The 113,803-nt window shown below is 71.6% G+C and carries 96 protein-coding genes, 1 tRNA gene and 1 pseudogene (2 of these 98 cut by a window edge); 25 read left to right on the forward strand and 73 right to left on the reverse strand.

Annotated features, from left to right (window positions below; all coding sequences use genetic code 11):
* From KK483_RS05220 to KK483_RS05280, 13 genes are all read right to left on the reverse strand, one after another.
* Positions 1-116: the start of an NUDIX domain-containing protein gene (locus KK483_RS05220; protein WP_262004033.1), read on the reverse strand. Its footprint begins 415 nt before the window's first position; 116 of the gene's 531 nt are visible here — the first part of the coding sequence; its start codon is at positions 114-116; its stop codon lies off the left edge, out of view.
* Between the two features lie 52 nt (positions 117-168).
* On the reverse strand, positions 169-1,509 hold the full coding sequence (locus KK483_RS05225) for a transcriptional regulator (protein ID WP_262004034.1): 1,341 nt from the start codon (positions 1,507-1,509) through the stop codon (positions 169-171).
* Positions 1,510-2,082: 573 nt separating this feature from the next.
* Positions 2,083-4,641, reverse strand: coding sequence for a phenylalanine--tRNA ligase subunit beta (gene pheT, locus KK483_RS05230; RefSeq protein ID WP_262004035.1), 2,559 nt, complete (start codon positions 4,639-4,641; stop codon positions 2,083-2,085).
* Complete coding sequence (pheS, locus tag KK483_RS05235) at positions 4,641-5,768, reverse strand: phenylalanine--tRNA ligase subunit alpha (protein ID WP_262004036.1); 1,128 nt, start codon at positions 5,766-5,768, stop codon at positions 4,641-4,643. Before pheS ends, pheT begins: the two co-directional genes overlap by 1 nt.
* A 131-nt stretch (positions 5,769-5,899) precedes the next feature.
* Positions 5,900-7,078 (reverse strand): ATP-binding protein, encoded by a 1,179-nt coding sequence (locus tag KK483_RS05240; RefSeq protein ID WP_262004037.1) that lies wholly within the window; start codon positions 7,076-7,078, stop codon positions 5,900-5,902.
* Between the two features lie 150 nt (positions 7,079-7,228).
* Positions 7,229-8,077, reverse strand: a complete 849-nt coding sequence (locus KK483_RS05245; RefSeq protein ID WP_262004038.1) for an RNA methyltransferase — start codon at positions 8,075-8,077, stop codon at positions 7,229-7,231.
* 285 nt (positions 8,078-8,362) lie between these two features.
* Entirely contained in the window at positions 8,363-8,755 is a 393-nt protein-coding gene (gene rplT, locus KK483_RS05250) for a 50S ribosomal protein L20 (protein ID WP_242333133.1), read from the reverse strand.
* 102 nt (positions 8,756-8,857) lie between these two features.
* The gene (gene rpmI, locus KK483_RS05255) at positions 8,858-9,052 is read right to left on the reverse strand and encodes a 50S ribosomal protein L35 (protein WP_017945471.1); all 195 of its coding nucleotides are present in this window, start codon (positions 9,050-9,052) and stop codon (positions 8,858-8,860) included.
* 104 nt (positions 9,053-9,156) lie between these two features.
* A complete protein-coding gene (infC, locus tag KK483_RS05260; protein ID WP_262009349.1) occupies positions 9,157-9,861 on the reverse strand; it encodes a translation initiation factor IF-3 in 705 nt (234 codons plus the stop codon).
* 350 nt (positions 9,862-10,211) lie between these two features.
* A complete protein-coding gene (locus KK483_RS05265; RefSeq protein WP_262004039.1) occupies positions 10,212-10,589 on the reverse strand; it encodes a DUF1844 domain-containing protein in 378 nt (125 codons plus the stop codon).
* A gap of 24 nt (positions 10,590-10,613) precedes the next feature.
* Positions 10,614-11,393 (reverse strand): SseB family protein, encoded by a 780-nt coding sequence (locus KK483_RS05270; RefSeq protein WP_262004040.1) that lies wholly within the window; start codon positions 11,391-11,393, stop codon positions 10,614-10,616.
* A gap of 37 nt (positions 11,394-11,430) precedes the next feature.
* Positions 11,431-12,687, reverse strand: a complete 1,257-nt coding sequence (mycP, locus tag KK483_RS05275) for a type VII secretion-associated serine protease mycosin (protein ID WP_262004041.1) — start codon at positions 12,685-12,687, stop codon at positions 11,431-11,433.
* Positions 12,684-13,475 carry a hypothetical protein gene (locus KK483_RS05280; protein WP_262004042.1) on the reverse strand — a complete coding sequence of 264 codons (792 nt, stop codon included), beginning with the start codon at positions 13,473-13,475 and terminating at the stop codon, positions 12,684-12,686. The genes mycP and KK483_RS05280 overlap by 4 nt, the downstream gene beginning before the upstream one ends.
* Positions 13,476-14,344: 869 nt before the next feature.
* On the opposite strand from KK483_RS05280, the gene KK483_RS05285 reads away from it, so the two are divergent.
* Positions 14,345-15,547: an amino acid deaminase/aldolase gene (locus KK483_RS05285; protein WP_262004043.1), complete on the forward strand. Its 1,203-nt coding sequence runs from the start codon at positions 14,345-14,347 to the stop codon at positions 15,545-15,547.
* 339 nt (positions 15,548-15,886) lie between these two features.
* Here the strand turns inward: KK483_RS05285 and KK483_RS05290 are convergent, their stop codons facing one another.
* The 4 genes from KK483_RS05290 to KK483_RS05305 are packed head-to-tail and all read right to left on the reverse strand — an operon-like array spanning position 15,887 to position 20,380.
* Positions 15,887-16,789: a DUF2510 domain-containing protein gene (locus KK483_RS05290; protein WP_262009350.1), complete on the reverse strand. Its 903-nt coding sequence runs from the start codon at positions 16,787-16,789 to the stop codon at positions 15,887-15,889.
* 44 nt (positions 16,790-16,833) lie between these two features.
* Positions 16,834-17,622 (reverse strand): 3-oxoacyl-ACP reductase, encoded by a 789-nt coding sequence (locus KK483_RS05295; protein WP_262004044.1) that lies wholly within the window; start codon positions 17,620-17,622, stop codon positions 16,834-16,836.
* Positions 17,619-18,998, reverse strand: a complete 1,380-nt coding sequence (locus KK483_RS05300; RefSeq protein WP_262004045.1) for an aldehyde dehydrogenase — start codon at positions 18,996-18,998, stop codon at positions 17,619-17,621. Before KK483_RS05300 ends, KK483_RS05295 begins: the two co-directional genes overlap by 4 nt.
* An 8-nt stretch (positions 18,999-19,006) precedes the next feature.
* A complete protein-coding gene (locus tag KK483_RS05305) occupies positions 19,007-20,380 on the reverse strand; it encodes a glutamine synthetase family protein (RefSeq protein ID WP_262004046.1) in 1,374 nt (457 codons plus the stop codon).
* Positions 20,381-20,455: 75 nt separating this feature from the next.
* On the opposite strand from KK483_RS05305, the gene KK483_RS05310 reads away from it, so the two are divergent.
* The 3 genes from KK483_RS05310 (at position 20,456) to KK483_RS05320 (ending at position 23,482) form a co-directional block, all read left to right on the forward strand.
* Complete coding sequence (locus tag KK483_RS05310; RefSeq protein WP_262004047.1) at positions 20,456-21,184, forward strand: FadR/GntR family transcriptional regulator; 729 nt, start codon at positions 20,456-20,458, stop codon at positions 21,182-21,184.
* A gap of 122 nt (positions 21,185-21,306) precedes the next feature.
* A complete protein-coding gene (eat, locus tag KK483_RS05315) occupies positions 21,307-22,758 on the forward strand; it encodes an ethanolamine permease (RefSeq protein ID WP_262004048.1) in 1,452 nt (483 codons plus the stop codon).
* A 19-nt stretch (positions 22,759-22,777) separates the two neighbouring features.
* The gene (locus KK483_RS05320; RefSeq protein WP_262009352.1) at positions 22,778-23,482 is read left to right on the forward strand and encodes a gamma-glutamyl-gamma-aminobutyrate hydrolase family protein; all 705 of its coding nucleotides are present in this window, start codon (positions 22,778-22,780) and stop codon (positions 23,480-23,482) included.
* A gap of 809 nt (positions 23,483-24,291) precedes the next feature.
* Here the strand turns inward: KK483_RS05320 and KK483_RS05325 are convergent.
* Positions 24,292-25,227 (reverse strand): LysR family transcriptional regulator, encoded by a 936-nt coding sequence (locus KK483_RS05325; RefSeq protein WP_262004049.1) that lies wholly within the window; start codon positions 25,225-25,227, stop codon positions 24,292-24,294.
* Positions 25,228-25,297: 70 nt separating this feature from the next.
* Here KK483_RS05325 and KK483_RS05330 point away from each other — a divergent pair, with 70 nt between their 5' ends.
* Positions 25,298-26,368, forward strand: coding sequence for a TDT family transporter (locus tag KK483_RS05330; RefSeq protein ID WP_262004050.1), 1,071 nt, complete (start codon positions 25,298-25,300; stop codon positions 26,366-26,368).
* Here the strand turns inward: KK483_RS05330 and KK483_RS05335 are convergent.
* The 4 genes from KK483_RS05335 to KK483_RS05350 form a co-directional block, all read right to left on the reverse strand.
* A complete protein-coding gene (locus KK483_RS05335; RefSeq protein ID WP_262004051.1) occupies positions 26,307-27,014 on the reverse strand; it encodes a helical backbone metal receptor in 708 nt (235 codons plus the stop codon). The two genes, KK483_RS05330 and KK483_RS05335, sit on opposite strands and share 62 nt — an antisense overlap.
* Positions 27,011-27,562 (reverse strand): helix-turn-helix domain-containing protein, encoded by a 552-nt coding sequence (locus KK483_RS05340; RefSeq protein ID WP_262004052.1) that lies wholly within the window; start codon positions 27,560-27,562, stop codon positions 27,011-27,013. The genes KK483_RS05335 and KK483_RS05340 overlap by 4 nt, the downstream gene beginning before the upstream one ends.
* Positions 27,563-27,696: 134 nt before the next feature.
* Entirely contained in the window at positions 27,697-30,318 is a 2,622-nt protein-coding gene (locus KK483_RS05345; protein WP_262004053.1) for an ABC transporter permease/substrate binding protein, read from the reverse strand.
* Positions 30,311-31,483, reverse strand: a complete 1,173-nt coding sequence (locus KK483_RS05350) for a glycine betaine/L-proline ABC transporter ATP-binding protein (protein ID WP_313878247.1) — start codon at positions 31,481-31,483, stop codon at positions 30,311-30,313. The genes KK483_RS05345 and KK483_RS05350 overlap by 8 nt, the downstream gene beginning before the upstream one ends.
* A 302-nt stretch (positions 31,484-31,785) precedes the next feature.
* On the opposite strand from KK483_RS05350, the gene KK483_RS05355 reads away from it, so the two are divergent.
* The gene (locus KK483_RS05355) at positions 31,786-32,691 is read left to right on the forward strand and encodes a 5'-3' exonuclease (protein WP_262009353.1); all 906 of its coding nucleotides are present in this window, start codon (positions 31,786-31,788) and stop codon (positions 32,689-32,691) included.
* 47 nt (positions 32,692-32,738) lie between these two features.
* Positions 32,739-33,578: a siderophore-interacting protein gene (locus KK483_RS05360; protein ID WP_262004055.1), complete on the forward strand. Its 840-nt coding sequence runs from the start codon at positions 32,739-32,741 to the stop codon at positions 33,576-33,578.
* 991 nt (positions 33,579-34,569) lie between these two features.
* Here KK483_RS05360 and KK483_RS05365 read toward each other — a convergent pair.
* From KK483_RS05365 to KK483_RS05435, 15 genes and pseudogenes are all read right to left on the reverse strand, one after another.
* Entirely contained in the window at positions 34,570-35,364 is a 795-nt protein-coding gene (locus KK483_RS05365; protein WP_262004056.1) for an anti-sigma factor, read from the reverse strand.
* On the reverse strand, positions 35,361-35,945 hold the full coding sequence (locus tag KK483_RS05370) for a sigma-70 family RNA polymerase sigma factor (protein WP_262004057.1): 585 nt from the start codon (positions 35,943-35,945) through the stop codon (positions 35,361-35,363). Before KK483_RS05370 ends, KK483_RS05365 begins: the two co-directional genes overlap by 4 nt.
* 133 nt (positions 35,946-36,078) lie before the next feature.
* Positions 36,079-36,172: pseudogene (locus tag KK483_RS05375) on the reverse strand (transketolase); the annotation flags it as partial.
* Positions 36,173-36,318: 146 nt separating this feature from the next.
* Positions 36,319-36,954, reverse strand: a complete 636-nt coding sequence (locus KK483_RS05380) for a TetR/AcrR family transcriptional regulator (RefSeq protein WP_262004058.1) — start codon at positions 36,952-36,954, stop codon at positions 36,319-36,321.
* A gap of 258 nt (positions 36,955-37,212) precedes the next feature.
* Complete coding sequence (locus KK483_RS05385; RefSeq protein ID WP_262004059.1) at positions 37,213-40,050, reverse strand: RNA helicase; 2,838 nt, start codon at positions 40,048-40,050, stop codon at positions 37,213-37,215.
* Between the two features lie 139 nt (positions 40,051-40,189).
* Positions 40,190-41,140, reverse strand: coding sequence for a twin-arginine translocase subunit TatC (gene tatC / locus KK483_RS05390; protein ID WP_262004060.1), 951 nt, complete (start codon positions 41,138-41,140; stop codon positions 40,190-40,192).
* Between the two features lie 39 nt (positions 41,141-41,179).
* Positions 41,180-41,467 carry a Sec-independent protein translocase subunit TatA gene (gene tatA / locus KK483_RS05395; RefSeq protein ID WP_262004061.1) on the reverse strand — a complete coding sequence of 96 codons (288 nt, stop codon included), beginning with the start codon at positions 41,465-41,467 and terminating at the stop codon, positions 41,180-41,182.
* A 209-nt stretch (positions 41,468-41,676) separates the two neighbouring features.
* Positions 41,677-41,874, reverse strand: a complete 198-nt coding sequence (locus tag KK483_RS05400) for a hypothetical protein (protein WP_262004062.1) — start codon at positions 41,872-41,874, stop codon at positions 41,677-41,679.
* 10 nt (positions 41,875-41,884) lie between these two features.
* Positions 41,885-42,154 (reverse strand): hypothetical protein, encoded by a 270-nt coding sequence (locus tag KK483_RS05405; RefSeq protein WP_262004063.1) that lies wholly within the window; start codon positions 42,152-42,154, stop codon positions 41,885-41,887.
* A 35-nt stretch (positions 42,155-42,189) separates the two neighbouring features.
* A complete protein-coding gene (locus KK483_RS05410; protein ID WP_262004064.1) occupies positions 42,190-43,230 on the reverse strand; it encodes a YafY family protein in 1,041 nt (346 codons plus the stop codon).
* Between the two features lie 17 nt (positions 43,231-43,247).
* On the reverse strand, positions 43,248-44,207 hold the full coding sequence (locus tag KK483_RS05415) for a YafY family protein (protein WP_262004065.1): 960 nt from the start codon (positions 44,205-44,207) through the stop codon (positions 43,248-43,250).
* A 134-nt stretch (positions 44,208-44,341) separates the two neighbouring features.
* Complete coding sequence (locus KK483_RS05420; RefSeq protein WP_262004066.1) at positions 44,342-44,716, reverse strand: FKBP-type peptidyl-prolyl cis-trans isomerase; 375 nt, start codon at positions 44,714-44,716, stop codon at positions 44,342-44,344.
* 69 nt (positions 44,717-44,785) lie between these two features.
* Positions 44,786-45,754: an FKBP-type peptidyl-prolyl cis-trans isomerase gene (locus KK483_RS05425; RefSeq protein ID WP_262004067.1), complete on the reverse strand. Its 969-nt coding sequence runs from the start codon at positions 45,752-45,754 to the stop codon at positions 44,786-44,788.
* Between the two features lie 309 nt (positions 45,755-46,063).
* Positions 46,064-47,425 carry a Pup--protein ligase gene (pafA, locus tag KK483_RS05430; protein WP_262004068.1) on the reverse strand — a complete coding sequence of 454 codons (1,362 nt, stop codon included), beginning with the start codon at positions 47,423-47,425 and terminating at the stop codon, positions 46,064-46,066.
* A gap of 9 nt (positions 47,426-47,434) precedes the next feature.
* Positions 47,435-48,706, reverse strand: coding sequence for an MFS transporter (locus KK483_RS05435; RefSeq protein WP_262004069.1), 1,272 nt, complete (start codon positions 48,704-48,706; stop codon positions 47,435-47,437).
* Between the two features lie 48 nt (positions 48,707-48,754).
* Here KK483_RS05435 and KK483_RS05440 point away from each other — a divergent pair, with 48 nt between their 5' ends.
* Complete coding sequence (locus tag KK483_RS05440; RefSeq protein WP_399013388.1) at positions 48,755-49,855, forward strand: LacI family DNA-binding transcriptional regulator; 1,101 nt, start codon at positions 48,755-48,757, stop codon at positions 49,853-49,855.
* A gap of 328 nt (positions 49,856-50,183) precedes the next feature.
* Here KK483_RS05440 and prcA read toward each other — a convergent pair whose 3' ends face one another.
* From prcA to arc, 5 genes are all read right to left on the reverse strand, one after another.
* Positions 50,184-50,945, reverse strand: a complete 762-nt coding sequence (gene prcA / locus KK483_RS05445) for a proteasome subunit alpha (RefSeq protein ID WP_262004071.1) — start codon at positions 50,943-50,945, stop codon at positions 50,184-50,186.
* Positions 50,946-50,983: 38 nt separating this feature from the next.
* Positions 50,984-51,829: a proteasome subunit beta gene (gene prcB, locus KK483_RS05450; RefSeq protein ID WP_262004072.1), complete on the reverse strand. Its 846-nt coding sequence runs from the start codon at positions 51,827-51,829 to the stop codon at positions 50,984-50,986.
* 171 nt (positions 51,830-52,000) lie between these two features.
* Positions 52,001-52,219: a ubiquitin-like protein Pup gene (locus KK483_RS05455; protein ID WP_242333213.1), complete on the reverse strand. Its 219-nt coding sequence runs from the start codon at positions 52,217-52,219 to the stop codon at positions 52,001-52,003.
* Between the two features lie 135 nt (positions 52,220-52,354).
* On the reverse strand, positions 52,355-53,866 hold the full coding sequence (gene dop / locus KK483_RS05460; protein ID WP_399013393.1) for a depupylase/deamidase Dop: 1,512 nt from the start codon (positions 53,864-53,866) through the stop codon (positions 52,355-52,357).
* A gap of 271 nt (positions 53,867-54,137) precedes the next feature.
* Positions 54,138-55,904 (reverse strand): proteasome ATPase, encoded by a 1,767-nt coding sequence (gene arc, locus KK483_RS05465; protein WP_262004073.1) that lies wholly within the window; start codon positions 55,902-55,904, stop codon positions 54,138-54,140.
* Positions 55,905-56,161: 257 nt separating this feature from the next.
* On the opposite strand from arc, the gene KK483_RS05470 reads away from it, so the two are divergent.
* On the forward strand, positions 56,162-56,440 hold the full coding sequence (locus KK483_RS05470; RefSeq protein WP_262004074.1) for a ferredoxin: 279 nt from the start codon (positions 56,162-56,164) through the stop codon (positions 56,438-56,440).
* A 64-nt stretch (positions 56,441-56,504) separates the two neighbouring features.
* Here KK483_RS05470 and KK483_RS05475 read toward each other — a convergent pair whose 3' ends face one another.
* The 3 genes from KK483_RS05475 to KK483_RS05485 form a co-directional block, all read right to left on the reverse strand.
* Entirely contained in the window at positions 56,505-57,095 is a 591-nt protein-coding gene (locus KK483_RS05475; RefSeq protein ID WP_262004075.1) for a hypothetical protein, read from the reverse strand.
* 166 nt (positions 57,096-57,261) lie between these two features.
* Positions 57,262-58,149 (reverse strand): tRNA (adenine-N1)-methyltransferase, encoded by an 888-nt coding sequence (locus KK483_RS05480; RefSeq protein ID WP_262004076.1) that lies wholly within the window; start codon positions 58,147-58,149, stop codon positions 57,262-57,264.
* Between the two features lie 18 nt (positions 58,150-58,167).
* Positions 58,168-59,415, reverse strand: a complete 1,248-nt coding sequence (locus KK483_RS05485; RefSeq protein ID WP_262004077.1) for a site-2 protease family protein — start codon at positions 59,413-59,415, stop codon at positions 58,168-58,170.
* 107 nt (positions 59,416-59,522) lie between these two features.
* On the opposite strand from KK483_RS05485, the gene KK483_RS05490 reads away from it, so the two are divergent.
* Positions 59,523-60,512 carry a RecB family exonuclease gene (locus KK483_RS05490; protein ID WP_399013399.1) on the forward strand — a complete coding sequence of 330 codons (990 nt, stop codon included), beginning with the start codon at positions 59,523-59,525 and terminating at the stop codon, positions 60,510-60,512.
* 13 nt (positions 60,513-60,525) lie between these two features.
* Positions 60,526-61,197: a response regulator transcription factor gene (locus tag KK483_RS05495; protein ID WP_262004079.1), complete on the forward strand. Its 672-nt coding sequence runs from the start codon at positions 60,526-60,528 to the stop codon at positions 61,195-61,197.
* A 194-nt stretch (positions 61,198-61,391) separates the two neighbouring features.
* Here KK483_RS05495 and KK483_RS05500 read toward each other — a convergent pair whose 3' ends face one another.
* The 4 genes from KK483_RS05500 to metH all read right to left on the reverse strand — a co-directional run bounded on the left by KK483_RS05500 (position 61,392) and on the right by metH (position 69,444).
* Positions 61,392-62,981, reverse strand: coding sequence for an ABC transporter substrate-binding protein (locus KK483_RS05500; RefSeq protein ID WP_262004080.1), 1,590 nt, complete (start codon positions 62,979-62,981; stop codon positions 61,392-61,394).
* 68 nt (positions 62,982-63,049) lie between these two features.
* On the reverse strand, positions 63,050-64,654 hold the full coding sequence (locus KK483_RS05505) for an ABC transporter substrate-binding protein (protein WP_262004081.1): 1,605 nt from the start codon (positions 64,652-64,654) through the stop codon (positions 63,050-63,052).
* Between the two features lie 470 nt (positions 64,655-65,124).
* The gene (locus tag KK483_RS05510) at positions 65,125-65,826 is read right to left on the reverse strand and encodes an HAD family phosphatase (protein ID WP_262004082.1); all 702 of its coding nucleotides are present in this window, start codon (positions 65,824-65,826) and stop codon (positions 65,125-65,127) included.
* Between the two features lie 105 nt (positions 65,827-65,931).
* Positions 65,932-69,444 (reverse strand): methionine synthase, encoded by a 3,513-nt coding sequence (metH, locus tag KK483_RS05515; RefSeq protein WP_262004083.1) that lies wholly within the window; start codon positions 69,442-69,444, stop codon positions 65,932-65,934.
* Positions 69,445-69,711: 267 nt separating this feature from the next.
* Here metH and KK483_RS05520 point away from each other — a divergent pair, with 267 nt between their 5' ends.
* The 5 genes from KK483_RS05520 (at position 69,712) to KK483_RS05540 (ending at position 75,576) form a co-directional block, all read left to right on the forward strand.
* Entirely contained in the window at positions 69,712-70,476 is a 765-nt protein-coding gene (locus KK483_RS05520; RefSeq protein ID WP_262004084.1) for an IclR family transcriptional regulator, read from the forward strand.
* Between the two features lie 357 nt (positions 70,477-70,833).
* Positions 70,834-71,619, forward strand: coding sequence for an MIP/aquaporin family protein (locus KK483_RS05525; protein ID WP_262004085.1), 786 nt, complete (start codon positions 70,834-70,836; stop codon positions 71,617-71,619).
* Between the two features lie 38 nt (positions 71,620-71,657).
* Entirely contained in the window at positions 71,658-73,187 is a 1,530-nt protein-coding gene (glpK, locus tag KK483_RS05530; protein WP_262004086.1) for a glycerol kinase GlpK, read from the forward strand.
* Between the two features lie 14 nt (positions 73,188-73,201).
* Positions 73,202-74,812, forward strand: a complete 1,611-nt coding sequence (locus KK483_RS05535; protein ID WP_262004087.1) for a glycerol-3-phosphate dehydrogenase/oxidase — start codon at positions 73,202-73,204, stop codon at positions 74,810-74,812.
* 92 nt (positions 74,813-74,904) lie between these two features.
* Complete coding sequence (locus KK483_RS05540) at positions 74,905-75,576, forward strand: FadR/GntR family transcriptional regulator (RefSeq protein ID WP_242333245.1); 672 nt, start codon at positions 74,905-74,907, stop codon at positions 75,574-75,576.
* Between the two features lie 324 nt (positions 75,577-75,900).
* Here the strand turns inward: KK483_RS05540 and KK483_RS05545 are convergent, their stop codons facing one another.
* From KK483_RS05545 to KK483_RS05565, 5 genes are all read right to left on the reverse strand, one after another.
* Positions 75,901-76,935, reverse strand: a complete 1,035-nt coding sequence (locus KK483_RS05545) for an ABC transporter permease (RefSeq protein WP_262004088.1) — start codon at positions 76,933-76,935, stop codon at positions 75,901-75,903.
* Complete coding sequence (locus KK483_RS05550; RefSeq protein WP_262004089.1) at positions 76,932-78,455, reverse strand: sugar ABC transporter ATP-binding protein; 1,524 nt, start codon at positions 78,453-78,455, stop codon at positions 76,932-76,934. Before KK483_RS05550 ends, KK483_RS05545 begins: the two co-directional genes overlap by 4 nt.
* A gap of 2 nt (positions 78,456-78,457) precedes the next feature.
* Positions 78,458-79,492 carry a sugar ABC transporter substrate-binding protein gene (locus KK483_RS05555; RefSeq protein WP_262004090.1) on the reverse strand — a complete coding sequence of 345 codons (1,035 nt, stop codon included), beginning with the start codon at positions 79,490-79,492 and terminating at the stop codon, positions 78,458-78,460.
* Between the two features lie 110 nt (positions 79,493-79,602).
* Positions 79,603-80,388: an SDR family NAD(P)-dependent oxidoreductase gene (locus KK483_RS05560; protein WP_262004091.1), complete on the reverse strand. Its 786-nt coding sequence runs from the start codon at positions 80,386-80,388 to the stop codon at positions 79,603-79,605.
* Entirely contained in the window at positions 80,388-81,707 is a 1,320-nt protein-coding gene (locus tag KK483_RS05565; RefSeq protein WP_262004092.1) for an enolase C-terminal domain-like protein, read from the reverse strand. The genes KK483_RS05560 and KK483_RS05565 overlap by 1 nt, the downstream gene beginning before the upstream one ends.
* 259 nt (positions 81,708-81,966) lie before the next feature.
* On the opposite strand from KK483_RS05565, the gene KK483_RS05570 reads away from it, so the two are divergent.
* Positions 81,967-82,998: a PAC2 family protein gene (locus tag KK483_RS05570; protein WP_262004093.1), complete on the forward strand. Its 1,032-nt coding sequence runs from the start codon at positions 81,967-81,969 to the stop codon at positions 82,996-82,998.
* 504 nt (positions 82,999-83,502) lie between these two features.
* Here the strand turns inward: KK483_RS05570 and KK483_RS05575 are convergent.
* The 5 genes from KK483_RS05575 to KK483_RS05595 all read right to left on the reverse strand — a co-directional run bounded on the left by KK483_RS05575 (position 83,503) and on the right by KK483_RS05595 (position 90,159).
* Entirely contained in the window at positions 83,503-86,547 is a 3,045-nt protein-coding gene (locus tag KK483_RS05575; RefSeq protein ID WP_262004094.1) for an NPCBM/NEW2 domain-containing protein, read from the reverse strand.
* 103 nt (positions 86,548-86,650) lie between these two features.
* Positions 86,651-87,880: a cysteine--1-D-myo-inosityl 2-amino-2-deoxy-alpha-D-glucopyranoside ligase gene (mshC, locus tag KK483_RS05580; protein WP_262004095.1), complete on the reverse strand. Its 1,230-nt coding sequence runs from the start codon at positions 87,878-87,880 to the stop codon at positions 86,651-86,653.
* Between the two features lie 126 nt (positions 87,881-88,006).
* The gene (locus tag KK483_RS05585; RefSeq protein ID WP_262004096.1) at positions 88,007-88,849 is read right to left on the reverse strand and encodes an SCO1664 family protein; all 843 of its coding nucleotides are present in this window, start codon (positions 88,847-88,849) and stop codon (positions 88,007-88,009) included.
* A complete protein-coding gene (locus tag KK483_RS05590; RefSeq protein WP_262004097.1) occupies positions 88,813-89,403 on the reverse strand; it encodes a DUF3090 domain-containing protein in 591 nt (196 codons plus the stop codon). Before KK483_RS05590 ends, KK483_RS05585 begins: the two co-directional genes overlap by 37 nt.
* Positions 89,404-89,463: 60 nt before the next feature.
* Complete coding sequence (locus tag KK483_RS05595) at positions 89,464-90,159, reverse strand: histidine phosphatase family protein (protein WP_262004098.1); 696 nt, start codon at positions 90,157-90,159, stop codon at positions 89,464-89,466.
* A gap of 88 nt (positions 90,160-90,247) precedes the next feature.
* On the opposite strand from KK483_RS05595, the gene corA reads away from it, so the two are divergent.
* A complete protein-coding gene (gene corA, locus KK483_RS05600) occupies positions 90,248-91,240 on the forward strand; it encodes a magnesium/cobalt transporter CorA (RefSeq protein WP_262009355.1) in 993 nt (330 codons plus the stop codon).
* Positions 91,241-91,517: 277 nt separating this feature from the next.
* Here corA and KK483_RS05605 read toward each other — a convergent pair whose 3' ends face one another.
* Together KK483_RS05605 and KK483_RS05610 are read right to left on the reverse strand one after the other, a co-directional pair.
* Entirely contained in the window at positions 91,518-92,303 is a 786-nt protein-coding gene (locus tag KK483_RS05605; RefSeq protein ID WP_262004099.1) for a ferritin-like domain-containing protein, read from the reverse strand.
* Positions 92,304-92,560: 257 nt separating this feature from the next.
* Positions 92,561-93,610: an LLM class F420-dependent oxidoreductase gene (locus tag KK483_RS05610; protein ID WP_262004100.1), complete on the reverse strand. Its 1,050-nt coding sequence runs from the start codon at positions 93,608-93,610 to the stop codon at positions 92,561-92,563.
* A 160-nt stretch (positions 93,611-93,770) separates the two neighbouring features.
* On the opposite strand from KK483_RS05610, the gene KK483_RS05615 reads away from it, so the two are divergent.
* Together KK483_RS05615 and KK483_RS05620 are read left to right on the forward strand one after the other, a co-directional pair.
* Positions 93,771-94,754 (forward strand): aldo/keto reductase, encoded by a 984-nt coding sequence (locus KK483_RS05615; RefSeq protein ID WP_262004101.1) that lies wholly within the window; start codon positions 93,771-93,773, stop codon positions 94,752-94,754.
* Positions 94,751-96,946: a helix-hairpin-helix domain-containing protein gene (locus tag KK483_RS05620; RefSeq protein ID WP_262004102.1), complete on the forward strand. Its 2,196-nt coding sequence runs from the start codon at positions 94,751-94,753 to the stop codon at positions 96,944-96,946. The genes KK483_RS05615 and KK483_RS05620 overlap by 4 nt, the downstream gene beginning before the upstream one ends.
* Before the next feature lie 312 nt (positions 96,947-97,258).
* Here the strand turns inward: KK483_RS05620 and KK483_RS05625 are convergent, their stop codons facing one another.
* Complete coding sequence (locus KK483_RS05625) at positions 97,259-97,924, reverse strand: hypothetical protein (RefSeq protein ID WP_262004103.1); 666 nt, start codon at positions 97,922-97,924, stop codon at positions 97,259-97,261.
* A 47-nt stretch (positions 97,925-97,971) separates the two neighbouring features.
* Between KK483_RS05625 and KK483_RS05630 the strand changes: the two genes are divergently transcribed.
* Positions 97,972-98,160, forward strand: coding sequence for a DUF5703 family protein (locus KK483_RS05630; RefSeq protein WP_175410115.1), 189 nt, complete (start codon positions 97,972-97,974; stop codon positions 98,158-98,160).
* Between the two features lie 67 nt (positions 98,161-98,227).
* Here the strand turns inward: KK483_RS05630 and KK483_RS35275 are convergent, their stop codons facing one another.
* From KK483_RS35275 to KK483_RS05650, 3 genes are all read right to left on the reverse strand, one after another.
* Positions 98,228-98,986, reverse strand: coding sequence for a chaplin (locus KK483_RS35275; protein ID WP_313878273.1), 759 nt, complete (start codon positions 98,984-98,986; stop codon positions 98,228-98,230).
* 134 nt (positions 98,987-99,120) lie between these two features.
* Positions 99,121-99,354, reverse strand: a complete 234-nt coding sequence (chpH, locus tag KK483_RS05645; protein WP_262004104.1) for a chaplin ChpH — start codon at positions 99,352-99,354, stop codon at positions 99,121-99,123.
* Positions 99,355-99,541: 187 nt separating this feature from the next.
* Positions 99,542-100,867 carry a M20/M25/M40 family metallo-hydrolase gene (locus tag KK483_RS05650; RefSeq protein ID WP_262004105.1) on the reverse strand — a complete coding sequence of 442 codons (1,326 nt, stop codon included), beginning with the start codon at positions 100,865-100,867 and terminating at the stop codon, positions 99,542-99,544.
* A 200-nt stretch (positions 100,868-101,067) separates the two neighbouring features.
* Between KK483_RS05650 and KK483_RS05655 the strand changes: the two genes are divergently transcribed.
* Both KK483_RS05655 and KK483_RS05660 read left to right on the forward strand, forming a co-directional pair.
* A tRNA-Leu gene (locus KK483_RS05655) sits at positions 101,068-101,155 on the forward strand.
* 73 nt (positions 101,156-101,228) lie between these two features.
* The gene (locus KK483_RS05660; RefSeq protein ID WP_262004106.1) at positions 101,229-102,212 is read left to right on the forward strand and encodes a pseudouridine synthase; all 984 of its coding nucleotides are present in this window, start codon (positions 101,229-101,231) and stop codon (positions 102,210-102,212) included.
* A 42-nt stretch (positions 102,213-102,254) separates the two neighbouring features.
* Here the strand turns inward: KK483_RS05660 and KK483_RS05665 are convergent, their stop codons facing one another.
* The 3 genes from KK483_RS05665 to KK483_RS05675 all read right to left on the reverse strand — a co-directional run bounded on the left by KK483_RS05665 (position 102,255) and on the right by KK483_RS05675 (position 105,891).
* Positions 102,255-103,343: an S-(hydroxymethyl)mycothiol dehydrogenase gene (locus KK483_RS05665; RefSeq protein WP_262004107.1), complete on the reverse strand. Its 1,089-nt coding sequence runs from the start codon at positions 103,341-103,343 to the stop codon at positions 102,255-102,257.
* 133 nt (positions 103,344-103,476) lie between these two features.
* Complete coding sequence (locus KK483_RS05670) at positions 103,477-104,949, reverse strand: amino acid permease (protein ID WP_262004108.1); 1,473 nt, start codon at positions 104,947-104,949, stop codon at positions 103,477-103,479.
* Positions 104,950-105,189: 240 nt separating this feature from the next.
* Positions 105,190-105,891, reverse strand: coding sequence for a FadR/GntR family transcriptional regulator (locus KK483_RS05675; RefSeq protein WP_262004109.1), 702 nt, complete (start codon positions 105,889-105,891; stop codon positions 105,190-105,192).
* Between the two features lie 162 nt (positions 105,892-106,053).
* Here KK483_RS05675 and KK483_RS05680 point away from each other — a divergent pair, with 162 nt between their 5' ends.
* The gene (locus KK483_RS05680) at positions 106,054-106,596 is read left to right on the forward strand and encodes a gluconokinase (protein WP_262004110.1); all 543 of its coding nucleotides are present in this window, start codon (positions 106,054-106,056) and stop codon (positions 106,594-106,596) included.
* Positions 106,593-108,020 carry a GntP family permease gene (locus KK483_RS05685; protein WP_262004111.1) on the forward strand — a complete coding sequence of 476 codons (1,428 nt, stop codon included), beginning with the start codon at positions 106,593-106,595 and terminating at the stop codon, positions 108,018-108,020. The genes KK483_RS05680 and KK483_RS05685 overlap by 4 nt, the downstream gene beginning before the upstream one ends.
* Positions 108,021-108,122: 102 nt before the next feature.
* Here KK483_RS05685 and KK483_RS05690 read toward each other — a convergent pair whose 3' ends face one another.
* The 5 genes from KK483_RS05690 to KK483_RS05710 all read right to left on the reverse strand — a co-directional run.
* Entirely contained in the window at positions 108,123-108,788 is a 666-nt protein-coding gene (locus KK483_RS05690; protein ID WP_262004112.1) for a cytochrome b/b6 domain-containing protein, read from the reverse strand.
* Complete coding sequence (locus KK483_RS05695; RefSeq protein WP_262004113.1) at positions 108,730-109,476, reverse strand: molybdopterin-dependent oxidoreductase; 747 nt, start codon at positions 109,474-109,476, stop codon at positions 108,730-108,732. Before KK483_RS05695 ends, KK483_RS05690 begins: the two co-directional genes overlap by 59 nt.
* 74 nt (positions 109,477-109,550) lie before the next feature.
* The gene (locus KK483_RS05700) at positions 109,551-111,146 is read right to left on the reverse strand and encodes an APC family permease (protein WP_262004114.1); all 1,596 of its coding nucleotides are present in this window, start codon (positions 111,144-111,146) and stop codon (positions 109,551-109,553) included.
* A gap of 55 nt (positions 111,147-111,201) precedes the next feature.
* The gene (locus KK483_RS05705) at positions 111,202-112,161 is read right to left on the reverse strand and encodes a hypothetical protein (RefSeq protein ID WP_262004115.1); all 960 of its coding nucleotides are present in this window, start codon (positions 112,159-112,161) and stop codon (positions 111,202-111,204) included.
* Between the two features lie 709 nt (positions 112,162-112,870).
* A protein-coding gene (locus tag KK483_RS05710) for an FAD-binding dehydrogenase (RefSeq protein ID WP_262004116.1) crosses the window boundary here: on the reverse strand, positions 112,871-113,803 show its 3' portion. The gene runs 723 nt beyond the window's last position; only the last 933 of its 1,656 coding nucleotides appear in the window; its start codon lies off the right edge, out of view; its stop codon occupies positions 112,871-112,873.

Raw genomic sequence — 113,803 nt, forward strand, 5'->3', positions numbered from 1 at the left:
AGGCGTATGAGGAAGTGGTCCAGGTGCCGGCCGTCGGGCAGTTCCACGTCCGCGAGATTCACCCTGAACCAGCGGTTCTCATAAACAGTTTGTTCACTTGAGGTCGTCCACTGCATTCTTCTGCCACCTTTCCCGCGCTTAGATGGCAATATCGCAGCAGGAGCGGGCTCACAGGGGAACGCGCAGGGCTCCATCGATGAGTTCGGCCGCCTCCGCGGCGCTCACCGATCCGTTGTCCACGAGCTGCCGGCGCACTTCCCGCAGTCGGTCGCGCAGCCGCTGGGACTCCATTCCCCGTGCCCGCTCGGCCATTTCCGCCGCGGTACGCGCGGCCCGCTCCGCCTCGCCCCGGCGCAGCTCGATCTGGCTGAGCATGCCCAGCCGGTGGACCCGGCCGCGGTCATGGGCCGGTATCGCGGCCGCCGCGGCGGCGTGCTCATGGGCGGCGGTCAGATCGCCGAGGCTCAGCAGCGCCTCCGCGACCTGGACATTCACCAGTCCGGGCTGAACGTAGCCCGTCTCGTCCGGCTCATGGCCGGGGTGGATGCGCTCCGCCTCCTCCTCGGCGCGCCTGATGCAGCCCAGCGCGCCGCCGCCGTCGCCGAGCTGGGCGTACGCCTTCGCCTGCATCGCGTACAGGTCGGCGGCGAGCGCCGGGGTGATCTGGCGCCCCGCGGTCCGCAGCGCGGCCTCCGCGAAGGCGACGGACTGCCGGAACTCCCCCATGAACAGCGCCTGGTTGACCAGCAGGGCGATGACATACGCGCCGAGGCCCCGGTCGCCGCTCGCCTTCGCGAGCCGCAGGGCCTGGTGGAAGTAGCGCTGGGCGAGTCCGTGCGCGTCCGAGTCGTACGCGCAGATACCGGCGACGGCGACCAGGCCGCCGGTGGCGCGGTGGAGCTGGCGGCCGAGCGCGTCGCCGTACGCGCCGCGGAGCAGCGGGGCCGTCTCCGTGCTCAGGAAGCCGACGATCCGGGAGCGGGTCGCGATGCCGCCGGCCTTGCGGTACATCAACTCGTAGTGCGCGCGGGCGGCACGCAGCATCTTGATGTCGGCCATGCTGACGCGGGTCCTGCCGGTGCGGGAGACGTCCGCGTCCTCCGGCGGGTTCTCCCACTCCCAGACGGGCATCACGGCGGGCGTGCCCGTGACCGCGGGGGCGCCGATGAGATGCGGGCGCTGCTGCTCGTCGGAGCGCCACAGCGCGGTGGCGCGCTCGACGAAGCCGGAGAGCGGGGAGCCGTACGGGGGTGCACTGTGGCCGGGGATGCCCAGACCGATGTCGTCGAGGGTCACGACGCGGTGCAGCCGGGCCGCGAGCACCTCGCAGATCAGGTCGGGCACCTGGCCGCGGGGGCGCTGGCCCTTCAACCAGCGGGCCACGGCCGTGTGTTCGTAGCGGAGCGCCATGCCCCGTCCGCGGCCGGCCTGGTTGACGTGCGCGGCGAGGCCGGCGTGGGAGATGCCCGCCTCGTCGAGGAGGGCGTCGAGCAGGGTATTGGGCTGCATCTGGCCCTCCGTTGGCTCGGTGCGCCAAGCGTAGTGGAGGTCGGTTCGCACGGGGTGTGAAACAAGTGCATATATCCGTGCTGTTCGCGCTCTGCCACGGTGGCGCGCGGGAGCTGTTGACTGGGCTCCCTCTCAAGGAGGCGGCCGGGCCGCCGGCTCCCCCTCGTACAGTGCGGCGGCCCGCACCCCGCGTCGTCCGTCCCGCCGATCTGCCCGACACTCCGCGGCAGGACGGACGACGCCGGCCGCGTTTGGTTTTCTCCGGGGGCTGCCGCCCCCGGACCCCCGCAACCGCCCCGGACGGGGGCGCCCCGCGCCAGGGGCGGAATGCCGGAACCCGCCGCTGGGTGACGGCGCGTGGCCCCTCCGGGCTCGACTCCTTGGGGACGGCGGCGATCTGGCCTGTCGCCGTTGCGAACCCGGTACCAGTCGCCGCTCCCCCTGCGGAGGCCGACCCTCCACGGCCCCGCCCCGGGCGTCGTCCCCGGGGTGCGGCCCGGCCCCGTGGCACGCGTGAGGGGGCCTTCCGGGCCGTGCGGCCCGGAAGGCCCCCTCAGGGGGTCGCGCGAGGGCTCAGGCCCCGCGGAGGGTGGCGCCCACGCGGGACTCGGCGAGGGTGATCGCCGCGTCCCGGGCGGCGGATGCCTCCTCGACGGTCAGCGTGCGGTCCGGCGCGCGGAAGCGCAGCGCGTACGCCAGGGACTTCTTGCCCTCGCCGATCTGCTCACCGGTGAAGACGTCGAACAGCCGGAGCGACTCCAGCAGTTCGCCCGCGCCCTCACGCAGCGCCTGCTCGACCTCGGCGGCCGGGACGTCGGAGGAGACGACCAGCGCGACGTCCTGCGTGGCCACCGGGAACGTGGAGATCCGCGGCGCCTGGATCGCGCCCTTCCCGGTCTGCTCCAGCAGGTCCAGCTCCACCTCCATCGCGCAGGTGCGCTCCGGCAGTCCGAGCGCCTTGATGACGCGCGGGTGCAGTTCGCCCGCATGGCCGACGAGCGTCTCCTCGCCGTTCGCGACGGCGTAGAGCGCGGCGCAGCGGCCGGGGTGCCACGGCGCGTGCCGGTCGGCGCGGACGGTGAGCTCGACACCGGCCTCACGGGCGACCGCACGGGCGGACTCCACCGCGTCGGCCCAGTCTGCCGGGCGGCCCTCGCCCCACCAGCCGGTCTGCTCCCGCGCGCCCGCCAGCACGGTGGCGGCGCGGCGCGGCTGGCGCGGGAGCGCCGCGTTCAGCGTGGCGATCTCCTCGTCCGTGGGACGGCGGTCGACCGGCAGCAGGACCGGCGCGACCGTCTCGTCACCGGTGGGCCGGAAGACCAGACCCGTCTCGAAGAGGGCGAGGTCCTGGGAGCCACGGCCCTGGTTGCGGCGCAGCGCGGCGAGCAGACCGGGCAGCAGCGTGGTGCGCAGCGCCGGCTCCTCGTCGGAGATCGGGTTGACCAGCTTGACGACGGTGCGGCGCGGGTCGTCCGCCTCCAGGCCGAGCTGGTCGAAGATCTGCTCGCTGACGAACGGGTAGTTCAGCGCCTCGACGTACCCCGTGCCGGCCAGCGCACGGCCGACCCGCCGGTGCAGCCGCTGGCGGGCGGTCAGCCCGCGGCCGGACGGCGGCGTGGGCAGCGTGGAGGGCAGGTTCTCGTAGCCCTCCAGCCGGATGACCTCCTCGGCGAGGTCGTTGGGCTCGTGCAGGTCGGGCCGCCAGGACGGGACGGTGACGACGAGCTCGTCCTGCCCGTAGACGTCGCAGCCGACCTCCTGGAGGCGGCGTACGACGGTCTCGCGGCCGTAGGTGACGCCCGCGACGCGGTCGGGGTGGTCGGCGCGCATGGTCACGGTGCGCGGCGCGGACGGGGCGATGATCTCGGTGACCCCCGCCTCGGCCGTACCGCCCGCGAGCAGCACCAGGAGGTCGACCGTGCGCTGCGCGGCAGCGGCGGCGGCCTGCGGGTCGACGCCGCGCTCGAAGCGCTTGGACGCCTCGGAGGCCAGCTTGTGGCGGCGCGCGGTGCGGGCGATGGAGACCGGGGCGAAGTGCGCGGCCTCGATGACGACCTCGGTGGTGCCGCGGACCTCGCCGGTCTCTGGGTCGGTGACGGAGTCGGCGATCTCGGTGTTGGCCCCGCCCATCACGCCAGCGAGACCGATCGGCCCGCGGTTGTCGGTGATGACCAGGTCCTCGGCGTCCAGGACGCGCTTGACGCCGTCGAGGGTGGTGAACTTCTCGCCGGGCTGTGCGCGACGCACCCCGATCGGCCCGTCGAGCCGGGTCCGGTCGTACGCGTGCAGCGGCTGGCCGAGCTCCAGCATCACGTAGTTGGTGATGTCGACGGCGAGCGAGATCGGCCGCATGCCCGCCTTCTGGAGCCGTCGCTGCATCCAGATCGGGGAACGGGCCTCGGGGTCGAGGCCCACGACGGTGCGGGCGGTGAAGCGGTCGCAGCCGATCGGGTCGGCGATCTGCACCCCGTAGCCGAAGGAGTTGGGCGCGGGCACGTCGAGCAGCGCCGGGTCGCGCAGCGGCAGCCCGTACGCGATCGCGGTCTCGCGGGCGACACCGCGCAGCGACAGGCAGTAGCCGCGGTCGGGCGTGACGGCGATGTCGAGGACCTCGTCGAACAGCTCAAGCAGCTCGGTGGCGTCGGTGCCGACCTCGATCTCGGGCGGCAGCACGATGATGCCGTGCGAGCCTCCCCCAGGGCCTTCGGCCTGGGGGGACCCCCAGCCCATGCCGAGCTCGTCGCCGGAGCAGATCATGCCGCGGGACATCCGACCGTAGGTCTTGCGCTCGGCGATCTGGAAGTCGCCGGGCAGGACCGCGCCGGGCAGCGCCACGACGACCTTGTCGCCGACGGCGAAGTTCCGCGCGCCGCAGATGATCTCCTGCGGCTCGCCCGTCCCGTTGGCCTGGGCCACGTCGACGGTGCAGAAGCGGATCGGCTTCTTGAACTCGGTGAGCTCCTCGATGGTGAGCACCCGGCCCACGACGAGCGGGCCCTTGAGCCCGGCGCCGAGCTGCTCGACCGTCTCGACCTCGAGGCCGGCGGCGATGAGCTTGGTCTGTACGTCACGGCCGGTCTCCGTCACCGGCAGGTCGACGTACTCCCGCAGCCATGAAAGCGGGACCCGCATCAGATCTCCATCCCGAACGGCCGGGTGAACCGGACGTCACCCTCGACCATGTCTCGCATGTCCTCGACGTTGTGGCGGAACATCAGCATCCGCTCGATGCCGAACCCGAAGGCGAATCCGCTGTACTTCTCCGGGTCGACACCGCAGGCGATGAGCACCTTCGGGTTGACCATTCCGCAGCCGCCGAGCTCGATCCAGCCCTCACTGGAGCAGGTGCGGCAGGGCCGGTCCGGGTTGCCGACGGACTCGCCGCGGCACACGTAGCAGACCATGTCCATCTCGGCGGACGGCTCGGTGAAGGGGAAGAAGTTCGGCCGCAGCCGGGTCTTCATGCCCTCGCCGCCGAAGAGCGCCTTGACCATGTGGTCCAGGGTGCCCTTGAGATCGGCCATGGTGAGGCCCTCGTCGACGGCGAGCAGCTCGACCTGGTGGAACACCGGGGTGTGGGTGGCGTCCAGGTCGTCGGTGCGGTAGACGCGGCCGGGGCAGATCACGTAGAGCGGCGGCTCGCGGTCGAGCATCGAGCGGACCTGGACGGGCGAGGTGTGCGTGCGCAGCACGACGCCCGAGTCCGCGCCGCCTCCCTCGGGGCCCTGCACGAAGAAGGTGTCGTGCTCGCCGCGGGCGGGGTGGTCGGCCGCGATGTTCAGCGCGTCGAAGTTCAGCCACTCGGACTCGACCTCGGGGCCTTCGGCGACCTCGTAGCCCATGGCGACGAAGATGTCCTCGATGCGCTCCGAGAGCGTGGTCAGCGGGTGGCGGGCGCCCGCCGGAGTGCGGTCGTACGGCAGCGTGACGTCCACCGCCTCCTCGACCAGCACGCGCGTGTCGCGCTCCGCCTCCAGCTCGGCCTGGCGGGTGGCGAGCGCCTTGTTCACGGCACCCCGGGCCTGGCCGACGCGCTTGCCTGCCTCCGCCTTGGCGTGCGGCGGCAGGGCGCCGATCTCCCGGTTGGCGAGCGCGAGCGGCGAGGAGGGGCCGGTCTGCGCGATCTTCGCCTCGTGGAGCGCTGCGAGGTCACCGGCCGCGGCGAAGGCGGCGAGCGCCTCGTCCCGCATGCGCTCGATCTCTTCCGGTTTCAGTGCCTCGACCTCGACAGGGTCGTAGGACTTATTGGGTGCCGACATCTCTTCCCGTACTTCCGATGGGGTGGCTGGGGCCGCTCGACGACCGAGGACGCAAAGGTGCCAAAGGTCGAGTTTAGCGGGGCGAGGTGGTCGCAGGAGCCCGTGGGCCGCGGGGCGGGACTCAGCGTGTGTCAGCTGAGATACGCCGGAGCGGCGACGGGCAGGATAAATCGGAACTCGGCGCCGCCGCCGGGTCCGCGGCCGACGGTGATCGTCCCGCCGTGCGCCTCGACGATGCCCTTCACGATGTACAGCCCGAGGCCGGTGCCGCCACGCTTGCTGCCCCGCCAGAAGCGGGTGAAGACACGGCCCATCGACTCCTCGGGGATGCCGGGGCCCTCGTCGCTCACGGTGACGGCCGTTCCCTTCTCGTCGCTGTCGCCTGCTGGTGCCACGTCGATGGTGACGGTTCCCTCGCCGTGGCGCACCGCATTTTCCAGCAGGTTGCCGAGGACCTGGTCGATCTTGTCGGGGTCGGCCCACAGCTGCGGGAGGCGGTGCCGGATGCGGACGAAGAACCGGTCGGGGGACTGGCCGCGTGCGGTGTGCGCCTGGATGTGGCGGCCGACGGCTGCGGCTATGTCGACGGGCTGGCGGCGCACCTCCAGGCGGCCGGAGTCGATCCGGGAGATGTCGAGGAGCTCGGCGATGAGCCGGGTGACGCGGCCCGCGTCGGCGTCGACGGTCTCCAGCATCAGCCGCTTCTGGTCGTCCGTGAAGCGCTCCCACTTGGCGAGCAGGGTGGCCGTGAAGCCCTTGACGGAGGTGAGCGGGGAGCGCAGCTCGTGGGCGACGGTGGCGATGAGCTCGGCGTGGCTGCGCTCGGTACGGCGCCGGGCCTCGGTGCCGCGCAGGCTGACGACGACGCGGTGCACCGGCCCGGTGGGGGTCGTGCGCACGTAACGGGCGGAGACGAGGACCTCGCGCCCGCCGGGCAGCAGCAGATTGCGCTCGGGCTGGCCGGTGCGGGTGGCGAGGCCGAGGTAGGGGTCGGTCAGGCTCCACCAGCGGCGCCCCTTGAGGTCCTCCAGGGGCAGAGCCTGGTCGAGCGGGCGGCCGAGCGCCGCGGCGCGGGGTGTGGCGGTGATCCGGGCAGCTGCGGTGTTGAAGCAGATCACACGGCCGGTCTCGTCGGCGACGACGAGACCGTCGGGGAGGTCGTCGGGATCGACCGCGGTGTCGCGTCCGCCCGGGGCCGCGGGCTCGGGACCGGGCTCGGGCTGGGGCTCGGGCTCGACGGGACCGGTGCGGGCGCTGCGCGCCGCCGTGTCCGCCTCGGTCTCCGACAGCCTTCTCTGGCCGACAGCCATCCCCGTCCCCCACCTCTCGAACCGGTTCAGTGGGCCCCCGAGTTGGTCACCCTACTAGTCGCCGGTGACGGAGCGACAGCCTGTGGGCTCCCGGAGTCACCGCCCCAGGTCACCGCGCCGGAATCACCCGCCCGGGTCACCGCGCCCGGGTCACCGCGCCCGGCAGCCGCCGGGGCGCCGCTGGGCGCGGGCGGACGCGTAGAGACATACGGCCGCGGCGGTCGCGAGGTTCAGACTCTCGGCCCTGCCGTGGATGGGGACGCGCACGACCGCGTCCGCGAGCGCCCGGGTCTCCTCGGGCAGGCCCCATGCCTCGTTGCCGAAGATCCATGCGGTGGACCCGCTCATGGTGCCGGCGTCGAGCTCGTCGTCGAGGTCGTCGTCCCCGGCGCCGTCGGCGGCGAGGATCCGCACCCCTGCCGCCTTCAGTCCGCCGACGGCCTGCTCGACGGGTACGCCGACGGCCACCGGCAGATGGAACAGCGAACCGACCGAAGCCCGCACCGACTTGGGGTTGTACAGGTCGACGGAGGCGTCGGTGAGCACGACCGCGTCGGCGCCCGCGGCGTCCGCGCAGCGGAGCACCGTACCGGCGTTCCCGGGGTCGCGTACGTGCGCGAGCACGGCGACGAGGCGCGGCCTGGCCGTCAGGATCTCCTCGAACGGCGAGTCGAGGAACCGGCAGACGCCGACGAGCCCCTGAGGGGTGACCGTCTGCGAGACCTCGGCGAGCACGGTGTCGGCGGCGTAGTGGACCCGGGCGCCGGTGGCGCGGGCGGCGTCGACGATCTCCGCGTACCGCTCGGCGGCCTCGACGGTGGTGAACAGCTCGGTCAGGGTCGCCTGCCCGTCCCCGCCCCGGTGCGCCACGGCCTCCCGCACGGCCTGCGGCCCCTCGGCGATGAACCGCCGGTCCTTCGACCGGAAGTTCCGCCGCGCCAGCCGCCGCGCGGCGACGACGCGCGGGGACCGCGGGGAGATGAGCTCGGGGGTGTGCATGGGGTGCTCCTTCGTGACCGGTCGCCGCGACGCGGGGACCGGTGTGTTCCCTGTACGACGGTGGCGAGCCGCCCATGGCCCCGTGCCCGGCCGATCACGTCCGGCTCAGGACGACGGTCCCGGCTGGGCCGCACTCGGGGACGCCGCCCGGGGGGGCCGTGGAGGGTGGTCGATCCCGCGGGGCCGGCCGGACCGTCGCGAGGCCCGCACGGCCTCCGACGTGCGCGGACCCGCAGGCCAGAGGCCTGCGGGTCCGGGGCAGTCCGGGGCGTGTTGCCGCGGCCGTCAGGCCGCCGACGCGGCCTTCGGCGCGTTGACGTCCGCCGGCAGCGCCTTCTGCGCCACCTCGACGAGCGCGGCGAACGCACCGGCGTCGTTCACGGCGAGCTCCGCGAGGATCTTGCGGTCCACCTCGACGTTGGCGGCCTTCAGACCCTGGATGAAGCGGTTGTAGGTGATGCCGTTGGCGCGGGCAGCGGCGTTGATGCGCTGGATCCACAGCTGACGGAAGTCGCCCTTGCGCTTCTTGCGGTCGTTGTAGTTGTAGACGAGGGAGTGGGTGACCTGCTCCTTCGCCTTGCGGTACAGGCGGGACCGCTGACCGCGGTAGCCGCTGGCCTGCTCGAGGATCGCCCGGCGCTTCTTGTGGGCGTTGACTGCCCGCTTGACGCGTGCCACTTGTTAACTCCTTGTAGCGGGGCCGCAGTTGCACTCATGCGGCCCGGAAACGAATTGGTCCCGGTCTTGGCCGGAAGCCCCCGTCACCGGGGGCGACGACAATCAGATGCCCAGCATCTTCTTGATCTTGGCGGCGTCACCCGGGGCCATCTCGGCGTTGCCGGTGAGGCGACGCGTCAGCTTGGACGACTTGCGCTCGAGCAGGTGGCGCTTGCCGGCGCGCTCACGGAGCACCTTGCCGGAGCCGGTGATCTTGAAGCGCTTCTTGGCACCGCTGTGCGTCTTGTTCTTCGGCATAGCGCCGTTATCTCCTCGTCAGTGGCGCTCCCCGCGCCGGTCCGCAAACCGGCGCACGGAAGCGTCAGATGTATCGGTTGATATCCGGGACGGTTGTCCTGGAATCAGGCCTCGGCGGGGTCCCCGGTGGAGTCCGCCGCCTGGGCGGGCTGCCCCTGGCGCTCGGCCTTGCGGGCGGCCTGCGCCTCGCGGGCTTCGGCCATCGCCTCGGTCTTCTTCTTGTGCGGACCGAGGACCATGATCATGTTGCGGCCGTCCTGCTTCGGGTTCGACTCCACGAAGCCGAGGTCCTGGACGTCCTCCGCGAGCCGCTGCAGCAGCCGGTAGCCGAGCTCCGGCCGGGACTGCTCGCGACCACGGAACATGATCGTGATCTTGACCTTGTCGCCCTGCTTGAGGAACCGGACGACGTGACCCTTCTTGGTGTCATAGTCGTGCGGGTCGATCTTCGGCCGGAGCTTCATTTCCTTGATGACCGTGTGCGCCTGGTTCTTGCGCGCCTCACGGGCCTTCATGGCCGACTCGTACTTGAACTTGCCGTAGTCCATGAGCTTGCAGACCGGCGGTCGCGCGGAAGCCGCGACCTCGACCAAGTCCAGGTCGTATTCCTGCGCGAGCTCCAGGGCCTTGGCAAGCGGAACAATCCCGACCTGCTCGCCGCTGGGACCGACAAGTCGCACCTCGGGAACGCGAATCCGGTCGTTGATGCGGGGCTCGGTGCTGATGGATCCTCCTCGGTAGCACCACGCGGCGGTCTGGCAAACAGCCGCGCAACGTCTGTTTCTCTGGGACCAACCGCACCGGTGCATGAAAAATGCCCCGGACGGGACACAGGCGGGGCTCCTGGAATACCGGAACACCGCCGCGGTGGACCGCGGGGCGCTACTTTCGGACGGCTCCATCGTCCGTACGGAACGATGGTCGCCGTCTGACCGGTGACCCGCCGCCCCTGAGGGCCGCCAGGTGGGAGATCGGAGCCTCCACTTGTGGGTCGGACACATGCGCGTCCGACCGGTCGTTACACAAGGTTAGCAGCTCCGGCCGGAAGGAGCTAACCGGCGGGCGGCACCGTGCCGCCCGCCGGTCGTCGCAGCTCGTCGGTGCTTGTTGGAGCTCGGCTCGTCGCAGCGTGTCGGAGCTGGGCCGAAGCCGGCCGAAGTCAGCCGAAGACCGGGCCGGTGTACTTCTCGCCCGGGCCCTGGCCCGGCTCGTCCGGCACGACCGACGCCTCGCGGAAGGCCAGCTGCAGCGACTTGAGACCGTCGCGCAGCGGGGCCGCGTGGAAGGAGCTGATCTCGGTCGCTCCGGCGTCGAGCAGCCCGGCCAGCGCATGGACCAGCTTGCGGGCCTCGTCGAGGTCCTTGTGCTTCTCGCCGTCCTCGGTCAGGCCGAGCTTGACCGCGGCGGCGCTCATCAGGTTGACCGCGACCGTGACGATCACCTCGACCGCCGGGACCTCCGCGATGTCGCGGGTCATGGCGTCGAAGTCGGGGGATTTATCGGTGGGGGTGCCGGGCGTGGGGGTCGCGTCACTCATGGGGCACACGATATGCGGTGCCTCTCACGGCCGTACGTACAGGGGCTCGCCGGGAGGCACGGCCCCGGCCGGCAGCAGCGCCAGGTCGAGGCCGCGCACGAGCCTGGCCCGCAGCGTCTCGTCCGCTGCGAGCCCCCGGGCGACGCGCTGGGCCGCCTCGGCAGGGGCGGCGTCCGGGGCGAGGACCAGGGCGAGGGTGCCGTCGGCGCTGCCCGGGCCGAGGTGGGCGCGGAGCACGGCGGGCTCGGCGGCGACGACGGACCGTACCGCCCGGGTGACGGCGGGGTCGGCGAGCGGCTCCGTGTTGGTGCGGCCCTCCGCGAGGGCGAGCAGGGCCGGTCCGGTGAGCTGGTACGGCACCGGCCCCGCGAGGTCCAGGACGAGCGTGTCCGCCTTCTCGTGCGCGGCGGCCTGGAGGGCCTGGTGCAGCGGTACGGCGACGGGCCGAGCCTCCGGGTCCCAGCGGGCCAGCGACTCCGTCGAGGTGAAGGCGGGCAGGGCGCGGCGCGCGCCCGCCGTCAGCGTGGGCACGGCCATGTCGCTCGTCTTCTCACGCCGCAAGCGGACCCCCCGTCTCCCCCCGCCACCCGTGTTCGTCGCTGCGCGGCCCCCCGCGTCGTCCTCCTCGACCTCGCCCAGGACGGCGACGACGGGCACGAGGAGCCGGGCGCCCTTGAGCGCTTCCAGGACCGGCCCCTCCGCGGTCCGGTCCTCGGCCCAGGCGGCGAGCGCCGCGGTCAGGGCCGGGTCGGCGGTGCCGTCGTCGTCGGAGAAACCGGGGTCCGGGATGTTCTTGAGCGCCACGGGACGAGCCTAACGGGCCCCGTCCCGCCGGCCGTGCTCAGGTACGGCGCCGGCCTCCGCGCCACAGGACGACGGCGGCGGCCAGCAGCAGGGCCCCGACGCCGCCGGTGAGCGGGGCGAGCACGCCGCCGGGCTCGTCCGCCGCGGAGGGCGCCGCCGGGCCGGTGCCGAAGTAGCGGTTGCGGTAGCCGGAGGCGGCGGCCGCCGTGGTCGTGTCGGGGCCGAGCCTTCCGCCCGCCTCGATGGCCGCGGCCGGGTCGACGATGCCGTACCCCTTCGCGTCGTCGCGGCCGCCCTTGGGGCCGCTGCGGGCGGTGTCGGTGAGGAGCTTCTTGATCTGGGCGGGCGTCAGACCGGGGTGGGCGGCCCGTACGAGCGCGACGGCGCCGGAGACGAACGCCGCCGCGGCGCTGGTGCCCCAGCCCTCGTAGTAGCGCCGGTCCGGGTCGGCGATGACGACGTCGACGCCGGGCGCGCTGACGGCGGCGTACCAGCGGCGGGTGGAGAAGGAGGCACGGGTGCCGTAGCGGTCGACGGCGGCGACGGCGATGACGCCGGGGTAGGCGGCGGGGTAGGAGATGTGGTCGCCCTTCTCGCCGCCGTTGCCGGCCGACGCGACGACGACGGCTCCCTTGCGGAGGGCGTACTGGACGGCGGCGTCCTCGCTCTTCTCCGGGTGCGCGGACTCGCTGTCGTCGCCGAGGGAGAGGTTGATGACGTCCGCGCCGTGGTCGGCGGCCCAGCGGATGCCGTCGGCGAGGGCGGAGCCACGGCTGTTGCGGGCCCGCTTGCGCGCGGGGTCGCTGCCTTCGAGGATCACGCGGACCGGCAGGATCTTCGCCTCGGGGGCGATGCCGAGTACGCCGTCCTCGCGGTCGGCGCCGTGGCCGTGCCCGGCGATGATCCCGGCCATGGCGGTGCCGTGCCGGGCCCAGGAGCGGTCGCCGCGCCGGGCGCCGAAACCGATGAGGTCCTTGGTGGGCAGCACCTGGCCGGCGAGGTCGGGGTGGGTGTCGTCGACACCGGTGTCGAGCACGGCGACGGTGATCCCCTTGCCCTGGGTGGTCTGCCACGCCGTGTCGGTGTGCATCGCCTCCAGGGCCCACTGGCGGGCCCGGATGCCGTCGGCGTGCGCGGGGGTAGCGGACACGAGGACGAACGCGACGGCGGCGGCGAGCGCCCCGGTGAGTCGGGGGCGGGCGCCGCCGCGGCGCCGGGGGTGGTCCTGGGGCCGGGCACCGGGGTGGCCGGGCAAGGGCGCGCGGGGTGGGTTCCGCGGGATCAGCGGGGTCATTCGGAGGGCTCCGTGGCCGGGGCTGCGGTCTTGCGCAGGGCGCGTTCGATGCGGTCCGCGATGCCCTCGGCCTCGTGGCCGAGGCCCGCCTGGGCGGGGGCGGAGGTCGCGCCGGTGACCATGGCCTCGCCCGCGGGCTGCGGGTCGCCGACGGCACGGCCGTCCGCGAACCCCGAGACGGCGTAGACGATGACCGGCGCGTCGGCGAGGACGCTCACCGTCCAGCTGGCCCGCTCCCTGTCGCCGAAGCCGGCGGCGACGGTGCCGGGGACGGGGTACGCACGGGGCATGAGGTCGGCGCGTTCGTCGAGGCCCTCGCCGCTGAAGCGGGTGCGCAGGGCCGCCATGGCCTCCCGGTCCGCCTCGGTGAAGACCATGCCGACGGTGGTGACGGTGGTGGCGGTGGCGTCCGTGTACGTGGCGCGCAGCACCCGGAGGCAGCCGACCGGCCGTATCGCCTTGGCGAGCAGCGGGTCGAGCGCCTCCGTGCAGGGCCCGTCGGGTGCGACGGCGATCCGCCGCCACTCCCGGTCGGCTCCGCCGGGTCCCGCGGCGACGCCCTTGAGCACGGGCGGGAAGAGGCTGTCGACGGGGACGCTGTGCCAGAGCGTGCGGGCGTCGGCGTAGCTGGTGGGTGTGGAGGGCGCGGCCGTCGAGTCCCCCGCGAGCCAGCTCCCGGCGGCGGCGCCGCCTATCAGTCCGAGCCCGAGCACCATGCAGGCCACCGCGGCGGCGGTCCGTGCGGGATGGCGCGCCCGTATGGGCCGCAGTCGGGTCGTGATCTCCACGGGCGTCTCGGGGAGCGGGCCCCCGTAGGTATGCAGGGGCGGAAGGGGCCTGCCCTGGGCGGGTGCCCCTTGGTACACCGGCGGCCCGGCCGGCCGGGGCGGCACGGCCGTGGACCGCTGGGCGGGCGGGCGCGGCGCCCAGGGGACGTGCGGCGCATGGGACGGCGCCGCGCCGGCGGCCTGGGACCGGGCGGCTTCCCGCCCTGGGTGGCCGGGCTGGGCGGCGGCGCGCTGCGGGCCCCGGTCAGGGTCCGGCGGGCCGGCAGCGGCCGGGGCCGTGCCGGCTGCGGGCGCTTCACCGTCCGGGCGGGGCGGTCGGCCGGGGGCCGGCTGGGCGGGGACCGACATGGCGGAGGTCGGCTGGGCGGAGGCCGAATGGCCGGGGGTCCGCTGGGCGGAGGTCTGACCGGAGCGCGTCGGCGCGCCTGCGGTCGGGGCGGCAGGCGCGGGCCGCCGGTCGTGCTCTCCGCTCGTCGCGGCCTGCGAAGGCCGCGGGGCCTGCGCGGCTTGCGGAGCTATCGGACGAGCTGCCGGACGAGGTGTCGGTGTGCCGGTCGGCGCGGGAGCGGCCGGGACGGGCGGTGGCGTGGAGTCCGTGATCGGGCGCAGGCGCGTCGTCGTCTCGGACGGGGTGGACGGGAGGAGGGCGTCCGTTATTCGGGACGAGCGTGGTGCTTCGGTGCTCATCCGCCCCCCGTTCCTCATGTCGTGGCGCCGCCGGATCGCCCTACCGGGCAAGCCCGTTCGTCACCGCGTGCGTGTCACTCTACGGGCTGAACGGGACCGGACGGGAACGGGTCCGCCGCCCCGGGGCATCTGACCGGAACGTCCCCCTACCCCGCGGTAATCGGGTCTGGCAAGCTCGGCCCATGACTCCCCGTGCCGCAGACCGGGCCCGGTACGACCGGGCCACCGCCCATCTCGACGCGCCGCTCGCCGTCGTCGACCTCGACGCGTTCGACGCGAACGCGGCGGACCTGGCGCGCCGGGCCGGCGGGAAGCCCGTGCGGGTGGCGAGCAAGTCGGTGCGGTGCCGGGCGCTGCTCGAGCGGGTGCTGGCGACGGACGGATTCGCGGGGATCATGTCGTTCACGCTCGACGAGTCGCTCTGGCTGGCCCGGTCCGGCTTCGACGATGTGCTCCTCGCCTATCCGTCCGCCGACCGCGCCGGTTTCGCGGAACTCGCGGGCGACGCCAAGCTGGCCGCCGCGGTGACGGTGATGGTCGACGACCCGGCGCAGCTGGATCTGATCGACGGGGCGCGGGACGGCGGGGCCGAGGAGATCCGGGTCTGCCTGGAGCTGGACACCGCGCTGCATCTGCTCGGCGGCCGGATACGGATCGGGGCACGCCGCTCCCCGCTGCGCGAGCCGGAGCAACTGGCCGCCCTGGCCCGTGCCGTCGCCCGCCGCCCCGGCTTCCGGCTGGTCGGCCTCATGGCGTACGAGGGCCATGTCGCGGGCGTCGGCGACGCGGTGGCGGGCAGCCCGCTGCGTTCGCGGGCGGTCCGGCTGATGCAGTCCGCGGCCCGCCGCGAGCTGGCGCAGCGCCGTGCGGCCGTGGTGCGGGCGCTGCGGGCCGAGGCACCGGAGCTGGAGTTCGTGAACGGCGGCGGCACGGGCAGCGTGCAGCACACCGCGGAGGAGGACGCGGTGACCGAGATCGCGGCCGGGTCCGGGCTGTACGTGCCGAGGCTGTTCGACAACTACACGTCCTTCACGGGCCGCCCGGCCGCACTGTTCGCCCAGCCGGTGGTGCGCCGTCCGGGCGTGGGCGTGGTGACGGTCCTCGGCGGCGGCTACCCGGCGTCCGGGGCGGCGGGGCGGGACCGGCTGCCGGTGCCGTATCTGCCGGAGGGTCTGCGCTACGACCCGCAGGAGGGGCCGGGCGAGGTGCAGACGCCGCTGCTCGGCGCTCCGGCGGACGACCTCCTCATCGGCGACAAGGTGTGGTTCCGCCACGCGAAGGCCGGTGAACTGTGCGAGCGGTTCGCCGAGTTGCAACTGATCGAGGGCGACCGGGTGGTGGCGTCCGTACCGACGTACCGCGGCGAGGGCCGTACGTTCCTCTGAGCACGGCACGCTCAGGCGTGTGCGTACGGCACACGGCGTAGGGGGCACCTCCCGTGCCCGAAGGGCGACGAGGCAGCGCGTGCCAGGAGTCGGGCCCCTGCGGCATGGGTCGGACAGGGCCTGGGGCCGTCGTTTGGATCAGGCCGGATCAGGGAGCGGCCCGCCGCGGAGCGGCTGATGTCACAGCGGTGCGTGCAGCTGCAAGGCGGAGGAGGAAATCGACGCGGTGGGGGCCTCCCGTGCCCGGAGGGCTACGGGGGAGTCGGTGACCGACGCCAACGCAGCAGATGTGCGTGCCAGGGCACGCGAGCCCGGCAAGAGCCGAACGACAGGGCCTAGCTAGGGGCCGAGCGTGGAGCCCACACCCCCGCTGATGTCGCCGAGCGGGCGGATGCCCTCGGCGATCCGGTCCATGGCCGCGAGGGGCGGCCCGTCGGGGGCCGCGTCGAATGCGAATCGGACGACGATCGGCGACTCGGACCCCACCGCCGAGGGGAAGGCCAGGGACTGGACGTAGCCGCCGGGACCGGCGCCGGTCGTGACGCGCCAGCGGACCAGGTGGCCCGTCCGTCCGGCGACGGTGACGGGCTCGGACATCAGCTCCTGATGGCTCTCGATGCCGCCGTGGAGGCGATTGCCGATCGCGTCCTCCCCGTACGCGTGCTCGGCGGCGGCGGAGATGTCCTCGGCGGCGAGCTTCTCGGGCGAGGTCTCGTCCGTACCGGAGGCGGTACGGGAGGACACGGTGCCGTGGTGGCAGAAGTGGGACGAGTCCCCCGGGCACCTGTAGGCGTCCTCGGTGACCATCGTCGCCGCCGATTCGTCGAGGGTCGACTCGGACCTCTCCCAGCCGTCCAGGAGGGGCAGGGTGATGCCGTTGAGCTGGTCGGCGAGGACGGCGGGAGCCGAGCTCGGCGGTGCCGGGGACGGTGGCGGTGACGACGGCAGCGCCGAGGACGGGGCGGTGGCGCCGGCGGACGGCTCGGGCCCCGCCGCGCCTTCGCCGTCCCCGCCGAACACCACGGCCGCGGCGACGACCGCGCCGGCGAGCAGCGCCCCGGCGACGGCGAGCGCGACGATCCCGCCCTTGCCCGAGCCGCGCCCCGGCGCGGTGGCGAGGGGCCGGGTGTACCCGGTCCAGGCCGTGCCGTCCCACCAGCGTTCGACGGTCGGGGTGCCCGGGTCCGGGTACCAGCCTGGGGGTCCCCCCAGGCCGCCGGGCGTAGGGGGAGGAGTCGTCATGCTCACGCGGCCACCCTACAAAAGGCGTTGCCGCCCGCGGTCGCCTACAGCGGGGTGACGTACGCCCCGGAGATCCCTCCGTCGACCAGGAAGTCCGACGCGTTGACGAACGACGAGTCGTCACTGGCGAGGAAGGCCACGGCCGCGGCGATCTCGTCCGCCTCCGCGAAGCGGCCGACGGGGATGTGGACGAGCCGCCGGGCGGCCCGCTCCGGGTCCTTGGCGAACAGCTCCCGGAGCAGCGGGGTGTTGACCGGCCCGGGGCAGAGCGCGTTGACGCGGATGCCCTCCCGGGCGAACTGCACGCCCAGCTCGCGCGACATGGCGAGCACACCGCCCTTGGACGCCGTGTACGAGATCTGGGAGGTCGCCGCGCCCATCCGGGCCACGAACGAGGCGGTGTTGATGATCGAGCCCTTGCCCTGGCGCTGCATGTAGGGGATGGCGGCCTTGCAGCACAGGTAGACGGAGGTGAGGTTGACCTCCTGGACCCGCTTCCACGCGTCCAGGCCGGTCTCCAGGATCGAGTCGTCGTCGGGCGGCGAGATGCCCGCGTTGTTGAAGGCGATGTCGACGCTGCCGTAGGTGTCGAAGGCGGTCTTGAACAGCGCCTCCACCTGCTCGGCGTCGGTGACGTCGACGCGGACGAACGTGCCGCCGACCTCGTCGGCGGCCGCCTTGCCGGCGGCCTCGTCGATGTCGCCGCAGACGACGTTCGCGCCTTCGGAGGCGAGACGGCGCGCCGTGGCGAGGCCGATGCCGCTGCCGGCGCCGGTGATGACGGCGGTACGGCCGACGAGGCGGCGGCAGACGGCGGTGGTGTCGGTGGTCATGTGGTTCGGGCCTCCGTGCTGATGAAGACGTTCTTGGTTTCGGTGAAGGCGGTGAGGGCGTCCGGGCCGAGTTCACGGCCGAGTCCCGACTGCTTGTAGCCGCCGAACGGGGTCCAGTAGCGGACGCTGGAGTGGGAGTTGACGGAGAGGTTGCCGGCGGCGACGGCGCCGGAGACGCGCAGGGCGCGGCCGATGTCACGGGTCCAGATGGAGCCGGAGAGGCCGTACTCGGTCGCGTTGGCGAGCCGTACCGCGTCGTCCTCGTCGTCGAAGGGGAGGACGACCGCGACCGGTCCGAAGACCTCCTCGGTGGCGATCGGGGCGTCCGGGTCCGCGTCCGTGACGAGGGTCGGCGGGAACCAGAAGCCGGGGCCCTCGGGGGCGCTGCCGCTCACCGTCGCCAGGTCGTCGGTGACGTAGGACCGTACGCGGTCCAGCTGCGCCCGCGAGATGAGCGGGCCCATCTGGGTCTTCTCGTCCGCCGGGTCGCCGACGACGACCGATTTCAGGGCCGGGGCCAGCCGGTCCAGGAAGTCGTCGTACACGGACCGCTGCACGAGGATGCGGGTGCGTGCGCAGCAGTCCTGGCCGCTGTTGTCGAGGAAGGCCATGGGCGCGCTGAGGGCGGCGGCCTCGATGTCGGCGTCGGCGAAGACGATGTTGGGGCTCTTGCCGCCGAGTTCGAGGGTCAGGCGCTTCACGCGGTCGGCGCACAGGGCCATGATCTGCTTGCCGACGCGGGTGGAGCCGGTGAACACGATCTTGGCGACGTCCGGGTGGCGTACGAGAGCGTCGCCCGCGATGTCGCCGCGGCCGGGAAGCACCTGGAAGAGCCCCTCGGGGAGGCCCGCCTCCAGGGCGAGTCCGGCGAGGCGCAGGGCGGTGAGCGGGGTGGTCTCGGCCGGCTTGAGGATGACGGCGTTGCCCGCGGCGAGCGCGGGTGCGGTGCCCCAGGCGGCGATCGGCATGGGGAAGTTCCAGGGCGCGATGACGCCGATGACACCGAGGGGTTCGAGGAGCGTGACGTCGATTCCGCCGGGCACGGGGATCTGGCGGCCGGTGAGCCGCTCCACTCCCCCGGCGGCGTAGTCGAGCAGGTCGCGGACGTTGCCGGCTTCCCAGCGGGCGTTGCCGATGGTGTGGCCGGCCTCGCGGACCTCCAGCCGCGCCAGTTCCTCGATGTGGTCGTCGACGGTGGCGGCGAAGCGGCGCAGCAGCCTGGCGCGGTCGGCCGGGGCGGCGGCCGCCCAGGCGCGCTGGGCCCGTGCGGCGCCTACGACGGCGGCGTCGACGGCGGCCGCGTCGACGCCGGGGACCGTGTCGATGACCTCTTCCGTGGCGGGGTTGAGGATGTCGAGTGCGTACGGGTGGGACAAGTGGTGCCTCACATGCGTTCGAAGGAGCGGCGGAGTTCCCAGTCGGTCACCGCGGCGTCGAAGGCTGCCAGTTCGACCCGCGCCATGTTGCGGTAGTGGGCGACGACCTCGTCGCCGAAGGCGGCTTTGGCGATGGGGCTGTTCTCCCAGAGCTCGGCGGCCTCCCGCAGGGTCGTCGGTACGTGCGCGTAGTCGCCGGTATAGGCGTTGCCCGCGCAGACCTCGGGGAGCTCCAGCTGCTGTTCGATGCCGTACAGGCCGGCCGCGACCATGCCGGCGACGGCGAGGTGCGGGTTGACGTCGCCGCCGGGGAGGCGGTTCTCGAAGCGTGTGGAGCGGCCGTGGCCGACGACGCGCAGGGCGCAGGTGCGGTTGTCGAGGCCCCAGGCGACGGCGGTGGGGGCGAACGAGCCCGGCTGGAAGCGCTTGTACGAGTTGATGTTGGGGGCGTAGAGGAGGGCGAAGTCGCGGAGCGCGGCGAGCTGCCCGGCGAGGAAGTGGCGCATGACCGGCGACATGCCATGGTCATGGCCGCTGCCGTCGCCCGCCATGACGTTGTGGCCGTCGGCGTCCTGGAGGGAGAGGTGGATGTGGCAGGAGTTGCCCTCGCGCTCGTTGTACTTGGCCATGAAGGTGAGCGAGACGCCTTCCTGGGCGGCGATCTCCTTGGCGCCGGTCTTGTAGACGGCGTGCTGGTCGCAGGTGACGAGGGCCTCGTCGTAGCGGAAGGCGATCTCGTGCTGGCCGGGGTTGCACTCGCCCTTGGCGGACTCGACGGTCAGTCCCGCGCCGGCCATCTCGTTGCGGATGCGGCGCAGCAGGGGCTCGATCCGGCCGGTGCCGAGGACGGAGTAGTCGATGTTGTACTGGTTGGCGGGGGTGAGGCCGCGGTAGTCGGCGTCCCACGCCTGCTCGTAGGAGTCCTTGAAGACGATGAACTCCAGCTCGGTGCCGACGTGCGCGCTGTAGCCGAGCGCGCCGAGGCGCTCCAGCTGGCGGCGCAGGATCTGGCGGGGCGCGGCGACGACGGGGCCGCCGTCGTTCCAGGCGAGGTCGGCGATGAGCATGGCCGTGCCGGCGTTCCAGGGGACGCGGCGCAGGGTGGCCAGGTCGGGGTGCATGGCGAAGTCGCCGTATCCGCGGTCCCAGGAGGACATCTCGTAGCCGTCCACCGTGTTCATCTCGGTGTCGACGGCGAGCAGGTAGTTGCAGCCCTCGGTGCCGTGCTCCAGCACCTCGGCGAGGAAGAAGGGCGCGGCGAACCGCTTGCCCTGGAGCCGCCCCTGCATGTCGGGGAAGGCCAGGACGACGGTGTCGATCTCGCCGCTCGCGACGAGCGCGCGCAGCTCGTCGAGAGCCAGCGGGGGTGTGCGGTCTGCCACGGATTACGCTCCTTCGGTCAGCCGGGAACACTTAAGGTATTGCGGAAGACCATTGCTTGGGAAGGGGAAACCGCCGTGACGAGGAAAAGCGAGCCGGCGGACCGGCTGACGGCCGTGCTGCGTCCGGTGCGGGCGGGCAACGGCTTCGAGGAGGCGCTTGAGCAGATCCTGCGGCTGATGCGGCTCGGGCTGGTGCCGGGCGGACAGCGGCTGCCCGCCGAGCGGGAGTTGGCGGAGCGGATGGGGATCAGCCGTGTCACGCTCCGCGAGGTGCTGAAGGTCCTCCAGGAGGAGGGCCTGGTGGAGAGCCGACGCGGCCGGTACGGCGGAACGTTCGTGCTGCACCGCGACCGCACCCCGGGCGAGCAGGAGCTGCGCCGGCGCATCGCGGCGGTCGACGTCGAGGACACGCTGCGCTTCCGCGAGGTCCTTGAGGTCGGTGCCGCAGGGCTGTGCGCGGCACACGGCATCGGCGACGAGGGCGCCGAGCGGCTACGCAGGGCCCTGACTGCGACGCACGACGCCCAGTTGGACGATTACCGGCGCTGCGACACGCTGCTGCACCTGACCCTCGCCGAGCTGTCCGGCTCCCCCACGCTGACCACGCAGTACGCCGCAGTCCGGGCGACCGTGAACGACCTGCTGGACTGCATCCCGCTGCTCGTGCGGAACCTGGAGCACTCCCAGCAGCAGCACATCGCGCTGGTCGACGCGGTGCTGGACGGGGACGCGGACGCGGCCCGCGAGGTGATGCGGGAGCACTGCGCCGGCACGGCCGCGCTGCTGCGGGGTTTCCTCGCGTAAGCGGTTGCGCGCGGTTGCATGCGGCTGCGTAACCCGAAAGTAACGCACGGGTCTTGCGTTTCACCCCCACGCCCCGCAATGGTATGGCTCCATTCCATTGGGCCCGACGCGGGAGCTCTGCCATGACGCTGGAAGACACCACCGGGAGTGCCGGCCCCGGCACGACCCCACCATCGGACGCCTATCTCGAACGCCGCACGCTGCGGCGCGGCAGTGCGGGATGGCTGCTGCTGACCGGTCTCGGTGTCGCCTACGTCGTCTCCGGCGACTTCTCCGGCTGGAACATCGGCCTGTCCAAGGGCGGTTTCGGCGGGCTCGCCGCCGCGACCGTGCTCATGGGGCTGATGTACGCGTGCCTCGTCTTCGCGCTCGCCGAGCTGTCGGCCATCCTGCCGACGGCGGGCGGCGGTTACGGGTTCGCGCGCCGGGCCCTCGGCACCTGGGGCGGCTTCCTCACCGGTACGGCGATCCTGATCGAGTACATCCTCGCGCCGGCCGCGATCGCCATCTTCATCGGCGACTACGTCGAGTCGCTCGGGCTGTTCGGGCTCACCTCCGGCTGGCCGGTCTACCTCGCCTGCTTCGCCGTCTTCATCGGCATCCATCTGTGGGGTGTCGGCGAGGCGCTGCGGTTCAGCCTGGTGGTGACGGCGATCGCGGTCGCCGCGCTGCTGATCTTCGCGGTGGGGGCGTTCACGGAGTTCCGGGCCGCCGGTCTCGACGACATTCCGGTGGACACGAGCGCGGTCGGGTCGAGTTCGTGGCTGCCGTTCGGACTGCTGGGCATCTGGGCGGCGTTCCCCTTCGGCATGTGGTTCTTCCTCGGGGTGGAGGGTGTGCCGCTCGCGGCCGAGGAGGCGAAGGACCCGGTCCGGTCGATGCCGAGGGCGCTCGCCGTCTCCATGGGCATCCTCGCGCTCCTGGCCGTGCTGACCTTCCTCGCGGCGAGCGGGGCGAAGGGCTCCGCCGCCATCCAGGACGCCGGGAACCCGCTGGTGGTCGCCCTCCAGGGGGACGGCGACCCGACCCCGCTGAGCCGCTTCGTCAACTATGCGGGGCTCGCCGGCCTCGTGGCCTCGTTCTTCTCGCTCATCTACGCCGGGTCGCGGCAGTTGTTCGCGCTGTCCCGGGCCGGGTACCTGCCCCGGTTCCTGTCGCTGACCAGCCGCCGCAAGTCCCCGTACCTGGGGCTGCTGATCCCCGGCGCGATCGGCTTCGCGCTGGCGGCGGGGACCGGCGACGGGGCGCGGATGCTGAACATCGCAGTCTTCGGCGCGACGATCTCGTACGCGCTGATGGCGCTGTCCCACATCGTGCTGCGGCGGCGGGAGCCCGAGCTGGCGCGTCCGTACCGTACGCCCGGCGGGGTGCTGACCTCGTCCGTCGCGTTCGTGCTGGCGCTGTCGGCGCTGGTCGCGACGTTCCTGGTGGACAAGGACGCGGCGTTCATCGCGCTCGCCGTGTACGGCGTGGCCCTCGCCTACTTCGCCTTCTACAGTCGGCACCGGCTCGTGGCACAGGCGCCGGAGGAGGAGTTCGCGGCGCTGGCGGCCGCCGAAGCCGAACTCAAGTGACCGGAGGAGACTGGTGACCATGCGACCGCAGCCGCCGCCGCTCATCGGCGTCAGCACGTATCTGACGCCCGCGTCGTGGGGCGTCTGGGAGCTGCCGGCCGTGCTGCTGCCCGAGGGATATCCGCGGCTCGTCCAGTCGGCAGGGGGCATCGCGGTGATGCTCCCGCCGGACGACCCCGGGCGGGCGGCGGGGGTGGTGTCGCGGTTGGACGGACTCGTCGTGGCGGGCGGGCCGGACGTCGAGCCCGTACGGTACGGCGCCGAGCCGGACCCGCGCACGGGCCCGCCCGCGCGGGAACGGGACGCGTGGGAACTCGCCCTGATCGAGGCGGCGCTGGCGTCGGCGACGCCGCTGCTCGGGATCTGCCGGGGCATGCAGCTGCTGAACGTGGCCCTCGGCGGCACGCTCGTCCAGCACCTGGACGGCCACGCGAAGGAGCCCGGCGTCTTCACCCGCCACGACGTGGCCCCGGTCCCCGGGACGCGGTACGCCTCCCTGGTGCCGGAGGAGTCCTCGGTCCCGACCTACCACCACCAGGCGGTGTCCCGCCTCGGCACGGGCCTGATCGCCTCGGCCCACGCGTCCGACGGGACGGTGGAGGCGGTCGAACTCCCCGGCGGAGCCGGGGAGTTCGAAGGGTGGGCGCTGGGCGTCCAATGGCACCCGGAAATGGGCGAGGACACACGGGTGATGCGGGGCCTGGTGAACGCGGCCTCCACCTGACGGACGCCCGGGGCCCCGGGGGCCCCGCCCCGCCTGGCCTGCCTGCCCCGGGCCGGGTGCGCGTTGGGCACGCCCGGTGTGTGGGGCGCGTCCGGCATCGGAGGTGCGTCCGGTGCCGGGGTTGCGGGGTGCGGTGGCGTGCCGCGTGCGGTGCGCGGGCGCGTCCGGTGTGTGGGGCGCGTCCCGCATCGGAGGTGCGTCCGGTGCCGGGGTTGCGGGGTGCGGTGGCGTGCCGCGTGCGGTGCGCGGGCGCGTCCGGTGTGTGGGGCGCGTCCGGCATCGGAGGTGCGTCCGGTGCCGGGGTTGCGGGGTGCGGCGGGCGCGCCCGGTGTGGTGGGTGCGGGTCCCGGGGCCCCTCCGGGCTCGACTCCTCGGGGTCGGCGGCATACAGGCCCGCCCAATTGGGTGCCCGGTGTTTGCCGCCGTCCCCTGCGGGGCCGACCCTGCACGGCCCCTCCCCGGGCCAGGCGTGGCCGGTACCGGTCGTCCCTCCGGTGCAGGCCGTCTGCCACCACCGGCCCGAAGTCACCCCGTGGAAGTGCCGGGACTTCCCAGCCCGCACGGGCCGCTGTCGGCGCGTCACGCGCACCAGGCCGCTGTCGCCGACGGCGCGCAACCGCCCACGGGTGGAGTCCGGCCGCAGGCCGGGCACGCCCCCCACCCGGTCCGCAGCCGGAGACGGCGGGGGCGGGGTCACCCCGGCCCGCACGGGCCGCTGTAGGCGCGCGCAACCGCCCACGAGAGGACCCGCACCTCTCCCCCTTCCCACACAGGTGGTGCGGGTGGGAAAACCCAGCCCGGAGGGGGCGTCACCCCGCGGGGCGGCGCGTCAGGGTCAGGAGGTCGCGGGCCGGGCCCGTGGGGCGTGGGCCGCGCGGCCAGACCGCGCGCAGGTCGCGGCGGAGGGGCACGCCCTCCAGCGGCACGCGGACGAGGCGCCGTGACGCCAGCTCCTCCGTGACCGCCAGTTCGCTCAGCACCGCCGGCCCCGCCCCGCTCACCGCCGCCGCCTTCACCGCCGTGGTCGAGGCGAGTTCGAGCAGCGGCTCGGCAAGCCCGCCGTACTCCGCGAGCGCGGAGTCGAGGACCTGCCGGGTCCCGGAGCCGCGTTCGCGCAGCACCAGCGAGGTCCCCGCGAGCTCCGCCGGTGGCAGCGCGGCACGCCGTCGCCCCCACGGATGCCCCGGCGCGGCCACGACGACCAGCCGGTCATGGCCGATGACCGTGCCGTCGAGCCCCGGCGGCACCGCGAGCCCTTCCACGAAGCCCAGGTCGGCCTCGTCCCGCAGGAGCCGCTCCGCGACGGCGGCCGAGTTGCCCGCCAGCAGCGACACCGCCGTACCCGGCCGTTCCTGGCGCAGCGCGATGAGCCAGCCGGGCAGCAGGTACTCGGCGATGGTCATGCTCGCCGCGACCCGCAGCCGTGAGTCCCGCCGGGCCCGCAGCGCCTGCGCGCCCGCGTCGAACGCCTCGGCCGCCTCGACGATGCGCCGGGCCCAGTCGGTGACGAGCGCCCCGGCGTCGGTGAGCCGGGAGCCGCGCGGTGAGCGGTCGAGGAGGGCGACGCCGAGCTGCCGTTCCATGGAGCGGACACGGCTGCTGGCGGCGGGCTGGGTGATGCCCAGCTCACGGGCCGCCCGCCCGAGGCTGCCGTGCCGGGCCACGGCCAGCAGCAGTTCCAGGGCGCCGAGGTCGGGAACGCGGTCGGCCAGCAGGCCGCGGGGGTCATCGCCGGTGGAGCTCATAAGCCCAGCTTATGTGGGCATAGGGAAATGATCCCTGGTGGGGGCGGGTTCGGCGGCAGAGGGTGGCCGCATGGACACCCTCTCACTCCGCGATCTCGGCCCGAACTGGTACGCCGCTGTCATGGGCACCGCGATCGTGGCCAACGCCGGTGCCGTGCTGCCGGTGCAGCCCTTCGGTCTGCGGGCCGCCTGCACGGCGGTGTGGGGGCTGTCGGTGCTGCTGCTGGGGGTCCTGCTCGTCGCCCGCGCCGCCCACTGGATCCACCACCCGGACCGGGCGCGCGCCCATCTCCTCGATCCGGCGGTCGCTCCGTTCTACGGCTGCCTCGCGATGGCGCTGCTCGCGGTGGGGACCGGGACGGTCACGCTCGGCCCGGACCTCGTCGGCGAGGGGACCGCGGTCGTGGCGGGCGCCGTGCTGTTCGCGGTCGGCACGCTCACGGCGCTCGCGGCCGCCGTCGTGGTCCCGTATCTGATGATCACGTACCACCGGCCCGCCCCGGGCAGCGCTTCGCCGGTGTGGCTGCTGCCGGTGGTGGCGCCGATGGTGTCCGCCGCGTTCGGCCCGCTGCTGGCGGAGCGGCTGCCGGCCGGTCAGGGGCGGGACACCCTGCTGCTGGCCTGCGGGGCGATGGCCGGGCTGAGCGGGCTCGCGGTGCTGGTGATCCTGCCGCTGGTCTTCGCCCGGCTGGTCCACCACGGCCCGCTGCCGCTCGCCCTGACACCGACGCTGTTCCTGGTGCTCGGCCCGCTGGGCCAGTCCACGACCGCGGTGGAGAAGCTGGCGGACACGGGCGGCATGGGCGCCCTGGCCGTCCTCTACGGGGTGCCGGTGATGGGCTTCGCACTGCTGTGGATGGCGCTGGCGGGGCTCATGGTGGCCGGGGCGTTCCGGCGGGGCATGCCGTTCACGATGACGTGGTGGGCGTTCACCTTCCCCGTGGGCACCTGTGTCACCGGCGCGGCGGGGCTGGCGGCGCACACGGGCCTGGCGGCGCTGGAGTGGCTCGCGGTGGGGCTGTACGCGTTCCTCGTCGGGGCCTGGGCGGTGGCCGCGACCCGTACGCTGCGCGGTCTGGTCAGTGGAGCGCTGCTCGCAGCGCCTCGGGCGCCGCTGCCAGTGACGGCCCGTACCACGTGAGCATGCGCCCGTCGACGAGGGCGGCGGGCATTGCGGGGAACGCCTCGGGGCCGTCGTCCGCGGTGAAGCGGTAGGGCTCGTCGGGCAGGACGACGAGGTCGGCGCCGGATGCGTTCAGCTCGTCGAGCGGGATGCGCGGGTAGCGGTCGGGGTGGTCTGCGTAGACGTTGGTCACACCGAGGCGGGCGAGCAGGTCGCCGGCGAAGGTGTCGCGGCCCAGCACCATCCACGGCCGCCGCCAGACGGGGACGACCGCGCGCCGCGGTGCGCCCGGTGCGGCCGAGGTCCACGCGGCGTCGGCGTCGTCGAGCCAGCGGGGCCTGCCGATGCCGCAGGCGCGCAGGACGCGCTCCAGTTCGGTGAGGGCCTGCGGGAGCGTCCGTACCTCCGTGACCAGGACGTCGAGTCCGGCGGCGCGCAGGGCGGCGAGGTCGGGTGCCCGGTTCTCCTCCTCGTTGGCGAGGACCAGGTCGGGCCGGAGGGCGACGATCGCGGGAACGTCGGGGTTCTTGGTGCCGCCGACGCGGGCGGCGTCGAGCCCGGCGGGGTGGGTGCACCAGTCGGTGACCCCGGCGAGGACCCCGGGGGCGCTGACGGCGACGGCTTCGGTGAGGGAGGGGACGAGCGACACGACCCGTTTCCTCACGGGCCGGCCTCGATGTGCGCCCCGACGCCGACGACGAGGAGGCGGGTGCCGGGCAGGGTGGCGCGCCAGCGGTGGCGCACCCCGCCGGAGAGGAAGAGCGTGTCGCCCTTCTCCAGGCGGTAGGCGCGGCCTTCGGCCTCGACGTCGACGGCCCCGTCGGCCACGTACATCAGCTCGTCGTTGCGGTGCTGGTACTCGCGGTCCGCGTCCTGTTCGCCGGTGTACTCGACGGCGTGCAGCTGGTGGTGGCCGCGCACGAGGCGGCGTACGCCCACTGCGGTGACGGGCACGGCCGCCTCGTCGGCCCGTACGACGTCGACGACCCGGGCGTTGTCCGCGGCGGCGAGCAGCTCGGCGGCCGTGGTCTCCAGCGCGTCGGCGACCCGCTGGAGGGAGCGCATGCTGGGGCGGGCCCGTTCGTTCTCGATCTGGCTGAGGAAGGGCACGGAAAGGCCGCTGCGCTCGGCCACGGCGGCCAGCGTGAGGTCGAGGGCCCGGCGCCGTCTGCGGACGGCGGAGCCGACGCGGAGTGTTTCCTTGTCTGCCATCGCTGCGCTCCCTCCCACCCACTCAGTACCTTACGCAGATTCCCGGCGCGGAATCGCACAGTTGTCACAGACGTAACGGTGAGGGCCCCGCCACTGTATGTGACGGGGCCCTTCCGGTGGGGGGAGAGAATGGTCTACAGGGGGGCGAGCCGGTCCACGGTGCCCGGGTTCTTCTCCATCCAGGCGCGGACCGCCTCCTCCTCGTGGCCGGTGCCGCGCTTCTGGATCTCGTTCTCCAGTCCTGCGAGCTGCTCCTCGCTCAGCCTGAAGTCCTTGAGCCACTTGGTGAGCTGCGGATACTGCTTCGGGAACTCCTTGCTGGCGACCGTGTGGATGCGGTCGCCCTCGCCGAAGAGCTTCTGCGGGTCCTTGAGCTTGGTCAGTCCGTACTCGTTGTAGGCCCAGTGGGGGGTCCACAGCATGACGGCGATGGGTTCCTTCTTCGCGTACGCGCGCTTGAGCTCGGCGAGCATGCCGGGCGTGGAGCTGTCGACGACCTCGTACTCCCCGTCCAGGCCGTAGCCGGGCAGGACCTTGTTCTTGAGGATGTTCATGGTCTCGGTGCCCGGCTCGATGCCGACGATCCGGCCCTTGAACTCACCGCCGCGGCCCTTGAGGTCGTCGAGCGAGTCGACGCCCTTGACGTACGACGGGACCGCGAGCTCCAGCGACGTCGGGCCGTACCAGGAGCCGATGTCGGTGAGCCGGTCGGAGTACTTGTCCCAGTACTTCTTCTGGGTGCTGGGCAGCCAACCGTCGAACTGGACGTCGATCTGGCCGCGGGACAGGGCCGTGTACATGGGGCCGACCTCGAACTGCTTGAGGTTCATCGTGTACCCGCGCTCCTCCAGGACCGCCTTCCACAGGTAGGTGGCGGCGATGTCCTCCTCCCACGGGAACCAGGCGACGTTCAGGGCGCGGTCGCGCTCGTCCTTGCCGTCGGCGGCCTTGCCGGCTCCGGCGACCGGGGTCCACTTGTCGGCGAGGCCCGGGTTGTCCTTCAGCCAGGCGCGGACGGCGTCCTGCTCCTTGCCCTTTCCGGTCTCCTGGATCTTCGCCTCCAGACCGGTGAGCTGCTCCTCGGTCATCCTGAAGTTCTTGAGCCAGGTGGCGACCTGCGGGTTCTCGGCGCTGAAGCCCTTGCGGGCGAGGGTGTGGACGCCGTCGCCCTTGCCCCAGGTGCCCTTGGGGTCCTTGAGCTTCTTGAGGTCGTACGTGCTGTACGCCCAGTGGGGCGACCACAGGGTGGTGACGATGGGCTCCTTCTTGTCGTACGCGCGCTTCAGCTCGGCCAGCATGCCGGGCGTGGAGCCGTCGACGACCTCGTACTCGCCCTCCAGGCCGTACTCCTTGAGGACCTTGTCCTTGAGGATGCCCATCATTCCGGCGCTCGGCTCGATGCCGATGATGCGGCCTTTGAAGGTGGACCCCTTGCCCTTGAGGTCCTCCAGCGAGTCGATGCCCTTCATGTACGCGGGAACGGACAGCTCCAGCGAGGTGGGGCCGTACCAGGAGCCCATGTCCTCCAGCTTGTCCTTGTACTTGTCCCAGTACTGCGCGTGGGTGACCGGCAGCCAGGAGTCCGTCTCGAAGTCGATCTGGCCGCCGGCGAGACCGGTGTAGAGGGAGCCGGCCTCCAGCTGCTTGGTCTCGACCTCGAAGCCGCGCTGCTCCAGCATCTCCTTCCAGAGGAAGGTGGAGGCGATGCCCTCGTCCCAGGGGATGTAGCCCATGGAGATCTTCTTGCCCTGGCCGACGCCGGCGGCGCCGGTGGCGTCGGTGCTCTTGGCGCCGCCGAACAGGCCCATGCCGCCCGCGACGAGCGCGAGGACGACGACGCCGGTGACGGCGACGACGGGCTGGGGGCGGTAGTTCCAGATCTTCACCCCGCCGGCCAGGGACTTCGCCTTGGCGATGGCGCGGCGGCCGAGCGGCGAGACCTGGCGGCCGAGCGCGCCGGTGATCCGGTCCAGGTACATGGCGAGGATGACGATGGAGATGCCGGCCTCGAAGCCGAGGCCGATGTCGACGTTGCCGATGGCGCGGTAGACGGCGCCGCCGAGACCGCCGCCGCCGACCATGCCGGCGATGACGACCATGGACAGGCCGAGCATGATGACCTGGTTGATACCGGCCATGATCGTGGGCAGCGCGAGCGGCAGCTGGACGCGTACGAGGGTGTTGCGCGGGGTCGTACCGAACGCCTCGGCCGCCTCCACGAGCTCCTTGTCGACCTGGCGGATGCCCAGTTCGGTCATGCGCACGCCGGGCGGCAGGGCGAAGACGATGGTGGCGATGATGCCGGGGACCACGCCGACGCCGAAGAAGATGATGCCGGGGATCAGATAGACCATGGCCGGCATGGTCTGCATGAAGTCCAGGACCGGCCGGGTCACGGCGCTGACGGCCTTGGAGCGGGACGCCCAGATGCCCAGCGGGACCGCGATCACCAGCGTGACGATCGTGGCGACGAGCACGAGCGAGAGGGTCGACATGGCGTCGTCCCACAGCTCGATGGAGTCGATCAGCGCGAATCCGGCGAAGGCGAGGACGCCCGCGAGCAGGCCGCGCAGCCACCAGGCCACGACGGCGAGCATGCCGGCGAAGAGCAGCGGCGCGGGTGCGGAGAGCACCGCGTCGATGCCGTCGTACATGCCGGTGACCAGCCGGCTGATGGCGTCGAACAGCCAGGAGAGATGGGCCTGGAGCCAGTCCACGCTGCTGTCGACCCACTGGCCGAGGTGGAGCCTAGGCATGGGCGGCCACCTCCTTGCCGGCCGCGGCCCCGTCGCCGTCCGCGGCCTCGTCGCCGGCGGTGAGCCCGGCCTGCGCGCTCTGCGCCGGGATCTGGGGCTCCATCGGCTCGCCGAGCACGGCGAGCAGGCGGGCGCGCGGGACGACACCGATGAGCTCACCGTCGTCGTCGGTGACGGCGACGGCGACACCGCTGGTGGAGCAGGGCGTGAACAGCTCGATGATCGGGGCGTCGGCGGAGACGACAGCGGGCGCGGCCGCGAGTACGTCCTGCGCGTCGCGGAGCTCCTTGCCGCCCTCCACCGTGGTGCCGAACGCCGTCCCGGGGTCGGCCATGATCGCGCCGGCCGTCAGCACCCGCGAACGGTCGACGTCCTGGGTGAAGGACGCGACGTAGTCGTTGGCGGGCGTGACGAGGATGTCCTCGGCCGTGCCGAGCTGGACGATCCGGCCGTCGCGCATCACCGCGATCCGGTCACCGAGGCGCATGGCCTCGTTCAGGTCGTGGGTGATGAAGACGATGGTCTTCTTGAGCGTCTTCTGGAGCTCGAGGAGCTGGTCCTGCATGTCGCGGCGGATCAGCGGGTCGAGCGCGCTGAAGGACTCGTCCATCAGCAGGAGGTCCGCGTCGGTGGCGAGCGCGCGGGCGAGCCCGACACGCTGCTGCATACCGCCGGAGAGCTCGTCCGGCCAGGACTTCTCCCAGCCGGCGAGGCCGCACAGCTCCAGCGCCTCGGTGGCGCGGCGCTCGCGCTCGGCCCGCGCGACGCCCTGCACCTCGAGGCCGTAGGCGGCGTTCTCCAGCACGCTGCGGTGCGGGAAGAGCGCGAAGTGCTGGAAGACCATGCTGATCCTGGTGGAGCGCACGGCGCGCAGGTCGCGGGCGCTCAGCCCGGTCAGGTCCTGGCCGTCGAAGAGTACGCGTCCGGCGGTCGGCTCCAGCAGCCCGTTGAGCATCCGCAGCAACGTGGACTTGCCGGATCCGGAGAGACCCATGACGACGAAGATCTGACCGGGCTCGACGGCGAAGGAGGCGTCGATCACGGCCGCGGTCGTTCCATCGGCACGGAGCTCGTCGCGGCCGGTGCCGTTCTCGAGCTTCCGCACCGCCTGGTCGGGTCGTTTGCCGAACACCTTGTACAGGTGCTCGGCTTCAAGCCTGGACACATAAACCTCACGTGTTGAACCGAGAACGGCCCGCATCCCCCGCCTGCGGGCCGTGGAACATGCGGGTTCGGCCCGCTTCCCCATGGTTCGCGCCTCCTTCCAGCCGCCAGGACTGGTCGAAGGCGCAAAGAGGGTCCGCTCCGGCGTCGCGCCTGCCCCGGCTTCCCGAAGGCAAACGCAAGAGTGATCCAGTTCACGTGCGGGCCGCCGGCAGGTCGTGTGCCCGTGGCGAGCACGTCGTACGTCTCGCACGGACGCTGTCGGTGCGGTACGGCATCATCGGGAACGTGACGCGACGCCTGATGCTCCTCGACACCGCCTCCCTCTACTTCCGCGCCTACTTCGGGGTCCCCGACTCCGTGCGCGCGCCCGACGGCACGCCGGTCAACGCCGTGCGCGGACTGCTCGAATTCATCACCAGGCTGGTCCAGGACCACCACCCCGACGAGCTCGTGGCCTGCATGGACGCCGACTGGCGGCCGCACTGGCGAGTGGAGCTGATCCCCTCGTACAAGGCGCACCGGGTCGCGCTGGAGACCGAGACGGGCCCGGACGAGGAGGAGATCCCTGACACCCTGTCCCCGCAGGTCCCGGTCATCGAGCAGGTGCTCGACGCCATCGGCATCGCCCGGGTCGGCGTCGCGGGGTTCGAGGCGGACGACGTGATCGGCACGCTCACCGGCCGGGCGACGGGCCCGGTGGACATCGTGACGGGCGACCGCGACCTCTATCAGCTGGTGGACGACGCACGGGGCGTCCGAGTGCTCTACCCGCTGAAGGGCGTCGGGATGATGCAGGCCACCGACGAGGCGGTGCTCCGCGAGAAGTACGGGGTCGACGGGCCCGGCTACGCGGATCTGGCGCTGCTCCGCGGAGATCCGAGCGACGGCCTGCCGGGCGTGCCGGGGATCGGCGAGAAGACGGCGGCGAAGCTGCTGGACGCCTTCGGGGACCTGGCCGGCATCATGGCCGCCGTCGACGACCCGGCGTCGAAGCTCACCCCGTCGCAGCGGAAGCGGCTGGACGAGTCCCGCGACTACGTCGCGGTCGCCCCGAAGGTGGTGCAGGTCGCCGGGGACGTACCGCTGCCCGACTTCGAGCCCGCACTGCCGAAGGAGCCGCGGGATCCGCAGCGGCTGGAGGAGCTCGTGGCGCGATGGGGGCTGGGACGCGTCGTGAACCGCTTGCTGGTGGAGCTCCGGGCATGATGTTAACTTAGGCAAGCCTAAGCACCACACCATCCCGGGAGACCGCCGTGGCAGAGACCCCCGCCCGCAAGGCACCGCAGGCCCATGAGGCACAGGTGCTGCGCACGGAGCGGATCACCCCGCACATGGTGCGCGTCGTGCTCGGCGGCGAGGGACTGTCCTCGTTCGCCACGGACGGCTCGACGGACGCGTACGTCAAAGTGCTCTTCCCGGTGCCGGGCGTGAGCTACCCGGAGCCGTTCGACATGGCACGGATCCGCGAGGAGCTGCCGCGCGACCAGTGGCCGAGCAACCGCACCTACACGGTGCGGGCGTGGGACCCGGTCCACCGCGAGCTGACGATCGACTTCGTCGTCCACGGCGACGAGGGCCTGGCGGGCCCCTGGGCGGCCCACGTCCGCCCCGGCGAGACGGTCCGGCTGCTCGGCCCCGGCGGGGGCTATGCCCCCGACGCCTCCGCCGACTGGTATCTGCTCGCGGGCGACGAGAGCGCGCTGCCCGCGATCGCCGCGGCCCTCGAGCAGATGCCGACGAGTGCGGTGGTCCACGCGTTCGTCGAGATCTCCGGCCCGGAGGAGGAGCAGAAGATCGCGACGCCCGACGGCGTCACGGTCACCTGGCTCCACCGCGGCGCCCGCCCGGTGGGCGAGGCCCTCACCGCCGCCGTCCGCGACCTGGACTTCCCCGACGGCGACGTCCACGCCTTCGTCCACGGCGAAGCGGGCGCGGTCAAGGAACTCCGCCGCCACCTGAGGCTGGACCGCGGCATTCCGGCTGCCCGCCTGTCGATCTCCGGATACTGGCGGCTGGGCAAGTCGGACGAGGCGTGGCGCGAGATCAAGCGCGAATGGAACGCGCAGGTGGAACGGGAGACGGAGTCGTCGTAACGACGCCTCCGCCGGGGCGCTCACGCGCCCCTCACCCCGCACCGGGCGCCCGACCGCCCGGCGGTGCGCCGCTACCCGCGGCCGGGCGGGCCGTCGGCGGGTTCGGTGTTGCCCGGTGTCGGGTGGGCACCCGGGGTCCTTGTCCTCAAACGCCGGACGGGCTGGGGGTGCGCGGCGTTGCCCGGTGTCGGGTCGGCACCCGGGGGTTTTGTCCTCAAACGCCGGACGGACTTGGGGTGCGCGGTATTGCCCGGCGTCGGGTCAGCACCCGCGGCTCTTGTCCTCAAACGCCGGACGGACTTGGGGTGCGCGGCGTCGCCCAGCGTCGGGTCAGCACCCGCGGCTCTTGTCCTCAAACGCCGGACGGGCTGGGGGTGTGTCCGGTGGGTGGTGCGGTTCGGGGCCCCTCCGGGCTCGACTCCTCGGAGGCGGCGGCGTACAGGTTCCACCAGGTTGCGCACCCGGTGCCTGCCGCCGCCTCCTGCGGGGCCGACCCTGCACGGCCCCGCCCCGGGGTCGTCCGCCGGGCGCGGGTGGGTGGGTGGTTGTCGCGTCCGCGGGTTGTTCGCTGTCTGCGGTCCGGTGGGTGGTTTGTGCCCACCCGTCCCGCCCCAGCGGGACGACTGCCCACAAACCGTGAGGTGGCCACCTGGTTCGTGGGCAGGCATTCCGCAGGGCGGAACGGGTGGGCACAACCCGACCACCGGGGTCCGCCACGGCCGGTGACCTGGCCCGGGGGGTGCGGAGGGGTCGGGTTCGGGACACTCAAGCGTGATTTGTGGCGCGCGCCGAAATGCGGGACGACTACACGGTTCCGGGTGGGCGCGCGACGTACGGGGGTCCGGGGGTTTCCCCCGGAAAAGCACAGCATGCCGTCCCGGACACGAGCCCCGCAGCGCCACCCGGACGGCAACCACCCGCCACCGGACAACCCCAACACCCCAGCCCGTCCGGCGCCTGAGGACAAAAACACCGGCCCACCACACCGCCTCTACGGCGCAGGCAAGTTCAGTAGGGCAAGCGGCTCGGACGTCGGTGTCCGTGAGCCTCCTGTGGGCTCCACCGTGATGCCCATGGCCGTGGCACGGCCCACCGGGCCGTCCATGAGGAGTGCCTCCGGGGAGCCTGCCGAGTCCAGCAGGCCGGCGGGGCGCATCGTGCTGCCGTCCGCGAACCACAGCTGGTAGACCTTGCCGGCCACCGGACGCGGGAGTCCGGACGCGAGGAAGACCGCGCGGTCCCGCTCGCGCGAGACGGCCACCGTGCCAGTCGCCCCGCCGTCGCCGAGTGCCGCGGCGCTGGTCCGTACGTCGGGCGCGGTCAGCACCTGGGCCAGGGCAGCGGCCTGTTCCTGGGCGCGACGGGCCTCGGTCCGGGCCTCGTCGGCGGAGCGCTGCTGCCAGACCGCGACGCCGCCGAACGCGGCCGCGGCCGCCACGCACGCGGCGAGCACGAAGCGGAAGACCCGGCGCTGCCCGCCCGGTCCGCCCGGCCTGGCCGGGCGGACCCGCGGTGGTTCCGCACGCGGTCCGCCGACCGTCGGCGGTTCCTGACGTACGGTCGCGATCCGTGCCAGCAGCGCCGCCTTCATCGCGGGCGGCGGCGTCTCCGCGGCGGCGAGCCCGAGTCGTACCGCCGTCGCGCCGAACTCCCGCACCTCCTGGGCGCAGGCCGTGCAAGCGTCCAAATGCCGCTCGAACCGCGCACGTTCTCGCTCCCCGAGCGCGTGCAGGGCGTACGCGCCGGTCAGCGAGTGCAGTTCGGCGTCGCGGCCGGCGGCGCTCATGCGTTCACCCCCAGGCAGTCGCGCAGCCGGATCAGCCCGTCGCGCATGCGGGTCTTCACCGTGCCGAGCGGCACGGCCAGCAGCTCGGCCACCTCGCGGTAAGCGAGCCCGCGGTAGTAGGCGAGGGTCACGGACTGCCGTTGCAGCTCGGTGAGGGTGCGCAGGCAGCGCCGTACCTGTTCGCGCTCCAGCCGTGCCTCGACCTGCTCGACGACGTCGTCGAACGCCGGCGTGCCGCCCAGCCGGGCGGCCTTCTGCTCCCGTTCGGCCGCCGCCTGCGCGGACCGGACCCGGTCCACCGCTCGCCGGTGGGCGAGGGTGAGCGTCCAGGTCAGCGCCGAGCCCCGGGACGGCTGATAGCGCGCGGCGGTGCGCCAGAGTTCGACCAGCACCTCCTGCGTCACCTCCTCCGACTGCGCCGGGTCGCGCAGCACGCTCCTGACGACTCCGAGCACGGACCCGCAGACCGCGTCGTACACCCGCGAGAACGCCTCCTGGTCGCCGCGCGCGACCCGTACGAGCAGCTCGTCGAGGTGCGGACCCGCCGGTGGCGCCCCGGTGATCCGTACGGCTTCCTTCACGCGTGCTCCCCTCACCCGTTCGCCGACCCTGTGTCCACTCCGTATACGGAGCCGGGGCCTGACTTGACTGCCGCTACGGTGAACTTTTTACCTGCACGGGCGCCGCCCGGGGAGGGCTCCGCCGCAGACGGCGAACCCCACACCCGCGGTCCGGTGAGCCCCTGGGCCCGCAGTCCGAGAGCGGTGCCGACGGCGAGCGGCAGACCGTGGCCGAGCGACCCGCTCCAGACCGGCCGGACCGGCGTAGGCGATCGCCTCGTCGTTGCTGCCCTCGTCCAGCTCCGCATCGCCGACCAGCGCGGACAGGCGGGGCGAGAGGGGCGGACGCTCGGCACTCGGCGGTCGGCGTTCAGCGGTCGGCCGGCAACGGAGCTCACGCCGCCGCCACGACCCCCGCGATCCTCAACGCCGCGTCGGCCGTCGCCGACGAGAACGAGCTCAAGGCCCGCTCCGGATCCGAGCGGTGGACCAGGATGACGCCCTCGATGAGTCCGAAGACGAGGTCGGTGCGGAGCGCCAGCTCTCCCTTGTCCAGCGCGCTCCCGGCCTCGGTGGCGGCGAGCAGCTGACCGTACGCGTCCTTCAGGTCCGCGCGGACCTCATGAAACCCGGAGAAACGTGCCGCCTGAACTTCGGGCAGCAGATACAGCGCCCCCAGATTGTGCACGCCCCCGCACAGCAGCTCGACGTCTGAGCGGCACAGCTCCCAGAGCCGCTCCTCCGCCCCGCGCCCGCTCTCGGCGAGCAGCCGCCGCGCCAGCTCCAGCGACGGCGTCACGGTCGATTCGAGCAGATCGGCGAGAAGGTCCTCCTTGCCGCCGAAGTAGTGGTACATCGTGGCTTGCCGCATGCCCGCACGCTCCGCCACGGCCCGGGTCGTCGTCGCCGCGTACCCCCGCGTCGTGAACAGCTCCGCCGCGGCGTCGAGCAACTCGTCGCGGGCGGAGAGTCCGCTGTCCGGCCGCTGTTCGGCGCGCGGCCGCCCGGCTCTTCGTCCCGTGGTGCGCATGTGGCCGATGATCGCACATGCCACTGACACGGACCGTGGTCAGCAAACGACGCCCAGCGGCCGACCTGCCCCGCGCACCCCCGACGACGCGGCAGACCGACGTCTACCGGACCGGCCCCCGCCGGGCACGGCGCCGCACCCGGCCCTGCGCTGCCCCGGCTCCGCGCTGCCCCAGGCAGCCACGCACCCGGCACGCCGCACGGGAGCCCGCCAGACGCACGGGCCCCGTGCCGCCCCCAGGCCGGGGGCACGTCGGCCTCAGCCCACCGAGCTGTACGCCACGACCCCCCGCAGCAGCCCGTCGACCGCCTTGCGGGCGTTCCGCGTCACCGTCGTGGCCTCGCCGCCATCGGTCGGCGCGGCCGCGATCTGGCCGAGCACGTCGATGACCTGCTTGCACCAGCGCACGAAGTCGCCCGCGGGCATCTCCGCCTCGCGCAGCACCTCGTCCAGGCCCTTCCCGGAGGCCCACTGGTACGCGGCCCAGGCGAAGCCGAGGTCGGGCTCGCGCTGGCCGACGCCCTCCGCCTGGTTGATCTTGAACTCTTCCTCGAGCGCGTCCAGCCGGCCCCAGATCCGCACCATCTCGCCGAGCGCGGCCTTGGCCTTGCCCGACGGCAGCTTGGGGGCGACGGCGTCGTCGGACTGCCGGGCCTCGTAGACCAGCGCCGAGACGCACGCGGCGAGTTCGGCGGGGTTCAGTCCCTCCCACACCCGCTCGCGCAGGCATTCGCTGGCCAGCAGGTCCAGTTCGCCGTAGAGCCGGGCGAGCCGCTTGCCGTGCTGGGTGACCTCGTTGCCGCGGAGGTAGTCCATCTCGGTCAGCAGGCCGACGATGCGGTCGAAGGTGCGCGCGATCGTGTTCGTGCGCCCCTCTATGCGGCGCTCGAGCTGGCGGGTGTCCCGCTGGAGGCGGTGGTACCGCTCGGCCCAGCGCGCGTGGTCCTCGCGCTCGTCGCAGCCGTGGCAGGGATGGGCGCGGAGCTCCCTGCGGAGGCGGGCGATCTCGCGGTCGTCGGCGGCCTCGGCGCGCGGCCTGCGATGGCGCTCGGGCGCGATGTGCCCGGCCTTGGTCCGCAGCGCGGACGCGAGATCGCGCCGGGACTGCGGCGAGCGCGGGTTGAAGGACTTGGGGATCCTCATCCGCTCCAACGGCTCGACGGGGACCGGGAAGTCCATCGCCGCAAGCCGCTTGACCTGCCGCTCCGCGGTGAGGACGAGCGGGCGCGGGCCGTCGTGGTACTCGTACCCGCCGCGGTGGCCGTTGGCCCGGGCGGCCGGGAGCCCCGGGTCCAGCACCAGCGCCAGACCGGCGAACTTGCCCGTCGGCACGTGGATGACATCGCCCGGCTTGAGCTTCTCCAGCGACCCGGAGGCGGCCGCCCGGCGCTGCGCCGCGCCCTGCTTGGCCAGTTCGGTCTCGCGGTCCTTGAGGTCGCGGCGCAGCAGCGCGTACTCCTCGAAGTCGCCGAGGTGGCAGGTCATGCCCTCTCGGTAGCCCTCGAGGCCCTCCTCGTTCCGCTGCACCTGGCGCGATATGCCGACGACCGACTTGTCCGCCTGGAACTGTGCGAAGGACGTCTCCAGCAGCTCGCGCGAGCGGTGCCGGCCGAACTGCTGCACAAGGTTGACCGCCATGTTGTACGACGGCTTGAAGCTGGAGCGCAGCGGATACGTGCGGGTGCCGGCGAGGCCCGCGAGCGCGCCCGGGTCCATCCCGCGCTGCCACAGCACGACGGCATGGCCCTCGACGTCGATGCCGCGCCGCCCGGCCCGCCCGGTCAGCTGGGTGTACTCGCCGGGGGTGATGTCCGCGTGCTGCTCACCGTTCCACTTGACGAGCTTCTCCAGCACGACCGACCTGGCCGGCATGTTGATGCCGAGGGCAAGGGTCTCGGTGGCGAAGACGGCCTTGACGAGGCCCCGGACGAAGAGCTCCTCGACAACTTCCTTGAAGGTGGGGAGCATTCCGGCGTGGTGTGCGGCTATGCCCCGCTCCAGACCCTCCAACCACTCGTAGTAGCCGAGCACATGGAGATCCTCGCCGGGGATGGAGGCCGTGCGCTCCTCGACGATCTCGCGCACCCTCTGGCGCGCCTCCTCGTCGTTGAGCCGCAGCCCCGCGTACAGGCACTGCTGGACGGCGGCCTCGCAGGCGGCGCGGCTGAAGATGAAGGTGATGGCGGGCAGCAGGCCCTCGGCGTCGAGCCGCTCGATGACTTCCGGCCTCGACGGGGTCCAGATGCGGCCGCGCTGCCTGCGCTCGCGCTCGCGGTCGGCCTCGCGGACCATCTTGCCGCGGCGGCGTTCGCGCGGGTTGTACGTCCGCGAGTTCTCCGTCCGGGCGAGGCGGACCAGATCGGGGTTGACCTCGCGCCGGGCGGCGCCGCGGCCGCCGTGGTCGGTCTCCTCCTCGAAGAGGTCGTACATCCGCCGCCCGGCGAGCACGTGCTGCCACAGCGGCACGGGACGGGACTCGGAGACGATCACTTCGGTGTCGCCACGGACGGTGTCCAGCCAGTCACCGAACTCCTCCGCGTTCGACACCGTGGCCGACAGGGAGACCAGCGTGACGGATTCGGGGAGGTGGATGATCACTTCCTCCCAGACTGCGCCGCGGAAGCGGTCCGAGAGGTAGTGCACCTCGTCCATGACGACATGGCCGAGTCCGCGGAGCGACTGGGAGCCCGCGTACAGCATGTTGCGCAGGACCTCGGTGGTCATGACGACCACGGGCGCCTCGGAGTTGACGCTGTTGTCGCCGGTGAGCAGGCCGACCTTCTCCGGCCCGTACCGCCGCACCAGGTCCGAGTACTTCTGGTTGGACAGTGCCTTGATGGGGGTCGTGTAGAAGCACTTGCGCCCCTGCGCCAGTGCCAGGTGGACGGCGAACTCGCCCACGATGGTCTTGCCCGAGCCGGTGGGCGCGGCGACGAGCACGCCCTTGCCGGCCTCCAGGGCCTGGCATGCCTCGATCTGGAACGGGTCCAGGTCGAACTCGTACAAGTCGCGGAAGGGAGCGAGCGCGGTGGCCTGCTCGGCGGCGCGGGTCCGGGCAGCCGCGTACCGCTCAGCTGGGGAGAGGTCCTCTGTCATCTTGCTGTCGAGGTTACCCGGCACCTCTGACAGTGGGCGCGATCTTTAACCGACGATGACAGAACGCGCGGTGGCCGGCGGGAAACGCACGGTGGCCGCGCGCAGGATGCTGCGCGCGGCCACCGTTGTTCGCGGCGTCTCAGGTGACGTCGTCGTACCCGTTGATGCGGTCGCGGTCCGGGTCGCTCGCCTGCTCGGGCAGGGCCCGAGGCGCCGGCACGGACTCGACCGCGTCGATCGCGGACGGTGTGAGGTCCAGGTCGGACGCCTCGTCGTCGTCGAGTCCGGCGTCCGGGTTCCTGCGCCGGCGGCGTGCGTCGTTCACGAAGGAGAAGCCGACGGCGATGAAGTAGAGGACTGCGAGCGGTCCGGCCAGCAACAGCATGGAGATCGGCTCACCGCCCGGGGTCGCGATCGCCGCGAAAGCGGTGAGCCCGATGATCATTCCGCGCCACCAGCTCAGCATGCGCCTGCCCGTGAGCACCCCGGTCAGGTTGAGCAGGATGAGCAGGAGCGGCAGTTCGAAGGCGGCACCGAAGACGATCACCATGCGGGTGATCAGGTCCAGATAGTCATCGAGCGGCAGCAGGTTCTTCGCGCCTTCCGGCGTGAAGCCGAGCATGATCTCCGCGGTCTGCGGCAGGATCGAGTACGCGAGGTAGGCGCCGCCCAGGAAGAGCGGAACACCCGCTGCCACGAAGCTCAGCGCATAGCGCTTCTCGTGACCGTGAAGTCCGGGGGCGACGAACGCCCAGAGCTGGTACAGCCAGATCGGGGTGGCTGCCAGCACGCCCGCCATCAGCGCGACCTTGAGCGCGATGGTGAACGGGGACAGCAGTCCCTGTGTGGTCATCTCCGCGCAGGGCCTGCCGTTGCGCATCGTGTCCGCGCCGTCCACGCAGCCGACCGAATCGAGGATCGGCCGCATGAGGAACTCGAAGATCTCCTTCTGGAAGAAGGCCGCGACGATCGTCACCACGATGATCGCCAGGACCGACTTCATCAGCCGGTTGCGCAGCTCACGCAGGTGCTCCCCGAGGGGCATACGCCCCTCGGTGTCCTTCTCCTGCTTGCGGGCAGACTTGAGCAACCCTCTTCCTCGTCTCGTGCGAAAACCGTCGGGGAAAGGTCAGCTCTGCGTCGTGCGGTTCGGCTCGGAGACCGGACGGCTGCTCTGCACATCCCCGGGAGCGGCCTGGATCGTGCGAGGCGCCTCCTGGTGCTGGGCGGGCTGCTCGGTGGTGGCCGTGGGGGCCGCCGCCTCGTCGTCCTTCTTCATCGCCTTGGCCTCGCTCTTGAGGATGCGAGCGGACTTGCCGAGCGAACGAGCCATGTCGGGGAGCTTCTTGGCACCGAACAGCAACAGGATGACCACGACGATCAGAAGGATCTCAAGGGGCTTCAGATTGCCGATCATGTGCGACTTCCTTCTCACTGAGGCGGCTGAAGGGCGGGCTGCCCGGTTGGTCGGACAGTCGTCCGATCACCACGATGAAAGCGATCGTAACCCGCCGGAGTAAACGCAGGGCAATGCCTGTGCATACTCACACTTGCGACCCGCACGTAAGTCCGGCCCGCCGTCGGAAGCCTACCCCCCGGGCCTGTTCGGGAGGAGAGCGCGTGGGCCTAGCGCAAGGCTTCGCCGGTCCGCGCCAGCCGCTCCGCCGCGTGTTCAAGGTCCTCGGCCGCGCGGTTGATCAGGTCTGTGGTCCTGGCCACCTCGCGGCCGAGGCGCTGGGCCTCGAGGAAGACGCGGATGCCGAGGACGCCGAGGACGGCGATGCCGAGGAATCCCAGAGCGATGGCGAGCATGGGCCAGAACATGGGGAAGAGCCTAGACGGTGGAGTGCAGGCGCAGGGTCCGCACACCGCCGCCGGTGAGGAGCTCGACGATGCGCTCCCCCGCCGGTTTGCGGACCGCCGACCCGCACTCGGGGCAGGTGAAGGAGTAGAACGTCGTCCGCCGGCTCGCGCCGATAGCGAGCCGCAGCGCGCCCGCCGCGAGTTCGAAGCGGGCCCGGCAGGCCGAGCAGGCGGCCTTGAAGAGGACATGGACACTGGGCACCGGGACACTGGGCGCCGGGACACTGGGCAGCGTGGACATGTCCCTTGTACCTCCTTGGTCGTGGTGGCCGGCCGTCAGGCCCGGCCCTCGTACGCTGCGCCGTCGTGCGAGCCACCGTCGCCGTGCGAGCCGTCGCCGTGCGAGCCGCCGTCGCCGTGCGAGCCGCCGCGGTCGTACGCGACGAGCGCCTCCCGCGCCGCCCGCCGCGCGCTGTCCGCCAGGTCCGGCGGGGACACGATCCGGCCGTCCCGGCCCAGCCGCAGCGCGAGGCGCCGCAGCGACGTGGGGTCGGGCGTGCGCAGGGTGATGCGCAGGCCGCCCTCGGGCAGCTCCTCCGCGCTGTCGTGCGGGTAGTACTCAGCAACCCAGCGGCCGCCGGGCCCGACCTCGACCACGACCTCGGGGTCATCGGCCGAGGGCTGCACCAGACCCTCCGACAGGTCGCGCAGTTCGATCTCCGGCGGCGCGGAGGGCTCGTCGAGGAGCCGGATCTCGGCGACCCGGTCGAGGCGGAAGGTGCGGCGTGCCTCGGTGAGGTAGCACCAGGCTTCCATGTACGTGTGGCCGACGGCGAAGAGCCGGATGGGGTCGACCTCGCGCTCGGTGAGTTCGTCGCGCGCCGGTGAGTAGTAGCGCAGCCACAGTCGGCGACGCTCGGAGATGGCGCGGTCGACGTCGGCGAAGACGCCGCCTTCGGACTCGAAGGTGACCGAGAGCCGGGCGCTGGCTCCGGCCGCCTCGCCCGCTGCCGCCTCCAGTTTGGCGGTGGCCCGCAGCAGCGCCTCTCGGTCGCCCTCGCGCAGCCCGGGGAGGGTGGCCACGGCGCGGGCGGCGACGAGCAGCGCGGTCGCCTCGTCGGCGGCGAGCCGCAGCGGCGCGGCCACGTCGTCCGGGTTGTGCCACCAGATCCGTTCGCCGTCGGTGTCGATGTCGAGCAGATCGCCGCCGCGGAAGCTGGTGCCGCACATGGGCAGCACGTCGAGGTCGGAGATCAGCTCGTCCTCGGTGATCCCGAAGGCCCGGGCGACATCGCCGACGCGCGCACCGGGGCGCTCGCGCAGATACGTCACCAGCGAGAGCATCCGCCGGGTCTGGTCGATGGCGTTCGCAGCCATGGTCGTACGAGTCCCCCTCAGCCCTTGGCCACGGCGCGCAGCCGGTCCACTACGTCGGCCCGCAGGTCCGCGGGCTCCAGCACGACCACGTCCGGGCCGAACTCGACGAGCCAGGCGTCCAGCCCGTGCCCGTACGGGATCTCCAACTCGTCCCAGCCGTCGCCGAGTTCCCGTACGGACGCGGCGCGGGCGCGCAGCGGATAGCCGGCCCCGGCGCGGAGCCTGATCAGCGCCGTGCGGGTCGCGGTCTCCCCGGCCCAGGACTCGACGGTCTCGCGCACGGTGACCACGTCGGGCACGTCCGCGGTGAAGGAGCCGGCCCGGGAGCGGACGCGGCCGGTGATCCGGGAGAGCCGGAAGACCCGCTCGGCGCCGCGGTCCCGGTCCCAGCCCGCGAGATACCAGTGGCCGCGCCAGCATTCGAGCGTCCAGGGCTCGACGTGGCGGGTCTCGGGGCGGACGGCGTTGGACTTGCGGTAGTCGAAGGTGACGGCCCGGCGGTCGCGGCAGGCGAGCATCAGCGGTTCGAATGCGGTCTCGTGGACCGGGATCCGCGGTTCGAGGGCGCTGTGCCGCTCCGCGTCGTACGCATCCTCGGCCTCGGGCATTCCGGCGGCGCGCAGCTTCTGCAGGGCGCCGCTCGCCGCTCCGGCGAGGCGGGCCTGCTGCCAGACCTTGGCGGCGAGGCCGAGGGCGGCGGCCTCCTCGGCGTCGAGGGTGATCGGCGGCAGCCGGTTGGAGTCGCGGCGCGCGAGGTAGCCGGTCTCGCCGTCGAGGTTCTCCACGGTCGCGATGACCAGGCCGAGTTCGCGCAGATCCTCCTTGTCGCGCTCGAACATGCGGTTGAAGGAGTCGTCGGAGCCGGCTTCGAGGTACGCCTCGATGGAGCCGCGCAACTCACGCTTGCTCAGCGGCCGGCGCGTTCCGAGCAGACACAGCGCCAGGTTCATCAGCCGCTCTGCCTTGGCAATGGCCATCGACGCCCTTCCCGCCCTTCCTCGCACATCCTCTGATCGTCGAACCTACCGCCACGGAGCGTCGTGGCAAAAGCGTGGGGCCCCTGCCTGGACAGACAGGGGCCCCACTGTGACCGGTTGGGAACCGGTTGCGATCAGATCGCGACCAGGTCGCAGACGAAGATCAGCGTCTCGCCCGGGGCGATACGGCCGCCACCGGCGCCGCGGTCGCCGTAAGCAAGGTGCGCCGGGATGGTCAGCTGACGGCGGCCGCCGACCTTCATGCCCTGCACGCCCTTGTCCCAGCCCTGGATGACCTGGCCGACGCCGAGCTGGAACTGGAGCGGGGTGCCGCGGTTCCAGGACGCGTCGAACTCCTCGCCGGTGGAGAAGGCCACACCGACGTAGTGGACGGAGACGGTGTCGCCGGCCTTGGCCTCGGGCCCGTCGCCCTCCCAGATGTCCTTGATCTCCAGGTCGGCCGGAGGCTCGCCGCCCGGGAAGTCGATCTCGGGCTTCTCGATGCTCACTGCTCTGCTCCTCAAACTGATGAACTGCGCAACCCGCACAGTCTCACAGATCCCGGCTCGGACCGCGCCTCAGACCGCGCCGACGATGTCGACGGCGAAGACGAGCGTGTTCTTGGCGAGCTGGTTGGACGGGTCGGCGCCGTAGCCGAGCGCGGGCGGGATGACCAGGAGCACCCGGTCACCGACGTTCTTGCCGACGAGGCCCTTGTCCCAGCCCTCGACGACCGACTTGGTGCCGATCTGGAAGCCGGTCGCGCCGCCGTGGTCCCAGGAGGAGTCGAACTTCTGGCCGTCCTCCCACTTGACGCCGGTGTACTGCGCGATCAGGCCCTGACCGGCCTCGACCTTCGGACCGGTGCCCTTGATCAGCACCTGCTCCTTCAGCTCGGTCGGGGCCTTCTCCCCCTTGGGGATCGTGATGGTCGCCGGCTTCTGGGAGGGGGCCACCACCGTGGGCATGCCCGCCTCGGGGGCCGCCTGCTCGCCCTTGGCCTCGGCCTTGGCGTCGACCTTCGCCGCTCCGGCCACGTCGACGACCCACAGCAGGGTGTCCTTGGCCGTGATGCCCGACTGGGGGTTGAGGCTCTCGCCGAGCAGATCGCCGGCGGTGCCCTGGATGAGCACCCGGCTGCCGGCCTTCTGCCCCTCGACGGAGTCCAGGACCTTCGGGGGCAGCATCTGGCTCGGCTGGCCGACGCGGTCCACGAGCTGGCGGTGCGGCTGGCCGGCGCCACCGGCGGACCAGGTCCCGCCGAGGTCGGCCGGGTCGTCCCACTTGCGCACGGTGTAGTCCAGCCGGACGAAGTCGCCCTTCGCGGCCTCGGTCCCGCTGCCCTCGGTCACGGTCTTGACCACGGTCTTGTCGGCGGGCTTGGCGTCCTTGGGGACGGTGATCTCGGGCTTTTCCCCGACCTTCCCCTTGACCTCGGCCACACCCGCCGCCGAGTCGTTCGATGAGTCGGACCCGCATGCGCCGGTGAACAGCAGGGCGGGCACGGCCAGCAGGGAGGCGATACGTCGCTTCGTGTTGTAGTTCATCAGTCCAACTGGGAGTCGAGGCCATGGGCAGTGGCCGCCACTCTACGGTGTGCCGCTGTGCGGCCCTTCGATCCGCCGCCGCCGGAGGGGCCCGTTCCCCGCCCGGAGGGACACGGCCGAGCGGCGGGGGTGCTGTCCATGTTCTGTCGGAGGTCTGCCGGAGTTCTGTCGGAGCTCTGCCGGAGCTCTGCCGGACAGGCGAATTGACGGTGGGTCCGGGAGACACGAGAAGCCGCCCGGTGCCCCGGGACGGATGACGTCCCCGTGGACACCGGGCGGCTTCGTCGGCGGTCGGCTGACGGCTGTCGGCTACATTCCGGCGATCAGCTTCTCCACCCGGTCGTCGACCGACCGGAAGGGGTCCTTGCACAGGACCGTCCGCTGCGCCTGGTCGTTGAGCTTGAGGTGCACCCAGTCGACGGTGAAGTCGCGCCGCTGCTCCTGGGCGCGGCGGATGAAGTCGCCGCGCAGCCGCGCCCTGGTGGTCTGCGGGGGCACGGACTTGCCCTCGAAGATCTTCAGGTCGTTGCAGATCCTGGCCGCCTGGCCCTTCTTCTCCAGGAGGTAGTAGAGCCCGCGGCGGCGGTGGATGTCGTGGTAGGCGAGGTCTATCTGGGCGACCCGGGGGTGCGACATCGTCATGTTGTGCTTGGCCCGGTACCGCTCGATGAGCTTGTACTTCATGACCCAGTCGATCTCGGTGCCGATCCGGTCGAGGTCCTCCTCCTCGATGGCGTCGAGCGTGCGGCCCCACAGTTCGAGGACCTGGGCGACGGTGCCGGTGCGGATGCCGCGGCGGTCGACGAAGTCCACGGCCTTTTCGTAGTACTCGCGCTGGACCTCCAGCGCGGACGCCTCACGGCCGCTGGCCAGGCGGACCTTGCGCCGGCCGGTGATGTCGTGGCTGACCTCGCGGATGGCCCGGATCGGGTTCTCCAGCGTCAGGTCGCGCATGACCGTGCCCGCCTCGATCATGCGCAGCACGAGGTCGGTGGCGCCGACCTTGAGCAGCATGGTCGTCTCGGACATGTTCGAGTCGCCCACGATGACGTGGAGCCGGCGGTAGCGCTCGGCGTCCGCGTGCGGCTCGTCGCGGGTGTTGATGATGGGACGGGAACGGGTCGTGGCGGAGCTGACGCCCTCCCAGATGTGCTCGGCGCGCTGGCTGACGCAGTAGACCGCGCCTCGCGGGGTCTGGAGCACTTTTCCGGCACCGCAGAGCAACTGCCGGGTGACGAGGAACGGAATCAGGATGTCCGCGAGCCGGGAGAACTCTCCATGGCGTGCCACGAGGTAGTTCTCATGGCATCCGTAGGAGTTTCCCGCCGAATCGGTGTTGTTTTTGAAGAGATAGACGTCGCCCGCGATTCCCTCCTCGTGCAGGCGGCGTTCGGCGTCGACGAGCAGGCCTTCGAGGATGCGTTCGCCCGCCTTGTCGTGGGTGACCAGCTCGGTCACGTTGTCACATTCCGGAGTTGCGTACTCCGGGTGTGAACCCACGTCGAGGTAGAGGCGGGCGCCGTTGCGCAGGAAGACGTTGCTGCTGCGGCCCCATGACACAACACGGCGGAAGAGGTAGCGCGCCACTTCGTCAGGTGACAGTCGGCGCTGTCCCCTGAACGTGCACGTGACGCCGTACTCGTTCTCCAGCCCGAAAATGCGGCGGTCCATGACTGAACATTACGCCTGATGGCCTGAGCTGAAACCGGGTTCGACAGCACCGCTTCGATCATTTTCATCCGCTGACGCGATGTGTTCACTGTGGCCGGGAACTGCGAGGACCCGTCCGGTGGCCAGCAGAACGAGCAGGGCGGCGATGCCGCCCGTACCCGCGACGGCGAAACCGGTGGCGGTCCCGCCGAGTTCCACCGCCGGGCCCGCGGCCGCGGTTCCGGCCGCGGCGCCGACGCCGAAGGTCGTGACGATCCAGGAGAACGCCTCGGTGACGGTGCCTCGGGGGGCGTGGCGGTCGACGACGATGAAGGCGCAGGCGAGGGCGGGCGCGAGGAACACGCCGGAGACGGCGGCGAGGGCAGTCATCGCGGGGACGCCGGGGGTGAGCGCGAGCGGCAGATAGCCGAGCGCCAGCAGGCCGACGATGACGCGCAGCCGCCGTTCGGGTGCACCGGCCCACTGCCGGGCGCCGTAGACGGCGCCGCCGACCAGGGCACCGAGGCCGAGGGCGGCCATCAGCCAGCCGTAGACGGCATCGCTGCCGTGGTCGTCGGCATAGGCGACACCGGCGACGGTGATGGAGCCGAGGGCGAGCCCGACGAAGAAGAACGAGCCGAGCAGGGCCAGGAGGCCGGGCGAGCGCAGCGCGCCGAGCCAGTGGGCCTCGCGGGGCGCGGAACGCCAGCTGCGGGACGGCTCGGAGACCACCACGGAGAGCGCGCCGGCAACGCCCACGGCGTTGATGACCAGCAGCGCCGCGGCGGGCGACCAGAGCGTGACGAGCAGCGTCACCAGCAACGGACCGATGGTGAACATGACTTCCTGGGCGACCGCGTCCATGGCGTAGGCCGTGTGCACCCGGTCCTCGCGATGGCCGAGAACGCCGGGCCACAGGGCGCGCAGACCGCCTTCGAGGGGCGGTGTGAAGAGTCCGGCGACGGCCACGGCCGCGTAGGCCGCCGGCAGCGCGGCGATGCCGGCGGCGGCGAGCAGCGCCATGGCCAGCGCGGAGACGGCGGCGGCGGGGAGCTGGACGCGGGGCTGGCCGTAGAGGTCGACGAGGCGGCCGAGGAGCGGCTGGCCGATGGCGGTGGCGAGCCCGTACACGGCCGCGAGGGCGCCCGCGAGCGTGTAGCTGCCGCCCTCGGCGCGGGTGAACAGGACGATCGCGATGTGCGCGGTGGCGTTCGGCAGGCGTCCGACCAGCGTGCCCGCGAGCAGGCGCGCGGCGTGCGGCGCCTTGAGGATCTCTGCGTACCGGGACGCTCCCGCAGCCATCTCCCACCCTTCACGTTTTACGTATAACGTCTATGAGTCATACGTACCATGTGCCCAGGCCGCGAGTCCAGCCCCGCGGCCCGGACGGTGGAGGCGAGTGTGCGGATCCGGGAAACCGCCGGCGGTGCGCGGCCGACCAGCAAGGATGTGGCGCGCGCGGCGGGTGTCTCCCAGGCCACGGTGTCCCTGGTGCTGGGCGACAAATGGCGCGGCCGGGTCTCCGAGCGCACCGCGGGGCTGGTCCGGCAGGCGGCCAGCGACCTCGGCTACCGGCCGAACCTCGCGGCCCGCAACCTCCGGCTCGGCCGCACGCGGACGGCGCTCCTCGTGGTGCCGGCCCTGACCAACGAGTTCTTCGCACGCGTGTACGCGGGCGCGGCCGCCGTCGCCTCCGAGCACGGCTTCGGGGTGGTGCTCTACCCCTCCCCCGAGGGCGTCGGCCCGGCGAAGGACCCCTTCGCGTCGGCACGCGCGGCGCTGGACGGAGTGATCGCCTCGTCGATGGCGGCGGGGGCGCTGGACGCGATCCGCGGCGCTGACCTGCCGCTGGTGATGCTCGACAGCGAGCCGTCGGATCCGGCGGCCGCGGCCCAGGTGAACCTGGACATCGCAGACGGTATGCGGCAGGTGACGGACCATCTGCTCCGCCTCGGGCACCGGCGCTTTCTCCATCTGGCATCGGCCGTGCCGTCCTGGACGTTCGAGGTACGGGCCCGGGCCCTGCGGGACGCGCTCCGAGCGGCACCGGGGGTCTCCTACCGGACCGCTCCGGCGCCGCTGAGCGTGAGCGGCGCGCGGGAGGCCGCCGAGCGTGCCCTCGCCGGCCCCGGGCCCCGTCCCACCGCGCTGGTCTGCGACGACGACATCCAGGCCGCCGGCGCCTGCAAGGCGGTGCGGCGGCTGGGGCTGCGGGTACCCGAGGACATCTCGGTGACGGGCTTCGACGACCTGGCGCTCGCGACGGCCCTGGAGCCGGAGCTCACGACGGTACGGCTGCCGGCGGAGCGGGTGGGCGAGGAGGGCATGTCGGCGCTGCTCGCCGTGGTGCGGGGCGAGTCCCCGGCCCCGGACGCGCTCCCGGTCGCCCTGATCCCCCGGGCCTCCACCGCCCCGCCGCCCCCGGACCCGCACGAGTCCGCTGGCCCCTGAGCCTGCGGTCGGGCGGCCCTGGGCCGTGTGTCTGTCACCCCCCTCCGCCTGGCGCACGACGCACGCCGCGTGCTCGTCGGCAGTCCTTCGGGCACGGGAGGTGCCCCTCCGCCGCGTTGCCGGAGTCGTCCGCGTCGATCCGGCGCGAGGACGATCCACCGCCGTGGGATGACACGCACCGGACGCCGCGCTTTCCCGCCCCGCGGGCGGACGGCGCCATGTGCCGGACACGGCCCCGGGGCCCGGCCGGCCGGAACGCCCCCGCCCCGACCGCACGGGCGGTCGGGGCGGGGGCGAAGCAGGGCCCGGGCGGGATCCGGGCAGGCGGTCACGACTCCTCGGTGTCGTCCTCCGCGTCCGAGGGGATCTCCGTCGGCGTCGACGCCGCGTCGTCCGCCTCCAGCAGCCGCACCAGCTGCCGCCCGACGATCCGCTTGAACTTGCGCTGCTGCGGTCGCGTCCGGTCCAGGATCGCCACCTCCAGCCGCTCCGCGGGGATCTCCCGCTCCGTTCCGTTCGTGTCGCGGGACAGCGCCTGCACCGCGAGCTTCAGCGCCTCGGCGAGCGACATCCCGTCCCGGTGCCGCTGGTCGAGGAAGCTGCTGATCTGCTCCGCGTTCCCCCCGACGGCGACCGAGCCGTGCTCGTCCACGATCGAGCCGTCGTGCGGCAGCCGGTAGATCTGGTCGCCCTCGGGGGACGTGCCGACCTCGGCGACGACCAGCTCCACCTCGTACGGCTTCTCGCCCGCGCTGGAGAAGATCGTGCCCAGGGTCTGCGCGTAGACGTTGGCGAGACCACGGGCCGTCACATCGTCGCGGTCGTACGTGTATCCCCGCAGGTCGGCGTAGCGCACGCCGCCGATCCGCAGGTTCTCGTACTCGTTGTACTTGCCGGCCGCGGCGAAGCCGATCCGGTCGTAGATCTCGCTGAACTTGTGCAGCGCGCGGGACGGGTTCTCACCGACGAAGACGATGCCGTCGGCGTACTGCAGCACAACCAGGCTGCGGCCGCGGGCGATGCCCTTGCGGGCGTACTCCGCCCGGTCGGCCATGGCCTGCTGGGGTGAGACATAGAACGGCGTCGACACCGGCTATCCGTCCCTTTCTGTCAGTGGCGTGGAGCGCATCAGAGCAGCGAGGCCCGCGGGCCGTCGGGCTGTTCGAGGCGGCGCTCCAGGATCGAGCGGGCGATCTCGGAGGACTCGGCCTCGGTCAGCCTGCGGAAGCCCTCGTCGGTGATGACGGTCACGATCGGGTAGATCCGGCGGGCCACGTCCGGGCCGCCCGTCGCGGAGTCGTCGTCGGCCGCGTCGTACAGCGCCTGCACGACGAGGGTGGTGGCCTGCTCTTCCGTCAGGTCCTCGCGGTAGAGCTTCTTCATCGAGCCGCGGGCGAAGATCGAGCCGGAGCCGGTGGCCGCGAAGCCGTGCTCCTCGGAGCGGCCTCCCGTGACGTCGTACGAGAAGATCCGGCCCTTCTCGCGGTCGACGTCCCAGCCGGCGAAGAGCGGGACGACGGCGAGGCCCTGCATGGCCATGCCGAGGTTGCTCCGGATCATCGTGGAGAGACGGTTCGCCTTGCCCTCCAGGGAGAGCTGGGCGCCTTCGACCTTCTCGAAGTGCTCCAGCTCCAGCTGGAAGAGCTTCACCATCTCGACCGCGAGCCCGGCGGTGCCGGCGATGCCCACCGCCGAGTACTCGTCGGCGGGGAACACCTTCTCGATGTCGCGCTGGGCGATGACGTTGCCCATGGTCGCCCGCCGGTCGCCGGCGAGCACCACTCCGCCGGGGAAGGACGCGGCGACGATCGTCGTGCCGTGGGGTGCTTCGATGTGGCCCTGCACGGGGGGCAGGACACGCTTCCCCGGAAGCAGCTCCGGGGAGTGCTCGCCCAGGAAGTCCATGAACGAGGACGAGCCGGGCGTCAGGAAGGCTGCCGGCAGACGCCCGGTGCTACGAGGGTTGGCTTCCACGCGTTTCCTTCCGAATTGGCGGCGGCCCGCCACCGGGGCCGGGCCGATCTTGCACCTATGGCACGGACCTTACCCGTGCCGTCGCCCGTCATCCGCCCCGGTGCCGCCGGGCCTGGGGCCGGCCGCACCGGGAGGGACAACTGGAACTGCCTCCTGCGCAGTTGGGAGGAGCTACTCCCCGCCCTTTTGAACGAAGGAGCGCACGAAGTCCTCTGCGTTCTCCTCAAGCACGTCGTCGATTTCGTCCAGTACGGAGTCCACGTCGTCCGACAGCTTCTCCTGGCGCTCCTTGAGGTCCTCGGATGCCTGCGCGTCCTGCGCCTGCTCCTCGACCTCCTCGGTGGAGCGCTGAGCCCGCTGCTGCCCGCCGCCGGTGTCCTTGGTCGCCATTTCCCTCACCCCGCTCGGATTGCCCGTTTGGTTCGGCCCATCTCAAGATCAGACCCTACAAGCAGGGTCCGACATCGGCCCCGCACTTTCCTAACGTCCGGGGGCCACCTCGATGATTCCCGGACACGGACCATTTCAGCCTCCGGACAGCACCCGGACCAGCTCCTCCGCGGTGCGGCAGCGGTCCAGCAGCTCCTTCACGTGGTTGCGGGTGCCCCGCAGCGGCTCCAGCGTCGGCACTCGTTGCAGAGAGTCACGACCCGGCAGGTCGAAGATGACCGAGTCCCAGGAGGCCGCGGCGACGTCGTCCGCGTACTGCTCCAGGCATCGGCCGCGGAAATATGCCCGCGTGTCCTCAGGAGGCTTGCTCTCGGCCCGTTCGACGTCGGACTCGTCCAGGAGCCGCTTCATCTTGCCGCGGGCCACCAGCCGGTTGTAGAGCCCCTTCTCGGGGCGTACGTCCGCGTACTGCAGGTCCACGAGGTGCAGCCGCGCCGCGTCCCAGTCCAGGCTGTCCCGGCGCCGGTAGCCCTCGAGGATCTCCCGCTTGGCGACCCAGTCGAGCTCGCCGGAGAGGCTCATCGGGTCGCTCTCCAGCCGCCCGAGGACGTCCTCCCAGCGGACCAGGACGTCTTTGGTCTGCTCGTCGGCGTCCACGCCGAACCGCTCCTCGACGTACTTGCGGGCCAGCTCGAAGTACTCCATCTGCAGCTGGACCGCGGTGAGCGTCCGGCCGCTGCGGAGAGTGACCAGCCGCTTGAGCGTCGGGTCGTGGGAGACCTGGTGCAGGGTGCGGACGGGCTGGTCGACCGCCAGGTCGACATTGATGAAGCCGTCCTCGATCATGGACAGGACCAGTGAGGTCGTGCCCAGCTTGAGGTACGTAGAGATCTCCGAGAGGTTCGCGTCGCCGATGATCACATGGAGGCGGCGGTACTTCTCGGCGTCGGCGTGCGGCTCGTCCCTGGTGTTGATGATGGGCCGCTTGAGCGTCGTCTCCAGGCCGACCTCGACCTCGAAGTAGTCCGCGCGCTGGCTGATCTGGAAACCGTGCTCGTGGCCGTCCTGGCCGATTCCGACGCGGCCGGCACCCGTCACGACCTGCCGGGAGACGAAGAAGGGCGTCAGGTGGCGCACGATGTCCGAGAAGGGGGTCTCCCGCTTCATCAGGTAGTTCTCGTGCGTGCCGTAGGACGCGCCCTTGTTGTCGGTGTTGTTCTTGTACAGGTGGATGGGCTGGGCCCCGGGCAGCTGGGCCGCCCGCTCGGCCGCCTCCGCCATGATCCGCTCGCCCGCCTTGTCCCACAGGACGGCGTCGCGCGGGTTGGTCACCTCGGGGGCGCTGTACTCGGGGTGGGCATGGTCGACGTACAGCCTGGCGCCGTTGGTGAGGATCACGTTGGCCAGGCCGATGTCCTCGTCCGTGAGCTGGCTGGAGTCGGCGGCCTCGCGGGCGAGGTCGAAGCCGCGGGCGTCCCGCAGCGGGTTCTCCTCCTCGAAGTCCCAGCGGGCGCGGCGCGCCCGGTGCATCGCCGCCGCGTAGGCGTTGACGATCTGGGATGAGGTGAGCATGGCATTGGCGTTCGGGTGGCCGGGGACGGAGATCCCGTACTCCGTCTCGATTCCCATTACTCGCCGTACGGTCATGCGGCCCTCCTTGCCCGGCGGCGCTCCCCTCCGGGAGCGGCGCTCAAGTACCGCTCGGTCTCCGATGCGTGTGCGGTGCCCGTCCCCGCACGGCGCGACGCGGCGGTACGGAAGAGCCTAGAACGCCTCTGCGCTGGTGGGGAGATCAATTCCGTCATTGCTCTGTGTGGTGCGATTACCCGTCCGGATGCCTGCGGAAAGCAGCCGGCTGCGGATGACCTCCCCCTGCCTTCGGCGGGGGACCCCAGGCCATCCGCAGCCAGTCTGCGATCTACAGGTACTGACCGGTGTTCGCCACCGTGTCGATGGAGCGTCCGGTGTCCGCGCCCTGCTTTCCGGTGACAAGGGTGCGGATGAAGACGATCCGCTCGCCCTTCTTTCCGGAGATACGGGCCCAGTCGTCCGGGTTCGTGGTGTTGGGCAGGTCCTCGTTCTCCTTGAACTCGTCCACGCATGCCTGGAGGAGGTGGGAGACCCGCAGACCCTTCTGGTTGTGGTCGAGGAAGGCCTTGATGGCCATCTTCTTGGCCCGGTCCACGATGTTCTGGATCATGGCGCCGGAATTGAAGTCCTTGAAGTAGAGGACTTCCTTGTCACCGTTGGCGTAGGTGACCTCGAGGAAGCGGTTCTCCTCGGTTTCCGCGTACATCTGCTCCACGACCGACTGGATCATGCCGTGGACCGCGGCGTCCTTGGAGCCGGTGTGCTCGGAGAGGTCGTCCGCGTGCAGCGGCAGCGAAGGCGTGAGGTACTTCGCGAAGATGTCCCTCGCGGCCTCCGCGTCCGGACGCTCGATCTTGATCTTGACGTCGAGCCGGCCGGGCCGCAGGATCGCGGGGTCGATCATGTCCTCCCGGTTGGAGGCGCCGATCACGATCACGTTCTCCAGGCCCTCCACGCCGTCGATCTCGGCGAGCAGCTGCGGAACGATCGTGTTCTCGACGTCCGAGCTGACACCGGAGCCGCGGGTGCGGAAGAGGGACTCCATCTCGTCGAAGAAGACGATGACGGGGGTGCCCTCGCTCGCCTTCTCCCGGGCACGCTGGAAGACCAGGCGGATGTGCCGCTCGGTCTCGCCGACGTACTTGTTGAGGAGCTCGGGGCCCTTGATGTTGAGGAAGTAGCTCTTCCCCGCGGGCTGGCCGGTCACCTCGGCGACCTTCTTCGCAAGGGAGTTGGCGACGGCCTTGGCGATCAGCGTCTTTCCGCAGCCGGGCGGGCCGTAGAGCAGGATGCCCTTCGGCGGACGCAGTTCGTGCTCCCTGAACAGGTCGGGGTAGAGGTACGGCAGCTCGACCGCGTCCCGGATCATCTCGATCTGGTTCCCCAGACCGCCGATCTTGTCGTAGTCGACGTCGGGGACCTCTTCGAGGACGAGCTCCTCGACCTCGCTCTTCGGGATCACCTCGTACACATAGCCGGAGCGCGGCTCGAGCAGCAGGGCGTCGCCGGGGCGGATGGTCATGTCCAGCAGCGGCTCGGCGAGCCTGACCACCCGTTCCTCGTCGGTGTGCCCGATGACCAGGGCCCGCTCGCCGTCCTCGAGGATCTCCTTGAGGGTGACGATGTCCCCGGCGCGCTCGAACTCCATGGCCTCGACCACGTTGAGCGCCTCGTTGAGCATCACTTCCTGGCCGCGCCGGAGCTCGTCGAGCTCGACGCTGGGGCTGACGTTCACCCGGAGCTTGCGGCCCCCGGTGAAGATGTCGCAGGTGCCGTCCTCATTGGCCTGCAGGAAGACACCGAAGCCGGCCGGCGGCTGCGCGAGCCGGTCGACCTCCTCCTTGAGGGCCACGATCTGGTCGCGGGCCTCACGGAGCGTGTTCGCCAGTCGTTCGTTCTGAGCGGACACGCCGGCCAGGTTCGTCTGCAGCTCGACGATCCGCTCCTCGAGAATCCTCGTATGACGCGGAGAGTCGGCGAGCTTGCGGCGCAGGACGGCGATTTCCTGCTCAAGATAGGCAACCTGGCCGGCAGGGTCTTCAGACCCCCGTCCCGGCCGGAAGCCGCGGTTGTTGTCGTCGTCGTGGGCTGCCACGGTCCTCACCTCCTCCAAGGGGAGCTGGACGCTTCCTGACCCTACCTGGGTGGGTGGTGATTGAAACCCCTAGATCACAAAGACGGAAGGGGTGTGTCCGATCTTCACCCTTGCGCTGCCCCTCACGCCAGGGGAATACCCACCCATCAACATCGGAAAGCGGGCGGTTGTATGGTCGGAACGGTCAACACCCGTCAGGGCTGGCCCGTATTGATACATCACGGCTTGATGCACACCGCGCAGGAACGGCAGGCGACATGAACGAGGGTCTCGAAGTCTGGATCGACCAGGACCTCTGCACCGGTGACGGCATCTGTGCACAGTACGCCCCGGAGGTCTTCGAGCTGGACATCGACGGGCTCGCCTATGTGAAGAGCGCGGACGACGAGCTGTTGCAGCAGCCGGGGGCCACAACGCCGGTGCCGCTGCCGCTGCTGACCGATGTCATCGACTCGGCGAAGGAATGCCCGGGCGACTGCATCCATGTACGTCGCGTTTCGGACAAGATCGAGGTGTACGGTCCCGACGCGGAGTAGGCCCCGACGCGCAGTAGGCGCAGCCGTGGGCCCCGCACGGCACCTGCCGACGCGGTGTGACGGGTCAGACACTTCCCGTGGTGGCCGCGGACAGGGCGGTCTCGACGAACTTCCCGCCGCGCCACCGCCATTCGACCCGCTCCTGCTCGTCCGGGCAGCAGCGCGGGACGTCGGGTGAGGAGTAGCCGAGGAGGGTCGCGGTGATCACTCCGTCACGTACGGCGAAGTCGCCGACGCTGAGCTGCCGGCCCGGCTCGACCAGGGTCGCCACGACGCGCGGGGCGCCGGCCGAGGAGCGGGCGATGACGTAGACACCGCTCGGCGGTGTGCCGGAGCCGGCCTCGCAGCGGGCGACCACGGCGGTCTCGGCACCGCCGTCCCCGTCGAGATCGCCACTGGCCTTCTTCACGACAGTCGTACCGGCTCCGCCGCAGGCGAGGGGCAGTTCCACGGAGGCCGCGTCCGGCGCGGGCAGGCCCGGGGCGGGTGCGGCGGCCGTGGCCGTCCCGGCCCCCGACTGGCCCGCCTCGGCGGCGTCGGGCTGGAGCAGTCCGGCGCCCGCCACGACCGCGGCCATCGCCGTCGCGGTGGCGAGCCAGTGCACCGGGCGGGCGTGGGTGTGCGCGAGGTCCGGGAGCATCGCGGAGGTCTGCACGCGGGGTGTCTCCTGTGGGGCTGTGCCGGTGGGGGTGGGACGCATCGTGCCACACGTCACAGGAGGCGGGAACAGAGGGGTGGGCAATGCCAACGTAAAGGTGCCGCCGCACAGTTCCCGGTATGTCCGGGGAACTGTGCGGCGGCACCGTGTCGTTGTGAGGGCGTCAGCCCTTGTTGGGGCCCTCGTAGTCCTCGCCGTAGGCGCCCTTGGCGGGACGGCGGCGGCGCATCGGCGGCTCGACGCCGTCGGCGAGGCGCCGGGCGGTCACGAGGAAGCCGGTGTGGCCGATCATCCGGTGGTCCGGGCGGACGGCCAGGCCCTCGACGTGCCAGTTGCGGATCATGGACTCCCAGGGCTGCGGCTCGGCGTAGCAGCCGATCTCGCGAATGGACTCGACGGTCCGGGCGAGCTGGGTGGTGGTCGCCACGTAGCAGCACAGGATGCCGCCGGGAACGAGCGCCTTGGAGACGGCGTCCAGGCACTCCCAGGGGGCGAGCATGTCCAGGATGACGCGGTCGACATCGGCGTCCGAGAGGTTGTCCTGGAGGTCACCGACGGTGAGCGTCCAGGCCGGGTGCGGGCCGCCGAAGTAGCGCTCCACGTTCCCCTTGGCGATCTCCGCGAAGTCCTCCCGGCGCTCGTACGAGTGCAGCATGCCCTCGTCGCCGATGGCGCGGAGCAGGAAGCTGCTCAGCGAGCCGGATCCGACCCCCGCTTCGACGACGCGCGCGCCGGGGAAGATGTCCGCGAAGGCCAGGATCTGCCCCGCGTCCTTGGGGTAGACCACGGCGGCACCGCGGGGCATGGACAGGACGTAGTCGGGGAGCAGGGGGCGCAGCGCGAGGTAGGCGACGTTTCCCGTGGTTCGGACAACACTGCCCTCGGGAGCGCCGATCAGCTCGTCGTGCGGGAAGGAACCCTTGTGGGTGTGGAAGTTCTTCCCGGCCTCGAGCGTGAACGTGTAGTGGCGTCCCTTGGGGTCGGTGAGCTGGACCTGGTCCCCGACCTTGAAGGGCCCGCGACGGCGGGCGGCACCGGTCGGTTCGGACATGTGACCAGAGTACCGGGGTTACGAAGACGGTCTTGCCATGGCCTTGACGAAGGCCCGCTCGACGTCCGCCGTGGACAGGACACCGTAGATCTCGCCGGTGTCCTCGACGACGAGGTACTCGGTGGCGGGGGTCGCCCGGAGCCGGTCGAGCAGGGCCTCACCGGCCAGTTCGGCGGGGACCTTCAGCCCGTCGGTGAGCTCCTGGGCGAGACCGCTGACCGCGACCCAGGGGCGCCGGTGCTCGGGGACGCCGACGATCGCCGTCTCGCGGACCAGGGCGGTCGGGTCGCCGTGGCCGTCGACGACGACGAGGGCACGGGCGCCCGCCTCGTTGGCGCGGCGCAGGGCCTCCGAGAGCGGGGTGTCGGACTGGACGGGCACGGCGCGCCTGGTGAGGGTGCGGGCGCTCAGTTCGGGGAGGTGCTCGCGCAGCCGGGCCATGCGCAGGCTGTTGCCGGCGCCGGTCCAGATGATGGCGGCGAGGATGGCGGCGAGCAGCGCGTCGGTGACGGTGTCCATGCCGCCGATGTCCTCGGTGGAGTTGCCGAGCGCTCCGGTGTGGGTGAGCAGGGGCAGGCCGATCAGGACCGCGACGGCGAGGGCGCGGCCGACCCAGGCGGCGGCGACGGTGCCGCTCATCGGCCTGCCGGTGATCTTCCAGACGACGGCGCGGAGCATCCGGCCGCCGTCCAGCGGCAGCCCCGGCAGCAGGTTGAAGACGGCGACGATCAGGTTGGAGATCATCAGTCCGGCCAGCAGCACCCCGGGCACGGTGTCGGGCTCGACGGCGTACAGGGCGAGGTAGAAGACCCCGGCGAGGACGAGCGAGAGCAGGGGGCCGACGAAGGCGAGGACGAACTCACGGCCGGGTGTCTCGGACTCCTTCTCGATCTCCGATACGCCGCCGAAGAACTGGAGCTGGATCCGGCGCACGGGCAGCTTGTAGCGGAGCGCCACGACGGTGTGGGCGAGCTCGTGGACCAGGACGGAGGCGTAGAAGGCGACCGCGAAGAAGAGGGAGACGAGGTAGCGCGCGCCGCCGAGTTCGGGCAGGACCCGGTCGAGCTGTCCGCCGAAGACCCAGGTGATGAGGGCGGCGACCAGGAACCAGCTGGGGGCGACATAGACGGGCACGCCGAAGGGGCGGCCCATCAGGATGCCGCCGCCCGGCTCGTCGGAGCGCTTGCGCTCGGCGCCGTCGGGGTCCGCTTCCCCCGTGCCGGACCGCGGCCGCGTGTGCTCGCCGCTCTCCTCGTCCTTGTTCACGGGTTCCCTTCGTCACGAGGCGTCGCTCGCTCGATCATGCAGTGCGAGAGGGTCTGGGGTCGATGGTATGCCGCTCGCTGTCAGTGGCGGGCCGTAGGGTCTGGGTCATGAGTACGAGTCAGCCGCCCCCGGAGGGCCGGCCGCAGCCTGTCCTGGAGGATGTGCCCACGGCCGCGGACGGTCATCCCTCGCCGCCCGAGGCACAGCGGTCCGGGCCGGACGGCCGGCCTCCGGGCTCGCTGTCCCCGTCGCGGGCGAGCGACTTCATGCAGTGCCCTCTGCTGTACCGGTTCCGGGTGATCGACAGGCTGCCGGAGAAGCCGAGCGAGGCGGCGACCCGGGGGACGCTGGTCCACGCCGTGCTGGAGCGGCTCTTCGACGCCCCCGCGGTGGAGCGCACACCGCCGCGGGCGAAGGCGCTGATCCCGGGTCAGTGGGACCGGCTGCTGGAGTCGCGGCCCGAGCTGGGCGAGCTGTTCGCGGAGGATGCGGACGGTGAGCGGCTCTCGCGCTGGATGACGGAGGCGGAGCAGCTGGTCGAGCGGTGGTTCTCGCTGGAGGACCCGACGCGGCTGGAGCCGGCGGAGCGCGAGCTGTTCGTGGAGACGGAGCTGGAGTCCGGGCTGCGGCTGCGCGGGGTGATCGACCGGGTCGACGTGGCGCCGACGGGCGAGGTGCGGATCGTCGACTACAAGACGGGCAAGGCGCCCCGGCCGGAGTACAGCGAGGGCGCGCTGTTCCAGATGAAGTTCTACGCCCTGGTGGTCTGGCGGCTCAAGGGCGTGGTGCCGCGGCGGTTGCAGCTGGTCTATCTGGGCAGCGGAGAAGTGCTGACGTACGACCCGGTCGTGGCCGATCTGGAGCGGGTGGAGCGCAAGCTGCTGGCGCTGTGGGACGCGATCATGCGGGCCGCGGAGACGGGCGACTGGCGCCCGCGCCCGACGAAGCTGTGCGGCTGGTGCGACCACCAGTCGGTGTGTCCGGAGTTCGGGGGCACCCCTCCGCCGTACCCGTTGCCGCTGGTGCCGCGGCCCTCGGGCGAGCGGCGGCCGGATGAATCGGGCATGGGCGGTCAGGGCAGAATGGGGCCGGTCTAGCGAAGGAGTTCCCGTGGCTGTCCGTGTCCTACTGGTCGATGACCAACCTCTGCTGCGCACCGGCTTCCGGATGATCCTGGAGGCGGAGCAGGACATCGCGGTCGTCGGGGAGGCCGGGGACGGCCTCCAGGCCCTGGACCAGGTGCGGGCGTTGCAGCCCGATGTAGTGCTGATGGACATCCGCATGCCGCGGATGGACGGGGTCGAGGCGACCCGGCAGATCACCGGTCCGGGGCGGGACGGCCCGGCGAAGGTGCTGGTGCTGACCACGTTCGATCTGGACGAGTACGTGGTGGAGGCGCTGCGGGCGGGTGCGAGCGGCTTCCTGCTGAAGGACGCGCCGGCGAACGAGCTGGTCCAGGCGATCCGGGTGGTCGCGGCGGGCGAGGCGATGCTGGCGCCGAGCGTGACGCGCCGGCTGCTCGACAAGTACGCGGACCATCTCCCGTCCGGCGAGGACCCGGTCCCCAACACGCTGCACACGCTGACCGAGCGCGAGGTCGAGGTGCTGAAGCTGGTCGCCCGCGGCCTGTCGAACGCGGAGATCGCGGCGGATCTGTTCGTCAGCGAGACGACCGTGAAGACGCACGTCGGCCATGTGCTGACGAAGCTGGGCCTGCGCGACCGGGTCCAGGCCGCGGTGTACGCGTACGAGAGCGGCCTGGTGCGCCCCGGCGCCCAATGAGCGGCGGGCGCGGTTCGCCTCCGCCGCCACGGCGAATGGGCCGAAGGGTGCGCGGCTGTCGAGCGGGAGAACGCGCGCAGACTCCGAGGAAGGAGGAGTCGAGCACGATCGACCGTCGACAGCCGCTGATGCGCCCCGGTGGGGTTCCCCCCGGCCGAGGGCCAGGGGGAGACCCGAGCTTTCGGGAAAGGGCCTCAGCCCTTCTTGATCTCCCAGAAGCGGAAGACCGTGGATATGTCGAGCGACCACTCCACGCCCGTGATGTTGCCGATGACCACCGCGTACTGCTTGCCCTGCCAGAGCGGCAGCAACGGGATCTCCTCGGCGACGAGGTTCTGGAGCTCGGCGAACTTCTCCTCGGTCTCGGAGCGGTCCGTCATGGCCGAGGTGCCGGGGATGATCTCGCCGGTGATCTTCTTGTTCTCGTAGTTGTTGCCGAGGACGTTGTCCGGGCCGAAGAACGGCTGCGTGAAGTTGTCCGGGTCCGGGTAGTCGGGGACCCAGCCCTTCACGTAGACGCCGTACTTGCCGGCCTGGATGTCCTTCTCGTACTGCTCGAACGGGACGGACTGGACGGTCGCCGCGAACAGGCCGCTGTCGTTGAGCTGCTTGGCGATGGCCTTCAGCGCCTGGTCGGTGGCCGGGCCGTAACGGCTCGGAGTGGACCAGAGGGTGATCTTCACCTTGTCGGTGATATCGGCGTCACGCAGCGCCTCACGTGCCTTGGCAGGCTGCGGGGAGCCGCCGTAGCGGTCGAAGAAGGCGGTGTTGTGGGTGCCGATTCCGGCCGGGACGATCGAGTAGAGCGAGCTCGCCGTGGCCTGGTAGACGTCCCTGACCAGGGCGTCCCGGTCGACGAGGTAGGCGAATGCCTCGCGCACCGCGGGCTTGCCCGCGACCGGGTCGTCCATGTTGAAGACCAGATGCTGGACCTCGGCGCTGCTGCCCTCCACGACGGCGATCTGCTCGTCGTCCGCGGAGAGGGAGCCCTGGAGCTCCGTGATGTCCTGGGAGGTGAGACCTCGGTAGGCGACGTCGACGTCGCCGTGCTTGAGGGCGGAGCCGAGCTTCTTCTGGTCGCCGTGGAAGAAGGTGAGGGTGACGCCGCCGTTGTTCACCGTGGCGGTGCCCTTGTACTCGGGGTTGACCGAGAAGACCGCTTCATTCTCGCCGAAGGAGTCGAGCTTGTACGGGCCCGAGCCGACGGCCTTGCCGTCCTCGCGCAGCGACCCGGACTCGTACTCGCGGTGGTCGACGATGGAGCCCGCACCCGAGGCGATCTTGCTCGGGAAGGTGGCGTCGGGCACCTTCAGGTGGAAGACGACCGTCTTCTCGTCGGGCGTCTCGATGCGGCCGATGGTGGAGAGCAGCGGCCCAGGACCGGAGTCGCTGTCGATCTTCAGCGCCCGCTCGAAGGAGAACTTGACGTCCTCGGAGGTCAGCGGGTTGCCGTTGCTGAACTTCAGGCCCTCCCGCAGGGTGCAGCGGTAGGCGGTGCTGCCGCCCCCGTCGAAGCCGCACTTCTCGGCGGCCTCGGGCTCGGGGGTCGAGCTGCCCTTGGGGAATGCCATGAGGGACTGGAAGACGTTGTTGAACAGCAGCCACGAGCCGGGGTCGTAACCGTCCGCGGGGTCGGTGGCCAGCACCTCGTCGGACATGCCGACGACGATCTTGGCTCTGTCGCCCGAGGCGTCGTCGCCCTGGTCGGCGCCGCAGCCCACCAGCAGTACGGCGGAGAGTCCCGCGGCGATCGGGGCCGTCCCTCGCTTGAATATTGCCTTCACAGAACCTTGCCTCTTGCTCTCGAGAGCCGGCCGCGACGTTCGCGGCCGGTTACGCCGGGTACGGAAGATCAGGCGGTGCCGCGCGCGAGCTCCCACAGCTGGAGGTCGGACGACGAGTTCAGCGTCCACTCGACGCCGGTGATGTCCGACCGCGCGGCGACGTACTGCTTGCCCTGCCACAGCGGCAGCACCGGCACCTCGTCGGCGACGATGTCCTGCAGCTTGTCGAAGGGCGCGGACGCGGCGCTGCGGTCGGCCTGGCGCCGCGACTCGGGGATGAGCTGGTTGCGTGCGGCCGTGCTCACGTAGGGGGTGTTGAGGAAGTTGTCCTTGTCCAGGAACGGGGCGATGTAGTTGTCCGGGTCCGGGAAGTCGGGGAACCAGCCCAGGCCGTAGACGGCGTAGTCGCCGCGCTTCTGGGCGGGCCGGTACTTGGACCACTCGGTGCCCTGGATGGAGACGTCGAAGAGCTTGCCGGCGTTGAGCTGGTCGCGCAGTGCCGCGAACTCCTTGGCCGTACCGGGGCCGTAGCGGTCGGTGGTGTAGTGGAGCGAGAGCTTCACCGGGGTGGTGATCCCGGCGTCGTCGAGGATGGCGGCGGCGTTCGCCCTGCTGGGCTCGCCGTACCTGTTGAAGAACGAGTTGGTGTGGCCGGCGATGCTCGACGGGATCAGCGAGTAGAGCGGCTCGGCGGTGGCGCCGTAGACCTTGCTCGCGATCTGGCCGCGGTCGATGACGGCCGCCATGGCCTGGCGGACCGCCTTGTCCTTCACGGACGGGTCCTTGGTGTTGAAGCCCAGGTAGCGGATCTCCAGGCCGGGCATCTCGCTGAGCTCGATGCCCTCCTTGGGCGACTCCGTGAGGTCCTTGATCTGTTCCGGGGACATGACGCGGGCCATCATGTCGATCTGACCGGACTCCAGGGCCTTGCCCATGGCCTCGGCGTCGGGGAAGGAACGCAGCTCGACCTTGTCGTTGCGCAGCTTCAGATCGCCTTTGTAGTTGGGGTTCTTGGTGAAGACGGCCTTGACGAGCCGGTCGCCCGAGGTCTCGGTCGTGAGGGTGTACGGGCCGGAGCCGTCGACCTCGAAGCCCTCGCGCAGCTTCTTGCCGTCGTACGCGTCACGGCTGAGGATGCCGGCGACGGGCGTCGAGAGCTTGTACGGGAAGGTGGCGTCGGGCGTGCCGAGGTGGAAGACGAGCTCCTTGTCGTCCTTGACCTCGATGGTGTCGATGTTGGAGAGCAGACCGGCCGCGCCGTTGTCGGAGTTGATGTCCAGGACGCGCTCGATGGAGAACTTCACGTCGTCGGCGGTGACGGGCGTGCCGTCGGAGAAGGTGAGACCGTCGCGGAGCGTGCAGCGGTAGCTCTCGCTCTCCTTGTCCGTGAAGAGGCAGCGGGACGCGGCCTCGGGCACGGGCTCGCCACCGCCGCGCGGTACGTGCATGAGGGTCTGGACCGTCTGGCGCAGGACGTTCCAGGCGCCGGTGTCGTACGCGTAGGCCGGGTCGAGGGGTGCGGGAGCGTCGCCACCGGCGACGAACTGGTCCGTCGTACCGACGACTATGGCGTCACCGCCGCCCGCCCCGCTGCCCTCTGTGCCACAGGCGGCGAGTACGGGCGCGGTGAGCAGGCCCATGACGGCCGGCAGCACCAGAGTCTTGCGGTTCATACTGGACGTTCTCCCTCATCCCTGACGGGGATACAGCGTTCTACGGGATACTCCAGCCGCTGCCGCCCGGTCGGGGTGGGCGATCGGGTCGGGACACGAACGATCGGTCCTGTGCCCACGGCGACTTGGGTGGTGTCCGGGGGCCCAGGAAGTGGTGCGGCGAAGCTCTCGCGACGAGATTAGTGGTCAGGGCAGGCATCCTGGACCGGGCGCCTGCCGGGGCGTCACCCGCCCGGTGATCAGTAATGACGGCAGCTCGATACCCATGCGCCGGATGATTCGTGCACGGATTCATCAATCGGGACACAAGGGCGCTGCCGAAGCACCCCAGAACGGCTCCGGTCCGCATGGATCGCACATTCGGACGCAACTTCGAGTGACCAACGTCACACCCGAAAAGGGTTACGGAGAATACACGGCTCGATGCCGAGCGTTTCCAGCGGTTTCGAAGGACACACTCGGTGTTGGCCTTAGTTCATTCGGGTGATGAGGGTGCGGAGGAAGGACAGATCAACCTCCTCCAACGACCCCACGACGACCCGTCCGTCGGCGGGCGCGATCGGTGCTACGGAGGGCACCGCGACGACCCGGCAGCCGGCGGCCTCGGCCGCCGCGACACCGGTGGCGGTGTCCTCGATGACGGCGCATCTGCCGGGCTCGGCGCCCAGGCCGCGGGCAGCGAGCAGATACGGGTCGGGGTGCGGCTTGGTGCGGGCCACCTCGTCGCCCGCGACGGTCAGCGAGAAGCGGTCCCGGCCCAGGGAGGCGAGGACGCGGTCGATGATGCGCCGGTGCGAGGCGGAGACCAGGGCGGTGGGCACGTTGTGCGCGGCGAGCTCGGCCAGCAGCCGCTCGGCGCCCGGCATCAGCGGCACACCCCGGGTGATGCGGTCCTCGAAGCGCTCGTTGAGCAGCACGGTGAGCTCGGGGAGGGTGATGTCGGCGCCGGTGGCCTCGATCAGATAGCCCGCGCTACGGGTCATCGGGCCGCCGACCACCACGTCCCGCCATGCCTCGTCGAGGTCGTGGCCCAGGTCCGCGAAGACGTCCACCTCTGCGTCCCACCAGAAGCCCTCGGTGTCCACGAGGGTGCCGTCCATGTCGAGGAAGACGGCTTGCAGGGTGGAGTCCCCGGCCGTGCGGGTCGGGGACGCGGGGACCGTACTGGTCATCCGGCACACCTCCATGAGGGACGCGCAGGCCGGCCGCCAAATCGGGCGACCGGCCTGTATGGGACCGACCAGTGTACGTCGCGCGCGGCGAAAGCGCGCGAATGGTCACCGCGCGTTGAAGTACTTGGCCTCCGGATGGTGGATCACGATGGCGTCCGTGGACTGCTCGGGGTGGAGCTGGAACTCCTCGGAGAGCTTCACGCCGATCCGCTCGGGTTCGAGCAGCTCGGCGATCTTCGCGCGGTCCTCCAGGTCCGGGCACGCTCCGTAACCGAGCGAGAAGCGGGCGCCGCGGTACTTGAGCGCGAACATGTCCTCCATATCGGCCGGGTCCTCGCCGGCGAATCCGAGCTCGGAGCGGACACGGGCGTGCCAGTACTCGGCGAGGGCCTCGGCGAGCTGGACGGAGAGCCCGTGCAGTTCGAGGTAGTCGCGGTAGGAGTCGGAGGCGAACAGCTTCGCGGTGGCCTCGCCGATCTTCGAACCGACGGTGACGACCTGGAGTCCGACGACATCGGTCTCGCCGGACTCCTCCGGGCGGAAGAAGTCGGCGAGGCACAGGCGGCGGCCGCGGCGCTGGCGCGGGAAGGTGAAGCGGGTGCGCTCCGAGCCGTCCTCGCCCAGCAGGATCAGGTCGTCGCCCTTGGACACACAGGGGAAGTAGCCGTAGACGACGGCCGCTTCCAGCATGTTCTGCGTGTGCAGCTGGTCCAGCCAGCCGCGAAGGCGCGGCCTGCCCTCGGTCTCGACGAGCTCCTCGTAGGTCGGCCCGTCGCCGGTGCGTGCCTGCTTGAGGCCCCACTGGCCCTTGAAGAGCGCGCCCTCGTCCAGCCAGGAGGCGTACTCCTTGAGCTGGATGCCCTTGACGACGCGGGTGCCCCGGAAGGGCGGCTCGGGGATCCGGTTGTCGGTGGCGACGTCGGAGCGTACGGCGCCCTCCTCCGGGCGCTCCTCCACGACCGCGTTCGTGGTGGCGCGGACGCGGCGCTGCCTGAGCTCGGGCAGGGCGGCGCCGGGGACGCCGCGCTTGACGGCGATCAGTGCGTCCATCAGCCGCAGGCCCTCGAAGGCGTCGCGCGCGTAGCGGACTTCGCCCTCGTAGATCTCGTGGAGGTCCTGCTCGACATAGGCCCGGGTCAGCGCCGCACCGCCGAGGATGACCGGATACTCGGCCGCCAGCTTGCGCTGGTTCAGCTCCTCCAGGTTCTCCTTCATGATCACGGTGGACTTCACCAGGAGGCCGGACATGCCGATGACATCGGCCCGGTGCTCCTCGGCGGCCTCCAGGATCGCGGAGACGGGCTGCTTGATGCCCAGATTGACCACGTTGTAGCCGTTGTTGGAAAGGATGATGTCCACGAGGTTCTTGCCGATGTCGTGGACGTCGCCGCGGACCGTGGCGAGGACGATGGTGCCCTTGCCCTCAGCATCGGACTTCTCCATGTGCGGCTCCAGATAGGCGACCGCGGACTTCATCACCTCGGCCGACTGGAGCACGAACGGCAGCTGCATCTGCCCGGAGCCGAAGAGCTCACCGACGACCTTCATTCCGTCCAGAAGCGTCTCGTTGACGATGTCGAGCGCCGGGCGGTCCGCCAGCGCCGCGTCGAGGTCGGCCTCCAGGCCGTTCTTCTCGCCGTCGATGATGCGCCGCTTGAGGCGCTCCTCCAGCGGGAGTGCGGCGAGTTCCTCGGCCTTTCCGGCCTTCAGGGACTTGGCGGTGGCGCCCTCGAAGAGCTCCATCAGCTTCTGGAGCGGGTCGTAGCCCTCACGGCGGCGGTCGTGGATCAGGTCGAGGGCGGTGGTGACCTGCTCCTCGTCGAAGCGCGCAATCGGCAGGATCTTGCTGGCGTGCACGATCGCCGAGTCCAGGCCGGCCTTCACGCACTCGTCCAGGAAGACCGAGTTGAGCAGGATCCGCGCGGCCGGGTTGAGGCCGAAGGAGATGTTCGACAGGCCCAGCGTCGTCTGGACCTCCGGGTGACGGCGCTTGAGTTCGCGGATCGCCTCGATCGTGGCGATGCCGTCGCGCCGGGACTCCTCCTGGCCGGTGCAGATGGTGAAGGTGAGCGTGTCGATGAGGATGTCGGACTCGTGGATGCCCCAGTTGCCGGTGAGGTCCGCGATCAGCCGCTCGGCGATGGCGACCTTCGTCTCGACGGTGCGGGCCTGGCCCTCCTCGTCGATGGTCAGGGCAATCAGCGCGGCGCCGTGCTCCTGGGCCAGCCGGGTCACCTTCGCGAAGCGCGACTCGGGGCCGTCGCCGTCCTCGTAGTTCACCGAGTTGATGACCGCCCGGCCGCCGAGCTTCTCCAGACCGGCGCGGATGACCTCCACCTCGGTGGAGTCCAGCACGATCGGCAGCGTGGAGGCGGTGGCGAAACGGCCCGCGAGCTCCTCCATGTCGGCGACCCCGTCACGGCCGACATAGTCCACGCACAGATCGAGCATGTGGGCGCCTTCGCGGATCTGGTCGCGCGCCATCTCCACGCAGTCGTCCCAGCGGCCCTCCAGCATGGCCTCGCGGAACTTCTTCGACCCGTTGGCGTTCGTCCGCTCGCCGATCGCCAGGTACGAGGTGTCCTGGCGGAACGGCACCGTCTGGTACAGCGAGGCGGCGCCCGGCTCGGGGCGCGGGGCCCGCTCGGCCGGGGCCAGGTTCCGTACGCGCTCGACGACCTGGCGCAGGTGCTCCGGCGTCGTGCCGCAGCAGCCGCCGATCAGGGACAGCCCGTACTCGCGGACGAACGTCTCCTGGGCATCGGCGAGTTCAGGGGCCGTGAGCGGGTAGTGGGCGCCGTCCTTGCCGAGGACGGGCAGACCGGCGTTCGGCATGCAGGACAGCGGGATGCGCGAGTGGCGGGCCAGATAGCGCAGGTGCTCGCTCATCTCCGCCGGGCCGGTCGCGCAGTTCAGACCGATCATGTCGATGCCGAGCGGCTCCAGCGCGGTCAGCGCCGCACCGATCTCGGAACCGAGGAGCATCGTGCCGGTCGTCTCGACCGTCACCGAGACGATCAGCGGAAGGTCGAGGCCGCCGGCTTCGAGGGCCCGCCGGGCGCCGATGACGGCGGCCTTGGTCTGGAGCAGGTCCTGGGTGGTCTCCACCAGCAGGGCGTCCGCACCGCCGGCGATCATGCCCTCCGCGTTCTGCTGGTAGGCGTCGCGCAGAGGCGTGTACGGGGCGTGGCCCAGCGTCGGCAGCTTCGTGCCCGGACCCATCGAGCCGAGCACCCACCGCTGGCGGCCGGTCGAGGCCGTGAACGCGTCCGCCGCCTCGCGTGCGATGCGGGCGCCCGCCTCCGACAGCTCGTACACACGCTCGGCGATGTCGTACTCACCGAGCGCCGCGAAGTTGGCCCCGAAGGTGTTGGTCTCGACGCAGTCGACGCCGACCTCGAAGTACGCCTCGTGGACCGAACGGACGATGTCCGGACGGGTGACGTTGAGGATCTCGTTGCAGCCCTCGAGGTTCTGGAAGTCTTCCAGGGTCGGGTCCTGGGCCTGGAGCATGGTGCCCATCGCCCCGTCGGCGACCACCACTCGGGTGGCGAGGGCCTCGCGGAGTGCGGCGGCTCGGGTCCGGCTGTCGGCGGAGGGGGTCGGCAACGAGGCCATGGATGTGCTCCCTGGGATGCGACGGCTGTCGGCTTTGCGGCTTCCCTGCGGAAGGCGCACCCGGCCAGGGTAGCCGGGCCCGCTGCGATGCGGCGTCCCGTCCCAGCCGGTGGACGCCATGCTGTACCCGGCAACTGGGTGATGACTCGATGATGTCTCGATCCGCACTGTCTTGCGACACTATTCACGCGGTAACACGGATTCGGCATCGGCCGATAGTGTTCAGCATTGTCGAACCATGGGTGAGAAGGGCAGGCCGGAGGCGAGATGGCGAAGAACATCCAGTCGCTCGAGCGGGCGGCGGCGATGCTGCGGCTGCTCGCGGGCGGCGAGCGCCGGCTCGGGCTGTCGGACATCGCCTCTTCGCTCGGACTGGCCAAGGGCACCGCGCACGGCATCCTGCGCACCCTCCAGGCAGAGGGCTTCGTCGAGCAGGACGAGGCGTCGGGCCGCTACCAGCTGGGGGCGGAGCTGCTCCGGCTCGGCAACAGCTACCTGGACGTGCACGAGCTGCGGGCGCGGGCCCTGGTCTGGACGGACGACCTGGCCAGGTCCAGCGGCGAGAGCGTCCATCTGGGGGTGCTGCACCAGCACGGCGTGCTCATCGTCCACCACGTGTTCCGGCCCGACGACAGCCGCCAGGTGCTGGAGGTCGGTGCGATGCAGCCGCTGCACTCGACGGCCCTGGGGAAGGTGCTGACGGCATACGACCCGGTGGCACACAGCGAGGCCATGGAGGTCGACCGCAAGGCGTTCACGCCGCGGACCGTCACGGACCTGGTGGAGTTCGAGGAGCTGCTGGACCTGACGCGGGCGCGGGGCTGGGCGGCCGACGTCGAGGAGACCTGGGAGGGCGTGGCCGCGGTGGCCGCGCCCATTCACGACCGCCGCCGGATGCCGGTGGGCGCGGTCGCCATCACGGGCGCCGTGGAGCGGGTGTGCGACGGGGCAGAGTTGCGCTCCGAACTCGTGGCGGCGGTGCGGGACTGTGCGCGTGCGGTCTCCCGCGACCTGGGCGCCGGGCGGTTCTGACCGCTTCGCCGCGCCCCCCGCACCCCTTGCGGCGGGCCCCGTCCTCGCGTTCCGCCGGGCGGCACCGACCGTTTCACAGAGCGGCCCTGACCGGCGGCGAACCGCTCCGCCGGGCGGTTCTGATCGTTCCGGCGCATCATCGATAACGATCGGGGTCAACGGCTGCACAACCCTTGACGTCGTGTTAACCGGAGGGCAAAACTGCCGTTCATCGGTCGGCATTGTCGAACACCTACCGGCAATACACGTTAGAGTGTGGCAACGCCAAGGGCCGGCATCGCTCTCATCTCCGAGGGCGCGGACCACGGAGGGACCCGTGGTTCGCCTTCCCCTGGACGAAGGACAAAGGAGTCGCGGGTGTCCAGCTCCGACATCTTCATCGGCGAGATCATTGGTACCGCCGTACTCATCCTGCTCGGCGCCGGCGTTGTCGCCGCCGTCGTACTCAAGCGCTCCAAGGCACAGGGCGCCGGCTGGATCGCCATCGCCTTCGGGTGGGGCTTCGCCGTCATGACGGCGGTCTACATCTCCAGCCCCATGTCCGGTGCGCACCTCAACCCGGCGGTCACGCTCGGCATCGCGATCAAGAGCGGGGACTGGAGCAACTTCCCCGTCTACATCGCGGGCCAGCTCATCGGCGCCATGCTCGGCGCCTTCCTGGCCTGGCTCACGTACTACGGCCAGTTCAAGGCCCATCTGGCGGACCCGGAGGTCGTGCCCCCGCCGCTCGACGAGGGCCTGGTCGACAAGAAGGCCGCACCCAAGGCCGGTCCCGTGCTCGGCATCTTCTCCACCGGTCCCGAGATCCGGAACGTCTGGCAGAACCTGGTCACCGAGATCATCGGCACGGCGGTGCTCGTCCTCGCGATCCTCACCATCGGCCTGAACGAGAGCGGCAAGGGCCTTGGCCCCCTCGCCGGCCTGTACGTCGCCTTCGTCGTCGTCGCCATCGGCTTCTCGCTCGGCGGTCCGACGGGTTACGCCATCAACCCCGCCCGTGACCTCGGCCCGCGCATCGTGCACGCACTGCTCCCGATGCGGAACAAGGGTGGCTCCGACTGGGGCTACGCATGGATCCCGGTCGTGGGACCGCTGATCGGCGCGGCCATCGCCGCGGGTATCTACCAGATCGCGTTCGCGTGAGCCGTACGCCCTTCCCTCAGAACTTCCAGGAGCACACCGTGACCGACGCACACACCGCCGGCCCGTTCATCGCGGCCATCGACCAGGGCACCACCTCCTCCCGCTGCATCGTCTTCGACAAGGACGGCCGCATCGTCTCGGTCGACCAGAAGGAGCACGAGCAGATCTTCCCGAAGCCGGGCTGGGTCGAGCACAACGCCGCCGAGATCTGGACCAACGTCCAGGAGGTCGTCGCCGGCGCCATCGAGAAGGGCGGCATCACCGCCGCCGACGTCAAGGCCGTCGGCATCACCAACCAGCGCGAGACCACGCTGCTCTGGGACAAGAACACCGGTGAGCCCGTCCACAACGCGATCGTCTGGCAGGACACCCGCACCGACGCGCTCTGCAGGGAGCTGGGGCGCAACGTCGGCCAGGACCGCTACCGCCGCGAGACCGGTCTGCCGCTGGCGAGCTACTTCTCGGGCCCCAAGGTCCGCTGGATGCTCGACAACATCGATGGCCTGCGCGAGCGCGCCGAGCGCGGCGACATCCTCTTCGGGACCATGGACTCCTGGGTCATCTGGAACCTGACAGGCGGTGTCGACGGCGGCCGGCACGTCACCGACGTCACCAACGCCTCGCGCACCATGCTGATGAACCTCCACACCATGGAGTGGGACGACAAGATCGCCCACTCCATGGAGGTGCCCATGGCCGTGCTGCCGGAGATCCGCTCCTCCGCCGAGGTGTACGGACACGTCAAGGAGGGTGTCCTCGCGGGCGTTCCGGTCGCCTCCGCGCTGGGTGACCAGCAGGCCGCCCTGTTCGGCCAGACGTGTTTCGCCGAGGGCGAGGCGAAGTCCACGTACGGCACCGGCACCTTCCTGCTGATGAACACCGGCGACAAGATCATCAACTCCTACTCGGGTCTGATCACCACCGTCGGCTACAAGATCGGCGACGACGCTCCGGTGTACTCGCTGGAGGGCTCCATCGCCGTCACCGGCGCGCTCGTCCAGTGGATGCGCGACCAGATGGGCCTGATCAACTCCGCCCCCGAGATCGAGACGCTCGCCGCGTCCGTCGAGGACAACGGCGGCGCCTACGTGGTCCCCGCCTTCTCCGGTCTGTTCGCCCCCTACTGGCGCTCCGACGCCCGCGGTGTCATCGCGGGTCTGACCCGGTACGTCACCAAGGCGCACATCGCCCGCGCCGTGCTGGAGGCCACCGCCTGGCAGACCCGCGAGATCACCGACGCCATGACCAAGGACTCCGGCGTCGAGCTGACGTCGCTGAAGGTCGACGGCGGCATGACCTCCAACAACCTGCTGATGCAGACCCTCTCGGACGTCCTCGACGCACCCGTGGTGCGGCCGATGGTCGCCGAGACGACCTGCCTCGGCGCCGCCTACGCCGCCGGCCTGGCCGTCGGCTTCTGGCCCGACACCGACGCGCTCCGCGCCAACTGGCGCCGGGCCGCCGAATGGACTCCGCACATGGACGCGGAAAAGCGTGACCACGAGTACAAGAACTGGCTCAAGGCCGTCGAGCGGACCATGGGCTGGCTCGAGCACGACGAGAGCTGACGAGGAGCTATCGAATGACCACCCTGCAGAGCGTTCCCGCGCTGGGGACGCACCCGGTCTCCGGTTCCCTTCCGAGCCGCGCCGAGACCCGGGAGCAGCTTGCCAAGGCAACGTACGACCTCCTGGTGATCGGCGGCGGCATTCTGGGGATCTCCACCGCCTGGCACGCCGCACAGGCCGGGCTGCGGGTGGCCCTGGTGGACGCCGGCGACTTCGCCGGTGCCACCTCCTCGGCCTCCTCCAAGCTGCTCCACGGCGGTCTGCGCTATCTGCAGACCGGCGCGGTCAGGCTGGTCGCGGAGAACCACTTCGAGCGGCGGGCGCTCTCCCGCGAGGTGGCCCCCCACCTCTCCAACCCGCTCACCTTCTACCTGCCGGTCTACAAGGGCGGCCCGCACGGCGCCGCCAAGCTCGGCGCGGGCGTCTTCGCCTACTCGGCGCTCTCGGCGTTCGGTGACGGCGTCGGCCATGTCATCTCCCCCGCCAAGGCCCAGCGCGACGTGCCCGAGCTGCGCACGGAGAACCTGAAGGCCGTCGCGGTCTACGGCGACGACCAGATGAACGACGCCCGGATGGCGCTGATGGCAGTGCGCGCGGCCGTCGAGTCGGGGGCCGTCGTCCTCAACCACGCCGAGGTGACCGGGCTGCGCTTCACCAAGGGCCGGGTGACGGGCGCGGAGCTCAAGGACCGTACCGACGGCAGTGAGTTCGGCGTCAGCGCGCGCCTCGTGCTCAACGCGACCGGTCCGTGGGTGGACCACCTGCGGAAGATGGAGGACCCGGCGGCGGCGCCCTCCATCCGGCTGTCCAAGGGCGCCCACCTGGTGCTCAAGCGCACCTCGCCGTGGCGGGCCGCGCTGGCGACGCCGATCGACAAGTACCGCATCACGTTCGCCCTGCCCTGGGAGGACATGCTGCTGCTCGGTACGACCGACGAGGAGTACGAGGGCGACCCGGCGGATCTCGCGGTCAACGAGCAGGACACGGCCCAGATCCTCGACGAGGCGGCCTTCTCCATCCGCGACCAGCAGCTCTCGCGCGACCTGGTCACCTACTCGTTCGCGGGTCTGCGGGTGCTGCCGGGCGGCCCCGGTGACACCTCCAAGGCCAAGCGCGAGACGGTCGTCACCGAGGGCAGCGGCGGCATGCTGTCGGTGGCCGGCGGCAAGTGGACGACCTTCCGCCACATCGGCCGTACGGTCATGAACAAGCTGGCCGAGCTGCCGGGACGGCCGCTCGTCGATGACATGGAGCCGATCTCGCAGCTGCCGAGGAAGCTCCCGCTGCCGGGCATCGCCAACCCGCGCGCCGTCGCCCACCGCCTGCTTGTGGACGGCCCGGAGCCCGGCCCGCGGATGTCCGCGGACACGGCGCGCCATCTGGCCACCCACTACGGCTCGTTGTCCTTCGACATCGCCCGGCTGGCCAACGACGACCCGGCGCTGGCGGAGCGGATCCACCCGGACGCCCCGGAGATCTGGGCTCAGGTCGTCTACGCCCGGGACCACGAGTGGGCCGAGACGGCGGACGACGTGCTGCGGCGGCGCACGACGCTGACGATCCGGGGTCTGGCGACGGACGAGATCCGGGCCAGGGTCGAGTCCCTGCTGGCCAGGAAGGTCTGACGGCCCACTGGACGGTGACGGGGGCGGCTCCTTGCGGGGCCGCCCCCGTTGTACGCTCAGACATCGGATGAATCGACGCGAGGGGGAACGGTATGGCTGTCACCGACGAGGCGATCGAGAAGATCAAGGGGATGATCGTCTCCGGTGCGCTGCGGCCTGGCGACCGGCTCCCCAAGGAGAGCGAACTCGCCTCCGAGCTGGGCCTGTCCCGCAACTCCCTGCGGGAGGCGGTGCGCGCGCTGTCGCTGATCCGGATCCTCGACGTGCGCCAGGGCGACGGCACGTACGTCACCAGCCTCGACCCGCAGCTGCTGCTGGAGGCGCTGAGCTTCGTCGTGGACTTCCACCGGGACGACACGGTCCTGGAGTTCCTGGCCGTGCGCCGGATCCTGGAGCCGGCGGCGACCGCGATGGCGACGTCCAGGATCAGCGAGGCCGAGCTGGACGCGCTCGGCGCACAGCTGGACGCGCTGGGCACCGAGCCGTCGGTGGAGGAACTCGTCGCCGCTGACCTGGAGTTCCACCGGGGCATCGTGCAGTCCTCCGGCAACTCCGTGCTCTGCTCGCTCCTCGACGGCCTCTCCGGGCCGACGACGCGTGCGCGGGTCTGGCGGGGCCTGACCCAGGAGGACGCGGTCAGCCGCACGCTCCACGAACACCGGGCGATCCTCGCGGCGCTCCGGGACCGCGACGCGGAGGCGGCGCGGTCATGGGCGACGGTGCACATCGCGAGCGTGGAGCAGTGGCTCCGGTCGACGCTGTAGGCAGGACCGGGCAGACCACTCGGCCCCGGTCCACCGGCCCGTCCGGTACGGCCCGTGTCCGGTACGGCCCGTGTCCGGTACGGCCCGTGTCCGGTACGGCCCGTGTCCGGTACGGCCCGTGTCCGGTACGGCCCGTGTCCGGTACGGCCCGTGTCCGGTACGGCCCGTGTCCGGCGCGGCCCGTGTGCGGCGCCGGTGCCGCACACGGGCCGTACCCGGCTGGGATACGTCCTCCCCGTACGAAGGCCGAGCCGGAGCAGGGTCCGCCGGACGCCCGTCGGTCCTGCGCCGGAGCGCCCCTCGGTCCTGTGCCGCGAGCGCCCGTCAGTCCTGCTTCTCGCCGCTCGCGAACCGCGAGATCACCAGCGCCACGATGATGATCGCTCCGTTCAGGAACTGGTTCCACAGTGCCGGGACCCCGCCCAGCGTCATCACGTTCACGACGAGCTGGAGCGTCAGCACGCCCGTCAGCGCCCCGAACAGCGTTCCCCGGCCGCCCTTCAGACTGATGCCGCCGATGACCGCCGCCGCGAAGACCTGGAAGATCCAGCCGTTGCCCTGGGTCGCGGCCACCGAGCCGTAATGGCCGGTGTAGAGGATTCCCGCGAACGCGGCCAGCAGCCCGCCGACGGCGAGGACCACCCAGGTGATGCGGTCCACGCGGATGCCCGCGGCCCGCGCCGCCTCCGGGTTGCCGCCGATGGCGTACAGGGCGCGCCCGTGGCGCAGATACGCGAGCGCCGCGCCGCCGATCGCGAAGAGGGCGAGGCAGATCCACACCGCGGCCGGCACACCGAGCCAGTCGGTCTTGCCGAGGTAGCGGAAGGACTCCGGGACATCGGTGATCGACTTGCCCTCGGTGATGCCGATGTGGAGACCGCGCAGCATGGTGAGCATGCCGAGGGTCGCGATGAATCCGTTCACCCGCAGCTTGAGCATCAGGAAGCCGTTCACGGCACCGATGGCGAGGCCGACGAGCAGGCAGACGGGGATCGCCGCCCAGGCCGGCAGCAGTTCGAGGCCCGCGAACCGCCCGCCCTCCGCCGGCAGGATCAGCCACATGGCGATGACCGGGGCGATGCCGATCGTCGACTCCAGTGACAGGTCCATCCGGCCGCAGATGAGGATGAGCGCCTGGCCCAGCACCAGCAGGCTGAGTTCGGAGGACTGCTGGACGACGCTGATGAGGTTGGTGGAGGTGAGGAAGACCGGCGACACGATGAAGCCGATCACCATCAGGACGAGGATCACGGGCACGAGCGAGAAGTCGCTCCACCGGATCAGCTGGAGCCGGTTCAGCGGGCTCTCGTCCGCGATCCGGCCGGCCGCCCGGGGCCGTACGGTCTCTGTCTCGGTCATGCCCGCTCCCCCACTCCTTCCATGGCGGCGACCAGTTCTCGGTCGGTCCACCCCGTTCCGTACGTGGCGACCACCCGCCCGTGGAAGAGGGCGAGCACCCGGTCGCACACCCTCAGATCGTCCAGCTCGTCCGAGATGATCACGGCTGCGCTGCCTTCGTCGGCCACCCGGCGCACCACGCCGAGCAGCGAGTCCTTGGACTTGACGTCCACTCCGGCGGTGGGCCGCACCGCGACCAGCACGCTGGGCCGGCGGGCCAGGGCTCGGGCGATCACGACCTTCTGCTGGTTTCCTCCGGAGAGCCCGGAGACCTTCTGCTGCGGGCCCTGGGTCTTGATGTCGAGCGACGTGATCATCGACTGGGCGAACTCCCTTGTCCGGGAGGGCAGTACGGTCCCCCACGGGCCGAGCTGGTCGGCGACGGTGAGGGTGGCGTTCTCGGCGACGCTGCGGTCGTGGACGAGACCCTGGATGTGCCGGTCCTCCGGGACGTAGCCGATGCCTGCGTCGAGCGCGTGCGGGACGCTGCCCGGCCGGACGGTCCTGTCGCGTACGGTGATCCGTCCCGCGGTCGGTTTGCGCAGCCCCGCCAGGGTCTCGCCGAGTGCGGTGTTGCCGCTTGCCGCGGCGCCCGCGAGCCCGAGCACCTCGCCCGGACGCACCTCCAGGTCGAGCGGGTCGAACTGGCCGTCGAGCGCGAGTCCTTCGGTGCGCAGGACCGGCGGGGCGTCCCGTACGGTGCTCGCCGCGGCGTGCCAGGCGGTGACGGTGCTGGTGGCCTCGCCGGTCATCGCGGTGACGAGGTCGTCCTTGGCGAGCCCGGCCACCGGGGCGGTGAGGACGTGCCGGGCGTCACGGTAGACGGTGACGGCGGTGCACAGTTCGTACACCTCCTGGAGGTGGTGGGAGATGAAGAGGAACGCCACCCCCTGGCCCTGGAGTTCGCGGAGCTTGTCGAAGAGCCGGTCGATGCCGCGGGCGTCGAGCTGCGCGGTGGGCTCGTCGAGGATGATCAGCCGGGCGCCGAAGGACAGGGCCCGGGCGATCTCCACGAACTGGCGCTGCTCGACGGCGAGATCCTTCGCCCTGGCGGTGGGGTCGGCGCTCACGCCGTACTCGGCGAGGAGTTCCTCGGCCCGCCGCCGCAGCCTGCGCCAGCTGATGAACCCGCCGCCCTGGCCGCCGGCCTCGAAGCGGTTGAGGAAGAGGTTCTCGGCGACGGTCAGTTCGGGGACGACCATGGACTTCTGGTAGACGCAGGCGACCTTGGACTGCCAGGCGGCCGTCTCGCCGAAAGCCGGGGCGGGCTCGCCGCCGAAGGCCACCGTGCCCGCGTCCGGCTTGTGCAGTCCGGTCAGTACGCTGACGAGGGTGGACTTGCCCGCGCCGTTGCGCCCGACGAGCGCGTGGGACTCACCGGGCGCGACCGTGAGGCGTACGCCGTCGAGCGCGAGCGTCGGTCCGAAGCGCTTGACGATGCCTTCCGCATGCACGGCCGGGTGCACTGACGACGTCGACATGACTACTTCTCCAGCTGGTTGGCCCACAGCTTGGGGTCGTCCACGTTGTCCTTGGTCACCAGCGGCGCCGGGAGCTGGTCCTCGAAACCGTTCGGGATCTTGATGATGGTGGAGTCGTGGTCGGTCGGGCCCTCCTTGAAGGTCTTGCCCTCCAGGGCGGCCTTGGCGTAGAAGAGCGCGTACTTGGCGTAGAGGTCGGCGGGCTGGGAGACGGTCGCGTCGATCTTCCCGGCGCGGATGGCGTCCAGCTCCTCCGGGATGCCGTCGTTGGAGATGATCGTGATGTGGCCGGGCGTGCCGGGGGCCTTGAGCAGGTTCTTCTGCTCCAGCAGGGCGAGCGTGGGCTGGAGGAAGGCGCCGCCGGCCTGCATGTAGATGCCGTTGATGTCGGGGTGGGCGGCGAGCGTGGACTGGAGCTTGGCGGAGGCGACGTCGCCCTTCCAGTCGGTGGCCAGCTCGAAGACCTGGATGCCGGGGAAGTTCTTGTCCATGCAGGACTTGAACGCCTCGGAGCGGTCGCGGCCGTTGATCGAGGCGAGGTCGCCCTGGAACTCGACGACCTTGCCCTTGCCGCCCAGTTGCTCGCCGAGGTACTGGCACGCCTTCTCGCCGTAGGCCCGGTTGTCGGCCCGTACGACCATATAGACGCTGCCCTCGTCCGGGCGGGTGTCGACGGTGACGACGGGGATCTTCTTCTCCTCCAGCTGCTGGAGGCTCTCGGCTATCGCGCCGGTGTCCTGGGGGGCCATGACGACGGCCTTGGCGCCCTGGTCGGTGAAGACCTGGACGTTGGAGACGAGCTTGCCGATGTCGTTCTGGGAGTTGGTCAGCGGGAGGGCGTCCACCTCGCCGTCCTTGACGCCCTTCTCGATGTACTGCTGGTACGAGTTCCAGAAGTCGGTGTCGCTGCGGGGCAGGTCGATGCCCACCTTGCCCGCGGCTCCCGAGCCGCCGCCCTGGTCGCGGTTGCAGCCCGCGAGGGCCGTGACGGCGAGCAGTACGGCGCAGGCCGCGGCGGTTGTCGTACGCACTCTCATGGTCCTGTCCTTCTCTGGGTTGCGGCTCTGGCTCGGGTGCGGGTGCGGGTGTGGATGCGGCTTGCGGTTGCAGCTTGCGGGTGCGGGGTCCGGGTCGGGCCGCCCGGGGTTCAGGTGGCGGGGCGCAGGCGCAGTCCCTGCATTCCGCCGTCGACCGCGAGCGCCGTGCCGGTGACCGCGGCCGCGGCGGGGCTGGCGAGGTAGGCGACGGCGGCGGCGACCTCGTCCGCGGCGACCAGCCGTCCGCTGGGCTGGCGGGATGCGAGCGCGGCCCGTTCGGCCACGGGGTCGTCGGCCCGGTCGAGGAGCCGGCCGATCCAAGGGGTGTCGGCCGTGCCGGGGTTGACGCAGTTCACCCGGATGCCCTCGCGGACGTGGTCGGCGGCCATGGCGAGGGTCAGGGAGAGGACCGCGCCCTTGGAGGCGCTGTAGAGGGCGCGCTGGGGCAGCCCCGCGGTGGCGGCGATGGAGCAGGTCTGGGTGATGGAGACGCAGCCGGGGCGCTCGGCGGCGGCCGCCCGCAGATGGGGCAGGGCGTGGCGGGCGGTGCGGACCATGCCGAGGACGTTGATGTCGAGGACCCGCCGCCATTCGTCGTCCGCGTTGTCGGCGACGGTGCCGATGGCGCCGATGCCGGCGTTGGAGACGACGGTGTGCAGGCTGCCGTACTCGCTCACGATGTCGTCGATGGCGGTACGCACGGCCGTGTCGTCGGTGACGTCGGCCTTCACGGCGAGCGCCGCGGCGGGCGCGCCGGCCGGGTCCCGGTCGAGGACGGCGACCCGGGCGCCCCTGTCGATGAGCAGTGCGGCGACCGCGGCACCGATGCCGGAGGCCCCGCCGGTGACGATGGCGACCATTCCGTCGAAGTCGCGCACCGGTGGCGGCGATGTCATCACTGGACGGCCTCCTGGGCGGATCGGCGGGCCTGCCAGACGGGCCCGTCGGGGTAGCGGTGGGCGGCGAGCGACTCGGGGTGCATCCGGGCGGAGAAGCCGGGGGCGCGCGGGGCGGTGTAGTGCCCGTTCTCGACGACGACCGGGTCGGTGAAGTGCTCGTGGAGGTGGTCGACGTACTCGATGACGCGGTCCTCCTTGCTGCCGGAGACGGCGACGTAGTCGAACATCGCGAGATGCTGGACGAGTTCGCACAGTCCTACCCCGCCCGCGTGCGGGCAGACCGGGACGCCGTACTTGGCCGCGAGCAGCAGGATCGCGAGGTTCTCGTTGACCCCGGCGACGCGTGCGGCGTCGATCTGGACGAAGTCGACGGCCTCGGCCTGGAGGAGCTGTTTGAAGACGACGCGGTTGGCGATGTGTTCGCCGGTGGCGACCTTCACCGGCTGTCCCGCACGCACGGCGGCGTGCCCGAGGACGTCATCGGGGCTGGTGGGCTCCTCGATCCAGTACGGGTCGTACGGTGCGAGGGCCGCCATCCAGCGCACGGCCTCCGCGACGTCCCACCGCTGGTTGGCGTCGACGGCGATGCGCACGGCGGGTCCGACGGCCTCCCGCGCGAGCCTCATCCGCCGTACGTCGTCGTCGAGGTCGGCGCCGACCTTCAGCTTGATCTGGCCGAAGCCGTCGGCCACGGCCTCCTTGGCGAGGCGGACCAGTTTCGCGTCGTCGTAGCCGAGCCAGCCGGGCGTCGTGGTGTACGCGGGGTAGCCCCCGTCGCGCAGCCGTTCGGCGCGCTCTGCCCGGCCGGGCTCGGCGGCGCGCAGGATCGCGAGGGCCTCGTCCGGGGTCAGGGCGTCGGTGAGGTAGCGGAAGTCGACGAGGGAGACGAGCTCCTCGGGGGTCATCGAGGCGAGGAACTCCCACACCGGCAGCCCGGCGCCCGTCGCGGCGAGGTCCCAGGCCGCGTTGACGACCGCCCCGGCGGCCATGTGCATCACGCCCTTCTCGGGGCCGAGCCAGCGCAGTTGGGAGTCGTGGGTGAGGTCGCGGTGGAGGGCGGCGAGGCCGGCCGCGGTGCGGGGGGCCGGGCGCCCGACGAGGTAGGGGCGCAGCGCCTCGACGGCGGCGGCCACGACATCGTTGCCACGCCCGATGGTGAAGCAGAGGCCGTGGCCCTCGTCGCCCGCGTCCGTGCGCAGGACGACATAGGCGGCGGAGTAGTCGGGGTCGGGGTTCATGGCGTCGGAGCCGTCGAGCTCTTCCGAGGTGGGAAACCTGACGTCGTGGACCTCGACCTCGGTGACGGTCTGACTCATGCACGCCCTCCCTGGGAACCCTGACCTCGCACCTCGGATGGTCATCCGATGTATAGCGTCGCCCCGAGGGCGGCGTCCAGGGTCGCGACCGAGAAAACCGCTGACAGCTCGGATGAATACGGGGGCATGTTCCGCATTTCCCCCGGCCTATGCCTCTGGGTCATCGAAGTTCACCCAGGCGTGCACAGGGGCTCGGGCGGGCACCCGTGAAGCCGTAAGGTTGGTCCGTACGCAAGGGAACGTCGGAAGGAGGCACTGGGTGATCGAGCTCGAGGGGGTTCCCGAGCTGATCGACCCGGTCATGGTGGCCGCGTTCGAGGGCTGGAACGACGCCGGCGACGCCGCCTCCACCGCGGTCGCGCATCTGGACCGGGAATGGAAGGGAGAGGTGTTCGCGGCGCTCGACGCCGAGGACTACTACGACTTCCAGGTCAACCGGCCCACGGTGTGGCTGGACGGCGGGGTACGGAAGATCACCTGGCCCACCACCCGGCTCTCCGTGGTCCGGGTCGGCGGCGAGAAGCCCCGCGATCTGGTGCTGGTCCGCGGGATCGAGCCGTCCATGCGCTGGCGCTCGTTCTGCAACGAGCTGCTCGGCTTCGCCCATGAGCTGGGCGTCGAGATGGTGGTGATCCTGGGGGCCCTGCTGGGCGACACCCCGCACACCCGTCCGGTGCCGGTCAGCGGGGTCACATCGGACCCGGACCTGGCCCGGCGGATGGACCTGGAGGAGACGCGGTACGAGGGCCCGACGGGCATCGTGGGCATCCTCCAGGAGGCGTGCACGCACGCCGGGGTGCCGGCCGTGTCGCTGTGGGCGGCCGTGCCGCACTACGTCTCGCAGCCGCCCAACCCGAAGGCGACGCTGGCCCTGCTGAACCGGCTGGAGGACCTCATCGACCTCCGCATCCCGCTGGGCGAGCTGCCGGAGGACGCCCGCGCCTGGCAGCTGGGCGTGGACCAACTGGCCTCCGAGGACAGCGAAGTGGCCGAGTACGTGCAGACGCTGGAGGAGGCGCGGGACACCGCCGAGCTCCCGGAGGCGTCGGGCGAGGCCATCGCGCGCGAGTTCGAGCGGTATCTGCGACGGCGCGACGGCGGACCGGGCCCCACCGGCCCCGGCCACGCGACGGAGAGCGGTGACGGCAGCTCCTACCTGCGCGACGCGTCGAGCGGCCGCACGCGCCCACCGAAGCCGCCGCGCCCTGAGCCGGACCCGGATCAGGGCTCCGAGTCCGGCGACCGGCACTCGGACTCCTCGGACGCTTCGGACACCTCCGAGGACGACTGACCTCGGCCCGGGCCGACGAGCCCGGGCTGCGCCGCCGGTGCGAGTCCTTTCGCTCCCGGGTGCGACCCAGTGGGTGGGTTTGTGCCACCTGTCCCGCCCTGCGGGACGAGTGTCCACGAACTGGGTGGCGGGGCAACGGCCCAGGGCGGTCCGCACCCGGCGTCGATGCCCCGGGGCGGGGCCGTGGAGCCCAGGGGCGGGGCCGTGGAGGGTCGGCCCCGCAGGGGGTGGCGGCAGACACCCGGTTGCGCAACCTCGTACGCCTGTACGCCGCCACCCCCGAGGAGTCGAGCCCGGAGGGGCCACGCCCCGCCACCCACCGGAGCAGCCGCACTCCCACGGCGGGACAGCCGGAGGGCAATCCCTCCGCCCACCGGCGAACGCCGCACCCCGCACCCCGCACCGGCGGCCGGATGCCGAGCCCCGCCCCCACCGGCGAACGCCGCGCCTCCGACGGGGGGGGAAAGCCGGAGGACGGCCCCACCCCGCCGGAGGCGCTACGCGCTACGCGCAGCGGAAGCGGGCCGCAGCCCAGTCCCCGTGGTCGCCGGACTTCGAGGAGTTGGTGTCGGTGATCTTGAGATGGACGTGGCGTGCGCCGGTCACGTCGACCTCGGCCGGGACGGTGGCCGAGGCACCGGTGAGCTCGGGCGAGGTCCACAGCACCTTGCCGTCCGCCTCGACCGAGAAGGCCACTTCGCCATAGCCGTTGATCTCGTCGTCGATGCCGACGTCCGCGGTGAACGAGGTGCAGCGCCCGCCGAGGTAGACCTCGATGTCGGAGTCGGCGTGTGCGCCGATCCCCTTCTCGTAGGTCGTTCCGGCGAGCGTCAGCGTGTGTCCGTCGCCCGCGCCCGACTCGCCGTTGCTGCGGTCCCGTTCGGGCGGTCCCCAGCCGTTGCCGGACGTCAGCCACACCAGATCGCTCGCCCAGACGTCGCCGGACGGGGGTTCGGGCATCACTCCGACCGCGAACCGCTGGACCGTGGTGCGGGACGCGCCGGCCGTCCGGTAGCGGGCGGCCGCGGTGAGCGTCGCCTCACCGGGCTCGGCGTCCCTGGCCGGGGTGACGTCGACCTCGATCCGCCGGGTGGTGCCCGCGGGGATGCGGTCCACCGTCGCCGCGGGCGTCGCCCGCCAGCCCTCCGGGACCTCCAGCGAGACCGCCACACCGGTGGCGTCACGGCTGCCCGCGGTCACCTCGACCGCGACCTTCCCGGGCGCGCCGGCGCCCAACTCCTGCCCGGCGGGAGCCGACACGAGGGCAGCGGCACCCGGCACGGCGCCGCCGACCGCCGCGGTGTCCTCCAGCTCCAGCTCGAAGCCGCGGTCGGTGGGCAGCGCCGCCGTCTTCACCCTGACCACGCCACCGCGGTCGTCCTGGTCGTACCACCAGCCCTGTCCGGCCACGTCGAACGCCGCCCGGCCGCCCAGCCTCGGCAGATCACGGCCGTTCAGCCCGACGGAGCGCGGTGCGTCGGCGGTGTGCACGGTGAACTCGTACGGCCGCGCCCGCGACTTGCCGTCGTAGGAGCCGCGACTCGCCCCGATCCGCACGGTCACGTCGCCCGCGCCCCGCTTCGGCGCCTCCACCTCGGCGCGCTGCGTGGCGTACTTCCCCGCGCGGTGCTCACGCGTCACGCCGTCGTCCTCGTAGAGCGTGAACGACGAGTTCCCCTGCGGATAGATGTCCCAGGCGAGCGGCGAGTCCGCGGTGCGGTCGGCGTACGAGCGGATGCCTCCGGGCCACATCGGGACGGTGGCACCGGCCCGGACGAACAGCGGCAGCGTGTCGAGCGGCGCGCTGTAGTCGTCGACGGTGACCGGACCCTCGTACGTCCGTCCGCTCCAGTAGTCGATCCACGTCCCCTTCGGGAGGTAGATGCCGTCGCGTTCGGCGGCGTCCTGGTAGACGGGCGCGACGAGGAAGTCCTCGCCGCTGAGGAACTCGTACTTGCCCGCGTCCGTCGCCGCCGCGGGGTCGTCCGGGTATTCGAGGACGAGCGGGCGGGCCAGGCCGACGCCGGTCTTCGTCGCCTCGTGGGCGTGCGAGTAGATGTACGGCAGCAGCGACTCGTGCAGCTTGAGGTAGTCGCGGTTGATCGAGGTGTACGGCTCGCCGTAGCGGAAGGGCTGCTTATCGCTGGCCGCCCAGCCGTCCATGGTCATCGTGACCGGCAGGAACATCTTCCACTGGAGGTCACGGGTGTACGTCTCGGGGCTGCCGCCGAAGATGCCGTCCACGTCGCCCGTCGTGTAGGCGAGGCCGGACATCGACGCGCCCGCGTAGGTCGGGATCTGCCAGCGGATGTACTCCCAGCTGCCGGCCTGGTCCCCGGACCACTGGACGCCGCAGCGCTGTGCGCCCGACCAGCTCTCGGGGGCCCAGGTGAAGCCGCGGGCGTCGCTGTTGCCCTCGATGCCGGCGTAGGCGTCCTTGCAGCCGTCGAGGGCGAACTTGTAGCCGGCGCCGACCCAGGCGACATCGAGCTTGGCCACCCGCTGGCCCGCCCTGACCTGCTCGGCGAGCGTGTCGAGGCCGTCCTCGGTCCACAGGCCGAGCTGCATCTTGCGCTGCTGGAGGCCCTGGGCGGTCTCGGCGAGGTTCTCGTAGCCGCAGCCGTAGCCGTCGTTGACGAGCATCCAGCCGTTGGGCATGTCGTGCTCGACGTAGCCGTCGGCGACCTTCAGCGCGTCGAGGGTGTGGCGCTCACCGCGGTTGGCGTTGTGGAGGTAGCAGTCGGCGTCACCGATCTCCAGGCCGTAGACGGGCGGCAGGAAGGGCTTGCCGGTGAGCTTCGTGTACTGCCCGATCACGTCCTTCATGGCGGGACCGGCGAAGTAGTAGGCGTCGAAGCGCTCTTCCTCGGCCGTGGCGGTCACGGGCTCGCCGAAGGCGTAGGTGTTGGGGGCGTAGGTGTTGCGGTAGACGCCGTAGCCGGCCGAGGAGAGGTAGAACGGGACCGAGTTGGGGTGGCCGCCGTCGTTCCAGTTGTAGTCGACGCCGACCTCGACGGTCTTGCCGCGGTGGGAGGTGTTGCCGCGGCCGTTCTGCATGCCGGCGCCGTAGAACTGCTCGTCGGCGCCGCGTGCGAGGGTCTGGGTGGTCCGGTCCTCACTCCACGTCAGGCCCGTGGTCTCGGCCCACAGCCGGGTCCCGTCGGCGCGGTACAAGGCGAATCGGAGCGGTGACTTGTAGGCGCGCAGGGTCACTTCGGACGTGCTGAGCTCGTAGCGGTCGCCGCGGTCCTTCCAGCGCGTGGCGGGCGGCCGGCCCTGCGGCAGGACGATGTCGCCCCCGGCCGGGTCGGTGAACGTGCCGTCCGGGGCGAGTTCGAGCCGGAAGGTCTCCGGCGAGACGAAGCTGACGCGGGCCTCGGCCTGCCCTGCGCTCAGCCGGTAGACGGATCCTTCGGCGGTGAAGCCGGTGACGTCCCCGACGGTGGTGGGAGCCGGTTCGGCGTGGGCGCCGCCCGGTCCTGCGAACACCGTGAGGAGACCGAGCAGAGCCCCGGCCACCACCGCTCTGATGCGTATTGGTGATTGCATGGGCCGTATTTACCGCAGAAACGCGCATGAGCGCCATGGCTAGAACAGACCCGCCCCCGGACTCCGACGCGAGTCCGGGGGCGGATGACCTACGGGTGGAGGACTACAGGGCAACGCCCAACAGGGCGTCCACGGCGCGCGACACGAGGCCGGGCGCACCCTCGTCGGTACCGCCGTCCGCCTGCTGGCGAGCGGCCCAGCGGTCGACGGCAGCGAGCGCGGCGGGGGCGTCCAGGTCGTTCGCCAGCGCCGCGCGGATCTCCTCGACGAGTGCGTCCGCGGACGGGCCGTCGGGGCGCGACACTGCGGCGCGCCAGCGGGCGAGCCGCTCCACCGCCTCCCGGAGCACCGCGTCCGTCCACTCCCAGTCGGCGCGGTAGTGGTGGGAGAGGAGCGCGAGCCGAATGGCGGCGGGGTCGACGCCGTCGCGGCGCAGCGCGGAGACGAAGACCAGGTTGCCCTTGGACTTGGACATCTTCGCGCCGTGGAGCGCGACCATGCCGGCGTGCACATACGCCTTGGCGAACGGGTGCTCGCCGGTGAGGACCTGGGCGTGCGAGGCGCCCATCTCGTGGTGCGGGAAGGCGAGATCGGAGCCGCCGCCCTGGACGTCGAAGCCCATGCCGAGGTGGTCGAGGGCGATGGCGACGCACTCGATGTGCCAGCCGGGCCGGCCGCGGCCCAGGCTGCCGCCGTCCCAGCTGGGCTCGCCCTCGCGGGCGGCCATCCAGAGCATGGGGTCGAGCGGGTCCTTCTTGCCGGGGCGCTCGGGATCGCCGCCGCGCTCGGCGGACAGGGCGCGCATGACGTCGGCGTCGTAGTTCGACACCTCGCCGAAGTGCGGGTCGGACTCGACGGAGAAGTAGATGTCGCCGTCGAGTTCGTACGCCGCCCCGGCGTCACGCAGCCGCTCGACGAGCGGCACGATGCCGGGTATGGCCTCGACGGCGCCGATGTAGTGGGCGGGGGGCAGCATCCGCAGGGCGGTCATGTCCTCGCGGAACAGCGCGGTCTCGCGCTCCGCGAGCTCGGTCCAGTCCTGCCCGTCGCGCACGGCCCGCTCCAGGAGCGGGTCGTCCACGTCGGTCACGTTCTGCACGTAGTGAACCTGGCGCTTGGTGTCGAGCCACACGCGCTGCACGAGGTCGAACGCGTTGTAGGTCGCCGCGTGACCCAGGTGGGTCGCGTCGTACGGGGTGATGCCGCAGACGTAGATACGGGCGACGGGACCGGGCTCGAGGGTGACGAGTCCTCCGGTCGCGGTGTCGTGAATCCGGAGGTCGCGGCCCGTGCCGGGCAGGGCGGGGACCTCGGAAGCGGGCCAGGCATGCATGCCTTGAGCGTAACCGGACGCCCCTTCCGGAAACGAACCGGATACCGCCTCTTGGCCGGTTCGGCACTCTTGCTCACGGCGGTGCCCTGTGCCTGGGCGGTGCCCTGTGCGCACGACCGCCCGGGGCTACACCGGCGGCCAGGGAATCGCGGGCCAGGCGCCGGAGGGCTCCGGGTGGCGGGAGTCGGCCAGCAGTGCGGTGACACGGGCGTGGACGGCCACCACCTCCGCCGGGGTGATCAGCTCCGCGAGGCGCCTCGACAGCACGCCGCCGTCCGAGAGGGCGTCCGCGAGGGCGCCCAGGACCTCGACCGCCTCCGCCGGCAGGGGCTCGCCCGCCCAGCCCCAGAGCAGGGTGCGCAGCTTGTCGTCGACGTTGAAGGTGACCCCGTGGTCGATCGCGTAGAGCCGGCCGTCGGCCGTCGGCAGCAGATGCCCGCCCTTGCGGTCACCGTTGTTCATCACCGCGTCCAGCACGGCGAGCCGCCGCAGCCGCGGATCGTCGGCGTGCACGAGGAGCGCCGTGCGGCCCTCCCCCACCTCCGCGGTGCCGACCGCCTTCCAGCCGTCACCCGGCTCGTCGTCCGCCACGAGGGCGAGCAGCTCCGCGCCCGGATCCGCCTCGATCCACAGCTGGACCATGCCCTCGCCGTACGGGCCGTCCCGCAGGACGGTGGGCGGCACCAGACCCCACCCGGTCGCTTCGGAGAGTTCGAACGCCGCGACCTCCCGCTGTGCGAGCGTCCCGTCCGGGAAGTCCCACAGCGGCCGCTCGCCGGCGATCGGCTTGTACACGCAGTGCGCCTCCTCGCCCTCGTACGAGACGGAGCAGTACAGCACCGCGTTGGACGCCTCACGGATCTGGCCCTTGACCGTCAGCTCCCCCTTGGTGAGGAGGTCGAGAGGGGACACGGCGGCCGTCGCGGAGGTGGTCACGCCCCGCGGCGGTATCCGTTCTGGCGCGGACATACATGTCCCTCCGGGTCGAGCGGCAGGCTGCACAGCGGGCACGGCGGCCGCCCCGCGTTCACGACGTCCAGGGCGCGCTTGGCGAAAGCCCTCGCCTGCGCGCCGGTCAGCCGGACGCGCAGCATCGGCGGACCGTTCTCCTCGTCCTGGAGCAGCCGTTCCTCGGCCTCGGCGAGATCCTCCTCGGAGTCCGCGTCCAGCTCGACGAGCGCCTGCGCCTCGACGATCATGCGCTGTTCCTCGCCGTCCCAGGCCAGCGCCATCGTGCCGACCCGGAACTCCTCCTCGATCGGCGCGTCGAGCGGCGCCGTGTCGGCGATGTCCGTCGGCGCCATGGCCGGCACCGGAGCGTTGCCGCCGGTGCGCCGCACGACCTCGTCGAGCAGTTCGTCGATGCGCTCGGCGAGAGCGGCGACCTGGGTCTTCTCCAGAGCGACGCTGGTGGTGCGCCCCCCTGCGGAAGCCTGCAGGAAGAACGTACGACGTCCAGGCAGCCCGACCGTACCGGCCACGAACCGCTCCGGTGGGTCGTAGAGGAACACCTGACGGGACACGTCCTGTCTCCCTTGAGATTCAGCGGGCTTTCGGCCCGTCCACCCTACTGCGCGAACCGATCACGGTGCTCCCGCACCGCCCCCGACCACCGCCGTCCCGTCCGCGCCCTCTTCCTGCGGTTTGCGCGGCCTGAGCATCTCCAGGTCACCGGTGTCCCCGAGCCGCAGCAGGAAGGGGCGCACCCGGGTGTACCGGATCGCGGTCACGGAACACGGTTCGACGTGCAGCCGCTGGAAGAGGTCGAGATGCATCCCGAGTGCGTCCGCCACCAGCGACTTGATGATGTCGCCGTGCGAGCACATCAGGTAGACCGCGTCCTCGCCGTGCTCCTGCTCGATCCGCGCGTTCCAGTCGCGTACGGCGTCGACGGCCCGGGCCTGCATCGCCCGCATCGACTCGCCGCCCGGGAAGGCCGCCGCCGAGGGGTGGCGCTGGACGACCTCCATCAGTGGCTCGTCGGCGAGTTCGGCGAGCTTGCGGCCCGACCATGCGCCGTAGTGGCACTCCCCGATCCGTTCGTCGGTGTGCAGCGCGAGTCCCGGGCGCCGGTCGAGGAGCGGCTGGAGGGTCTCCAGGCAGCGCTGGAGCGGGCTGGTGACGACCGCTGCGAGCTCCACCCCGGCGAGCCGCCCCGGCAGCGCCGCGGCCTGCACGGCGCCGCGCTCGTCGAGCGCGACACCGGGCGTCCAGCCCGCGAGGACTCCGGCGGTGTTGGCGGTGGACCGTCCGTGGCGTACGAGGATCAACGTGGCCATGGCCGCCAGCGTAGGCGGTCGGCACCGGACCGGGCACGGCGTGGTCGCCGGCGGCCGCGACATGCGACCGGCCGCCGTGCGCGGAAGAATGCGCGCCGTGATCGTCGATTACGCCATCTACCGGGAAGGGCGCCGCACCGAGGGCCTGGACGACTACTCCGACGCGCTCGACGAGGCGCGTGCGACCGGGGACGCCTTCCTGTGGGTCGGCCTCCACGAACCGACCGAGGACGAGTTCGACCTCGTGTGCAGCGAGTTCGGGCTGCATCCGCTGGCGGTCGAGGACGCGCTCAAGGCCCACCAACGGCCCAAGCTGGAGGTGTTCGAGGATTCGCTCTTCATGGTCCTCAAGCCGGTCGTGTACGAACCGGAGGCCGATGCCGTCTCCGCCGATGAGGTGATGCTCTTCCTCGGCGACTCGTTCGTGGTGACGGTCCGGCACGGCGAGAGTGCCCCGCTGCACGCCGTACGGCTCCGGCTCGAGGCCGATCCGAGCGTCCTCCGGCACGGCCCGACGGCCGTCCTCTACGCCGTCAGCGATGCCGTGGTCGACCACTACATCGAGGTCGCCGGCGAGCTCCAGGAGGACATGGAGGAGGTGGAGGAGGCCGTTTTCGCGCCCACCGGAGGCGACCCCCGCAACACCGCGGCCAAGATCTACAACTTCAAGCGGCAACTGCTGGAGTTCCGGCGGGCGACCGTGCCGCTTGCGGCTCCGATGGCGCGGCTCACGAGCGCGGGCGTGCCCTTCGTGGAGGAGCGTTCGCAGCCCTTCTTCCGGGACGTCCACGACCATCTGACCCGTGCCAACGAGCAGGCGGAGGGGCTGGACCGGCTGCTCACGGACATCCTGTCGGCGCATCTGGCGCAGATGGGCGTACGGCAGAACGACGACATGCGGAAGATCTCGGCCTGGGCCGCGATGGTGGCCGTGCCGACGCTGGTCGCGGGGGTCTACGGCATGAACTTCGAGCACATGCCCGAACTGACGTGGTGGTGGGCGTATCCGGCGGTGATCGTGCTGATGGCCGTGGCGGTGATCGGACTGCACCGGCTCTTCAGGCGCCGCGGCTGGCTCTAGGGTTTGTGGTCCGCGCGAAGGGCGGGCCCGGCGGCGTCTGGTGCGTGCGATCGCCAGGCGAGGAGGAAGTCCGTGCAGTGGGGGCACCTCCCGTGCCCGAAGGGCTACGGGGGTGGGGGCACCTCCCAGGCGCGAGCTCTGGGGGAGCGTGCCGGACGCCGCCTGGCAGACGGGACTTTGACGACACGACCGAGGGCCTGTGGTCCTGATCCGTCCGGTTCAGGCCGCATCAGGCCGGATCAGGCGGGGCTGGGTGTCCGGTGGTCCCGGGCACCCCTCAGACCACGGCTGCCGTCGTCGCGGGGCCGCCGAGGGCGTCGCGCCGCTCGGGCATGGTCAGGCTGACCATGCGCCGCCAGCCGCCGGCGCGCTCGTACGCGTACATCGCGTGGATGCCGGCGGCGAGCACCGCGGACTTGGCCCTGGGCCACTTCAGCACCCTGCCCATGTGGGACATGACGGCGAGACTGACGTCCCGGTAGACGGCGATCTCGGCCAGTGCCGACTCGCGCAGGGTGCGCTGGATGGTGCGTCCGTGGCCGGCGTAGGCCAGCCGGAGCAACTCCTCGTGGCAGTAGGCCAGGTGGTTGTCCTCGTCGTTGCAGATCTGCCTGATGGCCTTGCCGACCTCGGGGTGCTCGCCGAAGTACTTGACCAGCATGTCCATCTGGTCGGCCGCGCGCTGCTCGGTGACCCGGCTGTGCGAGAGGTAGACGAGGATGTCGTTCTCGGTGAGCGGCTCGTCGCGGCGCAGCTTCTCGTGGGCGAGGCCGATGCCCTGCTTCTCCAGCAGCATCGTGTAGTCGGTCTCGGGCGGGACGGGCACCGGGTCGAGGCCGCGCTTCCTGAGGAGGGCGTTGAAGATCCGGCCGTGCTTGTCCTCGTCGGCGCCGTGCCGGGTGATCTTGGGGGCGAGCGCGCGCATCGACTCGGGCACGAGAGAGGCGATCCGGCCGTTCTCCCAGCCGCCCTGGGCCTCGCCGCTGGCCGCGATCGAACAGAAGAGCCGGTAGGAGTCGTCGTTGTCGAGGATCTCCTGGAACAGGCTTCGGGCCGAGAGCATCACTGCCACCTCCAGTCGGGGGTCACCCGGTCAGGCGTCCGCAAAGAACGAGTCAAGTGCGCACGGACGGGACCGGCAACATCTCCGTCGGACAAATCCGCCGAAAGAAGGAGTGGGGCGGTATGCACGGGCGCCGGGAGGCGTGACCGCGGGGCGTGTGGCGCGTTAGGAGTCCTGACGGCCGTGGCGGGGATGCCCCCCGAGCCCCCACCACGGCCGCAGGCTTCGAAGAGCGGACGGGGCTTGGAGGACACGGCTCAGGCGAGGCCGGAGCGCTCCAGGGCGTCGGTCCCGGCGCGCAGCGCCGCGAGGCGCTCGTCGAGCGTGAAGCCCGCGGGGGCGAGGGTCAGCGTCGTCACACCGGCCGCGGCGTACGCCTGCATCCGCTCGGCGATCCGCTCGACGGATCCGAGCAGGGTCGTCGAGTCGATCAGCTGGTGCGGTACGGCGGCCGCGGCGCCGTCCTTGTCGCCCGCGAGGTACTTGTCCTGGATCTCCGCGGCCTCCTTCTCGTAACCCATGCGCCGGGCGAGCTGGTTGTAGAAGTTCTGCTTGCGGCTGCCCATGCCGCCGACGTACAGCGCTGTGTACGGGCGGAACATGTCGGCGAGCCCCGCGACGTCGTCGCCGACGGCGAGCGGGACGGTCGGGCACACGTCGAAGCCGTCCATGGACTTCCCGGCCTTCTCGCGGCCCGCGCGGATGTGGCGGATGGCCGTGTCCTCGAGGTGGTCCGCGGAGGGGAAGATCAGCAGGGCGCCGTCGGCGATCTCGCCGGTCTGCTCCAGGTTCTTGGGGCCGATGGCGGCGATGTACAGCGGGATGTGCTCGCGCTGCGGGTGCACGGTGAGCTTGATCGGCTTGCCCGGACCGCCGGGCAGCGGGAGGGTCCAGTGCTCACCCTCGTACGTGAGGCGCTCACGGGACATCGCCCGGCGGACGATCTCGACGTACTCGCGGGTGCGCGAGAGCGGCTTGTCGAACGTGACGCCGTACCAGCCCTCGGAGACCTGCGGGCCCGAGACGCCGAGGCCGAGGCGGAAGCGGCCGCCGGAGAGCGAGTCGAGGGTGGCCGCGGTCATCGCCGTCATGGCCGGCTGGCGGGCGGGGATCTGGAGGATCGCGGAGCCGACGTCGATGCTCTCGGTCTGGGCGGCAACCCAGGCGAGCACGGTCGGGGCGTCGGAGCCGTACGCCTCGGCGGCCCAGCACACGTCGTAGCCGAGGCGGTCCGCCTCCTGCGCCACGGCGAGGTTGTCGCCGTCCATGCCCGCGCCCCAGTAGCCGAGATTGATGCCGAGCCGCATACCGCTCCCCTTACCGATGAGTAACGTTCCTTGTCGCGGGACTCTAGCGCGGCGGTCGGGGATCCGTCAGGAGTGATCGGGCCGGGGTTCGGCGGCCGTTCCCGCGCGAGTTGTCCACAGGGTCGCTCGGGGTTGGGCCGTGGCCAGTAATCTCGCGCCCATGGAGCAGAGGCAACTCGGCCGCACCGGCCTGCGGGTGTCCCGGATCGGACTCGGCACTCTGACGTGGGGCCGCGACACCGACGAGCACGACGCCGCCGACCAGTTGAAGGTCTTCTGGGAGGCGGGCGGCACGCTGGTCGACACCGCCGATGTGTACGGCGGCGGCGAAGCGGAGTACCTGCTCGGGCGCCTCGTCGAGCGGCTCGTGCCGCGGCGCGATCTCGTCATCGCGACGAAGGCGGGCAGCGTGCTGGAGCCGGACCGCCGCTTCGACGGCTCGCGCGGGCATCTGCTGTCGGCGCTCGACACATCCCTGGAGCGGCTCGGCACGGACCACGTCGATCTCTGGCAGGTCCACGCCTACGACCCGCTGACGCCCCTGGACGAGACGCTCCAGGCACTGGACATCGCGGTGAGCAGCGGCCGCGCGCGCTATGCGGGGGTGTCGAACTTCTGCGGCTGGCAGCTGGCGAAGGCGGCCACGTGGCAGCTCGCCGCGCCGGGCATACGGACCCGCCTCGCGAGCACACAGATGGAGTACTCGCTGCTGCAGCGCGGGGTCGAGCGGGAGGTGCTGCCCGCGGCGCTGGACCTGGGCCTGGGGCTGCTGCCTTCGTCACCGCTCGGGCGGGGCGTGCTGACGGGCAAGTACCGCACCGCGACACCGGTGGACTCGCGCGGGGCGTCGGAGCTGATGGCCGCGTTCGTGGAGCCCTATCTGGACGAAGCGGCGAGCCGCATCGTGGACGCGGTGGCGACGGCGGCGGACGGCCTGACGACGACTCCGCTGGAGGTCGCGCTGGCGTGGGTCCGCGACCGCCCCGGCGTGGTGGCCCCGATCGTGGGCGCGCGCACCGCGCAGCAGCTCGCGGCGGCGTTGTCAGTGGAGACCCTTAGTCTTCCTGACGAGATCTGCCAGGCGCTCGACGATGTGTCGGCGCCCGTGCACCGCTATCCCGATCAGGACTGGAGCACGCTGTGACTGCGCTTCCCGGGGCGACCCCCGGATCCCCGGCCGACGAGCGCGAGGGCGGCGCGTTCGCCGCGACGAGCGCCGAGCCCGCGCCGCCCGCCGACGACTCGGCTCCGGGCGGGCCCGGCGAGGAGAGCGAGTCGGACGGCGAGTCCGCACAGTCCCCGTCCCCGTCCGCGGACGGGGAGTCGGCGGATCGCGAGCCGACGGACGGCAAGACCCCGGACAGCGAGGCCGCGGACGGCGGTGATGTGTCCGAGGCGCAGGCGGAGCTGGCGGCGCAGCGGGAGCTGCGGGCGCGGATCGAGCAGCGCAAGGCGGAGAAGGGCGGGCCGATCGAGGCCGGCGCGAAGCTGAGCGGCACCGCCGCCGATCTGCTGGCGGCCGTGAAGGCCGTGGAGAGCGGCAGCAAGCCGGGGGCCTCCTTCTTCGAGGCGCCCACGGCACCGCGCCGCCCGGCGCCGTCCTCCGTGCCGTCGCCGGAGCGGTCCAGGGTGCCGGAGCCCGAGCGGGCCCCGCGGCAGCCGGACGCCGGGGCCGTGGCCGCCGTGTTGGAGGTGCTCGTGGCGGGTGGGGCGCCCGAGGAGCTCGCGGAGCGCGTCGCCGAGGTGCTCGGGGAGCAGGCCGCGCAGGCGCTGCGCGGGGACCCGTGGCGGCTGCTGGCCGTGCCGGGGATGCGGCCGGAGCAGGCCGACGGGTTCGCCCGGGCGCTGCTCGGCGCGGAGTGCGGGCCGGGTGACGAGCGGCGCACGGACGCGTTGGTGTCCTGGCTGCTGGAGCAGGCGGCGCTCCAGGGGCACACGGCCCTGGAATCGTCGGCCGTGCGCAAGGCGCTCGGCGGGCGCTCCGTGCCCGACCCCGACGGGGCGCTCCAGCACGCGATCGCCGAGGGCGCGGTGCTGGTGTTCCAGGACGGCCTGGACGACCGTGCCGACACCGAGGACGAGGCCGGCGGTGACGCTGAGCGTGCCCCCGAGGTGCCCGTCCTGCTGGGGCTCGACCGGTACGCGCTGGCGGAGGAGAGCCTCGCGGACGGCCTCGCCCGGCTGATCAGGACCGGCCCGGACGACAGCTGGGACGGACCGGAGCTGGTCCGGGCCGCCGGCAGGCACGGGCTCGTCCTGCACACCGGCGGTGAGGCGGCCCGCGCGGAGCCCGTGGCCGTCGTCGAGGCCGCGCGTGCGCACGGCCTGCGCGCGGTGGTCGCCGTCCACAGCGAGAACGGGCGGCGCCGGCTGGGCGCCGACGCCGTCACCGTGCACGGGCTGCTGTCCGGCACACAGGGCCCGGGCCGGGACGAGGACGGGGCGCTCGCCCTGGACCTGCTCGCCGTGCTCGACGCGCCGCAACTCGACGTCGAGACCGCCGCGATGCTCGCGGAGTCGCTGCCGGACGGCGGCCGGCTGGTGCTGAGCGGTGACCCGGGCGTGCTGTGGTCGGCAGGCGCGGGGCGGGTGTTCGCCGATGTGCTGGCCGCCCGGGTGTGCCCGCATGTCGCGTCCCGCACGCCCGACCCCGGCCCGATCGGCGAGCTGGTCTCCGGCATCGGGATCGGCGAGTTGAACCAGGTGGAGGCGCCGGGCAAGGAGGTCGTGATCGTCCCGGTCCGCGACGCGGGCGAGGCCGTGCACCGTACGGTCCAGCTGGTCGCGGACTCGGTGCCGCGGGCGATCGGCATTCCCGCCGAGCAGACCCAGGTGATCACGGTCGGCCACGGCGGCTCCGCGGGCACCCGTGCGCTCAACGCGGCGCTGAAAGAGCGGCTCAACCCCGGCCCGGGCCGGTTCGGCGGCTTCGATCCGGGCGACCGGGTCGCGTACGTCCCGTCGCCGGGGCGGACCGTCTGCGGCACGGTGGTCTCCGCGGACGCGGAAGGGCTGCGGCTCGACTGCGAGGGCACGCCCGTCGTCGTCCCGAAGGAGCGGGTGGCCTCGGCGCTGCGGCACGGCTGGGCGCTCACCGCGCACCAGGCGGCCGGGATGCGCTGGCCGGCCGTGGTCGCGGTGCTCCCCGGCGACGCCGCGCAGGCCCTGAGCCGTCCCTGGGTTCACACGGCCTTCAGCCGCGCCGAGCGCCACCTCTCCGTCGTCCACGGGGTGGAGCAGGCCCTGCCCCGAGCCGTCGCGGAGATCCCCGCGCAGGAACGCACGACTCGGCTGAGGCCCCTCCTGGAGGGCCTGCTCGCCACCTCCGGCGACTGACCCGACGAGCACGGCGGGGGCGGTCCCGCCGCGCCGTCTCGGCCCCCGCGCAGGGCGCCTGCCACCGTGTGGCCGACGACGGCACGGCCCTCGACGCCGCCTCCGTCCACCCGACCGGAAGCGCGCCGCCCGGCACGCGCGGTGTGCCGCCGTGTCCTGCCCCGGAGGCCGGACGGCCGGGAACCGCAGCTCCTGGCGCCGGGGCCTGCCCGACGGACGGACCCCGGCATGCCGTCGCCCTGCCCGGGCACCCGTTGCCGGGGGCCCCGAGCAGGGCGACGGGGGATTCGGGGGTTCGAGGGTTCGAGGACGTCAGCCCCTGGAGAGGACCTCGTCGTCCTCGTCCAGGTCGTCCTCGTCGAAGACCGAACTGACGTCGAAGCGGCAGACGACCCGCTCGGGGTCCGCCTGGTCGAAGGGGGTGCTCAGCCACTCACCGGGCTCGGGCAGCTCGTCCGAGGCGGACACCCACAGGGTCGAGTCGCCCTCCTCCAGGCCGAACTCCTTGTGACGGGAGGCGATTTCGTCTGGTTCGTACTCTCCGAAGAGCACGCCGAGCGCGGCGTGCACGCTCGTGCCGACGACCGCACCCGCCCGGTCCGAGGTGTCGTCGTCCCGGTCCAGGTCGGCGATGCGCTGGGACTGGGCGAGCAGTCGCTGGGGCTCGGCCACGGCGTAGTCGCGGCGGATGAGCACGCTCAGGGCGTTCGGCTCCTCGGGACCGGCGTAGGGCGGGAGGGAATCGTCCGCCCCGGGGATCTCGAAGGGGGTGACCTCGTCATAGCGGTCGTAGAGGCGTTCGTCGTAGGCCTCGGCCGCGGCGGCCAGCGCATTGAACGCCGCGTACACCGCCGGGTCGTCCTCTCCCGTGCGGCGTTCCACCGCTTCGAGGTGACGGTCCAGCGCGGCTTTGACCGCCTCGGCGGCGGCGCGAACCTCGGCAGCCGTGGGCTGCGCAGGAGCGGATGCATCAGACATAGGGCAGACGCTATCCGTACCGGGGCTCTGCCCGCACAATAGATGCGATGCCGGAATACGAATTTGTCGACGTGTACGTGCCACGCGGGGTCTCTCGCAAGGAGGCGACCCGTCTGCTGACCGACCACGCCGAGTACGGACACTGGGAGTTGGACCGACTGAGTCTCCGCCGGGACGGCAGCCGTAAGGTGCGCCTGCGCCGGCGCATCATCCGTCAGGTACGCGCCACTTGGTGAGATTCTGCTGCACGAAGGACGGAGCGGGCCCGCTGTTGCGGGCCCGCTCCGTTCTGTCACGACGCGCTTACGCGGAGGCGCGGGCCCTGCGGTAGAGGATCACACCGCCGAGCAGCAGCCCGGCGCTCGCGGGGATCACGTACCCGAGCGAACCGGCTCCGGTCTGCGCGAGCTCGTCCGTGGCCCTGGGCGGGGTGACGGTGTCGGTGTCCGGGGTGTTCGGGACCGACGGCTCGATCGGCGTTCCCGGCTGACCGGGCTCACCCGGTTCTCCAGGCTGACCGGGCTCACCCGGCTCACCGGGCTCACCGGGCTCACCGGGTTCCCCAGGCTCACCGGGCTCTCCGGGTTCCCCAGGCTCACCGGGCTCTCCGGGTTCCCCGGGCTCACCCGGCCCGTCCGGTCCGTTCTTGCAGTCGTTGCCGAGCGCTCCGTTGCCGAAGCCGACGACCGACGCGCTGTTGCCGCAGACGTTCACCGGGGCATGCACCGGAACCTGGACGGTGTTGCCGGAGGCGACGCCGGGCGAGTTCGACGTCGCGCCCTCGGCGTGGGCGCCCCCATCGTGATTCGAGGAACCGGAATTGGTGCAGCTGTTCCCGAACGCGGGGTTCAGCAACCCGATGACGTTCACGGTATTGCCGCAGACATTGACCGGGGCATGCACCGGGGCCTGGACCGTGTTCCCGGAAAGCACACCCGGGGAATTCGCGGCGCCCCCACGGGCGTCCGCGCCTCCGTGCGCATGTGCGTAGCCGCCGCCGAGGACGAGTACGCCGCTCGCGGCCGCCACCGTGATCAGGCCCTTGCGAGTGACCTGTCGCATAGCTACTTCCTGCCTTCTGACTTCCGGATTACCCCCAGGCGCCTCGCCGGGGGGTGGAATGCGGACGGCCCCGGAGGTGCTTGGCGCGCACTCCGGGGCCGCCGGGATCAGCCCTCACTGGGCAAGACGCAACGTCACTCGTTGATGCAGGTGTTGCCGAAGGCGGGGTTCAGCAGCCCGATCACGGAGATCGTGTTGCCGCAGACGTTCACCGGCACATGGATGGGCGCCTGAACGACGTTGCCCGAAAGCACACCCGGGGACTGCAGGGCAGCACCCTGAGCGCCCGAGTCGGCGACGGCCATCCCCGCACCCGCGAGAACCAGACCACCGGTGACAGCCGCAGCAGCGACGACCTTCTTGATCATTATTCCTCCTAGTAGGCAATGCGATCCCAGCCGCGGACCGCACTCCCTGTAACGAGGAGGGAGTAATGGGGCTACTAGCGTATCGTCGCATTCACTCGTTTCAGTCAAATACGTACGCCTGGCCGATTGTTGGAGTCCCGTTTCAGCAGATCGGGCGGTTTTCCCCGGCCCGGGTCAGCATGACGTGTCAGCTCGCGTCCAGGAATCGGTCCAGTACCCGGACACCGAACTTCAGACCGTCCACCGGCACCCGCTCGTCCACACCGTGGAACATTCCGGCGAAGTCCAGCTCGGGCGGCAGCCGCAGCGGCGCGAAGCCGAAGCAGCGGATGCCGAGATCGTCGAAGGACTTGGCGTCGGTGCCGCCGGAGAGCATGTACGGGACGGCCCGCGCAATCGGGTCCTCGGCCTGGAGCGCCGACTGCATCGCGTCCACGAGATCACCGTCGAAGCTCGTCTCCAACGCCTTGTCGGAGTGCACGTCCTCGCGCTTGACCCGCGGCCCGAGCAGCCGGTCGAGATCGGCCAGGAACTCCTCCTCGTATCCCGGCAGGAAGCGCCCGTCGACGTGCGCGGTGGCCTGCCCCGGGATCACGTTCACCTTGTAGCCGGCGCCGAGCATGGTCGGGGCGGCGGAGTTGCGCAGCGTGGCGCCGACCATCTTGGCGATGCCGCCGAGCTTGGCGAGCGTCGCCTCCATGTCCTCCGGGTCGAGCGGGGTGCCCAGCGCGTCGGACAGCTCGTCCAGGAAGGACCGCACGGTCTTGGTGACCCGCACCGGCCAGGTGTGGCGGCCGAGCCGGCCGACGGCCTCGCACAGCTCGGTGATCGCGTTGTCGTTGTTGGTCATCGAGCCGTGGCCGGCGGTGCCCTCGACGGTGAGGCGCATCCAGTGCATGCCCTTCTGGGCCGTCTCGACCAGGTACAGCCGCAGGTTCTCGTTCACGGTGAAGGAGAAGCCGCCGACCTCGCCGATCGCCTCGGTGACGCCGTCGAAGAGTTCCGGGTGCTTGTCGACGAGATGCCTGGCGCCGTAGAGGCCACCCGCCTCCTCGTCCGCGAGGAACGCCAGCACGACGTCGCGCGGGGGCCTCCGGCCGCTGCGCAGCCGGTCCCGTACGACCGCGAGCGTCATCGCGTCCATGTCCTTCATGTCGACCGCGCCCCGGCCCCAGACGCAGCCGTCGGCGATCTCGCCGGAGAAGGGGTGGTGGGTCCAGTCGTCCGCGTCGGCCGGTACGACGTCGGTGTGCCCGTGGATGAGCAGCGCGGGGCGCGAGGGGTCCTCGCCCTCGATCCGCGCCACCGTGGAGGCGCGGCCCTTGTGCGACTCGATGATCCTCGGCTCCAGGCCGGCCTCGGCGAGCTTCTCCGCCACGTACTCGGCGGCGGCCCGCTCCCCCGGGCCCGAGTGGTCGCCGTAGTTGCTGGTGTCGATCCGGATCAGGTCACGACAGAGGTCGACGACCTCGTCCTCACCGGAGATCGTCCGGCCCGTGTTCGACTCGCTCACGCTGCTTCCTCCACGTCGCTCTGGTGGTCCTCCCTCATCCTCCCGCGCCCTCCGCCCGGGCCCAAGGGCGCCGGTGAGCCGACACACGGCCGTCACACGGGGCGGCTCCGTACGGCGGCCGGGGGCGTGATCGGGCACCCCCGAATGTTTGCTATGGTTTTCCACGTCGGAACGGCCCAGGGCCGGAAGACAGACACCTGGTCCGGGTGGCGGAATGGCAGACGCGCTAGCTTGAGGTGCTAGTGCCCTTTATCGGGCGTGGGGGTTCAAGTCCCCCCTCGGACACCACCAGAGAACCCCAGCTGAGCTGGGGTTTCTTTGTTTTCGTACGGACTTTCTGCGGCGGTGAGGTGCGGAAGCTGTGGGACGCAGACGACGGGCGGCGCCGCCCGTGGCGCCGCTGCCGCAGCGTGACGGGATCGACCCCGTACGCGTACGGCTGCCGGCCGATCCGGACGGGGCCTGGGCGACCGTACGGGACCACCTCGTGGCGCGGTACGGCGGCGCGCTCGGGGCGGAGCGGGTGGAGGACCTGCTGCGGCAGGGGCGGTTCGTCGCGGCCGAGGGGCCCGTGGCCGGGGACGCGCCGTACGCCGCGGGGCGGTATCTCTGGTTCCACCGGGATTTCGCCGCCGAGGAGCGCGTGCCGTTCGAGATCGGGATCGTCCACCGTGACGAGCGTCTGCTGGTCGCCGACAAACCGCACTTTCTCGCCACGACGCCGCGTGGTCGGCACATCACCGAGACCGCGCTGGCGCGGCTCCGCCGCGACCTGGGGCTGCCCGAGCTCCAGCCGGCGCACCGACTGGACCGGCTGACGGCGGGGCTCGCGCTGTTCGTCGTACGGCCGCAGGACCGTGGCGCGTACCAGACGCTGTTCCGGGACCGGCGCGTGCGCAAGGAGTACGAGGCGGTCGCGCCGTACGACCCGGAGCTCGCGCTCCCGGTGACCGTGCACAGCCGTATCGAGAAGGAGCGCGGGATCCACGCGGCCCGCGAGGTGGCGGGCGAGCCGAACAGCGAAAGCACGATCGAGCTGCTGGAGCATCGCACCGGGACGGGGCCCGGCCGGCCGGGCGGCCCGGCAGGATCGGCCGGCCGGGCCCTGGGCCGGTACCGGCTGCTGCCGGCGACCGGCCGGACCCATCAGCTGCGGGTGCACATGAACAGCCTCGGGCTGCCCCTCCTCAACGATCCGGTGTACCCGGTGGTGCAGGAGGACGGTCCCGACGACTACGCGCGGCCGTTGCAGTTGCTCGCGCGGGTCCTGGAGTTCACGGATCCGCTCACCGGCCGGGTGTGCCGCTTCGAGAGCCGGCTGCGCCTCTCCGCCTGGACGGCCTGATCACCGCGGCACGATCACAGCGGCATGATCACCGCGGCCTGATCACAGCAGGACGACGGAGCGCAGGACGTCTCCCTCGTGCATGCGGGCGAACGCCTTCTCGACGTCGCCGAGACCGATCGTCTCGGTGACGAAGGCGCCGAGGTCGATGCGGCCCTGCTGGTGGAGGTCGATGAGCATGGGGAAGTCGCGGGACGGCAGACAGTCGCCGTACCAGGAGGACTTGAGCGCGCCGCCGCGGCCGAAGACGTCGAGGAGGGGGATGTCGAGCGTCATCTCGGGCGTCGGCACGCCGACGAGGACGACCGTGCCGGCCAGATCGCGGGCGTAGAACGCCTGCTTGTACGTCTCCGGGCGGCCCACGGCCTCGATGACGACGTCCGCGCCGAAGCCGCCGGTGAGCTCGCGGACGGCCTCGACGGGGTCGGTGGCGCGGGAGTTCACCGTGTGGGTGGCCCCCATGGACTTCGCCGTCTCCAGCTTGCGGTCGTCGATGTCGACGGCGATGATCCGGGCGGCCCCGGCGAGGCGGGAGCCGACGATCGCGGCGTCCCCGACGCCGCCGCAGCCGATGACGGCGACGGTGTCGCCGCGGCCGACGCCGCCGGTGTTGACGGCGGCTCCGATGCCGGCCATCACCCCGCAGCCCAGCAGGCCGGCCACCGCCGGGGAGACGGCCGGGTCGACCTTGGTGCACTGGCCCGCGGCGACGAGGGTCTTCTCGGCGAAGGCGCCGATGCCGAGGGCCGGGGAGAGCTCGGTGCCCGTCGCGGCGAGGGTCATCTTCTGCCGGGCGTTGTGCGTGTCGAAGCAGTACCAGGGCCTGCCGCGCAGACAGGCCCGGCAGCGTCCGCACACGGCCCGCCAGTTGAGGATGACGAAGTCGCCGGGGGCCACATCGGTGACGCCGTCCCCGACGGACTCCACGACGCCCGCGGCCTCGTGGCCGAGCAGGAAGGGGAAGTCGTCGCTGATGCCGCCCTGTTTGTAGTGGAGGTCGGTGTGGCAGACCCCGCACGCCTGGATCCCGACCACGGCTTCGCCGGGCCCCGGATCGGGGACGGTGATCTCCACCACCTGGACGGGCTCGTTCCTGCCGGGGGCGACGACCCCCTGGACCTGCTGCGCCATCGCAGTCCTCCTCGGAAGAGGTGTGTACGACACCTGTACCGCACCACCATGCCCCCGGTGGGCGGGCATGGGCGAGGCCCCCCGCCGGATCGCTCCGGAGAGGGGCCTCGTCGGTCGTACCGGGGTACGTGCGTCAGGCGACGCCCGCGCCCTCGCGGTCGGCGGCGATCCTGCCGACGCGCTTGCGGACCACGTACCAGCCGCCGACCAGCGCGAGCCCGATCAGGGGCAGGCAGTTCACGGTGGTGCGGCCGATGCCGCCGTCCATCCACATGAGGACGAGGACGGACGCCAGGAAGACCAGCGTGACGATCTGCGTGTACGGGGCCCAGGGCAGCCGGTAGCCCGGGCGGGTGACCCGGCCGTCCTTGGAGCGGTGCCAGAACAGCAGGGAGCAGACCATGATCATGCCCCAGGTGCCGATGATGCCGATGGAGGCGAAGTTCAGCACCAGCTCGAAGGCGTCACCGGGCATGACGTAGTTCAGGAAGACGCCGACGACGCCGAAGCCCGCGGTGAGCAGGATGCCGCCGTAGGGCACGCCGCCCTTGTTCATCACTCCGGTGAACTTCGGCGCGGAGCCGGAGACCGACATGGAGCGCAGGATGCGGCCGGTGGAGTACAGGCCCGAGTTCAGGCTGGAGAGGGCCGCGGTGAGCACGACCAGGTTCATGACGCCGGCCGCACCCGGGATGCCCAGCTTGTCGAAGAGGGTGACGAAGGGGCTCTGGTCGGCGGAGTAGGCGGTGTACGGGAGCAGCAGGGCGAGCAGCACCACCGAGCCGACGTAGAACAGGCCGACGCGCCACATGATCGAGTTGATCGCCTTCGGCATGATCTTCTCGGGGTTCTCGGTCTCGCCGGCGGCGACGCCGCACAGCTCGACGGAGGCGTAGGCGAAGACGACGCCCTGGATCAGCAGCATCATCGGCATGACGCCGAGCGGGAAGATGCCGCCGTTGTCGGTGATGGTGGACAGGCCCGGGGTGTGGCCGCCGACCTCGTGCTGGGTGACGACGAGGTAGATGCCGACGAGCATGAAGGCGACGAGCGCGCCGACCTTGATGATCGCGAACCAGAACTCCATCTCGCCGAAGTACTTCACCGAGATGAGGTTGGCGGCGAGGACCACGGCGAGCGCGATGAGGGCGAGGATCCACTGCGGGACGTCGCTGAACATGGCCCAGAAATGGGCGTACGTGGCGGCCGCGGTGATGTCGGCGATGGCGGTCGTCGACCAGTTGAGGAAGTACAGCCAGCCGGCCGTGTAGGCGCCCTTCTCACCCATGAACTCACGGGCGTACGAGACGAAGGCACCGGAGGATGGCCGGTAGAGCACCAGTTCGCCGAGCGCGCGCACGACGAAGAAGGCGAAGACGCCGCAGACGGCGTAGGCGATGAAGAGCGACGGGCCGGCGTTGGCCATGCGGCCACCCGCTCCGAGGAAGAGGCCCGTACCGATGGCGCCGCCGATGGCGATCATGTTGATGTGCCGCGACTTGAGGTCCTTGCGGTACCCGGCGTCACCGGCGTCCACGTGGGGGGTGCCCGTTGCCGGAGGCCCGGCGACGGTTGTATCGGCCGCAGTCATGGTGCGGTCACTCATCTAGGTGTTCGCCTTCGTGAGGGGGTGTGCGGTACCCGGTCGGATGCCGGCGGGGTGTCCCTCGGGGTGAGGGGTCGTCACCGCGGTCGACCATGGGGCACGAGGGCCCGAGAGCTCATGGTCGGGGCAACCCTGCGATTTTGGCAGTGGCCAAGCTCACGTCGACACATATCTGAGGTATTTCAGAGGTTTCGACAGGGTGAAGCAAGGGTGCCATACGGCCGCACGAAGCCCGCAGTTTCAGGGGGCGAGGACGTCCAACTCCTGGAGGGCGCCGATGGCGATCTCCCGGGTGAGACGCTCGGCACTTTCCGCGTCGCCTTCGCGAACGGCTTCGGCGACCTTGACATGGAGGGTGACGGCCGCCGGGTCCGGGTCCTCGAACATCACATGGTGGTGCGTGCGGCCGGCGAGGACCTCGGCGACGACATCGCCGAGCCGGGCGAACATCTCGTTGCCCGAGGCGTTGAGCACGATCCGGTGGAAGGCGATGTCGTGCTTCAGATATCCCTCCAGCTGGTGGCCGCGGGAGGTGGCGACCATGCCGAGGGCGCACTCGGTGAGGGCTGCGCACTGCTCGGGGGTGGCGTTGCGGGCGGCGAGCCCGGCGGCGACCGGTTCGACCGCGGAGCGGAGCACGGTGAGGGAGCGCAGCTGGCGGGGGCGGTCGGCGCCGGCGAGGCGCCAGCGGATGACGCGCGGGTCGTAGACGTTCCACTGCTCGGTGGGGCGTACGGTCACGCCGACGCGGCGCCGGGACTCGACGAGGTGCATCGACTCCAGGACGCGGACCACTTCGCGGACGACGGTGCGGGAGACGTCGAAGCGCTGGGCCAGTTCGTCGGTGCGCAGGACGCTGCCCGGGGGGTACTCGCCCGCGGTGATCGCCAGGCCGAGGCTGTCGAGTACGTGTGTGTGCAGCCCGTGGCCCTCTGTGCTCATGGGGCAAGCGTACGGGCCGGGACCCGGGCAAGAAAAAGTATGACGTTTATGTCTCAGCCTCTTGAATACGTCGTACCTAATGCGTTTCATTAGCGCGACGGCACGACGGCGAACGGATGTCGCCACCGTCGTACCGATGTCGACGAAGACAGCGAGGCACCAATGAGCACCCCCCACGTGGTTGTCGTGATGGGCGTGGCAGGGACCGGCAAGACCACGATCGGTCCCCTGCTCGCGGACGCCCTGGGCGTCCCGTACGCCGAGGGCGACGACTTCCATCCCGCGGACAACGTGGCCAAGATGTCCTCCGGTGTGCCGCTGGACGATGCGGACCGCGAGCCCTGGCTCGACGCCATCGGGCAGTGGGCGCACGGCAGGGCCGGACTCGGCGGGGTCGTCTCCAGCTCCGCGCTGAAGCGCATGTACCGGGACCGGCTGCGGGCGGCCGCCCCGGACGCCGTCTTCCTCCACCTCACCGGTGACCGCGCGCTCATCGAGCGGCGGATGGCGGAGCGCAAGGGGCACTTCATGCCCACCACACTGCTCGACTCGCAGTTCGCCACCCTTCAGCCGCTGCAGGAGGACGAGGCCGGCGTCTCCGTCGACGTCTCCGGTACGCCCGAAGAGATCACCGAGCGGGCAGTGGCCGCGCTGCGCCGGCTCGACCAGTCCCCCACCACCAACGCTTCCAAGGAATCACCGTGACCAGTCTCAGCGTCGAGATGCTGGCAGCGGGCGCCGCCGAACCGATCACCTCGGCGGGCAACGCACAGCTGGGCATCGCCGTCCTGGCGGGCATCGCCGTCATCGTGCTGCTCATCACCAAGTTCAAGCTGCACGCCTTCCTGGCGCTGACCATCGGCTCGCTGGCACTGGGCGCCCTCGCCGGGGCGCCGCTGGACAAGACCATCGTGTCCTTCAGCACGGGCCTCGGCTCCACCGTCGCGAGCGTCGGCGTGCTCATCGCGCTCGGCGCGATACTCGGCAAGCTGCTCGCCGACTCCGGCGGTGCGGACCAGATCGTCGACACGATCCTCGCGAAGGCGAGCGGACGGTCGATGCCGTGGGCGATGGTCCTGATCGCGTCGATCATCGGACTGCCGCTCTTCTTCGAGGTCGGCATCGTCCTGCTGATCCCCGTCGTGCTGATGGTCGCCAAGCGCGGCAACTACTCCGTGATGCGCATCGGCATCCCGGCGCTCGCCGGTCTGTCCGTGATGCACGGCCTCATTCCGCCGCACCCCGGCCCGCTCGTCGCGATCGACGCCATCGGCGCGAACCTGGGCGTCACGCTGGCGCTCGGCCTTGTCGTCGCCATCCCCACGGTGATCATCGCCGGTCCGCTCTTCTCCCGGTACGCCGCCCGCTGGGTCGACATCCCGGCGCCCGACGGCATGCTGCTCCCTTCTGGGGGCTCCCCCCAGACCCCCGCCGAGCGCACCTCCGACGAGCTGGAGAAGCGGCCGAGCTTCGCCGCCACCGTCTCCACGGTGCTGCTGCCCGTCGTCCTGATGATGGCGAAGGCGCTCGTCGACATCGTCGTCGACAACCCGGAGAACCATGTCCAGCGGGTCTTCGACGTCATCGGCTCGCCGCTGATCGCCCTGCTCGCGGCCGTGCTCGTCGGCATGTTCACGCTGGGCCGCGCCGCCGGCTTCACCAAGGACCGGATCGCCTCGACCGTCGAGAAGTCCCTCGCCCCCATCGCGGGCGTGCTGCTGATCGTCGGCGCGGGCGGCGGTTTCAAGACGACGCTGATCGACATCGGTGTCGGCCAGATGATCCTGGACTTCTCCAAGAACTGGGCGATCCCGGCGCTGCTGCTGGCCTGGCTGATCGCGGTGGCGATCCGGCTGGCGACAGGCTCGGCCACGGTCGCGACGATCTCCGCGGCTGGTCTGGTCGCCCCGCTCGCCGCCGACATGGGCACGGCCGAGGCCGCACTCCTCGTGCTGGCGATCGGTGCCGGTTCGCTCTTCTTCAGCCACGTCAACGACGCGGGATTCTGGCTGGTGAAGGAGTACTTCGGGATGAACGTCGGCCAGACGATCAAGACCTGGTCGGTGATGGAGACCATCATCTCCGTGGTCGGCATCGTCTTCGTGCTGCTGCTGTCCCTCGTGCTGTAGCCGCAGCGGCAGCCGCGCTGCAGCGGGCAGTCCTTGCCGTAGCGGGCAGTCCTTGCCGTAGTGGTCAGTCCTTGCAGCAGCGGTCAGTCCTTGCCGTAGCGGTCAGTCCTTGTCGGGATCCCAGAGCGGGTGTTCCCGCCGGGCCCATGGGCGCTCGACCGACCCGGTGCGCATGCCACGGCGTGCCTCCGGGTCGGCGAGCGCCATTCCCATGTGCCCGACGAGCACGAGGCCGATGGTGAGCGCCAGCCAGTCGTGCACGAAGGTCGCGCTGGTGCGCCACACCAGCGGGGCGAGATCCGTGAACCACATCAGCAGGCCGGTGCCGAGCATCACCAGCACGGCGCCCGCGATCCAGGCCGCGTAGACCTTCTGCCCGGCGTTGAACTTGCCGGCCGGGCGCGCCCCCGGGCTGTGGTCCCTGCGGCGGGCGGCGCGCAGCCACCGCCTGTCGTGCGGCCCGAAGCGGTTCAGCCGGCCCAGGTCCTTGCGGAAGGGACGCGAGGCGAGCCCCAGCAGGAACGGTGCGGGCAGCAGCAGCCCGGACCACTCGTGCAGGGTGACCACGAGATGGCGGCGGCCGACGAGTTCGGCCAGGCCGGGTATGTACAGACAGGCCGCGGTCACGACGCAGAGCAGCATCAGGGCGGCCGTGGTGCGGTGCACCCAGCGCTCGGCTCGGCTGAACCGCCGTACCCGCGGGGAGGGTTCAGACGGTGGGGGTGTCGTCGCGGCCGTTCGACCTGCCGACCCAGGCGTCGACGTCATAGCCTCGCTCCTCCCAGTACCCCGGCTGCACGTCTCGGGTCAGAGAGATCCCGGAGAGCCACTTCGCGGACTTGTAGAAGTACATGGGCGCGACATAGAGCCGCACCGGGCCGCCGTGCGCATGGCTGAGCGGCTTGTCCTGCATGCGCAGACAGACCAGGACGTCGGCGCGGCGGGCCTGGTCGAGGGTGAGGCTCTCGCTGTACGTGCCGTCGAAGCAGGTGAACCGCACGGCGCGGGCCTCGGGGCGCACCCCCGCGGCGTCCAGCAGCGCGGACAGCCTCACACCCTGGAAGGGGGTGTCGGGGACGCGCCAGCCGGTGACGCACTGGACGTCGCGCACGACCCGGGTCTGCGGCAGTGCGCGCAGGGCGTCCAGGGTGTACGAGCCGGGGCGCTCGACCAGTCCGTCCACGGTGAGCCGGTAGTCGGCCCCGTTCCGGCGCGGCACCGACGCGGCGACCGAGTAGTAGCGGAAGCCGCCGCCGTTGGGGAGCAGCCCGGTGAGCTGGGTGGGGTCCTTGTCGGCGACCGAGCCCAGGAAGGCTTCGAGGCCGCGCTGGAGATACGGGGCGGTGGCGACGCCCGCGGCGCCGAGACCGAGCACGGTGAGCACGAGGCGGCGCCCGACGGGCGTGCCTTCGGCATCCGGGTCCGGGGTGTCCGGAGAGGGGGTCGGGTCCTTCACATGTCGATTCGAGCACCCGCGGCCGCGGGAATCCAGGGGCCGCGGGTGTCCGTCAGACTTCCGTCAGACTTCGGTCACACTCCGGAGTTCACCGACCCCGACCCCGACTCCGACTCCGAGCCCGACTCCGATTCGGCGGCGCGCTCCAGCCGGAACGCCTCGTTGCCCAGACCGATACGGGCGTGGACCTCGGGGCGGGCGGACTTCAGCACGGCCCCGTACACCAGGCCGACGACCAGCGCGACGCCGATGATCCCGGGCAGGATCCAGCTGAGCGAGGAGTCGGGCCCCGCGCCGATCAGGACGCCGAAGTCCTTGACCGTGTAGACGGCGATCGCGAGGAGCGCGATGCCGGCGAGACCCGACGCGATGAGCCGCCACATCTGCGCCCCCGCGGCGCCGCGGCGCCAGAAGAAGGCGATCACGGCGAAGGACGCGGCGGCCATCAGCAGGATGACGCCGAAGGCGCCGACGTTGCCCATCCAGGTGAACAGGCGCAGCACCGGGGCCGTGGGGTCGCCGGCCGGCTTGTCGTCGGTGACGGCGAAGGCGGCGATGGTGAGCACGGAGACGGCCGACTGGAGCAGGGAGCCGGTGGCCGGCGCGCCACTGGTCTTGTTCGTACGCCCGAAGGCGGCGGGCAGCAGCCCTTCACGGCCCATGGCGAACGCGTAGCGCGCGACGACGTTGTGGAAGCTGAGCAGCGCGGCGAACATGCCGGTGACGAAGAGGACGTGCAGGACGTCCGTGAAGGTGCCGCCGAGGCGGGCCTCCGTGAGGGAGAAGAGCAGCCCCGGCCCCTGCTCGCCCGCCTGCGCGGTGATGGCTCCGGGGCCGGTGGCCACGGTGAGCGCCCAGGACCCCACGGCGAGGAACAGGGCGACGAAGCCGACGGCGAGGAACATCACGCGGGAGACGACGACATTCGGGCGGCTGGTCTCCTCCGCGTAGACCGGGGACTGCTCGAAGCCGGTGAAGGCGGCGATGCAGAAGCAGAGCGCGGTGCCGAGCCCCGCGCCGCTGAGGGTCTCCGGGTTGAAGGCGCTGAAGGAGATGCCCGCGCTGCCCGGTTCGGCGACCGCGGCGACGTCGAAGACGACGACGAGGGCGCATTCGATGACGAGGAGGACGCCGAGGACCTTGGCGTTGAGGTCGATCTTCAGCCAGCCCAGTACGGCGACGGCGAGCGCGACGGCGAGCGCGGGCACCCACCAGGCGACGGTCAGGTCGAGATGGGCGGCGAGCAGCCCGGAGACCTCGAAGCCGAGGATGCCGTAGATGCCGACCTGCATCGCGCTGTACGCGACGAGGGCGGTCAGCGAGGCCCCGGCGCCCGCGGTGGAGCCGAGGCCGCGGGCTATGTACGCGTAGAAGGCGCCCGCGTTGTGGACGTGGCGGCTCATCTCGGCGTAGCCGACGCTGAACAGGATGAGGACGACGCCGAGGATGACATACAGCAGCGGCTGGCCGACGATGCCCATCACCCCGAACACGGTGGGCATGACACCGGCGACGACCATCAGCGGGGCGCTGGCGGCCAGCACGGAGAGCAGCAGGCCCGCCGTGCCGAGGCGGTCGGCCCGCAGGGCGCGTTCCTGTCCTTTGTACGTGTTGATCTCGCCGGCCTCGCTGGAGGTCGAGGCTCTGGCGGGCGAACTGGCCGATGACATGGGGGTGTTGTCCCTTCGGGGCGTCGGTGGATACGGCGGTGGATACGGCGGTGGATCAGACAGTGCCGAGCGCGGCGCCGCGCGCGGCTTGGAACGCGTCGTACGGGTCCTGGTCCGGATACGACCAGGGGCCTGGGGTGCCGTGCGGGCCGATGCGGAGGAACAGCGCGGCGGCCTCCGCGGGCCTGCCCTCGCAGAACTTGGCGTGGGCGAGGAAGTTGAGGTCGACACGGTTGCGCGGGTGGTCCTCGCGCTCCCACTCCAGCCACCAGTCGAAGGCGGCCTTCATCACCTGCCGGGCGCGGCGGCCCGACCAATGGGCCGAGGCGAGCGGGTCGGCGGGCTCGCTGCCGGCGGCGGCGAGCACCCGGTAGCGCTCGGCGTGGGCGACGACGGGCAGGACGGCGAGCGGGGAGTCGGCGGGGGCCTGTTCGGCGGCCCAGGCCGCGAAGTCGTACACCTCGTGGAGCGGGTCGGCGCCCGCGTCGGGATGGCGCTCGGCGAGTCGGGCGGCCATGAGGTGGTGGGCGTGGTGGTGGTCGGGGTGGCGGGCCCGCACCTCGTCGAAGAGGCGGACGACCTCCTCCTCGGTGCCGAGGGTGCGGGCGAGCCGCAGCATGGCGAGCCAGGGGGTGGGGTCCTCGGGCGCGAGCCCCGCGGCGGCGCGGCAGGCGGTGCGGGCCCTGTCCGGGTGCTCCTTGCCGCGCAGGGCCGCGGACACGGCGGCGCAGCCGAGCAGCACGGTGGCGTCGGGGCTGCCGGGATCCACGAGCAGCCAGTCACGCGCCCATGCGGCGCTGGAGGCGGGCTCCCCGAGCACGACGAGGCGGTGGCCGCGGCGGTCCCAGTCGTCTCCGGTCGCGGCGAGCAGCTTGTGGGCGGCGGTCCACCGGCCCTGCGTCAACTGGGCACGGGCGGAGATGAGTTCGGCGTCGTCGAGAGCCGGGTCGAAGGACTGCCCGGAGCGCGCGGAGCGGCGGCGGCCGCGGCCGAGCGGCGGCGGAGGTGGGGGCATCCGCGGGGATTCCTTCGGTGAGGAGGGGGCGCGAGCGCGGGATGTGAGCGAGTGATCGCGCACAGCAAAGCGGTACGGAACGCTCCGCGTCAAGAGCGTTCCACCTGGCGGCAGTTCCGGCCGCGTCGCCGCCGGTCGCACCCCGGGTCCGGGGCCCCGGGTCCGGACCCCCGCGCCTCGAACGCCCGCGGCGGCCGGACCCGGGGCTCCGCCCCGGAACTCCAGCCCGTTGGGGGCACCTCTCAGGCGAGGCTCCGGGGGAGGCGGCGTCACGGCCGGAGGCCGTACGGCACCGGCCGTGTCCGACGAAATGCGCTGGCGCGCGGCGTCCGGCACGCTGCCCCAGAGCTCGCGCCTGGGAGGTGCCCCCGCGCCGCGTGGACGCGCTCCTCCGCCTTGCGATCGCACGCACCGGACACCGCCCGGCCCACCCTCTGAGCAAACGACGCTGCTTCTCACGACACTCCCTGCTCCCGGGCACAGGACGTACCCCACCGCGTGGACTCGCTCCCCCACCCTGCGACCGCACGCACCGGACACCGCCGGGCCCACCCTCCGAGCGGACGACGCGACCTCTGACAACACTCCCTGCTCCCGGACACAGGACGCGCCCCACCGCATGGACGCGCTCCCCCACCCTGCGACCGCACGCACCGGACACCGCCCGGCCCACCCCAGGGGCGGACCGCGCCGTTTGTTCAGGCGCGGCCTAGGAGACCGCCTTCGCCGCCGCGCGGCCGGCCGCGCGGCCCGAGAAGATGCAGCCGCCGAGGAAGGTGCCCTCCAGGGACCGGTAGCCGTGGACGCCGCCGCCGCCGAACCCCGCCGCCTCGCCCGCGGCGTAGACGCCCGGGAGGGGCTCGCCGCCGTCGGTGAGGACGCGGGAGGACAGGTCCGTCTCCAGGCCGCCGAGCGACTTGCGGGTGAGGATGTTGAGCCGGACGGCGATGAGGGGCCCGGCCTTGGGGTCGAGGATGCGGTGCGGGGACGCCGTGCGGATGAGCTTGTCCCCGAGGTAGTTGCGGGCCCCGCGGATCGCCGTCACCTGGAGGTCCTTGGTGAAGGGGTTGGCGATCTCCCGGTCGCGCGCGGTGATCTCGCGGCGCAGCTCCGCCTCGTCGATGAGCGGCTCCTTGGTGAGCGCGTTCATTCCTCGCACCAGCGCGCCGAGGTCGTCCTCGACGACGAAGTCCACGCCGTTGTCCATGAACGCCTTGACCGGGCCGGGCACGTCCGCCCGCGCCCTGCCTATGACGTCGCGGATCGACTTGCCCGTCAGGTCGGGGTTCTGCTCGGAGCCGGAGAGCGCGAACTCCTTGCCGATGATGCGCTGGTCGAGCACGAACCAGGTGTGGTCGTGGCCGGACCTCATGATGTGCTCCAGCGTCCCGAGCGTGTCGAAGCCGGGGAAGAGCGGCACCGGCAGCCGCCGCCCGCGTGCGTCGAGCCAGAGCGAGGAGGGGCCGGGCAGGATCCGGATGCCGTGCTTGGCCCAGATGGGGTTCCAGTTCTCGATGCCCTCGGTGTAGTGCCACATGCGATCGCGGTTGATGTGGCGCGCGCCCGCCTGCTCCGCGATGCCGAGCATCAGCCCGTCGACATGGGCCGGTACGCCGGAGAGCAGCTTCTCGGGCGGAGTGCC

Origin of the sequence: Streptomyces sp. FIT100, from assembly GCF_024584805.1 — a bacterium.
GTDB lineage: Bacteria > Actinomycetota > Actinomycetes > Streptomycetales > Streptomycetaceae > Streptomyces.

What these genes read in the sequence shown, in the direction of transcription:
- KK483_RS05290 (WP_262009350.1), bottom strand. Translation starts at nt 16,789, where the DNA reads ATGACGACTCCTCCCCCTACGCCCGGCGGCCTGGGGGGACCCCCAGGC.
- KK483_RS05605 (WP_262004099.1), bottom strand. Translation starts at nt 92,303, where the DNA reads ATGCTCTCGGCCCGAAGCCTGTTCCAGGAGATCCTCGACAACGACGAC.
- KK483_RS05265 (WP_262004039.1), bottom strand. Translation starts at nt 10,589, where the DNA reads ATGAGTGACGCGACCCCCACGCCCGGCACCCCCACCGATAAATCCCCC.
- KK483_RS05455 (WP_242333213.1), bottom strand. Translation starts at nt 52,219, where the DNA reads ATGGCGACCAAGGACACCGGCGGCGGGCAGCAGCGGGCTCAGCGCTCC.
- KK483_RS05440 (WP_399013388.1), top strand. Translation starts at nt 48,755, where the DNA reads ATGTGCCCAGGCCGCGAGTCCAGCCCCGCGGCCCGGACGGTGGAGGCG.
- pafA (WP_262004068.1), bottom strand. Translation starts at nt 47,425, where the DNA reads ATGGACCGCCGCATTTTCGGGCTGGAGAACGAGTACGGCGTCACGTGC.
- KK483_RS05340 (WP_262004052.1), bottom strand. Translation starts at nt 27,562, where the DNA reads ATGGCAGACAAGGAAACACTCCGCGTCGGCTCCGCCGTCCGCAGACGG.
- tatA (WP_262004061.1), bottom strand. Translation starts at nt 41,467, where the DNA reads ATGATCGGCAATCTGAAGCCCCTTGAGATCCTTCTGATCGTCGTGGTC.
- KK483_RS05545 (WP_262004088.1), bottom strand. Translation starts at nt 76,935, where the DNA reads ATGACCGAGACAGAGACCGTACGGCCCCGGGCGGCCGGCCGGATCGCG.
- KK483_RS05670 (WP_262004108.1), bottom strand. Translation starts at nt 104,949, where the DNA reads ATGAGTGACCGCACCATGACTGCGGCCGATACAACCGTCGCCGGGCCT.
- KK483_RS05415 (WP_262004065.1), bottom strand. Translation starts at nt 44,207, where the DNA reads ATGGCCATTGCCAAGGCAGAGCGGCTGATGAACCTGGCGCTGTGTCTG.
- KK483_RS05355 (WP_262009353.1), top strand. Translation starts at nt 31,786, where the DNA reads ATGCTCCTCGACACCGCCTCCCTCTACTTCCGCGCCTACTTCGGGGTC.
- KK483_RS05615 (WP_262004101.1), top strand. Translation starts at nt 93,771, where the DNA reads ATGGAGCAGAGGCAACTCGGCCGCACCGGCCTGCGGGTGTCCCGGATC.
- KK483_RS05675 (WP_262004109.1), bottom strand. Translation starts at nt 105,891, where the DNA reads ATGAGCACAGAGGGCCACGGGCTGCACACACACGTACTCGACAGCCTC.
- KK483_RS05405 (WP_262004063.1), bottom strand. Translation starts at nt 42,154, where the DNA reads ATGTCCACGCTGCCCAGTGTCCCGGCGCCCAGTGTCCCGGTGCCCAGT.
- KK483_RS05520 (WP_262004084.1), top strand. Translation starts at nt 69,712, where the DNA reads ATGGCGAAGAACATCCAGTCGCTCGAGCGGGCGGCGGCGATGCTGCGG.
- KK483_RS05625 (WP_262004103.1), bottom strand. Translation starts at nt 97,924, where the DNA reads ATGTCTGATGCATCCGCTCCTGCGCAGCCCACGGCTGCCGAGGTTCGC.
- KK483_RS05595 (WP_262004098.1), bottom strand. Translation starts at nt 90,159, where the DNA reads ATGGCCACGTTGATCCTCGTACGCCACGGACGGTCCACCGCCAACACC.
- KK483_RS05565 (WP_262004092.1), bottom strand. Translation starts at nt 81,707, where the DNA reads ATGAGTCAGACCGTCACCGAGGTCGAGGTCCACGACGTCAGGTTTCCC.
- KK483_RS05410 (WP_262004064.1), bottom strand. Translation starts at nt 43,230, where the DNA reads ATGGCTGCGAACGCCATCGACCAGACCCGGCGGATGCTCTCGCTGGTG.
- KK483_RS05560 (WP_262004091.1), bottom strand. Translation starts at nt 80,388, where the DNA reads ATGACATCGCCGCCACCGGTGCGCGACTTCGACGGAATGGTCGCCATC.
- KK483_RS05705 (WP_262004115.1), bottom strand. Translation starts at nt 112,161, where the DNA reads ATGCCCCCACCTCCGCCGCCGCTCGGCCGCGGCCGCCGCCGCTCCGCG.
- KK483_RS05510 (WP_262004082.1), bottom strand. Translation starts at nt 65,826, where the DNA reads ATGACCAGTACGGTCCCCGCGTCCCCGACCCGCACGGCCGGGGACTCC.
- dop (WP_399013393.1), bottom strand. Translation starts at nt 53,866, where the DNA reads ATGACCGTACGGCGAGTAATGGGAATCGAGACGGAGTACGGGATCTCC.
- KK483_RS05535 (WP_262004087.1), top strand. Translation starts at nt 73,202, where the DNA reads ATGACCACCCTGCAGAGCGTTCCCGCGCTGGGGACGCACCCGGTCTCC.
- mshC (WP_262004095.1), bottom strand. Translation starts at nt 87,880, where the DNA reads ATGCATGCCTGGCCCGCTTCCGAGGTCCCCGCCCTGCCCGGCACGGGC.
- KK483_RS05225 (WP_262004034.1), bottom strand. Translation starts at nt 1,509, where the DNA reads ATGCAGCCCAATACCCTGCTCGACGCCCTCCTCGACGAGGCGGGCATC.
- KK483_RS05665 (WP_262004107.1), bottom strand. Translation starts at nt 103,343, where the DNA reads ATGGCGCAGCAGGTCCAGGGGGTCGTCGCCCCCGGCAGGAACGAGCCC.
- KK483_RS05550 (WP_262004089.1), bottom strand. Translation starts at nt 78,455, where the DNA reads ATGTCGACGTCGTCAGTGCACCCGGCCGTGCATGCGGAAGGCATCGTC.
- KK483_RS05240 (WP_262004037.1), bottom strand. Translation starts at nt 7,078, where the DNA reads ATGGCTGTCGGCCAGAGAAGGCTGTCGGAGACCGAGGCGGACACGGCG.
- KK483_RS05700 (WP_262004114.1), bottom strand. Translation starts at nt 111,146, where the DNA reads ATGTCATCGGCCAGTTCGCCCGCCAGAGCCTCGACCTCCAGCGAGGCC.
- KK483_RS05345 (WP_262004053.1), bottom strand. Translation starts at nt 30,318, where the DNA reads ATGCCTAGGCTCCACCTCGGCCAGTGGGTCGACAGCAGCGTGGACTGG.
- KK483_RS05610 (WP_262004100.1), bottom strand. Translation starts at nt 93,610, where the DNA reads ATGCGGCTCGGCATCAATCTCGGCTACTGGGGCGCGGGCATGGACGGC.
- KK483_RS05245 (WP_262004038.1), bottom strand. Translation starts at nt 8,077, where the DNA reads ATGCACACCCCCGAGCTCATCTCCCCGCGGTCCCCGCGCGTCGTCGCC.
- KK483_RS05385 (WP_262004059.1), bottom strand. Translation starts at nt 40,050, where the DNA reads ATGACAGAGGACCTCTCCCCAGCTGAGCGGTACGCGGCTGCCCGGACC.
- eat (WP_262004048.1), top strand. Translation starts at nt 21,307, where the DNA reads ATGACGCTGGAAGACACCACCGGGAGTGCCGGCCCCGGCACGACCCCA.
- KK483_RS05400 (WP_262004062.1), bottom strand. Translation starts at nt 41,874, where the DNA reads ATGTTCTGGCCCATGCTCGCCATCGCTCTGGGATTCCTCGGCATCGCC.
- KK483_RS05505 (WP_262004081.1), bottom strand. Translation starts at nt 64,654, where the DNA reads ATGAACCGCAAGACTCTGGTGCTGCCGGCCGTCATGGGCCTGCTCACC.
- KK483_RS05330 (WP_262004050.1), top strand. Translation starts at nt 25,298, where the DNA reads ATGGACACCCTCTCACTCCGCGATCTCGGCCCGAACTGGTACGCCGCT.
- KK483_RS35275 (WP_313878273.1), bottom strand. Translation starts at nt 98,986, where the DNA reads ATGCGACAGGTCACTCGCAAGGGCCTGATCACGGTGGCGGCCGCGAGC.
- KK483_RS05295 (WP_262004044.1), bottom strand. Translation starts at nt 17,622, where the DNA reads ATGACCACCGACACCACCGCCGTCTGCCGCCGCCTCGTCGGCCGTACC.
- pheT (WP_262004035.1), bottom strand. Translation starts at nt 4,641, where the DNA reads ATGCGGGTCCCGCTTTCATGGCTGCGGGAGTACGTCGACCTGCCGGTG.
- KK483_RS05435 (WP_262004069.1), bottom strand. Translation starts at nt 48,706, where the DNA reads ATGGCTGCGGGAGCGTCCCGGTACGCAGAGATCCTCAAGGCGCCGCAC.
- KK483_RS05680 (WP_262004110.1), top strand. Translation starts at nt 106,054, where the DNA reads ATGAGCACCCCCCACGTGGTTGTCGTGATGGGCGTGGCAGGGACCGGC.
- KK483_RS05380 (WP_262004058.1), bottom strand. Translation starts at nt 36,954, where the DNA reads ATGCGCACCACGGGACGAAGAGCCGGGCGGCCGCGCGCCGAACAGCGG.
- KK483_RS05425 (WP_262004067.1), bottom strand. Translation starts at nt 45,754, where the DNA reads ATGAACTACAACACGAAGCGACGTATCGCCTCCCTGCTGGCCGTGCCC.
- corA (WP_262009355.1), top strand. Translation starts at nt 90,248, where the DNA reads ATGCGCGCCGTGATCGTCGATTACGCCATCTACCGGGAAGGGCGCCGC.
- KK483_RS05285 (WP_262004043.1), top strand. Translation starts at nt 14,345, where the DNA reads ATGACTCCCCGTGCCGCAGACCGGGCCCGGTACGACCGGGCCACCGCC.
- rpmI (WP_017945471.1), bottom strand. Translation starts at nt 9,052, where the DNA reads ATGCCGAAGAACAAGACGCACAGCGGTGCCAAGAAGCGCTTCAAGATC.
- KK483_RS05630 (WP_175410115.1), top strand. Translation starts at nt 97,972, where the DNA reads ATGCCGGAATACGAATTTGTCGACGTGTACGTGCCACGCGGGGTCTCT.
- KK483_RS05480 (WP_262004076.1), bottom strand. Translation starts at nt 58,149, where the DNA reads ATGTCCGAACCGACCGGTGCCGCCCGCCGTCGCGGGCCCTTCAAGGTC.
- KK483_RS05690 (WP_262004112.1), bottom strand. Translation starts at nt 108,788, where the DNA reads ATGACGTCGACGCCTGGGTCGGCAGGTCGAACGGCCGCGACGACACCC.
- mycP (WP_262004041.1), bottom strand. Translation starts at nt 12,687, where the DNA reads ATGACCCCGCTGATCCCGCGGAACCCACCCCGCGCGCCCTTGCCCGGC.
- KK483_RS05575 (WP_262004094.1), bottom strand. Translation starts at nt 86,547, where the DNA reads ATGCAATCACCAATACGCATCAGAGCGGTGGTGGCCGGGGCTCTGCTC.
- chpH (WP_262004104.1), bottom strand. Translation starts at nt 99,354, where the DNA reads ATGATCAAGAAGGTCGTCGCTGCTGCGGCTGTCACCGGTGGTCTGGTT.
- KK483_RS05490 (WP_399013399.1), top strand. Translation starts at nt 59,523, where the DNA reads ATGAGTACGAGTCAGCCGCCCCCGGAGGGCCGGCCGCAGCCTGTCCTG.
- pheS (WP_262004036.1), bottom strand. Translation starts at nt 5,768, where the DNA reads ATGTCGGCACCCAATAAGTCCTACGACCCTGTCGAGGTCGAGGCACTG.
- KK483_RS05585 (WP_262004096.1), bottom strand. Translation starts at nt 88,849, where the DNA reads ATGTCCGCGCCAGAACGGATACCGCCGCGGGGCGTGACCACCTCCGCG.
- KK483_RS05540 (WP_242333245.1), top strand. Translation starts at nt 74,905, where the DNA reads ATGGCTGTCACCGACGAGGCGATCGAGAAGATCAAGGGGATGATCGTC.
- KK483_RS05320 (WP_262009352.1), top strand. Translation starts at nt 22,778, where the DNA reads ATGCGACCGCAGCCGCCGCCGCTCATCGGCGTCAGCACGTATCTGACG.
- KK483_RS05470 (WP_262004074.1), top strand. Translation starts at nt 56,162, where the DNA reads ATGAACGAGGGTCTCGAAGTCTGGATCGACCAGGACCTCTGCACCGGT.
- KK483_RS05365 (WP_262004056.1), bottom strand. Translation starts at nt 35,364, where the DNA reads ATGAGCGCCGCCGGCCGCGACGCCGAACTGCACTCGCTGACCGGCGCG.
- infC (WP_262009349.1), bottom strand. Translation starts at nt 9,861, where the DNA reads ATGCACCGGTGCGGTTGGTCCCAGAGAAACAGACGTTGCGCGGCTGTT.
- metH (WP_262004083.1), bottom strand. Translation starts at nt 69,444, where the DNA reads ATGGCCTCGTTGCCGACCCCCTCCGCCGACAGCCGGACCCGAGCCGCC.
- KK483_RS05325 (WP_262004049.1), bottom strand. Translation starts at nt 25,227, where the DNA reads ATGAGCTCCACCGGCGATGACCCCCGCGGCCTGCTGGCCGACCGCGTT.
- KK483_RS05555 (WP_262004090.1), bottom strand. Translation starts at nt 79,492, where the DNA reads ATGAGAGTGCGTACGACAACCGCCGCGGCCTGCGCCGTACTGCTCGCC.